Source organism: Streptomyces sp. R-74717 (assembly GCF_047305335.1).
GTDB lineage: Bacteria > Actinomycetota > Actinomycetes > Streptomycetales > Streptomycetaceae > Streptomyces > Streptomyces atratus.
The window spans coordinates 8,815,354-8,927,757 of sequence record NZ_CP102361.1 but is presented as its reverse complement, the minus strand read 5'-3'; the positions used below and the strand labels follow the sequence as shown (position 1 = coordinate 8,927,757).

The window sequence follows — 112,404 nt, the reverse complement described above, 5'->3', positions numbered from 1 at the left end:
CCCACAGGCCGTCGGAGTCCACCCGGTCGGTCACCGGGACGACACCCGAGGAGTTGGGCAACATCCACTTCTCGATGCGGGGCCGGCCCACCACGATGTCGTCGCGGTCCCAGAAGTTCAGCCACCGCTCGACGCGGGCCGGGGTGCGGGGAGGCTGCGGCACCAGCCGTTGCAGGACCGCCGCCCCGGTGGCCAGCGGCGAGCCCAGCGTCATCAGCAGCGGCACCTGTCCGTCGTAGTTGCGCAGCGCCTCGAACGCGACCACCGTGCCCAGAGAGTGGCTCACCACGACCAGCGGTCGGTCGGGATCCGTCCCGTACAGCACCCGCTCGCGGATCCGGACGTCTAGCGTGCGCCCGCCGCCGTCGGCCTCCCGCCTGCGGAGGTACCGTCCGACCTGGGCCAGGTGCCACAGCAGCGGCGCACCACTCGCCCACTGCGCGCACCCGCGCAGCCCCGGCATTTGCAACAGGGTCGTCAATACCCGGCCCAAGACTCGGAACGGCTCCCCGACGCCCTGCTCCTCGGCCACAACGCCGGGCAGCTGCGTCCGGGCGTCCTCGACCACCGCCGACGCCCGCCGGTCCCCTCGCTCCCGGGACTGCCAGCCGAGCTCATCGACCAGCGCCGCCACGAACGCGATCAGGAAAGTGGCATCATCCTGCTCGTCGAGCGTGCCGGCTTCGTCACCCTGGGCCTCGAGGTCGGTGAACAGGTCGCTGTAGTTCGCGAAGCGGGTCTCCGCCAGCCAGCCCTGCGTCAGCCCGGAGACCACGTCGGAGTGCCCTGCTCTGCGTGCTCCATCGGCCAGGGCCTCAAGCCACTCACGGCGTTCCTGCGCCGTGCCCCGAAGTCCGCCGATCCCGTGAACGAACACAAGCTGAGTAGTCCCCGAACCGCTCACTCACACCCCCGTAACAAACATGCATCGACGCCCAGTTGAACCCTAAGCCACAACCGGCAGGCCCAAGGCGTGAATCGGCCAATGCTGTACCGCCACGGGACTCTCAGCGCAGGAAGGCGCCCAGTTCACGACGGTGGGCGGCAACCCATTCGTATGCTCCGCTCGCCTCAGCCACGGCGCCCGCCAGCGCCGGCCTGCCACCGCAGGACGGCGTCGAGAAGCCGGTCTGGCCGGTCGATCCCTTACTCATCGCAGACGGACCGGCTCCGGTGGGCCACCGTCGGGCCTCGGTCACGCGTGGTCCCGTATTCAGGTGCTGCCATCACAGATGCACGACATCGCGGAAGTGTTCGCCGAGGCGGTGAGGTCCCAGTCAACGTACGTAAGCGGAGGCCAGCAGGAACCGTCCACGGCGTACCCGTAGTCTTCAGCGCCGCGTCGTTGCGGCACACGACTTCCTGTTCGCCGGCCTGCTTGAAGTGCGTCGCGCCGTGGAAGGAACGCACGAAACGAGCGACCGCGACAACGTTCACGTCACTGCGGGCGGCGGCCCGCTCCCAGGAAGTGACGGCGGCCCGCACCGCCACGTACTCCAAGCCCTCCCGCCCCTTCCCGTCGATATCGAGGAGCACAGCGCTCCTCGCCAGCCGGGCCGTTCGAACAGCGCCAGCAGGCCGCGCACGCACGCCGGCCGCGCCGAAGGTCCGCGCGATGGGTCGCCCCGACGCACACCGCCTTGCTGGTGTACGCCCGCCAGACCTTCGGCGACTCCGGCCCCTCGCGTCCTCACCGCTCGCGGTCGTCGTCGAAGGTCGCGTAGCGGATCGGGGTTTCGGCGTAGTCGGCGGGCGTACGTTTCGTGATCACTTGAGATGAAGAGAGGGCGAGCGGGTGGTTCCCGCTCACGTCCGTTGCGCCTCGGAGCCCTTGCGTCTCCCCTGCACCGTCGGGTGGAGCAAGCCGACTGCGCTAGGAGATGATCCCGTGCGTGGCTGAAGAGGCAGGTACAGATGCGGACGACGCTTGTGCATGGGCTGAGCGGCTGGGTTGGGCGTTCGGACTTATAGCGGAGGATCCGGCTGCGAGAGGTGCAGCGCTCGTCCATCTGGCGGAGGCCCAGAGGAAGGTCACGGACGCGCGCGCCCGGTACCACGAGATGTGGCGGCTGACGCTGGGAGCGGACGAGCGGTACCGGGAGCCGGCCTTTCTGCAGGCGCGCCGGAGGTATCAGCAAGCCCAGAGGCGTTCACTGCCTGATGGGGTGTGGGGTGGTCCTGTGGGCGGGGATCTGGCGACGTGGCCGGGGCTGCCCTATGTGTTGCTCTTCCTGGAGTGGGAGGCGAGGTACCCGCGGGAGTGGACGCGGCATGCGAAGGCGTGGGGTACGAAGGAGAGCCTGATCCGGGAGGTGGCCCGTGCTCGCCAGGAGGAGGCGATCAAGGCGAAGCTCACCGACCTGGTCGAGATCGTCGTCCACCGGGCGTATCGCTGCAAGGATCGCGAGTACGTGCGGGTTGCCCGGGCTGTCGACAGCGCTGACCTACGGGGCAGGCTCGATCGTGCAGTCGATTCGGACAGTTCGTGGGCCCGGTGCCATGCCGGGTATGTGCTCTGGCTCCTTGACCGCCCTGACCTGCCGAACACCCGTCATGTCTGGCAGACCTGGGTGGCAGGCGGGGCTGCGGCGTTGATGTGACCGGGGGACGATACAGGGAAGGTTCCCGTGATCATGGAGTGTTCTACGCCCCGTGACCTGCCTGGAAGACCGTGCCTGCCAACGCATCATCCCTGATTCCGCCTGCCCTTGACCGGCTCCGCGAGCAGTCCGACGTCGGGCCCGGGGAGGTGCCCGGCCTGCTGGAGCGGCTGGCTCAGGTGCCGGATCCGCGCGATCCGCGCGGCGTGCGCCATGCCCTGGCCGTCGTGCTCACGCTAACCGCGTGCGCGGTGCTGACCGGCGCGACCTCGCTGCTGGCGGTCGGCGAGTGGATCGCGGACGCGCCGCCGCACGTGCTGGAGCGACTCGGCGTGCGCCCCGATCCAGTACTGCCCCGGAGGCTGGTGCCCTCGGAGGCGACGGTCCGCCGACTGCTCGCCCGCATCGACGGTGATGCCCTGGACCGGGCGGTGGGCGGATGGCTCACCGACCGCCGGCCCGAGAGCACCGGGCTGCGCGGACTGTCCGTGGACGGCAAGTCCCTGCGCGGCGCGGCGAAGGCCCAGGGGCGGAGGATCCACCTGCTCGCCGCGGTGGAACACACCACCGGGCTGGTCCTGGCCCAGCTCGACGTCGGCGAGAAGACCGGTGAGGTCACCCGCTTCCAGCCGCTGCTCGACACCGTCGCCGACCTGGCCGCAACCGTGGTCACCAGCGACGCGCTCCATACGCAACGCGAGCACGCCACCTACCTCCTGGGCCGCGGGGCCCATTACATCGCAATCGTCAAGGGCAACCAGAAGAAGCTGCGCAAGCAGCTGAAGTCCCTTCCCTGGAAGGACATCCCGTTCCAGGGCCGCACCCGGGGCGCCGGCCACGGCCGCGCGGAGATCCGCCGGATCAAGGTAGCCACCGTGAACAACTTGCTCTTCCCCGGCGCCCGCCAGGCCGTCCAGATCAAGCGCCGCCGCACCGACCGCAAGACCGGCAAGACCACCATCACGACCGTCTACGCGGTCACCAGCCTGACCGCCGAGCAGGCCACCCCCGTCCAACCCGCGAGACTGATCCGCGACCACTGGAAGATCGAGGCCCTGCACCACGTCCGCGACACCACCTTCGCCGAGGACGCCTCCCAGCTTCGGACCGGCAACGCACCCCGCGCGATGGCGACATGGCGCAACCTCGCCGTCGGCGCTCTCCGGCTGAGCGGCGTCAAGAACATCGCCGCCGGCCTCCGCCGCAACGCACGCGACGCCCGCCGACCCCTCGCACTCCTCGGCCTCGCGTGACCACAAAACGGGCGCTCGCCGACTACGCCGAAGCCCTGGACGCCCACCCGATGCGACAACCGGGCCCTCAGCCTGCTCTGACCCCGGAAAAGCCGCACCCCGCAAACGCAGAGCCCCCGTCAGCGAACCGACAAGGACTCATGAACGATCGAGGCTAGAGGAAAGGGCACCGACGAACAGGCCCGCGACCGCCACTTGTGCACGGGCCCGGAAGCAGGCTGATGCTCATCGCGCCTATAGGGTCCTCGCACACTCCCAGCACGCCGCATTCCATCTCTCGGAATACTTCACTCACCGACGGGCACAGTCCGCTTGACTGAGGGGCGAGTTTCGGCACCAAATCGCCAGCCGCCCCGGCGGCCACGTCAGGGCCTGCAGTCAGCCGTATCCGCTGATCGCGGCACACATAACCGAGGCAACATAGCGCGGGATCGCCGGTTAGCCAAACCGGCGATCCCGCGCACCATTTGTAGTCCACCGCCACAACCTGCCCGTACATCGAAAGGCACCACCCGACGTCTGCCCCCACGCCCCACGTACCTCGACGTGCGGAGCTGCGCCGAACAACACCCGTGTCCATAGAGTTTGCCAGCTAGACCGGTGACGCATCCTGGAGATCGGCTACCGCTCGCGCGGCCGTCGGCCAGCTCACACGCCGAGCTGCCGCCCTTCCCAAAAACACTCCGCCGCCAATCCGCAGCACTTGAAAAGACATTGGAGTATCCAATTGCACGAAAACAGTAATGCATGCCGCGATTCCGAATACAGTCCTGCGTGCATTCGCGCCACTTGGAACGGCACGGGAAGCGTGGCGGAAGCCTCACGGGCATTCGGTTTTTCGCGGGCGACCGGTTACGACTTGGTTCGACGCGGTGCGTTCCCGTGCCGTGTGCTACGCATCGGGCGCACCACGCGCGTCGTCACCGCGTCCTTGCTCCGTGTACTCGAAAGCGGGGAGCCCGAGTACAGCAGCAGGCCGGTCAGCGCCTCAGCCGAAGGGTCTTGAGGGTTTGAGACCAGGACGGCGCTGTGTGGGTGAGGCAGTGACCCGAGAGCGCCCCGCGGTTGGCATGCCTTGGCGAAGTCGCGGTAGCGCTCAGGCACGACGACGCCCCGGCACGGTGGTGCTTGCCGGCCGGGGCGTCGTCGTGTCACGAGGTGTCACAGTCTCTGGGGGACGAGATAGACCGAGCGCTGCTCACCATGCATTATTCGCACCGTCTGGACTGTGTGGACTGTCGTGAACGGGTCCTACGACCTGTGCCAGGTGGGACCGTCGCGGCCCAGGGCGGACAGCCGTCTCGCTATCAGTGGCCGGGCGCAGCGCCTTCGAAAGGATGGGTACACACAGGCGGAGATCTTGGAGCCGAGATCACCCCTGGGATGCCGGCTGAGCGCCCGATACAGTCACTCAGCGTGCCTGCGACAGCGCCAAGTTTCATCTCCCGCCGTCCGTCACGGCGGCCCTCCCTGGGGAGAATCTGGGGAGGATCAGCGCTGCTGGGGAGCGTCTGGGGAGAATCGACTACATAAGACTGCACGCCCCTGAAAGACCCTGAAAGATTCATCTGCGCTGGTCAGAGGCGACTGAAGCTGCATCGCTCCAGGTCAGCGCGACATGGTAGACAACTTCATGACAAAGTCCACCGGTTCGGACCTGGTTGCCGTTGAGACTACTCACGCCGACCCCTGACTCGGGCACGCAACCTCGATGCACCCATCAACCGCTTCAGCTCCCGTCGATCAGGGCGGCACAGGCGTCCCCCACGGCGACAGCCGTATTCACCGCCGAATCCGCCCCGGCCACCCCTCGCCGAACGTCTTGGCGCTTCGGTGATCGCGCTGCGCGGCGTCCACCCGGGCTGGCTCGCAACCGACACCGAATCTCATTTCGCCCAGGATCCGGGCCATACCCGGACCAGGCCGGGCTCGAAGACCACCGCGGAACGCTTTTTCGCTCGTCACCAGCAGTGCGGAACGCGTATCACCAGCAGACGAAGAATCTGCCGGGATGGCACCACGGCCGGTCCGCACAGCGAACGCCGCTTCGCAACCCCTCCCGCCGCAAGCAAGGGGCTGGAATGTCCCCATACACCACGTGCTGACAAGGCCCGGTGTACGCATAAACACCGACGTCCGGCCACAACCGAACGCATCCTGATTCGGACCTGGGCGCGCCCATGATGTTGTCGCACGTGCCCTTCGCTGCCGCAAGGCCGATACTGCCGACAGGAGCAGGTCAGCCGAGACCCGCCCGACCATCCGACCAACCTGACGGCCCGTCACCAAAGTCGGCATTAAGTCAGCATCAGTACCGCCAGAACCCGCTCACGACCGCCACGGACAGCCAAGATCACGATCTACCCATACCCACTCTGAACAGCGAAGACGCAGGACAACAACCCACCTGCTACCCTGCCCAGGAGGTACCCGTGAGAATGCTCATCAACGTCCCCGAAACCGTTGTCGCGGACGCGCTGCGCGGTATCGCCGCCGCTCACCCCGAGCTGACCGTGGATGTCGAGAATCGTGTCGTCGTACGGCGTGACGCGCCCGTGGCCGGGAAGGTGGCGCTCGTATCCGGGGGCGGGTCCGGGCACGAGCCGTTGCATGCGGGGTTCGTCGGGCCCGGGATGCTGTCCGCGGCCTGCCCGGGAGAGGTGTTCACCTCGCCGGTGCCGGATCAGATGGTGCGGGCCGCCGCCGCGGTCGACAGCGGGGCGGGGGTGTTGTTCGTCGTCAAGAACTACACCGGTGACGTGCTGAATTTCGAGATGGCCGCCGAGCTCGCCGAGGACGAGGGCGTGCAGGTCACCCAGGTGCTCGTCAATGACGACGTGGCGGTGACCGACAGTCTGTTCACCGCCGGGCGGCGGGGCACGGGCGCGACCCTGTTCGTCGAGAAGATGGCCGGGGCGGCGGCCGAGGAAGGTGCGCCGCTGGAGCGGGTGGAGGCCATTGCCCGGCGGGTGAACGAGGCATCGCGGAGTTTCGGGGTGGCACTCAGCGCCGTCACCACGCCCGCCAAGGGGTCCCCCACATTCGATCTGCCGCCGGGCGAGCTGGAGCTGGGGATCGGAATTCATGGCGAGCCGGGACGGGAGCGGCGTCCGATGATGACATCGCGGGAGATCGCGGACTTCGCCGTGGACGCGGTCCTGGAGGACCTGCGGCCGCGTGGACCCGTGATCGTGCTGGTCAACGGGATGGGTGCGACGCCGCTGTTGGAGCTGTACGGGTTCAATGCCGAGGTCCAGCGGGTGCTGTCCGAGCGGGGTGTGGTGGCGGCTCGTACGCTCGTGGGGAACTATGTGACCTCGCTCGACATGGCGGGCTGCTCGGTGACGCTCTGCCAGGTGGACGAGGAGCTGCTGCGCCTCTGGGACGCGCCGGTGGAGACGCCTGCGCTGCGCTGGGGCCGTTGACCCGCCCGACAAGGAGATCATGTGCTCGACGCCGAATTCTTCCACCGCTGGATGACCGCGGCCGCGGATTCCGTGGACCGCGAGGCGAACCACCTGACCGAGCTCGACTCGGCGATCGGGGACGCCGATCACGGCAGCAATCTGCACCGCGGATTCGCCGCGGTGAGGGCAGCCCTGGACAAGGAGCCGCCGCCGACTCCGGGGGCCGTGCTGATGCTCGCCGGGCGGCAGTTGATCGCGACGGTCGGCGGGGCTTCGGGCCCGTTGTACGGAACGCTGTTGCGACGTACCGGTAAAGCTCTGGGCGACGCGCCCCGGGTGGCACGGCGGCAGTTGGCGGAGGCGCTCGGGGTGGGCGTCGCGGCCGTGGCCCAGATGGGCGGGGCGCAGGCCGGGGACAAAACGATGCTCGATGCGCTGCTGCCGGCCGCCGAGGCACTCGGTACCTCGTTCGGCGCCGCCCGGGAGGCGGCGGAGGCGGGGGCACTGGCGACGGTACCGATGCTGGCCCGCAAGGGCAGGGCGAGCTATCTGGGTGAGCGCAGCATCGGGCATCAGGACCCGGGTGCGACGTCCTCCGCCCTGCTGATCGCCGCACTGGCCGAGACCGATGGTGCGAGTGGCGGTGACGCGTGAGCGGCGGGAAGCAGGTCGGGATCGTGCTGGTCTCGCACAGCGGCCCGGTGGCCGAGTCCGTCGCCGAGCTGGCCAGGGGTCTCGCGGCAGGTGGTGCGACGGCTCCGGTGGCCGCCGCCGGTGGCACTCCCGCGGGTGGTCTCGGGACCAGTGTCGAGCTGATCGCCGAGGCGGCCAGGTCGGTGGACGGCGGAGCGGGGGTGGCGATACTGGTCGACCTGGGCAGCGCGGTGCTCACGGTCAAGACGATGCTGGCCGAGGGGGACGAACTGCCGGACGGCTCGCGGCTGGTGGACGCGCCGTTCCTGGAGGGTGCGGTGGCTGCCGTGGTCACCGCTTCGGCGGGCGGCGATATCGCGGCGGTGGAGGCTGCGGCGTCGGAGGCCCACGAGTACCACAAGGTGTAGGCAGACGGGTTCCGCGGTCGTGAGGCCGCCCCGCCCCTGCGTCCATGGGTGGTGCGGGGCGGCCCAGGGCCTGTCCGGCTGTGATCGCCGGACAGGCCCGTGGTCCGTCAGGCCGCCGACGCGGCCCCGGCTGCCCCGATCCTGATCTGCGCCTTCTGTGTCGTTCCGTTGACCGTCACAGCGAGCGTGATCGTGCCCGGTCGGAGCGCGATGAGGGTGCCGGTGGACGGGTCGAGGACCGCCGAGTGGCGGTGACGGGCATCGTCCCGGTCGCCGATGTGGACGTTCGGGGATCCGGTCCAGTCCGCGGCCAGCGGGAAGCCGACCGGGACACTGCGGGTGCCCTGGGTGACGGTCGCCGTGACTCTCGCCAGGGCGTCGACATGCGCACGGGTCTGTACGGAGACCCAGTCGGGCCCGCCCTGCCACGGCCGCTGCCGCGCTGCGGCCTGTTCACCGGACGTGATGTGGTCGGCGCCGACCAGCGACCAGCCGGTGAAGCCGCCCTCGTCCGCCGGTCCGGCCGGTGCCTTGCCGGAGTTGCCGTTGATCAGATACGGCACTCCGTCGACGTGCGAGGCGTGGAAGACCCCGACATGGCTGCCGATGAAGGCCGCGCCCTTGCCCGTCGTACGGCGGAAGTCGGCGAGCCACTGTTCGACGAGGGCCGCCTCCTTGCGGTCCCCGAGCTGGCTGCCCTTCTGTACGGTCGGGTCGCGCGGCGGCACATGCTCGATCAGCATGACCGAGTCCACGGTCCGGTCCTTCGCCGCCGCGTCCAGCTGGGCGCGGAACTGCTTGATCTGGGCGAAGCCCCCGCCGCGCAGGCTGAGGCTGGATGTGTCGAGCGTGACGAAGCGGGTGCCCTTGTGGTCGAACGTCCGCTGGGCGGGCCCGAATTCGGTGACGAAGTTGTCGATCCTGCCGCCCATCACTTCGTGATTGCCCGGTACGTAGTACCAGGACAGCGAGTCACCGAGTTCCTCAGTGAGAATCCGGTGGGCGAAGGCCAGGTCGGCGGGCGATCCCTCGTCCACGAGGTCGCCGTTGATCACGAGGAAGTCCGGGCCGGCCGCCTTGATCTCGCGCAGGGTGCGCCGCGCCTGGGTGACGATTGCGCTGTCCGGGTCACGGGCGACGAACTGGGCGTCCGACATCACCGCGAACCGCCAGTCCCTGCGCTCGGTCACGGCTGCCGGGTCGATCAACGGGTCGGTGGGAGCTGCCTGTTTGGGAAGGTCGACGGTTGGCGGCACCTGCGCGGTGAGCTCGTCGATGACGATCTCACCCGTGTACTGCTTGGCGGCCGCGGTCTCCGCGAGGTAGAAGCGGGACACGGAGAGCGGCATGGCAGCTCCCGGCGGTACTGCGAAGGTGACTTGCCGCCAGCCGGTCCAGGTGACGTACGGTCCGCGCAACAGCTGGTCGGAACCTGCGGCGTCCTTGAGGTGCAGGGTCGGCCAGGCGCCCTTGCCGTCACCCTTGATCCACAGCTTGAACGACTGGGGCTGGCCGGGCACGGTGACCGGCTGGGGCGGGGCGGCGTAGGCGGCGCGGGTCGCGGTGGACTGGGTGAAGTCGTAGGTGAGCTTCAGTCCGGTGCCGGTGTGGCCGTCGGGCGTGGCGGCGAGGGAACCGCTCGCCCGGGCCTGGCTGAACTTCCAGGAACCTGCGTCGTCGAAGGAGGAGACTGCCTGCTCGGTGAGGCCGATGCTGACGGCGAGGACGGTGGTGGTACCGGCCACGGTCGCCTTGATCTGTCCGGCTCCGGTGCCGGTGCCGGTGCGTGAGGTGACCGTGAAGGAGCCCTGGCCGTCGTCGCGGATGTCGAAGAGTGCGTGGTCGTAGTCGAGGGTGATGTCGCGCGGTTCGACGGGGGCGCTGGTGCCGTGGGCGTCGAGTCCGACGATACCGAACCTGCCGGTGGCCTCGGCGTCGGCGAGGCCCACCCGCTGGGTGGTCGGCCGGATCCGGGCGAGCTTGTCGAGGACGGTCAGGGATGTGCTGCCGCGCGCCGGTCCGTGTTCGGCGCGTACGTCGGTGGTGCCGCTGCGGCGTGCGGTGAAGAGCCCGTTGCGGTCCACCGTACCGACGGCGCCCCGCACCGTACGCCAGCGAGGGTTGCCGTCGGCGGGGCCGTACGTCTCGTCGTATCCGGTCGCGGTGAGGCGTCGGGTGAGTCCGGGGAAGACGCGGTCGGGGTGGCCGCCCTTCACGGGGTCTACGCCCGGTGCGGAACCGGCGGGCGTACGGGGCTGGACCCAGAAGCCCTTGAGCCGGCCGCTGCCGTCGGGGGCGGTGAGGGCGAGGCCGTTGGGGACGGTGCGTTCGCTGCCGTCGGACGGGCTGTTCTCCACCCGTAGCGCGTCGCTGCCGGGCTCGCGCGCGACGAGGGTCGACGATCCGCCGCCGTCCAGATTGAGTGCGCTGTACGAGCCGGCGCGCTGCATCATCAGACCGAGTTCGGTGAGGGTGACGCCGCCGCTGTCGGCCTGCCGCCCGTCGACGGTGAGGATCTGCATGGTCCGGCCGTCCTTGGAGAAGCCGACGGCGGTGCGGGGCGCTGCGGTGTTGTTGCCCTCGCCGTCGTGGTTCTGTGCGACTCCGTCGACGACGAGAAGTTCACGGCCGCCGACCGCGGTGCGCGGCACGGCTCCGCTGTCGGTGCGTGCCCGGTAGGTCAGGGACACCGGGTCTCCGGGCTTCAGGGCGTCGAGTGCGACGGCCCCGGCTTCACGGCCGACCAGGACGGTGGTGTCGTCGGGGACGGCTCCCGATCCGGGGGTGCCCGAGACGGAGACGACCTTGCCGTCCCGCACGACCGCTTCGGTGACCGGGGTCGCGTTGTCCACGGTCAGGGCACGGTTGGCCGTTCCCCAGACGGAGGTGTACGCGCCGACTCCCCCGGCAGGCACATTGGCGGCGTTGTACGCGGCGAGCGGCTGCTGCCCGGCGGGCAGGGTGAGCGTCCCCTCGAAGTACAGGTTCAGGATGCGGCCGGCGCTGTCGGGGCCGATGCCGACGGCCCGGTTGATTCCCGGGGCGGGCGACTGGACGGTGATCCCGTCCTTGATGCCGATCCCTTCCGGCGCACCGGTCTGGTTGATGTCGAAGAAGTCGGCGTTGATCGCGGCGACGGTGCGGCGGCCACGGCCCGCGTCGTGGCCTGCGGCGAGTTCGGAGACCGTGCGCCGGTCGGAGACCTTGCCGGAGGAGAGGTAGTCGGCGTGTACGCCGGTGCCGGTGAGGTCGACGGAGAGGGAGTCGACCCGCAGCCACTTGTCGGATTCGAGCCGGTCGTACGAGTCGATACAGACACCCGGGGCGATCGGGCGCGACGTACGAGCGGTCTCGATGCCGTCGCCGTCCGCGACCGATCTGGATTCCCCTGCCGGGTTGCTCGCGGGTGGTGGGGCGACCGGTCTGAGGATTTCGGCGGAAGTACGGGGACGGGGGTCGGGGGTCGAATCGGCGAGCGCGGGGGAGATCGCGCCGACCGTCATCGCGGAGACCGTCGCGAGCAGCACGAGCGGTCGCGCGACCGTTCCGTACCCTCGCGCCGCACTCCCGCGCGGTCCGGTCGTCCTGCCGACTATGCCAAAGACCACAAATCCTCCTGGAATCCCGATGGTTGCGCGGCTCGGCCCGCGGGCAGAAAGCGCTGTCGGCGGACAGCATGGCCGCACGCACAACCGCGCACCAGGGGGCATCGGGAACCTCAGGGGAAACAGGGCGCGTCGACTCGATGACGGCGGTGATCACCGGGAAAGGGGTGTCGTCCGTGGCGGCGTACGGTACCGGGACGCAGACTTGACGGCATGCCATCCCAGAAACGCGCCACGCGCAGTGCGGGTCTCCTTCTGTTCCGCCGACCGGACGGGGCCTCGTACGACAGTGCCGGTTTCGAGGTGCTCATCGGACATATGGGCGGCCCGTTCTGGGCGGGCCGCGAGAGCGCGGCGTGGTCGATCCCCAAGGGTGAGTACGGCCCTGCCGAGGAACCCGCGGCCGCGGCCCGCCGTGAGTTCGAGGAGGAGTTCGGTCGTCCGGCGCCGGACGGTGAGTGGGTGGCGCTCGGTGAGGCCCGTCAGTCCGGCGGCAAGACCGTGACGGTGTGGGCGATGGAGGCGGATCTCGATGCTGCGGCGGCCGTTCCCGGGACGTTCACCATGGAGTGGCCGAGGGGGTCCGGTGTGCTGCGCGAGTTCCCGGAGATCGACCGGTTCGCCTGGTGCACGCCCCAGGAGGCCACGGAGCGGCTCGTCACGGGCCAGCGGATCTTCCTCGACCGACTGCGGGAACACGTGGAGGGCGGGCGGGTGACGCCCGCTCAGGACAGGCCCTGAGCGGGCGTTTCGCTGTCGGTGCGGTTGATCTCCGGGCTGTGCAGGTGATGTTCAACCGCGTCCTGGCTCACCCAGAGCCGTTCCCGACCGGACGGCCGCTGTGCAGCTCCAGCCGGTCGCCGGTGAAGCGGCTGCGGAAGCTGCGGTCGTGCGAGACGACAACGACGGCACCGCGGTACTCCGCGAGCGCTGCCTCCACCTCCTCGACCAGGCTGAGCGCGATGTGGTTCGTCGGCTCGTCCAGCACCAGCAGATCGGCCGGGCGGGTGACCAGGCGGGCCAGTGCGAGCCGTCGCTGCTGGCCGACGGAGAGGTCGGCGACCGGCACCGTCAGGTCCTCGGGACGGAACAGGCCCAGGGCGAGGAGGCTCTCGGCGTACTCGTCGGGGTGGCCGGACCGCCCTGCGGCGAAGGTCACCAACAGGGTGCGGCGCGTCGGCCGGGCGGGAAGTTCCTGCGGGAGGTAGCCGATCCTGGCCCGGCGGCGCACCGTGCCCTCGTCGGGGGCGAGGTCCCCGGCCAGGACCCGCAACAGGGTGGACTTCCCCGCGCCATTGGGGCCGGTGACCAGAAGACGCTGCCCCGGGTCCACGCGCAGTGCGGGCAGGCGGAGCCGGTCGCCGACGACGACGGAGTCGAGCGCGGCGAGGAATCCGGGGTCCGCATCGCCGTCGGCTGCGACGGCGATGTCGGCTCGGAATCGCAGGGGCCGGGGCGGGGCGGGTACGGGTGCCCTGCGCAGCCCGTCCAGTCGGCTCCTGGCGGCCCTGACCTGCCCGGACAACTTGGCCTCGTGCGAACGGCGGTGTTTGCCCCAGCCCTCGCCCGGGTCCTTTCCCGTCCCGGCGAGGCGCTGGCCGGCGGCGCTCACGAGCTCTTCGGTACGGGCCACCTCGTCCAGCCATTCCTGGTGGTCCTGTGCCCAGCGGCGGCGGGCGGCCGCCTTCGCGGTGCGGTAGTTGTCCCAGCCGTCCCCGTACCGGACGACACTGCGCAGGTCACGGTCGACCTCCAGGATGACGGTGGTGGTCCGCTCCAGGAAGGTCCGGTCGTGGGTGATGACGACGACGGTGCCGCGGTGGGCACGCAGGTGCGCCTCCAGCCAGGTGGTGGCGCGGAGGTCGAGGTGGTTGGTCGGCTCGTCGAGCAGCAGAAGTTCGGGGGCGGATGCCAGTACGCAGGCGAGCGCGAGCCTGGACTGTTCGCCTCCGGACAGCGTGCCGAGGGGGCGTTCGCGCGTGAGGTGGGCGAGTCCCAGGCCGTGCAGAGCCGCGTCGACCCGGGTGTCGGCCTGGTATCCGCCGCGTTCCTCGTACGCCGTCAGCAGATCGCCGTATGCGGCGAGCCGGGATTCATCCGGAGTCCCGGCAACCGTGAGCGCCTCTTCGGCGGTACGGATCTCCCGCTCCAGCTCGCGCAGTTCGGCCAGGGCCGTGTCGACGGCGTCCTGGACGGTGCGGCCGGGAGCGAGAGCGAGCGTCTGGGAGAGATAGCCGGTGCCGCCGGGGAAGCGGACGGTGATCTCGCCGCTGTCCGGTGCTTCTCCTTCGGCCAACAGCCGGAGGAGAGTGGACTTCCCGGAGCCGTTCTCGCCGATCACTCCGACTCTGTCGCCGGGGCGGACGGTGAACGACACCTGATCGAGGACGGTTCGGTCCCCGTAACTCTTGGAGACGTCCTTCATGGTCAGCTGGGCGCGGGTGTGCTTGGGCGTCATGGGTGCTTTCCCTGAGGTGACATGCCTCGGCGGCGCATGAAGGTGCGCTGCGGGGCGGGGCTGCCGGGCGGGCGGAAGGGACTGCGGCACGCGGGGGTGGCCCCTGGGGTCACCCGGCGACGCTCAGCGTCGCGCGGCGGCGTCCGTGCCCGGAATCAGCGAAAGAAGTAGTACGAACCCATGTCGTTCAGTCTAGCCAAGGCCGTTGGAGCCGCCCACGGGATTTTCGGGCAGCTCCGACCGACGGCCCGGCCCAGGAGGAACGGCGGCCTGCGGCGGCAGCCCTCCGGACGAAGTCAGTGCTGCGGGTTCTCGCCCTGGGCCGCTTCGATGCTGTTGTGCAGATCGCTCGTCGCGTCGAGCGCGGCGGCGCCGGAGACGACCAGGCAGGCCAGCAGTACCGCAGCGGCCGCCCGGCCGACGCGGGGTCGCGGGGCGCTCCGGCCGAGGAGTGCGGCGACGCGGCGTGGTACGGGCCCGGCCGCCGCGGCGAGCGCGACTCGTGGGCGAGGCTGCGCGGCGCCTTCGACGGCGCGTGCGGCGAGGGCGGCTCGGCCGATGGCCCGGGCGGCGACCCTTCGGTCGCCGACTGCGGAGGCGGCAGCCTCGTCGGCGCAGCGCTCCAGGGCGTAGCCCATGGGCGCGCGCAGGGAGCGCAGCGCGGGGTGGCAGAGTGCCGCCACTTCGGCGGCGGCGATGAAGAGGTGGTGGTGGCCCGCGAGATGGGCGCGTTCGTGTGCCAGCAGGGCGTCGCGTTCGGCGGGGTCCAGGGCGCGCAGCATCCCCGTGGTGACGACGATCCGGCCGGGAGTGCCGGGGCGTCCGGGCAGCGCGTACGCGTCGGGGCGGCCGTCTCGCAGGACGGCCAGCTCGCCACCGCTGTACTCGGACGGCTGCGCGGACCGGTGCAGCTCCGCCCAGTGGCGGCGGACGGTGCGGGTGACGGCGGCGGCGCAGCCCGCGAGCAGAGCCAGTGCGGCAGCCGCGAGAGGCACGGCGACGGCGGGAGCGGCGTCGGAGAGCGGCCTGACAAGTTCGCCGAAGGCGGAGACGGCGGGGAACCGGGTCGCGCCGGGCACCACCAGCAGGGCCAGGGCGAGCAGGCTGCACAGGGCGAGGCCGATGCCCGTCGAGGCAAGCAGCCGTACGGCCCGCACCGGCGACAGGGCGTCTGCCAGGCGACGGGCTGCGGGTACCGCGACGAAGGGCATCAGCAGCGGAACCCACACGGCGTAGATCATCGGGCTTCTCCGTCGAGCAGGTCCCGGAGCAACTGCTCGTCCTCGTCGGTGAGCTGTGACACGAATCGGGCCAGCACCGTGCTGCGGTCCTCCTCCTTCTGCAGTTCGCTGTGCATCCGGCGGGCGGTCAGCCCGGGCGCGTCCTCGGTGGGGGTGTAGGCGAATCCGCGGCCTGCGCGGGTTCGGGTGACCGTACCCTTTTCGTAGAGACGCGACAGGATCGTCGTGACGGTGGTGCGGGCGAGAGCCGCCCCGATCGCACTCTGCACCTGGCCTGGAGTGAGCGGGGTTTCGGCCGCCCACAGGGCCGCCAGGATCGTGGACTCCAGCTCGCCGGAGGGTCGCCGCTCCGATGCGGTGTGGTGCGGCGACAAACGCTCCGGTCCGGTTTCCGTTGCCGGCCCGGGGGCCGGTTCGCCGTACGAACGGGGGTCAAGTTCTCCGCTCGATATCCCCTTCATCTGGGACATGGGAACTCTCCTCCGCCTTCGGGCGTCTACAGTGATGTAGACCGTCTACATCACTGTAGTCAGTCCGGGCGTTCCGCAGGGCCGCCCGCTCACCATTATGGGAGAACTTCCACCGTGTCCGTATTCTCACTGGCGGCTGCGCCACAAGCGGTGAACCTGCTCGATGCAGGTTCACTGCTCGGGGCGTTCGGTGCACTCGGCATCGCCGTCGTGCTCTTCGCCGAGACAGGACTGCTCGTCGGCTTCTTTCTGCCCGGCGATTCCCTCCTGTTCACGGCGGGCCTGCTGTGCGTGTCGGGCACCCACGGCCCGGTCCAGCTGTCGTTGCCGCAGGTGCTGATCGCCGCCGTGGCCGGCGCGCTGCTCGGTGCGCAGGCGGGCTACTGGATCGGTCGCCGCGGTGGCCGGGCCCTGCTCGCCCGCAGTCGCGCCAAACGGCTGCACGAGGGCGCCGCCCGCGCCGAGGAACTGCTCGGCAGATACGGCCATGCGCGGGCGATCGTGCTGGCCCGCTTCGTACCCGTCGTACGCACGGTGCTCAACCCGTTGGCCGGGGCGCTCAACGTCCCTGCCGGGCTCTTCACGCTGTGGCAGGTCGTCGGCGGGGCGGTCTGGACCGTCGGACTGGTCCTCGCGGGATACGCACTGGGGTCCTCGGTGCCCAACGTCGATCGTTATCTGCTGCCGATCGTCGCTGTCGTGGTCGTGGTCTCCCTCATCCCGCTCGCCGCTGAACTGCTTCGCTCCCGCGGCCGGCGCACCGTCGAAGGAGACAACAGCTGATGCCTCTCGCCTCCACGGCCACCTCGTTCGACGGCGGCCTGTACACCTGGATCACCGAGCTGGCCCAGCGCTCCCCGGCCGCTCTGGATTCCGCCATCCGCGTCTGGTCGGACTACGGACTGGCACTGTTCGCCCTGCTGATGCTCGCGTCCTGGTGGCGCTCCCGCTCCGCAGGCCCCGCCCGTACCGCCATGGCGCTCTGCACCCCGCTCGTCGTGGTGGCCGCGTACATCGTCAACGATCTGGTGAAGTCGGCCTTCCATGAGCAACGGCCGTGCCAGACCCTGCATGTCGTGACGGTGGAGGCATGTCCCGCACTCGGTGACTGGTCCTTCCCCAGCAACCACGCCGCCATCGCGGCGGCCGCGGCGATCGCGATCTGGCTGACCGACCGCCGGCTCGGGGCGCTTGCGGTGCCTGCCGCTCTGCTGATGGCGGCGTCCAGGGTGTGGATCGGTGTGCACTACCCGCACGATGTGCTGATCGGGCTGGTCACCGGCGCGCTGGTCGCCTGGCCGCTGACGGTCGCAGCGCGGCGCTGTGCCCCGGCGGTCGTCCGGCTGCGCGAAGGCCCGCTGCGCCCCCTGGTGGCGACACGGTGACCGAAGACGCTTCGGCGGTCGCGCGCGCCCGGACCGCACCCGTCGCGTTACCGCTCCGTGCACCACTGGGAGCCGTTCTCATCGGGCTGCTCGGACTCATCGCGCTGGCGGCTCTCGTCCTGGCCACCCGGCACGGCTCCCCGCCCGCCGTGGACCGGGCCGGCCACGACTGGGCGCTGCGGCATCGGCCGCCGGGCCTCATGACGACCGCCCGGGCCGTCACGGCCACCGGAACCGGAGTGTTCCCGTACGGGACAGCGGTGATCGCCGGGCTGATCGCCGGCCGTGACACCCGCCGACGGCTGGGGTACGCGGCAGGCGCCCTGGCCTTCCTGCTGCTTGCACAGGGTGTCCGCTACGGCCTCATGGAGCTGATTGCCCGGCCCCGCCCGCCGCAGGGCGACTGGGCCACGCACGCCTCGGGCTTCGCCTTCCCTTCCGGTCACGCCACGACGTCCGCGCTGATGGCCGGCCTGCTGCTCACGGCCCTCGGTCTCCGGACGCACGGCGGGACCGGGCCGCGTCCCCTCCGTACCATCGTTGCCGCCCTGGTGGTCTGCTGGGCCGCGGCCGTCGGTCTGAGCCGGGTTCTGCTCGGCGTTCACTGGGCGACGGATGTACTCGCCGGATGGCTGTTCGCCACGGTCTGGATCGGGCTCGGGACCGCGCTGATACGGAAGGCACTGCCGCTCCCGCAGTGACCGGTCCGTTCAGGCCCCACCCCGATCGAGGTTCCGTGCGATGCCAGTCATCTCTCCCGCACGTGCCACCCGCGCCATCCGTCCACCGGTTGTGCCGCGTCTGCTCTCGCTCCTCCAGCGACGGCTGACGTGGGTGATGGTGGCCGCGTACACGGCGGCCACGCTGCTGCCGCAGGCCGGACTGGCCCTGCGGCAGCTTCGCCTCGCCGCGGTGCCCTTCCCCGGTGGCGCCGCCCGTACCCAGCTCACCCTGCCGTCGCTCCTGCTCGGCTATCTGCTCTTCACCGCGGCGTTGCGGGTGCCTGCCGGGGGGCTGCCTCGACTCGTCCGCCGACCACTGCCGCTGCTGGTGGGAACGGCCGCCAATACACTCATTCCGCTGGCCCTGCTGCCCTGCGTGGCCGTCGCACTGGGCCAATTGCCCGATGCTGACGGCTGCAGCGGACTGATCACCGGCCTAGCGCTCGTGGGGGCCATGCCGGTCGCGGCCGGAGCCACCGTCTGGGGCGGTCGGGCCGGCGGCAATCACTCCCTGGTCGTGGGGATCGTGCTCGCCTCCACCCTGCTGAGTCCGCTGACGATTCCGCTGATGCTCTCAGCGGCCTCGACTCTGACACGTGGCCACTATGCCCACGATCTGTCCCGGATGGCTGCGACGGACGGCGGGGCGTTCGCCGTGATCAGCGTGATCGTGCCGTGCGTCGCCGGTCTGGCCTTCCAACGGGTGACACCCCGCCCTGTGCTCGAACGGCATCTGCCGTGGCTGCGGCTGCTCGGACTCGTCGACGCGGTGCTGCTCACGTACAGCAACGCCTGTGGAGCGCTGGGCGGCTTCCTGCTCCACCCGCGGCCCGCCCTGCTGGTCGCGGCCGTCGTCGTGTCCGGGGCCCTGTGCGCGGCGTCCTTCGCCATCGGCTGGTGCCTGGCCCGCACGGTACGGGCGAACCGCGCGGACACGGTCGCGATCACGCTCACCTGCGGAATGAACAACAGCAGCGCAGGTGCGGTTCTGGCGGCGACGAATCTGCCGAGCAGCCCTCAGGTGCTCCTGCCCGTTCTCGCGTACAGCCTGTTGCAGAAATGCGGGGCGGGGCTGGCGGACTCGGTGCTGCGCCGCAGGGCCGCCGCCTCCTAGGGTATTTCGTTTGGACTTGGTCTGATCCGAACGAGAGGCCCTGGCCAGTGCCGCAACAGGCAGCGTTTGCCCTGAGCTCGCGGCGCTCGCTGACTGAATTTCCGCACGCAGCCGAGACCGTGCGTCCGTACACGCCGGGTCACGCGTCCAGCTGTGCGCGAATAAGCGTGTCGAGTCGCTGCCATGCTGGGGACGAGGCGTTGACCGTGCCCTGGATGAGGGCGGGGATCTCGGAGGCTGCATCCAGCTCGGGCAGTTCAGCAGACCCGTAGCGTTCCCGGGTCGCCTCGGCGATCCGGGAAGCGAGGTCGTCGATGCGGGGATCGTCGGCGTCGAGGTCGTGCGCGTGGTCGTAGTCGAGGAAGAGCTGCCGTAGCACCGGGTCGACCAGGGTCTCGGCTTGGTCGTGAAGCAGTGTGATCGCGCCGTTCGAGTGGGTGGCGAATACGAGGATCCACAGGTCGCGTTGCAGGTCCACCCAGCGAGGGGAGAATCCCCAGCGGGCCAGGTGCTCCAGATGGGTACCGACCTCGGTGGGCAGCGGTGCCGGATGCCCGGCGGCGAGCTGGCGCAGGCGCCCCTGCGTTGCCCGCAGGCCGCGGATGCGGGCGGTGAGCTCGTCGTCGATCTCGCGCAGCGCCTGCTGGAACTCCTCGTCGGTCGCTGATCTCAGGTCCCGGATACGGGCTAGGGGAACGCCTGCTTCGGCGAGCGTCCGGATCTTGATCAAGTCGATGGCATCGTTCGCGCCGTACCGCCGGTAGCCGGACGCATCACGGTCGGGCTCGGGGAGCAGCCCCTTGTCGTGATAGACGCGAATGGTCTTGATCGACACCCCGACGTACCCGGCCAGTTGCCCGATGGTGATCACCCGGTCATCCTCCCACTTGACCTTTCCCCTGGGGCGGGGTTGCAGCATGGCGTCATGGCAAACATGAATGTCGATCGGGAGACCCTGCGCGATCTGGCCGATGAGGGCAACGCGACCGCTTTGGACCGGCTGGCTGACCTGGCCGACGCAGTCGGCGACCTCGGGGAGCTGAGCGAGCTGCTGGACGAGGGGGCGATGCACGCCGGGTTCCTGCTCACTCGACGCGCGGCCGCGACCGGCGACCTGCGCGAGCTGCAACGGATCTCCGACGCCGGGTACGACGAGGCCGGGAACGAGCTGGACCGGCTACTGAAGGCACGGACCGACGGGCATCGGGATTGAGGATTCGACCGGCCGCTGCAGCCGCGTTCCAGGCCGCGGCCATCGAGTTCTGGTCGCGGCCGGCGTGCTTGGGCCAGAGTGTTCGGCATGGCCGAACCCGTGCGCGTGCGCGTGATGGCCGATGAGGAGGGTCGGCGCCTGCTGCGGATCATCCGCCGCGGCACCGGCTCGGTGGTCACCTGACGGCGGGCCCAGATGGTGCTGCTGTCCGCGCAGGGCATGGCGGTGGCGTCCGGCACCCACACCACATGCCGGCCGTCCTCCTCGTCGTCGCGCCGCAGCAGGGCGCTTCGGCGCTCCTTGAGTTCGCTCCGTTTGCCGGGCGAGAAGGTCGCATGCAACTGCTCGAAGCCGGTCGCCGACACCTGGCCCCGGCGTGCGCTGTTGCGCCAGGGCAGCAGACCGGCACGGCCTGCGCGCAGCATCAACTGGTCGAGGAAGGCGGCATGGTCAGCCCGATCACCAGTCCGGGCAGCGTGATCAGCGCGACGAATTCCATCTGCCCAGTCTCATCGCTGTATGGTGCGGTGCGCATCGGCCGCGGGTATGCCCGTGCGGGCCGTCTCACTGCGCGACGGCCCGCACGGTCCTGGGGATCAGGGCTGTGGCCGGTCAGCCGTTGGGGAGGATGACCGCGCGGCCGTTGATCTTGCCGTGGTGCAGCCGCTCGTACGCCAGCGGCGCCTCGTCCAGCGTGTAGGTCTCGACGTGGACCTCGACCGATCCGGCACGGGCGAGGTCGAGTACCTCGGCGAGCTCGGAGCGCGATCCCCAGTACGGGGAGGTCACCGTCGTGCTGTACGGCAGTGAGCCGAAGCCGACCGGCAGCGCACCGCCGCCGAGGCCGACGATCGTGACATCGGAGTCGATGGCGGCCGCGGCCCCCGCCGTGGCGACGGTGGGAGGTGCCCCGACGAAGTCGAGGACGACCTGTGCGCCGACACCGCCGGTCAGTTCACGGATCTTCGCCGCGGCGTGATCGTCGGAGAGCACGGTCTCGTGGGCGCCGACGGCGCGGGCCAGGGTGAGCTTGTCCTCCGAGACGTCCAGGGCGATGACCCGGACAGCCGTCATGGCGCGCAGCAGTTGGATCGCGACGTGGCCGAGGCCACCGGTGCCTATGACGACGGCAGTGGCACCGGGCACCAACTTGGGCAGGGACCGCTTGATCGCGTGGTACGGGGTGAGGCCCGCGTCGGTGAGCGGCACGGCCTGGACCGGGTCGAGGTCGCCGAGCGGCACCAGGTGGCGGGGGTCGTCGACGATCATGTACTCGGCCATGGCGCCGGGCGAGCCGAGTCCGGGCGGGGTGATGCCGAGTTCCTTGGCGCGCAGGCAGTAGTTCTCCTTGCCCTCGGCGCACTTGATACACGTACCGCAGCCCCATGGTCCGTAGACCGCGACGGACTCGCCGATCGAGAGGCCGCTCACTCCGTCGCCGAGTGCGGCGACAGTGCCGACGCCCTCATGGCCGAGGGTGAGCGGCAGCGGGAAGGGGATCTGCTCCGCGGGCCGGCTCATGACGGCGATGTCGGAGTGACAGACACCTGCGGCGGTGACCTTCAGCAGCACCTGGCCGGGGCCGGGCGACGGGTCGGGCACGGTGACGACTTCGGGTGCTGAGCCGACGGCGCGGTACTGAACGGCCTTCATGGGGTTCTCCTCACTGCTTTCTCTGTGTTCTGTTGCTCGCCCCCGTTCCCCCGTCCACCGATCAGGAGGCGGAGTAGCCGCCGTCCACCAGGTGGTAGCTGCCGTGGATGAAGGAGGCGCGGTCGGAGAGCAGGAAGGCCGCGAGTTCGGCGACTTCTTCCGCCTTGCCGAGGCGTCCGGCCGGGTGCAGCGAGACGAGGTGGTCGCGGGCCTGGCTGTCCGTGTTGCGCAGCAGCGGCGTGTCGATGAAGCCGGGGCCGACGGCGTTGACCCGGACGTTCTGTGCCGCGTATTCGAGGGCGGCCGTCTTGGTGAGGCCGACGACACCGTGCTTGGCGGCCACGTAGGCGGGCGATCCGGCGAAGCCGTTGGTGCCGAGGATCGATGACATGTTGACGACGGCGCCGCCGCCCGACGCGACGATTGCGGGAAGCTCGTAGCGCATCGGGTAGAAGACGCCGCTGAGGTTGGTGGCGACGACCCGGTTCCAGTCCTCGATCGCGTACTCACCGGTGGGGTTGCTGGGACCGCCGATGCCCGCGTTGTTGACGGCGAGGTGCAGGGCGCCGAACGTGTCGACGGCGAATCGCACGCCCGCTTCCACGGACGCCGGGTCGGTCACGTCCATGGCGACCGCGGCCGCCTTGGCGCCGGCGCTCTCCAGTTCGGCGACCGCCTTGCGGGCGTTGGCCTCGTCGTAGTCGGCGACGACGACGGACGCGCCGCCTGCGGCCAGCCGGTGGGCCAGGGCCAGTCCTATGCCGGAGGCGCCGCCGGTTATGAGGGCGGTCTTACCGGCGAACTCCTGGTCGGCGGGGGTAAGGAGGGTGCTCATTGGATCGCGTTTCCTTCCATGGTGCTGTGCGGCGCCGGCCCGGCCGGAAGCTGCGTGAGCAGTTCTCCGGAGAGGGCGTCGAAGGCCTGCCCGACCAGTCGGGGCAGGTTGTCCGGGTGTCCGCCGCGGGCCCAGGCGGCCTGGGCCGCGAGGAGTGCCCCGGCGCCCGCGGCGACCGTGACGGCGGGACGGATGTCCAGCCGCGGGTCGACTCCGAGACGGTCCGCGACGATGGCGACCGAGTCCTCCTGGGCGTCCACCCGGATGTGATGGAACGCGGCGTAGAGGGTCGGCTCCTGCTCGGCGAGGACCAGCAGGTCGAAGATCCGGTCGCGGCGGTGCCACGCCTGCGCGTCGGGGTCGTCGAGCCAGGCGAGGACGGCGCGGCGGTAGGCGGTGAGCGGGGGCTCGTCGGCGGGGCGTGCGCGCAGGGCCTCGTTGATCCGGTCGCCGTCGCCCCGGAGCGAGTCCAGGACTGCGGCTTCCTTGCTGGTGAAGTACCGGCTGAAGGTCCGCCGGTCGACGTCCGCGCGTTCCGCGATCTCCTCGACCGTCACGTTCTTCAGGCCTCGGTCGAGTACGAGCTCGAACGCGGCCTGCGCCAGTGTGTCCCGGGTCCTGCGGGCCTTGCGACGCCGTCGCTCCGGGGTCTTTCGTTCCGGATTCATGAGTGCACCGTACACCTAAAAATGTCCCGACGCGACAGAAGTCTCGTCGGGACATTGGATCAGCATCCGGCTGCCCTGCCGGCCGCTCTACCGGCCGCTGAACGTCTCCGCGGCCCGGCGAGCACCGTGGCCGGTCATCACGGGCCGGTGGCGGCTGCCTGCCGGTGCCCGGCGCAGGGCGAGGGCGGCGATGTCGTCGCGTCGCACGCCTCCGGAGAAGGACTCCAGGTCGGCATGGAGCGCGTCCAGCACCTCGCGCGGCCCGCAGCCCGCCCAGTGGCCCAACCGGGCGTCCAGCGGATAGAAGGCGCCCGATGCGTCGCGGGCCTCGGTGACCCCGTCGGTGAAGGCCAGCAGCGTCGCGCCGGGCGGGAAGTCCAGCTGTTCCGCGACCCGCGCCTCCGCGCTGAGCTCCGCCATGCCCAAGGGAACGGATGTGCGCCGCAGCGGAAGCGGGCAGGCCACGCCGTCGTGCAGCAGCCGGGGCGGCAGATGGCCGCAGTTCACGGCCTGCACCCGGTCCTCCCCGTCGAAGCCGAGCACCAGAGCGGTGACGAAGCGTTCGATCTCTCCGGTCTGGGCGGAGAACGCGTTGTGCCGGGCGACCGCGTCCTCCAGCGCATCGACCACTCCGGTCAGGGTGGGCTCGCGAATGGCCGCTTCCCGGAACGCTCCGAGCACGGCGAAGCCCGCCCCGATCGCGGCGAGCCCCTTGCCCTGGACATCCCCGATGATCACCCGGGTTCCGTAGGGCGACTGCACGACCTCGTAGATGTCACCGCCGACCAGGCGGTCCTCCTCGATCGGCGCATAGATGCCGTGGGCGAAGATCTGCTCGGTCAGGATGGGCAGCGGGCGCAGAATCTGCCGCTGGAGCGCAACGGCGGCGGAGCGCAGTCTGGCTATTTCGGCGGCATGACGGAGCCGCAGCGCGCAGGAGCCGACACCCAGGAAGCAGGCCAGCACGGTGAAGGCGACGCTGCTGGTGATGTCCCAGAACGTCCCCCCGGTCACCAGCCGAGAGCAGACGACGACGGTCATGATCCAGGTGGCCACGCCGACGGTCTGCCGGATCGTTCCGAAGACCGAGACAAGTGCGGGCACGACCACGAGGAGCGGTATGAGGCGCAGCTCGTCGCCGGTCCGGACGTCGAGGACGGCGACCAGGACGGTCAGCAGTACCAGCCCGCCGAACAGTGCCCCATTCCCGATCCGGGGGGCGAAAACGGCTTCCTCCCCCGCGTCCGTACCAGGGAGCGCCGCTCCACGCGTCGCCGCTCGGTGCTGGAGCCCGATCGTCACGGCCCATTCCTCCCGGGATCTGCCGGCCCCGCGCCGGCGTTCACTCCCAGTCCATCCGGTTCACAGGGGGCAGCACACGAGGCCTTCGGCCTCTTGGAGCGCGCCGAAAGTCCCGGAACCGGAAATTGCAGTGACCTTCGGCCCGGAAGTCCTGGGACGAAGGTCACTGTGTCGCGGTTCAGCGCACGGCTGCCGCGCGGGCCTCGCCGTCGCGGCGGACGCCGCCGGTTCCCGGCAGGCGCGTCGGCGGATGTTCCGGTACGAGCGCCGAGAGGAAGGACGTCCGGCGGCGGAGCACGAATCCCAGCGATTCGTAGAGCCGGACGGCATTGGTGTTGGAGGCGGAGGCGTGCAGGAACGGTGTTTCGCCGCGCTGCCTGATCTCGTGGGCGACGGCGAGGACGAGCCCGCTGCCGAGCCCCTGCCCGCGCACGGACTCGTCCGTGCAGACGCCGCTGATTTCGCTCCACCCGGGTGGGTGGAGGCGTTCGCCCGCCATCGCGACGAGCGCTCCGTCGCGATGGACGCCGAGGTAGGTGCCGAGCTCGACCGTACGGGGCAGGAACGGCCCCGGGCGGGTGCGGGTGACCAGGTCGAGCATCTCGGGCACATCGGCGGGTCCGAGCCGTACGGCCTGCGGAAGCGGGGCCGCCGCGACCCCGGCGTCGACGAGCTGGACGCCCTCGGCGTGAAAGGTGATCTCCCAGTCGTCCGGCGGCGGTTCACGGAAGGCGGTGATGGTGACGGCGCCACCGGGGCCGGCGAGCGCTGCTGCGTCGGCCCAGTCCTCGGCCTGCGGCGCGTCCGGGATCGCGACCCAGGGGGCCACGTCCGCCGGGTAGCGCAGGATGCGGCCACGCTCCTCGGCGAAGTGGGCGTGCGGGCCGGTCAGTGCGGCGCGGACCGGGTTGTCCAGCGGATGCGCTTCACCCCCGGTGACATGCGGCGCGGTCACGCGATCGCCTCGATCACGATCTTCCCGCGCGCATGTCCGCTCTCCACGGCGCGCAGCGCTTCTCCCGCCTCGGCGAGCGGGAAGGTCCCGGTCGCATGCGTCCGCAGGGCGCCGGTGACGACGAGGTTCGCCACCTCGTCGAGGACCGCCGCGGTGCGGGCCCGTGCGACGGCCGCCCCGCCGAGCTCCACCGCCAGTGGCTTGCCTCCGGCGCTGATCAGCGTGGCCGAGTCCGTGAGCAGCGGGGCCACGGCCCTCAGGGTGTCGCCACCGACCAGGTCGAAGACCGCGTCGATGCCGTCGGGTGCCGCTGCCCGGACCCGGTCGGCGAGACCGGCGCCGGATTCGACGTGCACCGCGCCGAGCGACTCGATGAAGTCCTTCTTGGCCGCGCTCGCGGTACCGATGACATGGACACCGGCGTGGCGGGCGAGCTGTACCGCGGCGGTTCCGACACCGCCTCCGGCCCCGGTGATCAGCAGGGTCGAACCGGGGGCGAGTCCGAGCTGGCGGACGCCGTCGTACGCGGTGGCCACCGCGACCGGCAGCACGGCCGCGTCGGTGAACGACAGCTCGGCAGGCTTGTGAGCGGTCACGGCGACGGGCAGCAGCGTGTACTCGGCGTACCCGCCGGTCACCGGGTTGCCGAAGACCTCGTCCCCGACCGCGAAACCTTCGACATCCGGGCCCACGCCCTCGACGACTCCGGCGGCCTCGCTACCGAAGACGGTGGGAAACGGCTGCGGCTCACTGCCGGGCCTGGTGTACCCCGTACGCAGCTTCCAGTCGACCGGGTTGACCCCGGCCGCCCGGACGGCGACGAGCAGTTCGCCGGGGCCCGGCACCGGCACGTCCTGCTCGATGAGGGCCTCCACCTCCGGACCGCCGTTGCGGGTGAACACGTACGCCTTGGGCATGAGCTCCCTCTCTCCTGGTCATGGCAGCGATGGTTCACGGCACCGACGGCCGGGCCGGTCACCGGTCGCTACAGCAGCAGAAAGGCCCTTTTCCGTGCACGTATTCCCGGGCCGGTGGAGTGTTCATCGGGCCGCAATGATTCAGCGGACGCCGCCCGTGACCGGGTCCACGACCTTGTTCACGAGGAGTTCGAGAAGCCGCCGGTCGTCGCCCGCGGTGCCGCGTTCGGCGGGTGTGTCCGGGTTGACGTCGAGCAGCACGTGGGTGGCGCCCAGCTCGCCGAGTTCTGCCAGATCGGCCCGGATCCGGTCGATCGTGCCGTGCCCGGCGGGGCGTTCACTGCCGAGGAGTGCGTCGGTGACGCGGATCTGCAACCGCGGCACGAGCGTGGGAGCGGGGCGCCGGACCTGTTCGGCCTCCTCGGTGATCACCGGCAGCCCGGCCCGGATCGCATCGAGCGGCAGCCGGTACGGGTGCCAGCCCTCACCGAGCCGGGCGGCGCGGCGCTGGGCGGCGGCCGAGTTGCCACCGACCCAGACGGGCAGGCAGGGGGCGGATGCGGGCGCGGGCGCGGTCCGTACCCCTTGGTACGAGACGTGGTCGCCCCGGAACGTCGTGGGGTCCTCGGTCCATGCGGCGCGGATGGCGGCCAGGTATTCGTCGGTGATCCGTCCCCGCTCGGCGAAGGGCACGCCCAACGCCTCGTACTCGGCCCGGGACCAGCCGATCCCCGCGCCGAGGATGAACCCGTCGGCGTTCAGGTTGTCGATATTGGCTGCGAGCCGGGCCGTCTGCAGAGGGTGCCGGTACGGAATCACGGTGACGGTCGTACCGAGCACCAGACCTGGTACCCGCCCGGCGATGTGCGCGGCAAGTACGAACTGGTCGTAGAACGGGGCGGGATACGTCTCGTGCACGTCGGGGGTGACCGCGATGTGATCGGAGATCATCGCGAAGGAGTACCCCAACTCACGTGCATCCACGGCCTGTTGAAGGAGGCTTGCCGGGGTGGTGCCGACACCGAAATTGAGTATGTTCACGCCGAATTTCACGATCGGAGCCTAACAACCGGACGTGCACAGACATCGACGCGGGGAAGGTGGGGCAGCCGCCAACTGCCCCTTCGCCCGAGTCGGTTCGATGCCGCCGGAGCGATCAGCCGGAGAAGACGTAGCGGTGGCGGGCGGCTTCGATGTCCTGAAGATACTGACGGGTCCGGTCGCGCATCCCGGTCATCCCGGTGCGCAGCGTCCGTTCCACCGGCACATTGATCAGCAGGAGCGCCCATTCGGTGGTGACGCCGGACCGACCGCACGCCCCGGCATCCGGGCCGGTCACCCCAGCAGCTTCCGGGGCCAGTCCCCAGTACAAGGAACGGACCGCCATGCCCAGTACCGCCGCGCCCAGCCCGCCGCAGCGGCGCGCCGCGACCGTCGTGCGGCGTGTCCGTGAGGCGATGCTCCGGCTGACCCATCCGGTCGAGGCCCGGATCAGTCCCGACGGTCGCGCGGTCGCCGTGGCGGCAGCCGGTCCGGAGAATGTCGGACTGGTCCTGGTCCCGGCCGGACCGCAGGGCCCGGAGGCGGATGCGCAGCCTCCCGTGTTCCTCGCACCGCCGGAACCGTCCGCGCCCACGGACCGTCACAGCCCGCGCCGGCTGCCGGATTCCCGGACGCTGCTGCACATCGCCGGATTCGAAGGACCTGCCGGTACCGAGGTGCGGCTCGCGGCTCTGGACACGGCCTCCGGAGCCGTACGCACCGTCGCCGCCGCCCCCGGTGCGGTGGAGGGACTACTGGTCTCCGGTCGTGCTGCTCGCGCCGCCGTCCGATGCCGGGGCATCCGCCACGGATTCGCGCGGTGCGCGGCGGCTGTCCGCCTGTGTGCGGATCTCCGAGACCGGCGATGCGCTCACCGCGCCGTCGGTACGGGCCTCAGCCGTGCCCCCGGCGGTGCCCGAGCCGAGCCCGGACGGGGTGCACGGGCAGGACGCGGCACTGGTAGCCGGCTCCGTCGACCGTACGTTCCGGTCCTCGGCCGGAGATCACGCCGCGTTGCGCGATGTGAGTCCGACGGTCCCCCGTGACAGCGTCGTGGCCCGTACCCGTCTGTATCCGCACGCCCAAAGCCAAGTCAGTTCGCACGGTGCGGACTCGGTGGAGTACGTGCTGGTGGTGTCGGGCCAGGTGACACTGGTTGTGAACGATGTCCCGCATCTACTGGAGACGGGAGACACGGCCCGGTTCTCGGGGCTCAGCAGCCACTACTACACCACCAAGGATTCCCCCCGCCGTCACGCACACCATCGTGGGCAGTTTTTCGGGCATCGGTCCGCAGTCGGGGCACCGTCGATTTCGACTCAACTACCGCTGGATATGCGCCGGTCGGCCCCGATGCACCGCCGACTGTGGCAACCTGGAGGCGACCGCCCCACCGGGCTCCCCCGTACCGGTGGGGCGGTTCTGGTGCCCGGTACGCCTCGCCTGCACAGATATTGCGCCTCGCCTGCACAGAGATGACGAGGGATCACGACGGTTCCCGGCCATTGATGCCGTGTGACCTGATCGACTTCCACTTTTCCGCATGGGAGCCCCCTCCGGGGGCAGACGCATACACCTCACCTACGACCAGGGGAGCGTGACGAGATGACGGCGCACACTGCGCAGACTGCCGGTGCGGAGCGAGCGGAGAGTGCACGGTCGACGCCGACGGGAGAGGCTGCCGGGGACATCGGCGACCTGCCGTGGATCGAGGACGCGGGGAGGATCGCCCCGCCGGATGCGCGTGAACTGTCCAGGCTGTTCTTCGACCGGCTCCAGGTCCTGGAGGAGGGAACCCCCGCCCATCAGTACGCGCGCAACACCCTCATCGAGATGAACCTCTCCCTTGTCCGGTTCGCCACAGGACGGTTCCGCAACCGGGGCGGCGGCGACATGGAGGACATCGTCCAGGTGGGCACCATCGGGCTGATCAAGGCCATCGACCGGTTCGATCTCTCCCGCGAGGTCGAGTTCACCTCCTTCGCGGTCCCTTACATCACCGGCGAGATAAAACGGTTCTTCCGTGACACCGGCTGGGCGGTGCATGTCCCGCGCCGACTGCAGGAGTTGCGGGTCGACATCGCCAGGACCAAGGAGTCCCTGGCCACACAGCTCGACCGCGACCCCACCGTTCCGGAGCTGGCCGAACAGCTGGGGCTCAGCGAGGGCGAGGTCACCGAGGGCATCGTGGCGGCCAACGGGTACACCGCGGGTTCGCTGGACATGCCGGCCGATCCGGCGGACGCGGGCCGGCGAAACGCACCGGGGCGCACCTTCGCCGATGTCCTGGGCGGACCCGATCCCGCCATGGAAACGGTCGAGAATCTCCATACGCTCGCGCCGCTGCTCGGCGATCTCGACGATCGTGAACGTCGCATCATCGGCATGCGTTTCGGCCAGGAGATGACCCAGTCCCAGATCGGCACGGAGCTCGGCATCTCACAGATGCATGTGTCGCGGCTGATAAGCAGGATTCTGCGGAAACTCCGCAGCGGAATGCTCGTCGAGGAGTGATCTGGGCGGATTCAGCACCGAAGGGGGCGTCCGGTGGCGGCGTGCGCGGCTGCGCGACGGGCCGAGGAGCGGGAGCTGGGGCCGCTGGTCGGCCGACTGGCTGCCGAGGGACCGCGGTCGGGCCCGGCGGGGCCGGAGCGGACTGCTCCGGCACCCTGGGCGGGCCGTTGGGCGGGACTCAGTCACCGTCCTTCTCCGGAGCGCGGCCCGCGTAGTAGGTGGCGATCGCGTCCTCGCCGCCGTGCCCTGCCGCCTCGGCGCGCGCGAAACGGTCGGCCGACGCGGCGACCAGGTCCAGCCGCACCCCCGACTCCTGTGCCGCGTCCAGGATGAGGCGGCTGTCCTTGAGCGCGTTGGACACGGTGAAGCTCGGGGTGAGGTCGCCGGAGAGAACGGCGGCGGACTTGCCCTGAAGGTAGCCGGAGTCCAGCGGGCCGCCTCTCATGACATCGAGGAACGTCTGCGGGTCGATCCTCAGTCCTTCGGCGAGGTTGAGGCATTCCGCGATGTTGTTGACCATGGTGATCACCCAGGTGTTGACCACGAGCTTCAGCCGCGAGGCCGCCCCGGGAGTCTCCGCGACCCAGACCGTTCGCTGCCCGATCGCGTCCAGCACCGGGTTCACCGACGCCCGGGCGGTGGAGGGACCGGACACGAAGACCGTCAACGTGCCCTGTTCCGCAGGCTGTTTGGTACCGGAGACCGGTGCGTCGAGATAGACAAGACCCGCGTCCATCGCGCGCCGGGCGAGATCGGCGGTGGCGTCGAGCCCGACGGTCGAGCTCTGGAGGAGCACCTGGCCGGCACGCAGCCCGGGCGACGCGGCGGTCAGTGCGGCGGCGACGGCGGGGCCGTCGTTGAGCATGGTGAGGATGACATCGGCACCGCGTACGGCTTCCTCGGCCGTCTCGGTGACCGTGGCGCCGTCGGCGGCGAGCGGTGCCGCCTTGGCCTGCGTACGGTTCCAGGCACGGACGTCGAGTCCGGCCCGGAGCAGACTCCGGGCCATGCCTGATCCCATGATTCCGGTGCCGAGGACGGCGACCGTCGGCCGCTGCGGGGCGGCGTCGGCAGCGCTTGAGGTCATGAGAGGAATCCCTTCATCGGCCGCGCCCCGGTCGGCTCGCGGCGCAGTGGGTTCTCAGGATTGCCGCAGCGCACCGTCGAGGACGGCAGCGTGCACGGCCCTGGCGAGTCGTGCACCCCAGCGGGAGCGGGGTCCTGCGAAGGGTTCACCGGGGGCCGCACCCGGAGAGGGGGCGGCGATGCAGACGGCGTCGGTGGGGGTGCCGGAGCAGTCGAGTCCCGCGTCCAGGAGTGCCTGGACCTTGGCCTCGGTCGCAGTGGCGACCGCGTTGACGAGTGCGGCGTCGGAGAGGGCCACCGGCAGGGTGACGACGATATTGACCGTGCCCGGCCGCGGCGGCCCCTCGGTGCCCTCGGCCGGGGCCGCCGCCCAGCCGCGTACGCCGAGTCCGCAGGTCGCCGTCGCCGTCACCCCCTCGTCGGCCGCGACTGTGTACGCCGTGACGTCGGCGGCCGTCATCAGTCCGGCACCGGGCCCGTCGAGGTGTTCCGCAGCGGCGATCTCGGCGAGGTGACGGTCGGGATCCAGGCGCGGATAGCCGCCGGGCACCTGGGCGTTGAGGATCCAGGAGCGCGGGCCGATGCCACCGCCGAGTACGGCGCTGCTGCACACCCGCCACCCCGGCCCGAGCCGCCACACCAGATGGTGAATGTCCAGGCCGTCCTCGTGCCGGGTCAGCAGTTCACCGCGCTGTTCGGGCAGCCGGATGCATACGGAACGGATGAGGCACCCCAGGTGGCACGGCAGGAGTCGGCAGGACGGCGGAACGACGGTCGGCCCTTGGCCCGTCGATCATATGCGCCGGGGATGTTCAGTCCGCGGCGGGCGCGCTGCCGGGCGGGCCGGTATCGGTCGCGACCACCTGGCTCGGCAGATGGTGCAGCCGGTCCTGGCGCTCGGCGTCCACCCCCAGGAGTTCACAGATGACGCCCATCGGCAGCGGCAGGGCGAACCGGGCGCGCAGATCCACCGTGCCGTCGCCCGCGACGGCGGCCCGGTCGACATCGTCGAGCAGCTCGGCAGTGACGGTCTATCCGCGGTCGCAGCTCTTCCACCCGCCGGGCAGTGAACGCCTTGCTCACCAGTGATCGCAGGCGGCGGTGGTCGTCGCGGTCGGCCGTGGTCATGCCCTGCACGGTGGCGAATGTCTTCAGCGGCCGGCCGTCGGGGATGCGTCCCTCGGCCGGCTCGGTGAAGTGGCGTGCCCCCTTGGCCACATCGAAGTGGGCGAGGAACTCCTTGAGCGCGTCGTGTCCGAGCACCGCCATCCCTGCCACGTCGCCGGGGAGGACGACGGATGCCACGGCCCCCTGGGCGAGCAGCCTGGCGTTGTCCGCGTGTGGGCAGCCGCCTGACGGATCCATGCGGTGCGGGCTGCTTGTCAACTGGCTCTCCTGACCTTCGTCGGCCGGTGCCCGACGGGCCGTGGGACGACAGCCTGTTCGAGCTTGCCGATCCTACGGTCGACAGCACCGGCAGAAAGGTGCGTTGCCGGTGTTCACGCGGACTTCCGCACGGTCAGGAGTTCGAGCAGATACCGCTTGGTGATGCCCCCTGCGCGCTGCGCGTCGATCAGGGCCCGGATGCGGTTCTTCGGCGTCGCGCCCGTCCTACTGACCCCGCCATGGCACCCGCTGCACCGGATCCTCCGGCAGGAAGCGCACCGAGGGCCGTCCGTCCGGGCCGTCGGGAGTCACCCGCGCCCTGACCCGGTAGACGTCGGCGATCAGCTCCTCGGTGATCACTTCCGCCGGGGTCCCGGCGGCCACCACCCGCCCCTCCTTCATGACGACGATCCGATCGCAGAACATCGCGGCCAGATTGAGGTCGTGCAGAGCGATCACACCGGTGAGGGGCAGCGAGGCGATCAGCGACAGCAGATCCAACTGGTGCTGGATGTCGAGGTGGTTCGTCGGCTCGTCGAGCAGCAGTTCACGCGGCTGCTGGGCCAGTGCGCGCGCTATCTGGACACGTTGCCGCTCACCGCCGGAGAGGGTGTGCCAGGACTGGTCGCCGCGATCGACGAGACCGGTCCGCTCCAGAGCTTCGCGCACCGCGTCGTCGTCCGCCCGGCCGGGTGCCGACCAGGCCCTGCGGTGCGGGATGCGCCCGAGGCGTACCACGTCCAGGACGCTCAACTCGACCTGGGTGACCGCATGCTGGTCGACTACAGCGACCCGCTGGGCCACGGTTCGGCGCCCGATCTCGTCGAGCCGCCGGCCGTCGAGGGTGACCACGCCCGCATCCGGGGCGAGGACTCCTGCCAGCACCCGCAAGAGGGTCGACTTGCCGGAGCCGTTCGGCCCGATCAGCCCGACGGTGGCGCCGGGCGGCGGCGTGAGATGGACCCCGTCGAGGATGAGGCGGCCGCCCGCCTCCCGGCTGACCCGCTCGGCACTCAGCCCCTCAGTGGCTCCACGCGTCATGTGATCCTCCGGCTGCGGTACAGGACCAGGACGAACGCGGGCACGCCGATGAGGGCGGTGACGACTCCCACTGGCGCTTCCTGCGGGTCGAGGACCGTCCTGGCGAGGGTGTCGACCCAGACCAGGAACACCGCCCCGGCCAGGGCGGTGACCGGCAGCAGCCGCCGGTGCCCGGAGCCGGTGAGCACACGGGCGGCGTGCGGCAGGACCAGACCGACGAAGCCGATGGCGCCGGCCGAGCTGACGAGCGCGGCGGTCAGCAGCACGATCCGGGTGCGCGCGACATGGACGCCGAGTGTGGCGGCGGCGTCCTGGCCGAACGCGAAGGCGTCAAGCGCGGCCCGGTGCGGTGCGGCTTCGACGGTGACGGTGCGTCCACAGTTCTTCAGCGTCACGGGGTATCCGTCGGCGGAGCCGGACTTCGCGGCGGAGCTGCTCGTTCCGCCGCCGCAGGCGGTCAGCAGGAAGAATCCCGCCGAAAGCAGGGCGACGGTGCGGACAGGGCTGGCTATGGACGGCACGGAGTCCCTCTGCGTCTCGGGGCTCATGCGCGGAGCCCGCTGTACGGAGTCCTGCGCCCGGTACCGGGTCGCAGGTGCCAGCAGGTCTTCGGACTCGGGCTCCTACGGACGGGACGCCTTCCCAGGACTCGCGGGTGGTCCCAGTGGCCGTGGCCCCGCCCGTCCCCCTCACCGCTGCGCGTCAGTTCCGGATTCTCACCGGATTCCCTGACCCCTACGTGGAGTTTGACTGGCTTCGGCAAGTTATCACGAGCCTCCGCGCAGCTCATGGGCGGTGTGGCCGGTGGTACGCCGGGCTGTGCTCCCGTCGCACCACCCGCCCGATGCCTACGGACGCTGAAGAGCGATCACGGCGTTGTGCCCGCCGAAGCCGAAGGAGTGGCTGACGGCGCGCCGGATGGGCTGCCGCAGGGGTTGCTCGGTGACGCAGTTGATGTCGAACTCGGGCGCCGGGGCGTCCAGGTTGGCGATCGGCGGTACGACTCCGCGCTGGAGCGTCAGGACGGTCAGTCCGGCCTCGATCGCTCCGGCTGCCCCCATGCAGTGCCCGAGGACGCCCTTCGGGGCGGTGACGGGCGGCCGGTGCGGGTAGACCCGGCCGATGAGGGCGGCCTCGGTGGCGTCGTTCATGGGTGTCGCCGTGCCGTGTGCGTTGACGTGCTCGACGTCCTCGGCCGCCCAGCCCGCGTCGCGCAGCGCGGCCTCGACCGCGGCCTGGGCGACCGCGCCGGACGGGTGCGGGCTTGTGGGGTGGTGGGCGTCGGTGGTGGCGCCGGTGCCCGCGAGCAGTGCCCGCGGCGCGGCGCCCCGGGCCGCGGCGTCGTCCGCCCGTTCCAGCACCATGACGGCGGCGCCCTCGCCCATGACCAGCCCGGCACGGTCGGCCGCGAAGGGCCGGCACCGCCTGGCCGGTTCGCCGTCCGCCCGGGCCGCGGCTCCGGACCGGGCGAATCCGGTCATGGCGACCGGGTAGACGATCGACTCGGTGGCTCCGGCGATCGCGATGTCGCACTGTCCGGTGACCAGCAGATCGCGGGCGACGGACAGTGCGGTGGCGCCGGACGAGCAGGCGGTGCAGGGTGCCAGGCTGGGGCCGGTGGCCCGCAGCTGGATGGCGATCTCGGCCGCGGGCATGTTCGGAATGGTGAGCAGGATGCCCGACGGCGAGGTGGCATCCGGTCCGTGCCGGTCGAGTACGACGGCCTGCTCGGTCAGTGAGGCGGAGCCTCCGCTGCTGGTGCCGACGACCACCGCGACCCTGCTGCCCTCCCACTGCGCCGGGTCGAGGCCGGCGTCGGCGACCGCCTCCCGGGCGGCGAGAACGGCGAACTTGACGTACTTCCCCATACGGAAGGACGTGCGGCCGCCGATCGCGGCGTCCAGGTCGATACCGTCGACCGTGCAGGCGAAGTCGATCGTGCACCCTTCGAGTGCCGCGACGGTACGCACCGGCGAGACTCCGGCGCACACACCTTTCCAGGTGGATTCGGTGTCGTTGCCGACCGGGGTGATCATTCCCAGGCCTGTTACGGCAATCGCGGGCCTGTTCATCGGGCGTTGCTCATCGGTGCCTCGCCACCCATCAGCGCCCCGCCGCCGGCTGTCGCGCCGATGTACCGCGTGATGTCGGCAAGGGTGGCGTCCTTGGGGAGCTTGTCGAAGTCCCTGTCGCCGCCCATCGTCTCCCGGATGAGGACGGCGAACTCGGCGACGGCGAGGGAGTCCATCTCCAGGCTGTCCATCGTGGATTCCGGGCGGATCTCGTCGACGGGCACTTTGAAGGTGTGTGTCAGAACCTCGGTGATCTCGGGATGAATCGCACTCATGAGCTTCCTCTCCGTCATTCGGTACGGCTGCCGGGGTCGGCGGGGGCACCGTCCCGACGCCGAATCAACTGGGTGACGTGCCTCCAGTTACGCCTTGTGCCGAACCGATTCGCCACCGCCCTGCTTCGGCTGCGTGCACCACCGGGCCAGGACGGCTGCCGTACCCCAGAAGACCTGCAGCACAACGCGGACACCGAGGGCCTCGGCCGCCTCCCGTACCCGCTGCGTCCGCACAGCTGTTCCCGTCCCTGTCACGGCCCTCACCGCTCCCCCGGGGCCGTCGCCCGGTCCCCGTCCGACTGCCAGGCCCCCGCCGGATCGTCGTACGCATCGACGTAATCGGCCCCCGCGATGGGCCAGTCGGCGAGCAGTTCCTGCGGCAGCGCGAAGGAGTCGGCGAGGGCGGGCAGATGAGTGGCGACGACGCTGATCAGCTCTTCCAAGGCGTCCGGCAGTCCATTGACCTGATCGACCGTCAGACATCCGGCGGCCAGCAGATCACCGCTGTTCCGGGCGATCCGGTCGAGTGCGAACAGCCGCTGCAGCTCGACCAGGCGCTCACGGGCGGGCCCGTCCGGCAGACCTGCCACCGCGTCCGAGTACGCCTCGGCCGCCTGCCGGTGGGCGTGGGCCTCGACACCGCGAAGGGCGGGACCGGATGCGATGTTCCACCGCTCCAGCGGGTCACCGTGCGGTGCGCGGCCCAGCCTTTCCCTGGCCCGGACGAACCAGATCTCCTCCAGCACAGCCAGGAGCCTGCCGAGGAACCCGGGGTCGGTGAGATCGCCGGGTTCGCCGCCGAAGGGAGCGTCGTACGCGGCCGGTTCGGTGGCGAAGAGCATTTCCACGGCCGCCTTGGCATGGATGGCCAGGTTGTCGCCCTCGGCGGTGATGACACCTTCCACTCCGGTGATGAGTTCGGTCATGCCGTTGTTCTCCAGGAGCGCCTGGGCACCGCACCGTTCACGGCATTCGACGATCACGGATCTGGCCTGCCAACTGATCCATCCCTTGGCGACGGCGACCAGCCGCTCCGCCTCCTCCCGGCCCGAGCCCGCGCTGTCCTTCCGTCCCTCCCAGCGGTTCAGGGCCCTGCGGTGCAGCAGACTCATCGCGAAGACCGTGGCCATGGCCCGGGCGAGCGGGCCGTGGTGGCTGCGGTGGGCGATCACCGGTACCTGACGCGATCCGCGGGGCCCGGAGATGTACCGGTGGCCGCCGTAGCGGACGGCGACGGCGAGCGTTGCGCGCGCGGAGCCGACCGCGCAGGCACTCATGGAGATCTTGCCGGAGGTGACGCGCCCGATCGACGCGAGGAGGCGACGTCTGCGGTTGCCGACGGCGCTGCGGAACGCGCCGTCGGCACCGATCCGTCCGTGGTCCCCGCCGAGCAGCGCGTCGCGCCCCACGAATACCTGGTCGAAGGAGGTCAGGCAGTGGTCCACCGGGCTCCCCATGCGTGCGGGAAGTCTGCGGACCCGTACGCCGGGCAGGGCCCGTACGGCATCGGTGAGCGGTACGAGGAAGAGAAAGACGCCGTGATCGGCGCCGTCGACAAGCAGACGCGCGGCCACAAGACCGGTCTTGGGGCCGCCTGCCGGACTGGTGTTGGGCATGAACTTCTGGGCGCCGGCATGCGGTGTGTGCAGCACAAACCCGTCACGTGCGCGGTCGTAGGCGGCCGTGGTCTCGACGGCCGCCGCGTCATTGCCGTGCGCCACCTCCGTACAGAGAAAGGTGCCGATGCTGCGCAGTCGGAGGAAGTCCGACAGATCACGCCGACCGTCTTCTTCGTGGTCGAGGAGGCTGCCGAGGAAGAGGTTGTAGTGAATGCCCGCCACCGTGGTGAGGGCCGGGTCGACCGGGCCGAGCCATTCGTGCAGGGCCGCGAGGGCGCGGGGGTCGGCGGCGAGCCGGGCGCCGCTGTCGAGGCAGTCGTTGAGGATGCGCAGCCGCTCGTAGGCGAGACCCAGGCGTTCGTCGGGGGTGCGGTGGTCCGGGCGGCGGAATGGTTCCGTGCTGATCATCCGTTGCCAGAAGCCATGCTCCTGGCGGAAGTTGTCGCCCAGGAGCACACCAGTGAGGAGTTCCACGGACCGTTCGGTGGAGAGGTCGTCGATCGTTGCGGTCATGAGACAAGAACGATCAGCCGACGGCGAGGACACCGGGGGCCCTCTTCGGCGGGCCGTCCGCGTCGACGCGCTGGAAGGCGAGCGCGACGTTGTGTCCGCCGAAACCGAAGGAGTGGCTGAGTGCCCGCTCGACGTGCTGCATGCGGGGCTCCTTGACCACACAGTCGAGGTCGAACCCGTCCGGCAGCGAGTCCAGGTTGGCGATCGGCGGGACGAGACCGTGCTCCAGGGCCAGTACGGTGGCCACCGCTTCGATCGCCCCGGCCGCGGCAAGGGTGTGCCCGAGCACACCCTTCGGGGCGGTCACCGACGGCCGGTGGGGGAAGAGCCCCGAGATGAGCGCTGTCTCCATCGCGTCGTTCAGCGGGGTCGAGGTGCCGTGCGCATTGATGTGGTCGACCTCGTGGGCCGCCCAGCCCGCCTCGTGCAGCGCCGCCTCCACGGCCCTGCGCGCACCGGCTCCTTCCGGGTCCGGGGCCGTGGGGTGGTGGGCATCGGTGCCGGAACCCGCGCCGGTCAGCAGGGCGCGCGCCCGTCCCCCGCGGGCTTGCGCATCGAGTGTCCGTTCCAGCACGAGCACGGCGGAACCCTCACCGACCACGAATCCGTCCCGGTCCGCGGCGAACGGCCGCGATGCGCCCGCCGGATCGCCCATACGCAGGGAAAGCGCTCCCATTCCCGCGAAGGCGCTCACCACCAACGGAGTCAGTACGGACTCCGCGCCGCCTGCCACCGCCACATCGCACCGGCCGCTCGTCAGCAGGTCACGGGCCACGGCGATCGCGGTCGCCCCGGACGCGCAGGCCGTGGCCGGTGCCAGGCTGGGGCCGTGGGCCCGCAGGGCGATGGCCACCTCCCCGGCGGCGGCGTTGGGCATCATCATCGGGACCAGGAGCGGCGACACCGCCTCCGGTCCGCCGCCGTCCAGCTTGCGCAGATTGTCGACGAGCACGGACACCCCGCCCACACCGACGCCGAGCACCACTGCCACCCGGTCGCCGTCCCACCGCTCCGGTGACAGCCCGGCGTCCGCCACCGCCTGCCGGGCGGCGACCAGCGCCATCTTCACGAACCGTGCCATGCGCCACGCCGAGCGTCCGCCGACGGCCTCGTCCAGATCGATCCCGTCCACCGGACAGGCGAAGTCGACCGGGAGACCGGCCAGTTCCTCACATCGCCGTGCCACGGACACACCGGCGCACAGTCCCGCCCAGAAGGTGTGCTCGTCCGCGCCCGCAGGGGTCACCAGCCCCACTCCCGTAACCGCGACACCCATGTCGACCCACCCCATGATCCGCCCCTCCTCCGTAATCGATCACGTCTACCGAATGTCGAACGGCAGTCGCCCCGGCGAGGATGCGCTCACTGAGCCGAACGGGTCACCGATGGGCCGAGTGGACCGAACCTCGCCGCGCGCCCGGTGAAAGCGTTCACCCGTCCGCAGCAGTCCGCCGCGCTGTGTGCACCGGCAGGGCATCCCCTTGGGACATGGAAGCGGACGGTAACCAGTCTCAGTCCCCGGAAGCGCGCGCGGAAATGGAGGCGCTGCGCGCCAGGGTGGCGGTGCTGGAGGCGCGCGCCCCGGCACGGCACCGGCTGCGGGCCCGTTCGTTCTTCGCCGTACTGCTCATTCTTGTCGCGGCCGTCCTCACGCCGCTGAGCATCGTGGCCACCTGGGCGAAGAACCAGATCGGCGACACGGACAACTATGTGGCGATGATGGCGCCGCTCGCCTCCGACCCCGATGTTCAGTCCGCGGTGGCCGATCGCGTGACCGGCGCCGTCATGAAGCACCTCGACGTGAAGGCGCTGCTGGCCGACGTCGCCCCGGCGGACCGGCCGGTCGTCGACAAGGCGCTCTCGAGACTGAGCGGCCCCCTGACCACGGGGGTTTCGGACTTCGTGCACGGGACCGTGGAGAAGTTCGTCGCCGGCGACGCCTTCGCGACGATCTGGACCGACCTCAACCGGACCGCCCAGTCCGCGACGCTGAAGGCGCTGTCCGGGAGCGGCGGCGGGGCGGTGAAACTCACCGATGACACCGTCACCATCGACCTGGCACCGGTGATCGACCGGGTGAAGCATCGCCTCGTCGACCGGGGGCTGACGGTCGCCTCGAAGATCCCGGAGATCCACACCGACTTCACGGTGCTGACCTCCGAGTCGGTCGGCAAGGCCAAGAAGTGGTTCCGGGCCCTCCAGATCATCGGCTTCTGGCTGCCGTTGGTCACTCTGGTCCTTGCCGCGGGCGGGGTGCTTCTCGCGGTACGCCGCCGTCGCGCACTGGTCACGGCGGCGCTCGCGATCGCGGCGGGTGCCGCGGTGCTCGGGCTGGCCGTGTGGGTGGGCCGTGCCTTCTATCTCGACAGTCTCCCGTCCGAGGTGTCCCAGCCCGCCGCCGGTTCCGTCTTCGACGCCCTGGCCGGCCCCGTACGCGCCTTGGTCCGCCTGATGGTCACGCTCGGCATTGTGGTGGCCCTCGCCGCCTGGCTCACCGGTGACGGCCGCGCCGCCACCCGTATCAAGGCGATGTGGAGCGGCGGCATCGGCGCCGTACGGGACGCGGCCGGTGTCACCGGCGGCCCGGTCGGCAGCTGGGTGCACCGTGCCAGGCTCTGGCTGAACTGGACGGTGGTCGTGGTGGCCGCCGCGGTCCTGGTGGCGTGGGACCGGCCGACGGGCCTGGTCACCGTGTGGATCGCGCTGTGCGCGCTGTTCGCCCTCGCCGTCATCGAGTTCCTCGACGACGACAGCACGCCGCATCTGGCGGTGCCCGGGTAATGAACGGGTAATGAACGGTTCCTGCCGTCTCCCGGCGTCATGGTCCGGCATACGGAGGGACACCGGTGACCCCGTCGGTGAGTCAAGACGTCACCATCCAGTTGCTCGGCGGATTCCCCAACCTGAACCAGGCACTGGCCGGCCTCCCGCAGCTGGTGAAGGCCGATGTCACGGGCGCTGTCGACGGCCTGCCTCAGGTCCGCACCCGGGGCACCGCCGACAACGGCGTGACCTGCAAGCAGGTCCTGGTCCTTTGTGGCCACGAGGGTGAGTACCGCTTCGTCGCGCCGCAATCGGTGCTGGTGAAGGGCGGCTTCCTGGGCGTCCGCATGACGGCCGAGGACCGGCATGGCAACACCGTCGACTCGGCGCTCACCAGGGTCATTCCGATCGGGTGACCCCGCGCTGACGGCGTGACAGGACGGTGTCACCGTCCCCGCGAGGGGGAGGTGACACCGTCCTGCTGGGGCTGTTCAGAAACGGGCGAATGCCGCCTTCAACTCCGCCTCGTCCGGCGGGTTGGCACCGGCCCGTGCGACGGTCACGGCGGCGGCGGCCGCGGCGTGACGCAGGACATCGGTCACGGTGTCCCGCTCCAGTGCGCGCAGCCGTTCACGGCCGTCCGCACCCAGCAGCCCGTGCGAGGCGAGGGCGTGCAGGGTGCCGGACATGAAGGCGTCGCCCGCCCCCACCGTGTCGACCACGTCGGCGGGCAGCGCATCGACCGTCACCTGACCGTCGGGAGTGACGGCCAGGGCACCGTCGCTTCCCCGGGTGACGAGGACGACGGCCGGGCCGGTGGCGAGCCACCGCTCGGCGACCCGCTCCGGCTCCTGGCCCGGATACAGCCACTGCAGGTCCTCGTCGCTGGCCTTGACCACATCGCTGAGCGCGACGCAGCACTCGACCTTGCGGACGGCCGCATCGTGCTCCCCCATCAGCTCGGGCCGCACATTGGGGTCGTAGCTGATGGTCGCGGACGTCCGCAGCGACTCGACGGCGGCGAGGACGGTGGCCGCTCCGGGTTCCATCACCGTCGCGATGGATCCGGTGTGGACGTGGTGGGGCGCCCGGTCCAGGGAGACCGCGTCGAGCGTCCAGGTGATCTCGAAGGTGTACGCGGCCTGGCCGCCGTCGCCCAGGGTCACGGCGGCGGAAGGGGTGGGTTCCGTGGCACCGTCCGTTCGGATCTCGACCCCGGCGCCGGTCAGATGGCCCCTGATCAGCCGCCCGTTGTCGTCCGGGCCGAGCTGGGTGAGCAGGGTTGCGCCGTGCCCGAGCCGGGCCAGACCGTACGCGACGTTGGCCGGGCTGCCTCCCGGGTGGACCTGGTCGGCCGCACCCGGCAGCCGGACGATGTCGGCGACGCATTCGCCGATGACCAGCAGGTCGAGTCTGTAGGGCATGAGCTGGGGTCTCCTGGAGTGCGGTGACGAAGGTGTCCTGATAGGCGGTGCGGCCTCCGAACACATTGAGCCCGATCCTGCCGCTTGCATAGCGGGTGTCCGTCACATCGATGACCGGACGGCCGTCGATGAACGCCTCGATCCGTGCGCCCCGGGCCCGGATCCGCAGCGCAAGAGTCACCCCGGCGCGCAGCGGCAGGGGCACTTGGCGAGTACGGCCGTCTGTCCGCCGTCCCTGCAAAAGAGCCGGGCCGTCCGCAGGTTCGGGTCGAGGTTCACGGCATATCCATCGGCCGTGTCCGGCGTGGCGCGGAGCAGCACGGAACCGGCACCGCTGGTCCCGTCCGGGCCGCCGAACCGTACCGGCGTCGTCAGTTCCAGGTCGCCGTACACGGTGCTGGAGACTTTGTGGTGGGCGGTTTGCGGGAGTTGGCGGCATCCTTCGTGGCGCCCGGGCCGTGCGGGGTGGCGATCCGGGACCGCCTCAAGCACCTCATGCCCCAGGACGAGAACGTGCTCCGCTTGGTCGGTGAGCATCAGGGTCGTCTGGCTTCGCGTGATCTCAGGGCTCGCTGTGCGGATGGCCTCGGGACGCTCCTGGCGGGCCTCGCGAACCGGAGCGGCCGGCGCGATCGGAAGCGTCCGTACGGGGCATCGGCACACGCGGCCCGTGCGGCGGTCGGGGTCGGCCGCACCCTGTGGCCGCGTACGTCAAAGCCGCCGGACGGCGGCCTCCAGCGCGTCGGCCACGAGTGCCAGGAACCGTGCATGGGCCTGCGGACTGCAGACCGGCTCCGGATTCCAGGGCAGCACCCGGGCGACGCGCTCGATCGCCGACCACGCCTCGTTCGTCCGAAGCTCGGCCAGGGGTGTGGCGTTGGCGCGGATGTCGGCGAGCACGATAGCGGGGCGCGACGCCGCGGCGTCCGCCCAGCCGACCGTGGACCAGTTCGCGCCGGGCCCCTCGGCCGGCTCCACCAGGTCGACGCCGAGCTCGGCCAGCACACGCAGCTCGGGCCACATGCGGGGGCGGGCGAGGTGCGCCCGGTCCTGCCCGGCCGGGGAAAGGGCGACCACCCTGGGCCGGTCCGGTCCGACGGCGAGCGTGCGCAGCCGGTCCCGGGCAGCCTCCAGGTCCTGTGTCGCCGTCGTGGCTTCCTCGGCGCCGAGTGAGCGCGCCAGCTGCGCGAACCGGTCACCGATCTCCGCGAGGGTGCGCGCCTGGCCCACGTCGATGACGACGACCGGGACGTGCTCCTCCAGATGCTTGGCGGTCTCCGGGGCGAGCCCGTAGACGTGACCGCCGCCGTAGCTGACGGCCACCACGAGGTCCGGCTCACCGCTCAGCAGGGTGTCCACGTCCAGGGTGCTGCCTGCGCCGAGATAGCCGACCTCGGTCAGCGACAGCGATCCGGTCTTCGCCGCGTCCGGCACGGCTTGGCCGTCGTGATCGGAGCCGAATATTGCGCTCGGACGTATCCCGTGGTCCCACAGGGTCGCTCCGGCCTGGACATAGGCGAGCACCCGCGCCGGGCGCCGCCCGGCGGTCGACAACTGCCCACGATCGTCGGAGAACTGCCACACGGTCTGCTCCCTCACGTCACACACCCCTCGGCACCGGCCGCTTCGCCCCGTTTCCCGGGTCGTACACCAGTACCTGCCCAGCCAGCCCCCGTGACACCCCCTCCCATGGCCGGTCCGGCACAGATGACGCGAAGACGCCCGCGGGTGGCCGGGGCCGGCGCCCCCGGCACGGATCCCGCCCCGGTCGACAGCCTCCCCGCCGCTCGTCAGGGCGTGCGTGTGATGCTGATGGCATGACTGGCCGATCCGACATCGTCGTCGTCCGCCGGCCGGGCCGGCACGGTGGCACCGAGGACGAGCCGGCCCGGCTGCTGACGGCCTACCATCTGCGGACCCAGGCCGAGAAGGGCGAGGCCGTCGCCGGCGCGGCCGAGCTGCCCGACCGGTACCGGGCCGAGATCTCGGACCCGCGGACGGCGTTCCACGACGATGTCGTGCTACTGCCCCTGAGCGGTGACACCCCTGTGGGCTGTGTCGTGGTCACCGCCGCCGTCGAGGGGCGGTCGGAGATCAAGCGGCTGTGGACCGATCCGGAGTTCCGGGGACGCGGCATCGCCTCCTGTCTGACGAGCGCCGCACTGGCGCACGCCGAACAGAGCGGAGTCGGCACGGTTCGGCGCCGTTGTCGGCCGTCCGGACGCAGATGTCCGCGAGGGCCGCACGGTCGTCGGGGTGGTAGGCCCGTGGGCCGGCAGGCTGGGTCATTGCCTCATCCCGCTGAGCCTGGGAGCGCTCCCACAAGTCTCGGGGAGAAATTCTTCGAACACGACCGTGTTCCGGATCGATCCGGGCGGTACCCGTGAACTTTCTGCGGAGCCGCCGCCGGTCTCTGCCGGAAGGCTGAAGGGAATGTTCAGCCGGCGTCGACACCGAGTCCGGTCAGGAACGCCGCAGCGGCCGGGGTGGGGCGGAAGCGGCTCCAGACCAGCCGCTCCGTGCGGGCGGGCGCGTCGCGGACGGGCAGCACACGTACGCCGGTCAGTTCCGCCGCGAAGGCGGCCGGAAGCATGGCGATGCCGAGCCCGCTACGGACCAGCCGGACGATGAAGTCGGTGCCGCTGACCTCGAAGGCCACCTCGCGGGTGAGCCCCATCGCCGCGAACGCCTCCTCCGACTGCGCCCGGGCCGCGGTGCCGTCGGGGTAGTCGACGAACATCTCCTTCGCCAGCCGTTCAAGACCCACTGCCGCCTCACCGGCCAGGGAGTGGGTGGGGGCCACGACGGCGACCAGTTCGCCCGTGGCGAGTTCGTGATCGCTCACGCCCTTCGGCCGGTAGCTCGGCAGCACACCCAGGAACGCCACGTCGAGCACGCCGTCCCGCACCTCCTGGACCAGGTCCTTGCTCGCCCCGTCGCGCAGGACGATGTGCACCTTCGGGTAGCGGAGGTGGAACGCCCGCAGTGCGGCCGGGATATCGACCGCGGCGACGGTCGGGATGGCTCCGACCGCCAGACGCCCGCGGACCTCCCCCGCCGTGGCGGCCACTTCGGCACGGGCCCGCTCCGCCGCGTCCAGCGCCTGCCTGGCCTCCGGCAGGAACGCCTCGCCCGCCGCGGTGAGCCGCACCTGACGGCTGGTGCGGTCGAAGAGCCGGGCTCCCAGCTCCTTCTCCAGCCGCGCGATCTGATGACTCAACGCGGACTGGACGACCAGACACCTCTTCGCGGCGCGGGTGAAGTTCCCCAGTTCGGCCACCGCGACGACGTACCGCATCTGCTGAAGTTCCATCCATCCATCGTGAACCACGATCGATGGAATGAAAAACATGTGTTGGACTCATGGATGGTGGATGCCCGACGCTGAGGGACATGGCTCATTCCACACACGAGACCCGAAGCCGGGCCGTCCCGCGCACTCTCCCCGATCCGCCCGCTCTCGGGCGCGGCCTGGTCCTGCTGATGGCCCTCGCTGCCGGACTCTCGGCCGCCGGCAACTACTTCGCGCAGCCGCTGCTCGACATCATCGAGGTGAATCTGCACATCGGTGTCACCGCGGCGGGGCTGATCGTGACCGCCGCCCAGGCCGGTTACGCGCTGGGCCTGATCCTGCTCGTTCCCCTCGGGGACGTCATGGAACGCCGACGACTCGCCGTGAGCCTGTTCGCGCTGACCGCCTTCTTCCTCCTGGCCACGGCCGCTGCCCCCACCGGCCCCCTGCTGATCGCCGGGACCCTGCTCACCGCGCTGACCTCCGTCGGCGCGCAGGTCGTGGTGCCGTTCGCGGCGACGCTCGCAGCTCCGGCCGAACGCGGCAGGATCGTCGGCGTCGTCATGTCCGGTGTCCTGCTCGGCGGGCTGTTCGGGCGGATGGCCTCCGGTGCGCTGTCCGAGCTCGGCGGCTGGCGGACCGCGTACTGGGTGAACGCGCTGCTCATGGCCGTCATGGCGATACTTCTGCACAAACGGCTCCCCCGGCTGCCCCGGCAGCGCGGCGCGGCTCCGATGTCATACACCGGACTTCTGCGCTCCACACTGTCCCTGCTGCGGCAGGAGCCTCTGCTCCGCTGGCGGGCAGCCATCGGCGCGTTCTCCATGGCCTCGTACAGCGTGCAGCTGACCGCGCTGACGTTTCTGCTGACCCGGCCCCCTTTCCGCTGGAACGCGGCCGCCATCGGACTCTTCGGTCTGGTGGGCGTCATCGGTGTGGTGGGCATGAACTTCGCGGCCCGGTTGAGCGACCGCGGCCGGGTACAGGCGGTGTCGGGAACGGCGGCCGCGCTCCTCACGCTCTCCTGGCTGCCGCTGCTGGCCGGCGAGTCCTCCCTGCTGTGGCTGGCTGTCGGGGTGATCTCGCTGAACATCGCCCAGCAGGCGGGGCTCAACAGCGCACAGAATGTGATCTACGCGCTCCGCCCGGAGGCCCGCAACCGGATCAACTCGGGATTCATGACGCTCTTCTTCATGGGCGGGGCGGCGGGAGCCGCACTCGCTTCGGTGGTCTGGGCACGGGCGGGCTGGAGCGGTATCTGTATCCTGGGCGGTTCGCTGGCCGCCGGAAGCCTTGTGCTGTGGGCCCTGGAGCGCGTCCGGATGGCCTCCGCCGCACGTCCCGGGTCCGTCGCCGTCACTCGTTGACGGTCGTCAGCAGCACTACGGCGTCCTCCAGCGCCAGCAGCCCGTGCCGCTCCTGCGGGATCGGGTGGAGTCCTCCGGCACTCAGCTCCACATCGCCGGAGGGCGCCGTGAGGCGTACTGTGCCGCGGAGCACCTGGAGGGAGGCCGCGGCGGGTGCGTTGTGCTCGTCGAGGGCGGAGCCGGAGGTGAGGGCGATGACGGTCTGGCGCAGGGGTTCCTCATGCAGCAGGCGGTGGGCGCTGCGGCCGTGTGCTGAGGTGCGGGCCGCGGCCAGATGCTCGTCGGCGAGGGCATTCAGATCGTCCATATGCCCACTGTGCCGCAGCCCTCGTCCCCCCGCGATCCTGCCGCAGGCCCACCCGCACGGATTACCCGGTCGCCCCGCCGGCTGCCCCGCGGTCAGTTCCGCAGCCAGGCCGTCGTGTCCTGCGCGAGCCTCCCCTCCTCGTCCAGCGGGCCACCGGTGAGAAGGATGTCCGTGTGTCCGGGCAGTTCGACGGGTTCCGCGCCCGGATCGGCGACGCAGATCAGTCCGCCGGTCCGGGTGAAGTCGAGCACCCCGGGCGCCGAGGGCAGCCAGGTCATCTGCTGCGCACCAAAACCCACCGCCACCCGGAAGCCCGGCTCGGCCCGGCGCACCCGCAGCGCTTCGCGGTAGAGGCTGCGCATCGACCGCGGATCGGCGCTCTGCCGGTCGGCGGCGTACGAGGACCAGTCGGCCGGCTGCGGAAGCCACGGCTCCGCGGTGGAGCCGAAGCCGGCGTACGGTGCCTGCGCCGACCACGGCACCGACCCGGCACCCGTCGCGTCCCGGGTCGGTGCCGCCCGAGCGGAAGTGCATCGGTCCTGGATCCGGGCACACGGAATATCCGCCTCCGGAAGACCCGGTTCCTTGCCCTGGCAGCCGGGAAGCTCACGCAAGTGCCGCGGATGTACCCGCGCGTTCGTCCCCGACGGCGCGGGCCATCAGCCGTTCGCGGTCCACCGGTACCTGACGTCCGGTTCCTTCTCCTCGTTGCGGCTGCCGTCGTCGAACCCGACCGCGGTGAAGCCGTGCCGCTCATAGAAGGACCGGGCGTCGGTGTTGCGCTGGAAGACGTACAGAGTGAGCTCGTCGGGGGCGATGTCGCGCGCCTTGGCCAGGAGCAGCGAGCCGATGCCCCGACGCCGTACATCGGGTCGCAGATACAGGTGTTCCAGCTCGGTTCCGTCGAGGGAGGCGAACCCAAGTACCTCCCCCGTCCGGGTCTCGGCGATCCACACCGATGTTCCGGGCAGGACGACATGGGTCATCCAGGCCAGCGTGTCCTCGTCGCTGTGCACCTTCGGCAGGTACGGCATGGCTGCGGCGCGGGAGGCGAGGAAGATCCGGGTGAGCGGCTCCGCGTCCTCGGCGGCGGCCTCGCGCAGCAGGACACGGTCGGCCGCCGCGGACTCGTTCGGTGCCATCTCGTCTCTCCCTGTTCGTCCGGAACCCGCCAATTGACGCCATCGGCGGTGAACTGCTCGTCATCCTGGACGAACCTATGTCGGGCCGAGCCACACCTCCACAGGATTTGCGCTGTGCATCGGGCCGGCCCTCCCCTCCGCGCCGGCGGGTGTATACGGCGGGGCAGTGGCGGACCGGCGCAGGCCACCCGTGAAAATAAGGGAGGGGAAGATCGCCAGGACCGACCGATACGGAGGAGTGGGCAGATGCCGCACGAACGAGCTGGACAGCCGGCCCGGCCGGAGGATCTCACCGATGTGGCCCGGCTGGTCACGGCTTATTACACGCTGCACCCGGATCCGGCCGAGCTCGGCCAGCGGGTGGCCTTCGGTACCTCCGGCCATCGCGGGTCGTCCACGGCCACCGCGTTCAACGAGGACCACATCGCCGCCACCAGCCAGGCCATCAGCGAGTACCGGGCACTGCAGGGCACGGACGGGCCGCTCTTCCTCGGCGCCGACACCCATGCGCTGTCGGAACCGGCCCGGATCACCGCCATCGAGGTGTTCGCCGCCAATGACGTGACCGTGCTCATCGATCCGGCCGACGGCTACACCCCGACGCCGGCGGTGTCGCACGCCATCCTCACCCACAACCGGGGCCGGACCTCGCAGCTCGCCGACGGTGTGGTGGTCACTCCGTCCCACAACCCGCCCGGTGACGGCGGGTTCAAGTACAACCCGCCGAACGGCGGCCCGGCCGGCTCCGAGGCCACCGGCTGGATCCAGGAGCGGGCCAACGAGATCATCGCGGCCGGAATGAAGGACGTACGACGGCTGCCCTACGTCCGCGCACGGGCGGCGTCGACCACCGGGACGTACGACTTCCTCGGCAGCTACGTCGCGGACCTGCCGTCCGTGCTCGACCTGGACGCGATCCGCTCGGCGGAAGTACGCATCGGTGCCGACCCGTTGGGCGGAGCGTCGGTCGCGTACTGGGGCCGCATCGCCGAACAGCACCGGCTCGATCTGACCGTGGTCAATCCCCTGACCGACCCCACCTGGCAGTTCATGACGCTGGACTGGGACGGAAAGATCCGGATGGACTGCTCCTCGCCGTACGCGATGGCCTCGCTGATCGGGCAGCGCGACCGCTATCAGATCGCGACCGGGAACGACGCCGACGCCGACCGGCACGGCATCGTCACACCCGACGCCGGGCTGATGAACCCGAACCACTACCTCGCCGTCGCCATCAACTACCTGTACGCCCACCGCGAGCAGTGGCCGGCCGCAGCGGGCATCGGCAAGACTCTGGTCTCCTCGGGAATGATCGACCGGGTCGCCACCGCCCTCGGCCGTGAGCTGGTCGAGGTGCCGGTCGGCTTCAAGTGGTTCGTGGACGGACTGGTCGACGGCTCGCTCGGGTTCGGCGGCGAGGAATCGGCCGGGGCGTCCTTCCTGCGCCGAGACGGGTCGGTGTGGACGACCGACAAGGACGGCATCATCCTGGCGCTGCTCGCCTCCGAGATCCTCGCGGTGACGGGCAAGTCCCCGTCCGAGCACTACGCGGCGCTCACCGGCCGGTTCGGCGAGCCGGCGTACGCCCGGATCGACGCTCCCGCCGACCGCGAGCAGAAGGCGGTTCTCGCACGGCTCTCCCCCGAACAGGTCACGGCCGACACCCTGGCCGGTGAACCCGTCACGGCCGTGCTGACGGAGGCGCCCGGCAACGGCGCACCGATCGGCGGCATCAAGGTGACCACCGAGAACGCCTGGTTCGCCGCCCGCCCGTCGGGCACCGAGGACGTATACAAGATCTATGCCGAGTCGTTCCTGGGCGCCGACCATCTCGGCCGGGTGCAGGAGGAGGCCAAGGCCGTGGTCTCCGCGGCGCTGGACGCCTGAGTCCGGCCGGGGCCGCCTCGGGCGGCCCCGGCCGTTCGGCGGGCTCAGCGCACGATGTCCACGAAGACCGGATTGGTGTAGAACCAGGTGTCGAGCCATGGGTTGCCCTTGCCGGGCTCGTGCGGGAGCGGGCCGTGCGGGTCGACCGACGCACCGAGGAATCCCTTTCCGTGGCGCTTGCCGTCGCTGCCGCGCAGTCGCAGGTAGAACGGCTCGTCCGCGCGCCCGACCGGGATGCGCAGGGTGTAAGTGCCGCGTCGGCCCGCAACGTCGGCGGTGTGGGCGAGCCGGGTGTCCGGGGCGTGCCAGTCGTCGCGGTCGGCGGCCGGACCGCGGACCGCGCCGCGGATGACGTCGACGTGCTCCAGGCTCGGCAGCACACCGTACGGATTGCGGCGGGAGGCGGCCGTCACCGTGACGGTGAGAGTGAGCTTCTCGCCTCGCCGGGCGCGCAGCCGGCCGCCGAGTGTGGCGCTGTTGCCGTGCTCACCGCGCACCTTGACGTCGATGCCGTCGATGAGATGGCCGTGGTCGACCCAGACCCGGCCGGCCCGCAGTCCCTCCATCACGTGCCGGTAGCCGTACCGGGTGACGCCGACATGTGTACGGCTGAACTGGCCCGGCCAGAAGTCGCCGCCGGGCTGAGGCTCGGTGGTGTTGTACGGGTCGGGGACGTGGCCGGTGTTGTCGAAGTTCTGGCCGGGCGGCCAGGCGCCGTTGACCCAGGTGTCCTGGGCGACGCGGTGGACGTCGGAGTTGGAGGTGATCGTGAAGAGCTTGCCCTCCGCCAGCATCGCGTCCCACAGGCCGCCGACGGTCGCGGTCGCCCAGTCGAAGCCTCCGTAGGTCACGTACGCCTCGCGCGGGTAGCCGGGCCAGGAGTCGGCGGAGGGTGAATTCGTGTACTCGCCGCGGATGTTGGTGTCCGGGTGCCAGCCCGGGATCGCCCCGGCCTGGGCGCCCGGGGCGCCCTCCATGCCGATCATGATCTCGGGGGCCGCGTCGCGCCAGCCGCGCATCTCGTGCGGGGAGTCGATGCCGAGCCGCATGGGGTGGTTGGCGAGGACGAGCACGTCGTCGACGTACCGGGTGCGACGCTGTTCGGCCAGCCACTTGAGGGCCTTGACCGCGTGCGCCTCGTTCCGCGGGGTGTCGGGGTGCGTGGGGGCACCGGCGGTGTAGCCGAGCAGTTTGCCGTCGAAGGCTTCCTCGAAACGGGTGAGGAGGTCGACTTCATGCCGTCCGGGCGGCGAGAAGACGGTGCAGTGCTCGGCACCGGGGATGTACCACTCCAGGCCCTGGAAGATCAGCATGCGCTTGTTGTCGGCGCGGGCCTTGAGGATCTCCCGGTGTTCCTGAGCGGCGCCGAGCTCGGCATGCCCGATGTTGCTGTGCTCGGTGAAGACCATCCAGTCGAGGCCGAACTTCTGTCCTGCCGAGGCCAGTTGGGAGAAGGTGTATTTGGCGTCATGGCTGTAGACGGAGTGGTTGTGGTGATCGCCGACCAGATAGACCAGGTCGGGGGCATGTCCGTGCCCCTGTCCCTGGGACCGGCCTCCCCGGCTGTCGGCCAGTGCGGGCAGCGGCAGCGACGCGGCGGCGAAGGCCGCACCGAACAGACCGGCTCGGCGCATCAGCCCTCGGCGGCTGAGCCCCTGGGGGTCGAGTGACTCCGCGGGAACCTGGGGGTCGGCCCATTCGGGCACGGGGTGGGACATGGCGCGACATTCTCCTCAGTACAGGGCGGCAACGGCCCGAGGCCCGGATCGCGACGCCGCTGTGGTGAGGGTTTCTTGATTCCGGAAATGCCGGGTGAACCCGGCGTGAAGGGCGGTGGGCGCACCTGTGGCGCGCCGGACGCGATGACCGGGGGCCGACTGGAGAGGAGTCCGTTCAGCGCGATACGCCGGGCACGCAAGGGCACGTATCGCTACAATTTGGGCATGGGAGAACGGCCTGTCACGCCGACTGCGCCCGAACTCGTTCTCGAAACCGACGCAGGACCGACTGTGATGAGTCCGAGCCGGGATTACCACGTCGGGCGCGACCCCATGAGCGACATCGTCATCGACGACGCACGGGTTTCGTGGCACCACGCGGTGCTGCGGCCCGTGGCCGACCACTGGTCGCTGGAGGACGAGGACAGTACGAACGGCACGTACACGGAGGGCAGGCGCATCCATGAGTCCGGCGTGGGCCCCGGCAGCGTCATCCGGTTCGGTCATCCCGCGGACGGGCCCTGCGCCGTTCTGATCGGCCAGGGCCCCCCGGCCTCCGCGCTGCATCCTGCCGACCGCCCGTCCGGCGTCTCCGTGCCCGCGTCCACCGGTACGTTCCGGCAGCCGACCACCGTGCGGCCGCGGCCCGTCCATAACGTAAGCATCGGCCGCAGCGCCGACAACGACCTCGTCGTCAACGACCTGACCGTGTCGCACCGGCACGCCGAACTGCGGGCACATCCGGACGGCACGTACGAGATCGTCGACCTCGGCTCGTACAACGGCACGTATCTCAACGGCCAGCTGGTCGGCCGCGCCCCGGTCGCCGCCGGTGACATCGTCGGCATCGGGCACTCCGAGTTCTCTCTGGTCGGCGACGTGCTGCAGGAGTTCGTCGACACCGGTGAGGTATCGCTCGATGTGCAGGACCTGGCGGTCACCGTGGACCGGGGCAGCAAGACCCTGCTCGACCATGTCTCCTTCCCGGTGGGCGAGAAGTGTCTGCTCGGCGTGGTGGGTCCGAGCGGCTCCGGTAAGTCCACCCTGCTCAACGCACTGACCGGCCTCCGCCCGGCCGACGAGGGCAGCGTCCTCTACGACGGCCGCGACCTTTACCACGACTACGCCGAGCTGCGCCATCGCATCGGGCTCGTCCCGCAGGACGACATCCTGCACTCCCAGCTGACCGTGCGCCGCGCCCTCGGATACGCCGCCGAGCTCCGCTTCCCGCACGACACCGCCCCGTCCGAACGCCGGGCCCGGGTCGCCGAAGTGATACGCGAGCTGGCTCTGGAAAGGCGGGCGGAGCAGCCGATTCACAGCCTCTCCGGCGGCCAGCGCAAGCGCGTCAGCGTCGCGCTGGAGCTGCTGACGAAGCCGTCGCTGCTCTTCCTCGACGAGCCGACCTCGGGGCTCGACCCCGGCATGGACCGCTCGGTCATGCATATGCTCCGGGGGCTGGCCGACGACGGGCGTACGGTCATCGTCGTCACGCACAGTGTGCTCAGCCTCGATGTCTGCGACCGGCTGCTGGTCCTCGCCCCCGGCGGAAAGACCGCCTTCTACGGGCCGCCGGAGGACGCACTCGCCTTCCTCGGGTTCGAGCAGTGGCCGGAGGCGTTCGAGGCGTTCGAGAACGACCGGGACCGGGAATGGTCGACGCAGTACCGCGCGTCCCCGTTCCACCGGCAGTACATCGCCAACTCCACCGCGCAGCCGCGGCTGCCGCATGCCGCGGTCGCCCCGGTCGCGCCGCCGCCGAAGACCCGGAGCGGGGGCGCTCAGCTGCGGACGCTGGTCCGCCGCTATGCCGCCGCGCTGAGTGCCGACCGGACCTTCCTGGCCATCATGATCGCTCTGCCGTTCGTGATGGGCGCGATGACCCGGGCCCTGGCCGGCAGCCGGTTGACCCAGGACACGGCGATCAACGCGCTGCTGATCCTCTGCGTGGGCGGCGTACTGACCGGCGCCGCCAACGCCGTACGGGAACTGGTCAAGGAACGGGCGATCTACCAGCGGGAGCGGGCTGTCGGTCTGTCCAGATCGGCGTATCTGATGTCCAAAGTGGTTGTCCTGGGCACCATTACGATGCTGCAGGCCGTGGTCCTGACCCTCGTCGGTCTGGTGGGCGTCGATCTGAACGCTCCGGGCGGCAAGGGCGTCCTCCTGCCGCCGCTGGTCGAGATCACACTGGCCGTGGCCATGTTGTCGTTCACGGCGATGATGCTCGGTCTGCTCATCTCCGCGCTGGTGCGCAAGGAGGAGGTCACCATGCCACTGCTGGTGCTCCTCGCCATCGTCCAGGTCGTCTTCTGCGGTGCGCTGCTGAAGCTGCACGGGGTGCCCGGCCTGGAGCAGCTGGCGTGGCTGGTGCCGTCCCGGTGGGCGCTCGCGGCGATGGGCGGGACCATCGGGCTCGCCAGGATCGTGCCGGGAAAGGTGAGCTCGGATCCGCTGTTCGAGCACTCCGCATCGGTGTGGCTGCTGAACATGGGGATGCTGGTGGTGCTGTCGGTCGTCTTCGGACTGGTGGTCGCGCGGCTGCTGCGCCGGCACGAACCCGCCGTCATGCGAAAGTAGCGGAAGCAGGCAACCCATGGTGACTCCGGAGTTCCGCCCGACCCATGTCGTCCCCCGGGACGGGCTGCCCGCCTGGAGGGGACCGGATGTGTCCCGCCCCACCGAACCGCTCGACCCGCTGCTCCCGGTACAGCTCATCGACCGGCGCGGGGACTGGGGGCAGGTCCTGTGCGCCAACGGCTGGTCGGCCTGGGTCGACAGCCGCCTGCTCGTCTCCGTACCGCAGGGGCCGCCGCTCGCCGGGCAGCCGCCCGCCCGTACGGCGGATCCACGCCCCCTGCTGGCCCGGGTCCAGGAGTCGCTCGCCCAGTACCGGCGCGCCGCAAAGGAGCTGGCCGACGGGCATATCGACGCGGAGGCCTTCCGCCGGCGTACGCAGGGGCTGCGGGTGGGAATGGTCGTGGACGGCGAGGCGGTGTGGCTGTACGACGCCGAGCACGAGCGCTGGGTGTACTGCGACGGGACGCGGCTGAGCACCTACGCGGCCTCGGCCGGACCGGGCGGGCCGAGCGGGGCCCCGGCGGACGGACCGGCGGAGGCGGTCCAAGCGGATCCGACGCAGATCGTCACGCCCGAGCAGTCGGCCGCCTCCCGAGCGGCGGAAGAGGACGACGAGGAACCGACACAGATCGCCCACCCCGGCCCGCCCGCCTCGCATCCGCCCACCCGGGCGGGTGACGGGTGATGGCCGGCGAGCCGCGGCCCCCGGCTGCCGCGCACTCCTCGCAGGGCACCGAACTGCCCGTCGGCAGGCCTTCCGGTCTGATCGGAAAACAGATCGCGAGCTATGTGGTGGAGAGCGAGATCGGTCGCGGCGGCATGGCGGTGGTCTACCGGGCCAGGGATCTGCGACTGGACCGCACGGTCGCTCTCAAGCTGCTGGCACCCGAACTCGCGCGCAACGACACATTCCGCAAACGCTTCACCCATGAGTCACGGGTCGCGGCCGCGATCGACCATCCACATATCGTGCCGGTCTTCGAGGCCGGTGAGACCGAAGGCATTCTCTACATCGCCATGCGCTACGTCGCAGGTCAGGACCTGCGCGCCCGCATCGACCGCGAGGGGCCGCTGCCGATCGGCACAGCGGTCCGGATCGCCGCGCAGGTGGCGTCCGCACTCGACGCCGCCCACGATCACAACCTGGTGCACCGGGACGTCAAGCCCGGCAACATCCTGGTCGCGGCGGGCACGGACAGCGACCACCCCGAGCATGTGTACCTGACCGACTTCGGCCTGACGAAGAAGTCGCTGTCGCTGACCGGATTCACCTCGGTGGGCCAGTTCGTCGGAACGCTCGACTATGTGGCGCCCGAGCAGATCTCCGGCCGTCCGGTCGACGGCCGGTGCGATGTCTACAGCCTGGCGTGTGTCGTCCACGAGACCCTGGCCGGCGGACCGCCGTTCCGGCGCGACGACGACATGGCTCTGCTGTGGGCCCACCGGTTCGACCCGCCGCCGCCCCTGAGCGGGCTGCGCCCCGATCTCCCGGCCGCGGTGGACGACGTACTGGCGAAGGCGCTGGCCAAGAGCCCGGACGACCGGTACGACTCATGTCTGCAGTTCGTGGCCGCCCTGCGCTCGGCCGCCCGGGGCGGTGCGCGGGAGAACCATCCGCCGACCCTGGTCGACCGGCGGATCGCCGCACGGCCCCCGGAGCCCGAGCCACCGCCCGGGCCGCCGCGGTGGGCACTGCCGGTGTTCCGGGGGCTTTGGCGGTAGGCGCGGTGGTCAGCCGGCCACTTCACCGCGCCGGAGGACCCTGGAGCCGAGCAGGCTGCCGAGGAACCCGGTGATCAGCCCCCAGAGCGCGGCCAGAGCGAGTGCGCTCCCTACCCGGGGGCGCAGGGATACCTGCCCGCCGAGGCTGCTGTCGACATCCCCGATGCCCAGCAGCGACAGTCCGAAGTGCGCGGAGATCCGGGCGGTCAGGCAGATGGTCAGCACGGTGAGCACGAGCCCCACCGCCATGTGCACGGCATGCTGCCAGGGCGGCATCCGAGCGGGCGAGCGAACCGCCATGAGGAACGCGGCGGACAGGGTCAGGACCGCGGCGACGACCACCAGCCACCAGGACCGCGCGTCGGCGTCGGCCAGCGTGGTGACGTCGAGGGTGGAGATGTCCGGGGCACGGAGTACGGAGTCGAGCACATGCGGCACGGGCAGCCCGAACGGACCGTCCACCCGTCCCTCCCACGACGCCCCGAGCCCCAGCGTGAAAGCGAGCCACACAAGGTTCGGCAGCCCCAGGAGAATCACGGCGAACGTCTCGGCCGGGTGACCGCGGGTCACCGCGACGACGAGCCCGACGACCAGCCCCAGTACGACGTATGCGAGCAGCAGCGCCACCATGGCGTACGCGGCCGGGCGCACCGACTCCTGGAAGCGCACCAGCCGGGCGGGGAGCGGCGCCGCCCGCGACACCAGGAGAGCGAGAACGAGAACCCCTGCCAGCCAGATCAGGCCGAGGACGAGGGTGAGGAGGACATCGGCCCGGAATCCGACCTCGGGGGATGCGTCGAACACGTCGCTGATGACCGTGCCGGTCGGGCCCCCGACCGCGACGGCGAACGTCTGGCGGGCGAGCAGCGAGAGTCCGATGAGCACCAGCGCCCAGAGCACTGCCACCCGGGCGGCCCAGCCCGCCAGTTCTCGGGTGCCCGCGACGGCCCGGTGACGCAGCGGACGCAGAAAGCCCGCGGCGATCACCAGCGCTCCGGCGAGGGTCACCGAGAGCGGCAGCACCGAGAGGTCCGCGTGGGTCTTCGCCAGGTCCCCGGCGTCCCCGGAGAGGTCGACCGTGCCGCCCGCCGCCATCACGACGACGGCCGCGACGACGCGCGGGAAGGCACCGTCCGGCAGAGCGGTCGCACCGGCCGCCCACAGTCCGAGCGCGGCTGTGACGGCCATGGCCACCAGCCCGGCGAGCACCGCGACGAGGGCATCGCCCCAGCCGTGCGCGGCGCTGCGCGCCGTTCCGCTCCGGTCCCCGGCTCCCTGTTCGCTCACGGGGCCACGCTAGGCACGGCGCCGGGCACTCCGCCCCTTGGGAGAGCCGGTCGGGACAGCCGGTCGGCGTCGGCTTGCGGGCCTCGCGAGCACGGGGCACACAATGTGCACGTAAGGGAAGAATCGGGACCGATCCCTACCGCCCGGAAGAAGAACCCGTGAGTGACCGACCCCCGCCGTCCGGCCGCCCCGAAGGACCCCCCTCCGGCCCTCTCTCGGGCCCCACGCAACAGGGACCTGTGCCACCGCCACCGCCGCACCGTCCCTCCGGCCCTCCGTCGGGACCACCGGCCGGAGGAGGCTTTGGCGGCTCGGGGGGACCCGGCGGCCCCCGCCATGCGGCGCAGCCTTCCGGCTCCGGCGGGGGCCCCGGGCGTCCCTGGTGGCGGTCGGTGCCCCTGGTGGCGTCGATCGCCGCTGTGATCGTGGCCGCGGTGGTGCTGACCGTCGTCCTCACCCGCCCCGACGGCGGATCGGTGGCGGGCGGCGAGGTCTTCCTGCAGGCGGCCGGCTCGACCGGCCCCGATCCGTACACCCCCTCGACGGCGCGGACCAGTTCCGGGGCCACGACACCGACCCCGCTGCCCAGCGTCTCCGGGACAGCGGCGAACGTCACGCAGGCGGTGCAGGGCTCGACGCCGGGGCTGTACGGAGGCACCCGTAACGTATCCAGCTGTGCCGTGGAGAAGCAGATCACCGCGCTCACGGCCGATCCCGGCAAGAACAGTGCGTTCGCATCGGTCCTGGGGATCGATCCCTCCGGCGTCCCCGGCTATCTGCGCTCGTTGACCCCGGTCCAGCTGCGGCTGGACACCCGCGTCACCAACCACGGGTACCGCAACGGTGCACCCACCGGCTTTCAGTCAGTGCTCCAGGCCGGCACGGCCGTCCTGGTCGACGACCGCGGCGTGCCACGGGTGCGCTGTGCCTGCGGAAACCCGCTGCTCCCGCCGGTCGCGGTGAAGGGCAGCGTGAAACTGATGGGCGACGCGTGGCCCGGTTACCGCTCCTCGAATGTCGTGGTGGTGGAGCCTGCTCCGCAGGCGGTGAAGGCGTTCATCATGTTCGATCCGAAGAGTGGCGACTGGTTCAGGCGCGACGCGGGTGACACCGGCAGCCATGACAAGAAGACCGCCCCGCCCTCGAAGACGATCTTCTCGCCCTGCTCGTCGCAGCCTCCCGGCACCTCCACCGGGCCCTGCCCTTCGACGTCGGCCACGGCCTCGTCCAAATCCCCGTCCTCGGAACCACCGTCCGCGTCCTCTTCCTCGGCCACCGCGCCGTCCTCGCCGTCTTCGGCCTCCTCGCCACCCACCACGGCCACGACCACCGAACCGCAGGCTCCGGTGCCCCCGTCCACCGAGGTGCCGCCCCCGCCGCCGACGTCGGACACAGGGTCGGCCCCCGAGTCCGTGGCGCCTCAGTCCGCGCCGGAATCCGCGGCGACGCCCGGGCGGCCGGCCTCCGGTGGCACCCCGTCGGCCGACGGGCCGGCGGGCGCCCAGGACGGGCGCGGAGCGGCGTGAGCCGTCGTTCTTCCGTGATCCCGGCGGCTGTTCATCCGTCTGCCACTGAGCAGTGGCAAAGCGGGCAGGGCACGTCGACGCTTGTCCCTACCCACCGATTCGCGAGGTGGACGGAGCCTGATGGGGGTGAATCCGTGTCGGACGCCGGTGCACCGGACCCCGGGTCGACTCCGGTCGACGGTATGGGGGCGGCGGTCCTCCACACGCTGTTCACCCAGTCCGCGGTGGGCCTGCATGTTCTGGACACGCAGTTGCGGGTGGTGCGGGCGAACCCCCTTTCCGACGTCGTCCACGCCGAACTCCTTGCGGGACGTCACTTCACCGACGCGTACCACCTCGAACAACCGGACAAAGCGGAGCAGATTCTGCGCGGGGTGCTGGACACCGGCGTGGCCACGCGCGACCAAGTGATCCGCGGCCGGCTCCAGGACGCCCCCGGCCCCAATCGCAGCCTCAGGGTGTCCGTCTACCGTCTGGACGATGCGGACGGTCGCGCCCTCGGGCTGCTGGCCGCGGTCGTCGATGTCAACGAGCAGGAGAAGGCGCGCGTCCGGGCGGCGTGTCTCGCCGCGGTGCGCACGCGGGTGGGCAGGTCACTCGATGTGGCGGCCACCTGCGAGGGGCTCGTCGAGGCCGTCGTTCCGGTGTTCGCCGACTTCGCCGTGGTCGAGGTGGTGGATGAGGTCCTGCGCGGTTCGGATCCGCCGACCGGACCCCTGGGGCGCGATGTCCCACTGCGCCGCGCGGCAGTCCGAGGCCTCGGCGCCGACGGTCACCGGGACGGCCTGGTCGGAGAGATGCGCAGGCTGCCCGCCCGTACCCCCTATGCTCTGGCCACGTCGGATCTCCGGCCCCGTCTCATCCAGATCGGTCCCCGGACACCGTGGCTCGACGCGGACCCCGACAGCGCCCGGATGATCGAAGCGACCCGGGCCCACTCCTTGATCGTGGTCCCGCTGAAGCTGCACGGCACGGTCCTCGGTCTGGTGAGTCTCTACCGGTGCCCGGGGGCGGAGCCCTATGAGGAGAACGATGTCCCGCTCGCTCTGACCGCAGCCGCTCATGTCGCACTGAGCGTCGACAACGCACGGCGCTACGAGCGCGACCATGTGATCGCGTCGACGGTCCAGCGCCGGCTCCTCCCCCAGCACGACGGTGCCCGGATCGCCGTGGAGACGGCACACGTCCTGCTGCCCGGGCGCAACAGCGGCTGCTGGTTCGACACCATCGGCCTCTCCGGCGCGCGCACCGCTCTGATCATCGGCAATGTCGAGGGTCCGGGCCTCCAGACGGCCATCACCATGGGGCAGTTGCGGACCGCCATCCACGCGCTGGCCGGTCTCGACCTGGAGCCCGACGAAGTGCTTGCCCGGCTCAGCGACACCGCCGACCGCCTGGCCGTCGAGCGGGCATCGCTTCCGCCCGGCGACCGGCTGCACCGGGAATCGCCCGAGGCGACCTGCATGTACGCGGTCTACGACCCGTTCTCCCGTACCTGCACCATCGCACGGGCGGGGCATCCGACGCCGGTTCTCGTCACGCCCGACGGCACCATGACCGCCCTGGACGTACCCGAAGGGCCCTCGCTCTTCTCCATCGACAGTTCCCCGTTCGCCACCGCTGCCTTCGAGCTCGACGAAGGCAGCGTTCTGGCGTTCTTCACCGGCACCCTCCTGGCCGGCCACGGGTCCGCGAACCGGGTACGGGAAGCGCTCGCGCAGCCCGGCCGGAGTCTGCAGGACCTGTGCGACGACGTCGTCTACACCCTTCCGGCCGAGGACTGTCCCGAGGGCGCCGCCCTTCTCCTCGCACGTACCGGCGTCGTCCCGGCCGAACGGGTCGCGACCTGGGAGCTGGCCCACGACCGGACCACGCCCGCCATCGCCCGTACGCTCGTGCGTGACCGGCTCGACGGCTGGAACCTCGACGAGGAGACGACCGAGGCGACCGAACTCATCGTGAGCGAACTGATCACCAATGCCGTCCGCTACGGCACCCCTCCACTGCAACTGCGGCTGATCCTGGACCGCGCGCTCACCTGCGAGGTGCACGACAGCAGTCGGGTGTCACCCCATCTGCGCCATGCGCGCGCCGTCGACGAGGGCGGACGCGGACTGTTCATCGTCTCCCAGCTCGCCACCCACTGGGGCACCCGTTACAGCAGCGACGGCAAGGCCCTGTGGACCGAGCAGGAGATCCCGTCCGTGGCAGATGAGTCCTGACCTCGGCGTGCGGCACCCGCTGCGCACGGCCGCCTTCCTCGTGGCGGCCATGTGCACGCTGGTGATGGCGGTGACCGCGACGGCGCGCGTTCTCGGACCGGACCCGTGCCACCGTGGCCGAGCTGCGTGCCACAGCCGACGGCGGCACCTGGGACATCACCCAGGCGCTCGCCGCGTCGGGGAATCAGCTGGACGCCGTCCACCGGGCGCGCACCTTCACGCACGAGTAACTCACCCTGATCGAGGCCATCGCCACCCGTGCTGGGCGTCGCCACCCTGGCCATCCTGTGGTTCGCCGGCCCGGCGGGCTCCGGCCGCCGGGCCGATGCTGACGGGCTGGGCACTCGCATCCGGCGCGGTCCTCACCGCATCGGCTGTGCTGGTGGCACGCCTGGCCACCGGCGGAAGGGTGATCAGCCCGCCGGGTTCCTGGCCGCCGAGCCTGACCCGGCTGGTCGACGACGTGCAGGACACCGCGCTCGACCGGATCGCGCTCACCGCGCTGACGACCGCCCTGATCCCGCTGGTCATCGGTGCACTCCTGGTGGGTACGGGCTGGGCCATCGGGATCCGGCCGCGGGCCGCGATCACGGCCCCTCCCGTCCGCGGGCCGGCAGCCGGAGCGAGCTGCGCCGCGCTGGCCGGCGTCGTACTCGTACCGCTGGGCCTCAATCACACGACGATCGGAGACGTCCGCGGGGCGGTCGACGCGCTCAATGCGGATCGCCCCGCTCGGCGGTCCGACGACCGCTGAGAGGTGCGGCGCCCCGCGGCCGGGTCGGCCGCGGGGCGCCGCGATCAGGGTGGCGGCGGCCGTTCCGGGGACGGGGAGCGGTCGCTGGTCGGGTCAGTCGCGACCGTCGTGGTGGTTACGGCCTCCACGGTCGTCGCGGTTGTCGTGGCCATTGCGGCCGTCGTGGCCGCTACGGCCGTCCCGGTCCCGGCCGTCACGGTCCCGGTCCCGGCCGTCGTGGTCCCGGTCCCGGCCGTCGCGGCCCCGGCCGTCGTGGTCCCGGCCGTCGTGGCCGTTACGGCCGTCGTGGCCGCTACGGCCGTCGTGGCCATTGCGGCCGTCGTGGTCACGGCCGTCCCGGTCACGGTCACGGCCGTCGCGGTCCCAGGCGTCGTGGTCGCGGCCACGGCCGTAGCGGTCCCGGTCGCGGTCACGGCCCCAGGACTTCGAGTCGATCCTGCGACCGTACGCGTCCCGCAGAGTCGCCGTGTCGCCGGCGTCCCATACGTAGTTGCGAAGGTCCTGGTAGACGTCGCGGCTGGTGTCGCGGCCGACTCCGGTGTGCACACGCACCGAGGAACGGCCGGCCAGCCGCAGGTCGAACCGGTAGGTGCGGCGGCTCTCGTCGCTCAGGGTCCAGCCGCGGAGGTCGACCGAGTGACGGCCGGTGTTGGTGACGGTGACCCACTCACCGTTGAGGCTCTGGTTGGAGCCGTTGTCGTACCCGGGGCTGTTGTACTGGATCGCGCCCAGGACCACGGCCGAACGCGGGTCGGTCCAGGTGTGGCCGTGACCGCGGTCGCGACCGATCCCGTGGTCGTGTTCGTCTGCGATCGCCGGCAGTGCGGCGGCGGCCACCAGTGCGCCGGAGGCGAGAACGGTAGCGGTGAACCGCCGTGCGGAACGGGACATGAAGACCCCTCAGATGCGGGCCCGGACCGAGCGGTCCGAGCGTTGTCCGGTCTCGGCCTGTTGCCGAGAACGCACACTGTGGCCCGATTGCCCGAGTCACGAAAGACGCACCGATACGCGTTACGAAGTACGGACATTTCCGTCACACGCGTCTGCAATCGGCACACATCCAACCCCTCCGGGTACCTGTCAACCCCTGCCTGCTGCACCCATCCGCGCGACACCGAACCGACGCAGCCAGTGGCGGCATCCCATACTCGGCGCGCACCCGCACACCCCTGCGCAACCGGTCCGCGAAATCCGTAACAACCACCGTCCCTACAGCCTTGAACACACGTTCCCTTACCTGAGGAAAGAAGAACGACAGTTCTATTGCGGAGCCATTGCACCGCGAGAACAACAGTGGTTGAGTTACAGAGGAAGATGTGAATCGAGGTTCAGAATATCGCCGCACGCCCTCGCCGGGCCGGCCATCGTCGCGGGTATCGCCGCAGGTGAGCTGTCTGCGGCGCATACACAGCTGTCGGCCGCCGCCGTGATCGGGGCGGTCGGCGAGGCACTTCTCAGCCCGTTGCCTCCGGTCGGCGAGCGGACCGGCCCGGGACCCGTCGTGGAGGGCATCGCCACTCTGTGCCTCAGAGCCGTCGTAGCCGAGGGCACCTGAGCGCGAGCCGCACACCGCCGCACCAACTCCCCCACAGCCCCGCCCATCGACCCAGGACAGGAACCCGCGATGACCGTCACCCCGCACCGGACCGACGTTCGGCACGAGGCCCCCGCGCCGCACCCCACCCATGCGGTCACCAACCAGGCCCCGCCCCGGACCGGCCTCGACGAGTACGGCACCAATCTGCCGCTCGCACAGGCCGTCCGGACGTTCGGCGCGGCCTGGCACGAGCCGGAGCTGCACGACATCGGCACCCTGGTCGGTTCCGAGCCGTTCCAGATCAGTGCGGAACTCGCCCATGCCTCCCCGCCCGTCCTGCGCACCCATGACCGTTACGGCAACCGCGTCGACGAGATCGACTTCCACCCCGCGTACCACGAGGTCATCGGCGCGGCGGTGAGTCATGGCACGCACACCGCGGGCTGGGCCGACCCGAAGCCCGGAGCAGCGGTGGCGCGGGCGGCTTCGTTCATGCTGTTCGCCCAGATCGAGCCCGGCCACGCCTGCCCGATGTCCATGTCGCATGCCGTGGTCCCGGTCCTGCAGCGCGATCCGGACGTGGGACGGGACTGGCTGCCCGGCCTGCTCAGCCGTTCCTACGACCCCCGGCTGATCGCCCCGGGCAGCAAGTCCGGGCTGACCTTCGGCATGGGGATGACGGAGAAGCAGGGCGGCTCCGACGTCCGCGCCAACACCACGCGGGCCGTCCCGCTGACCTCCGCCCCCGAGGGCCGGGCCCATCTGCTCACCGGCCACAAGTGGTTCTTCTCGGCCCCGCAGTCGGACGCCTTCCTGGTCCTGGCCCAGGCCGAGGCCGGGCTCACCTGCTTCCTCGTACCGCGGGTACTGGCCGACGGCACCCGTAACACCGTCCATATCCAGCGGCTGAAGAACAAGCTCGGCAACAAGTCGAACGCCTCCTCCGAGGTGGAGTTCGACGGCACCTGGGCGGTACGGGTCGGCGAGCCCGGCCGCGGCGTCCCCACGATCATCGAGATGGTCAACCACACCCGGCTCGACTGTGTGCTCGGCACCACCGCCGGTATGCGCCAGTCGGTGTCCGAGGCGATCTGGCACGCGCACCACCGCAGCGCGTTCGGTGCCCGACTGGTCAACCAGCCGGCCATGACGGCGGTCCTTGCCGATCTGGCGCTGGAGACCGAGGCCGCGACCTGGACCTCACTGCGCCTGGCCCATGCGTACGAGGCCGACAGCGGCGAGTCCGAGGCGATGTTCCGACGGCTGGCCACCGCGGTGTCCAAGTACTGGATCTGCAAGCGCGGTCCGCACCACGCCTACGAGGCGCTGGAGTGCCTGGGCGGCAACGGCTACACCGAGGACTGGCCGCTGGCCCGGCGCTACCGCGAGCAGCCGGTGATGGCGGTGTGGGAGGGCTCCGGAAACGTCATCGCGCTCGATGTACTGCGGGGCATCGCCAGGACCCCACAGTCGCTGGACGCCTTCTGGGCCGAGCTGGAGACCACGGCCGGTGCCAGTTCCGTACTGGACGCACACATCCGTCGGGTACGCCAGGAACTGGCCGAGGACCTGCGCGATCCGCCGGCCGCGCAGACCCGCGCCCGGGCGACCGTCGAGGGCATGGCGCTGGCTCTGCAGTCCTCGCTGATGCTGCGTCACGCTCCCGCGACGACGTCCGAAGCGTTCGTCGCCGCCCGGCTCGGCGAGGCCCGTGGCCATCAGTACGGCATCCTGCCGCGCGGCACCGATGCCGCGGCGATCGTGGAGCGGCACTTCGGAGGGACCGTCTGAGGCAGTCACCGCCGCCGATCCCCCGGTGCGGCGACGACGGGTGGGCAGGGGCCGAAGAGCCCCCGCCCACCCGTCGTCGTACGGCGTATCCACCGGCATGGGCGTTAGGTTGACTCCCATGGAGTCGAGACCCCGCACGCTGTGGCTGCGTACCGAACCCCTCCACTCAGTGATCTACTTCGACGAGGAGTGCCGGGGCATCGGCCGGTCCGTGGGCCTCAAGGGTTTCTGGATGGGCTACTTCGCCACCCGTACGGCCCCCATGGGGCCGGTCCTCCCCGAGGCCGCGACCGCTGTCCTCGCCGTCTTCGCCCCGGGCATGGTGGCCCGGGCGCTGCCCGCCGCGTGGCAGCTCGTCACCCCCGAAAGACTCACGGACCTCCGCGCACAGCTTGCCGCGCGGGCGCTGCGCAGGCTGGTCCCCGATATCGACACTCTTGCCGAACAGCTCACCTCGCCGCTCGCAGCGATGGTCGAGGACGCATCGGCCCTCGCACGTCCGCTGTTCGCCGCGAACCGCCCGCTGTGCGAGCGCGCCGACCCGGTGGAACGTCTGTGGCAACTCACCACCACACTAAGGGAGTTCCGGGGCGACGCGCACGCCGCCGCCCTTGCCGACCATGGTCTCGACGCCCCCGAGGCGCTCGTTCTCGCCGCCGCCACCGACCGTGTTCCGCGCGAGGGCATCCAGCTCGACCGGGGCTGGAGCGACATGGAATGGGCGGCTGCCGAGGAACGGCTGCGCTCCCGCGGGCTGATCGACGCGGAGTCGGCTGTCACGCCGCGCGGTCGTGCGGAACGTGACCTGATCGAGGACACCACCGACCGGCTGGCCGCCCGACTGCTGCGCCCCCTCACCGACAGCATGGTGGACGCGCTGCTCGCCGCTCTGGAGCTGCCGACCCGGCAGGTGCTGGAGGCTGAGCTGCTGCCGTTCCCGAACCCGATCGGCCTGCCCCGGTCCGGCTAGACGAACTGCTCCGCAGGGCGTCGGCCGGTCCAGCCGAGCAGGATCACCGAGCACACCGCCGCGAAGGCACACCAGGTCGAGACGGACTCCAGCCGCCAAAGCGCCGCACAGGCGGCGGCCATGGCCGACAGCTTCTGCGACAGGCAGTCGGCGAACCGGCCGATGAGTATGTCGCTCACATCGGCCATGACCCCGCGGCCGAACTGGGCCGGCCGCCCGGTGACGGTCAGGTCGGTGGTCACGGCGACGGTCGCCCTTCCGCCGTGATCGGTCACCGTGGCGCTCGCCGTGCCCCTGGCCGCGTACTTCGTTGCCCCGGGTGCACAGGACCCCGCGGTGGGCCGACTCGTCCTTCTCCAGGAAGGTCGCCGTGCCCCTACGTCACGGTGATCGGTCCCACCCGCACCTTCACGGAGTCCTTGATGGTGTCGCCGTCGAACTCCTCCACGGTCGCACCCGGCATGCAGTGGGAGACGCGCTCGATGTCGAGGAGCGCCCGCCAGGCCGCGTCGACCGGGACCGGCACGGTGAATGAGTTCTGCAGCTGCATGGTCTGCTCCTCACCCGAATCACAGGGGCACGAATCACAGGGGTCACGACGTCATACGGATTTCAGCCGCGGCGGGTGGATCGCCCCGACCGTGTCCGCGAGCGGGCTGCCGGTGCCGCCCCAGCGCAGGGCGACGATCTCCGCCGCGATCGAGACGGCCACCTCCTCGGGGGTACGCGCGCCGAGGTCGAGGCCGATGGGCGAGCGCAGCCGGGCCAGTTCCGCTTCGCCGAGACCGGTCTCGCGCAGCCGGGCAAGGCGATCCTCGTGGGTCCGGCGGCTGCCCATCACGCCGATGTACGCGGCCGGGGTGCGCAGGGCCACCTCCAGCAGCGGGACGTCGAACTTCGGGTCGTGGGTGAGTACACACATCACGGTCCGCCCGTCGATCTCCGTGTCGCGCAGGTACCGGTGCGGCCAGTCGACGACCACCTCCGCACCGTCCGGGAAGCGGCGGGGGTCGGCGAAAGCGGGGCGAGCGTCGCAGACGGTGACGCGGTAGCCGAGGAACGCACCGATACGGGCCACCGCGGCAGCGAAGTCGATGGCGCCGAAGACCAGCATCCGGGGCGGCGGGGCGAACGACTGGAGGAACACGGTGACGGCGTCCTCGCGCCGTTCGCCGTTGGGGCCGTAGTGCCGCAAGCCGGTTGCGCCTTGGGCGAGTTCTCCACGCGCGTCAGCAATGACAGCGGCGTCGAGACCGCCGGCGCCCAGCGATCCGGAGACGGTTTCCGGCCAGACGGCGAGGGCGGCGCCGCGCGGGGCGGGGCCGTCGGTCACGGTGGCGACCACCACCGGGCGGTGCTCGGCGACCGATGCGGCGACCTCGCCGAAGGAGGTGTCGTGCACCGCCGTCACGGGACGCACGAGGAGTGTGATCTCGCCGCCGCAGGTGAGGCCGACGGCGAAGGCGTCCTCGTCGCTGTAGCCGAAGGTCTGGAGCTGGGCCCGGCCCGTTTCCACGACCTCCTTGGCCAGTTCGAAGACCGCGCCCTCGACGCAGCCGCCGGAGACGCTGCCCACGACCTCGTCGCCCGGGCCCACGGCCATCGCCGCTCCGGGGCCGCGCGGTGCGCTGCGGCTGACCGCGACGACGGTGGCGAGCCCGAACGGTTCCCCGGCGGTGTACCAGCGGCTGAGCGCCGGAAGGATCTCACGCATCGGCGGCCGCCCCTCGCACTACTGCCGCCAGCCGCTCCAGGGCAGCCAGGCCGAGACCTTCGACGAAGGCGTCCACGTGCGGCAGCGCCGCCGCCATGCCCGCCGCGAGCGGTGCATGACCCGGGCGTGCCTTGCGGGGGTCGGGCCACACCACGCGGTGCGCCAGCCGGCGCAGTCGGCGCATCCGGGCCGCGAGCAGTGCGGGGTCGCGGGGGTTCTCCTTGAGCAGGTCCCTGGCCGCCATGATCATGCCGGGGGTTCAGTAGCCGCACTGCAACGAGTGCTGTTCATGGAAGGCGGTCTGCAGCGGTTTCCATTCGCCGTCGGAGGCGAGCCCCTGGACGGTTGTCACTTCGCCGCAGTGGGCCTGCACGGCCAGTACGGAGCAGCTCTTGAGACTGTCGCCGAGTTCGACGGTGCACGCCCCGCAGTTGCCGGTGTCGCAGCCGACGGGCGTGCCGGTGAGCCCCAGGTGGTCGCGGAGGTGGTGGACCAGCGGCAGCCGGGGCTCGACCTCGTCCTCGTACCTCGTGCCGTCCGCCGTCATCGAGATGCGGGTCATATGCCCTCCCCAGGGCTCAGGCCGTGGTGTCGGACCATGCGTACGGCGGTGTGACGGGCCCACTCGCGGGTCCGGCTCCGACCGTTTCCAGTTCGTGGTCGGCGGCCTTCATCAACTGCGCGGCGACGTCCTTCATGGCGCGGCTCGCCGCGAGTTCGTCGCCGATGACGGGAACGTCCACGTCCTGCGGGTTGCAGCGGGCGACGCCATGTCCGATGAGCTTCTCGGAGCCGGTGTCCAGTACCGCCTCGGCCCTGGTCGTACCGTCCTCCTCGGACAGACCGACACGGACCTGCCACTCCAGCGTGCGAGTCATCGCGCACCTCCTGCGACCGCGCCCGGCCTCGGTCCGCCGCCACGACGCGGTCCTGCCATCAGGATCCACCCGGCCGGGCCCGTTCGCGCGTTCCGGCTCGTCCTGCGGGGATCACCCCACCGAAATAGGATGCATGGAGTCACTTCCACCGAGTGCGGAGCGGCCCATGAACCGGCGTCGGCCTTCTCGTTCGGCGAGCGTCGGCGAACTGCTCACCACTCTGCAACAGCTCACCTCACGGGCACGCCCGGAGGTGAGCTGCGTCAGGCGCGGGTGGAGCCGGCCGAGGCACCGGTGCGGAACGTCGCTCAACGGAGGAAGTGGCGCGCCAGGAAGTCGTTCCGGAATTTGCCCTCCGGGTCGAACCGGGCCGCCAGCCGCTCAAAATCGACGTACTTCCCGTACAACGTACGCAGTGTCCCGGGGGTGGTGGTGAACACCTTTCCCCAGTGCGGCCGCGCACCGAACGGTGCCAGGGCCTCCTCGATGGCGCCGAGCACCGGTGTGACGGCGGCCGTGTCCGGCACCCAGGTGAAGTGGAAGGCCACCGAGTCCCTGCCGCCCGCCGGGCTCAGCCACAGATCGTCGCGGGCGACGGTGCGGATCTCGGTGATCTGCAGCAGCGGGGCGATCCGCTCCCGGAGCCGGCCCAGTGCCTCGTACGCCGCAGGCGCGTCCTGCCGGGCCACGAAGTACTCCGTCTGCAGTTCGTCCCCGTTGCTGGGGGTGAACTCCGGACGGAAGTGCGGAAGCCGCCGGTGCCACGGTCCGGCAATGCCCTGCTGGCGGGTGCAGTTCTCGGCCGGCATCCCGGCGATCGGATGGCGCGGCCCGTCCGCGAGCCGCGCGCCGAGCCACTCCTCGGGCGCCCGCTGCGGCCCCTCGGAACCCACCCGCTGCTTGAGCCACACCTGATCGAGCGGCCCCTCACGCCAGTCGGTGAAGACACTGACGCTGTACGCGGCCGACATCACCTCGTCGAAACTGCCCGTGAGCCGGGACTCCGGCAGATCCTCGTAGACCCACTGCTGTACGTCGAAGGCGGGCACCACGTCCAGCGTCAGCGCGGTCACCACGCCCAGCGCGCCCATGGCCACCACGGCTCCGGGAAAATCCGCGTCGCCACGCCTCAGTGACACGTTCCGGCCGTCGGCCGTGACCATGTCCAACGCCCGGACGGCCCCCGCAATGGAACTGTTACCGACTCCCGAACCGTGGGTTCCGGTCGCGCAGGCCCCGGCGACCGAGATGTGCGGCAGCGAACCGAGGTTGTGCAGGGCGTACCCGCTCTCGTGCAGTACGTCGGCGAACTCCCCGAAGCGCAGCCCCGCGGCGACGGTGACCGCCCCCGCCTCACGGTCGATCTCGACCCTGCGGGGCAGCCCGGCCACCGACACCAGATCGCCGCAGGTGTCGGCGACGGTGTTGAAGGAGTGCCGGGTGCCGAGCGCATGTACCGCGGTCGAGGCGGACACCGTCTCCCGCAGCTCGGCCTCGGAGCGGGGCACACTCAGCCGCCGCGCCCCGAACGTGATGTTTCCGGCCCAGTTCTTCTCTCCGGGAGTCACCGCACGTCCCCGCTTTCGCTCAAGGCCGGGTGCCGTGATCCCGACGGTGCATCCTCCCAGACAAACCTGTTGGTGAGGCCATGCAACTGGTGACGTACATGTCCGCACACCATCCGATTCCGGCACCTTCCAAATGCGAACAGTCGCCCACAGAACAAGAGATCCAGCCCGGAACGGGACGAGTTCCGAGTCAGTGCGCATGTCTGAACTTCACTGGAACTCCAGCGAAATGGCACGTGTGTGGATATCGTGCAGCGAGCGAGGGCGCATCCGTCAGTCCATGGGATCGGCGGATGCGCCCCGTTTGTGGCGATGCAACTGTGACTGGGGGGTTCATGGGGCATGTCGAGCTACCCGATTCGGACAGATCAGGACCTGTGGGACTGGCAGGGGCGCCTCGTCCACGGACTGCTTCAGATCGGCCTCGCAACAAGGAACTCGACGATCTGTGGAGGGCACCGACCGTACAGCGCGAACGTTCAGGACCGGCCGCGACGAAGAGAAGGACGGGTCGGTGTCTGCCGGTCGTCATCGGGGCCGAACTTTTCGGCCTGGGGATTCCGGCATGGCTCGTGCTGGGGGCCGGAGAGCAGTCGCGGGCCGCGGTCGCCGCGGCCGTGGCCGCGCTTGCGTGGTCCGGTGTGCGGGCCGCGCGCGGCCGGTACGCGGACCGGCCTCCGGGCGATCCGCCGGGGGTACTGAGCACGACGGGCGACTGGCTGCTGCTCATCGGCGTACTCGCCGTGCTGAGGACCATGACCGGCGATTCGGCCGATCCTGCGACGGCGGTCGTGGCCCTGCTGCCCGGCCTGCTCGTGGGCATTGCGATATGGGGGGTGCGGCGGTTGCCCTGGCCGGGGCGGCAGCAGCAGGCGGTCCGGCGGGTACTGGTGGTCGGTGAGGCACCAGGGGTGGAACGCGCGGTGCAGCTGCTCGGTTCCCGTGCGGACCATCCGTACTCGGTCGTGGCCGCCATACCGGTGGGGACCACGCCGCTGGAGTGCGAGGTCCAGGTGCCGGGCCGGCTCGCACCGGCACCGGCCGACGACGATGCGTCGACCGTGCTGGGCGGAGCCTTCGCCCATGACGCGGACCTGGCTCTGGTGGTGCCCGGGCCGCAGCTCTCCGAGGAGCGGCTGTGCCGGCTCTCCTGGGGCCTGCACGACGGCGGGCTTCCGCTGTCCGTGCTGTCGGAGCTCTCGGGCATCGCGGCCGGCCGGGTACGGCCGTCCGCAGCGGCCGGGCTGACCCTGCTGCACATCGCGCCGCCGCTGCGCCGAGGACCGCAGATGGTCCTGAAGGCCGTGGTGGACCGTACCGGCGCCGCACTCGGTCTACTGGTTCTGGCACCCCTGCTGTTCCTGATCGGGGCGGCGGTGCGGCTCGGCTCGAACGGGCCGGTCTTCCACCGCCAGATCCGCCACGGGCAGCACAACCGGCCGTTCACCATGTGGAAGTTCCGGACGATGGTGGTGGACGCCGAGAGCCACAAGGCGCAGCTGGTCACGGCGAACGAGAACGACGGCCCGATGTTCAAGATGCGCCGCGACCCCCGGGTGACCGGGATCGGCCGTCTGCTGCGCCGGACATCTCTCGACGAGCTGCCGCAACTGCTCAATGTGCTCCGGGGCGACATGTCGCTGGTCGGTCCGCGGCCTCCACTGCCGGACGAGGTGTCCCGCTACGACGAACGCGAGCTCCGGAGGCTCGCGGTCAGGCCGGGACTGACCGGCCTGTGGCAGGTCAGCGGGCGCTCGGACCTGTCCTGGCAGGAGACCGTCTCGCTCGACCTGTGGTACGTCGACAACTGGTCGGTGGCCACGGACATGGGACTCATGGCCCGTACGCTGCGCGCCGTCACCGACGGCCGCGGGGCGTACTGAGTGCGGCGGCCGTCGATGCGAAGGGTGCGAAACCTCCGGCCGTGCGGGGCCGGAGGGACGGGCGGCCGTCGCGTTGCGGCGGCCGGCCCGTGCCGGTCGGCCCGTCGGGTCCGCTCAGACCTGTGCGGTCTGCCGCTCCAGCCACCATGCGTAGGTACGGGCGATCCCGTCGCGCAGGGGAATCCGCGGTGCGAAGCCGAGGGAGGTGAGCCGGGAGACGTCGAGCAGCTTGCGCGGGGTGCCGTCGGGCTTCGATGCGTCCCATTCGACACGGCCCTGATAACCCGTCACATCCTTTACGGTTTTGGCGAGTTCATGGATCGTCAGGTCCTCGCCGCAGCCTACGTTGACGGGCTCGTCACCGTCGTAGCGCTCCAGCAGCAGGAGGCACGCGGCGGCCAGATCGTCGACGTGCAGGAATTCGCGGCGCGGGCTGCCGGAGCCCCAGAGCGTGACCGCGGGCGAGCCATCACGTCGCGCCTCGTGGAAGCGGCGGATCAGCGCGGGCAGTACGTGCGAGGTCTCCAGGTCGAAGTTGTCGCCCGGACCGTAGAGGTTGGTGGGCATGGCGCTGATGTACGAGGCGCCGAACTGCCGGCGATAGGACTGGGTCTGCACGATTCCGGCGATCTTGGCCAGCGCGTATGCCTCGTTCGTCGGCTCCAACGGGCCTGTGAGCAGGGCGCTTTCGGGGATCGGTTGTGGGGCGCGCTTGGGGTAGATGCAGGACGAGCCGAGGAAGAGCAGCCGCTCGACCCCGGCGGCATGCGCCCCGGCGATGACGCTCAGCTGGATGCGCAGATTGTCTTCGAGAAACTGCACCGGATACGTGTTGTTGGCCATGATCCCGCCGACCTTGGCGGCGGCCAGCACCACTGCGTCCGGACGGACCTCGCAGAGAAAAGCCTCGGTCGGCACGGCGTCGCACAGATCGAGTTGATCGCGATCGCGGGTGATCACCTCGTGTCCGGCGGCGGTGAAGCGGCGCACCACCGCCGAACCGACCAGACCGCGGTGACCCGCGACGAATACGCGGGCGCCGGGTCGTAGGAGGGGGCGGACGGATTCCTGGGGAGGGCCGGGGAGATCAGTCGTCATGGCTCGGATTGTGCCAGCAGCCGCAGGCCGCGGTGACGTTTTGCCGCAGATCGCTCAATTCCGATATTTCGGTGAGAACCAACAGCCTTCAGGCGAACACAGAGGGGAAGTCGTGGCGAAGACCGCGCTCATCACCGGCGTGACCGGACAGGACGGTTCGTACCTGTCCGAGCTGCTGCTCGACAAGGGGTACACGGTCCATGGACTGATACGCCGCTCGTCGAGCTTCAACACCGAGCGGATCGACCACATCTACCAGGGACCGGAGGAAGAGAACCGTTCGTTCGTCCTTCATCACGCCGACCTCGCCGACGGGGTCGCGCTGGTGAATCTGCTGCGCGACATCCGGCCGGACGAGGTCTACAACCTGGGTGCGCAGTCGCACGTCCGAGTCTCGTTCGACGCTCCGCTGTACACCGGTGACATCACCGGCCTCGGCACCATCCGGCTGCTGGAGGCCGTCCGCGCGAGCGGTATCGACACCCGTATCTATCAGGCGTCCTCGTCGGAGATGTTCGGCGCCACCCCTCCGCCGCAGAACGAGGAGACCCCCTTCCATCCGCGGAGCCCGTACAGCGTCGCCAAGGTCTATTCGTACTGGGCGACCGTCAACTACCGCGAGGCGTATGGGATGTTCGCGGTCAACGGGATTCTCTTCAACCACGAGTCCCCGCGCCGCGGCGAGACCTTCGTGACCCGGAAGATCACTCGTGGGGTGGCCAGGATCAGGGCAGGTCTGCAGTCCCACCTCCACCTGGGCAATCTGGATGCCGTGCGCGACTGGGGCTACGCCCCCGAGTACGTCGACGCGATGTGGCGCATGCTGCAGTGCGACAACCCGGACGACTATGTGGTGGCCACCGGCGAGGGTGTCAGCGTCCGGCAGTTCCTGGAGTACGCCTTCGCGCACGCCGGCCTGGACTGGCGGGAGCACGTCCGCTACGACGCCAAGTACGAGCGCCCCAGCGAGGTCGACGCGCTGATCGGTGATGCCGCCAAGGCCGAGGAACTGCTCGGCTGGAAACCGGCCGTGAAATCGCGGGAGCTCGCCAGGATCATGGTCGAGGCGGACATCCGTCAGCTGTCCGACCAACTCGCCGGAGCGGCTGTGCGGGTGGACCGATGAGAGATCCGGACACATCCGACAGCCGCACCGCCCTGCCGGTCACCGGTGTGTGGACCGGTTCGGCAATCACCCACAGCACCCGGCCGTCGCACCCCACGGCCGTGCCGGGGACCAAAACGGGCACGACCTCGCTCTCCACCGGCTGCCCGGTGGACCCGAGCGCGTCCGCACCGGTCCGGGCCCCCGGCCCGGACCACTCACTCGCTCTTGCCGGCAGCGGGACGGACAGTTCCGCCGCCGGTCGGACGAGGCAGGAACCGCGGCCTTCCGGCCGCAGCTCGTTCTCACCTTCGGAGCTGAATGATGAACGGAAGTACGGGGCGCAGACCCATCGGACGCGGCAGGGCACGTGCCGCGGCCGCCGCGCTCTGCCTGCTCGCCGGAGCCCTGACCGCCGCTGCGTCCGGGAGCTCCCCGGCCGCGGCCCTCACACCACCGGTCTCCCTGACCGCGGACGACCTCACCACCTGGCAGACCAACGGCATCGTCTGGTCGATGGCCGCGTCGGACGCCGGTGTCGTGTACGCCGGCGGGACCTTCTCCACCGTCCGGCCGCCGGACGCGGCCGCCGGAACCTCCGAACAGCCCGCGGTGAACTTCGCCGCGTTCGATGCGGCGACCGGTGCACCGACCGGCTGCAGTCTGTCGTTCACGCTCTCGTCGGGGACAGCGACCGTACGGGCCCTCGCGCTCTCCCCCGATCAGAAGACCCTGTACGTCGGCGGGCAGTTCGGGGCGGTGAGCGGGGTCGGAGTGAGCAATATCGCCGCGATCGACACCGCGACCTGCACCCCGCGCCAGGACTTCAAGGTCTCCGTCTCCGCGACGGTACGGGCGCTGGCCGTCACGGCCGACACCGTCTATCTGGGCGGTGACTTCAACACAGTGGCGGGTCAGACCCGGAACAAGTTCGCCGCGGTCACCACGGGCGCCGCGCTGAAGCCGTGGAAGGCCAACACCGACGAGGTCGGCCGGGCCGTTGAGTTGACGCCTGATCAGGAGCACGTACTGATCGGCGGTGACTTCTTCACCGTCAACGGCACCACCTCGCACGCACTGGCCGTCGTGGACGCCACCACCGGGGCCGTCGCCAAGAGCTACCCGGCCGGCTTCATTCCGAACACCTCCACGGTGCAGGACCTGACCACGGACGCCACCGGCTTCTACACCGCCAACGAGGGCACCGGAGGCGGTGTCTTCGACGGCCGGATCGCGCTGAACCTCAGCAACTTCGAGCAGCGCTGGCGGGACACCTGCCTGGGCGCCACCCAGGCCGTCCTCGTGCACAACGGCGTTCTGTACAGCGGCAGTCACGCGCACGACTGCGCCAGCATGGGTGAGTTCCCGGACCAGCCACGCAAGCATCTGCTGGCCCAGTCCGTCGACGACCCGAAGCTGCTCCCCTGGTTCCCGGACACCAACGACGGCATCGGGGAGCCGGTCGGACCGCGGGTGATGGCGCAGACCGACAAGGGCGGCCATCACTATCTATGGGTGGGCGGCGAGTTCACCACCGTCAACGGCTCCGCACAGCAGGGCCTCACCCGGTTCGCCGACGGCCCCGACACCGGCGCGCCGTGGGTGCCGAACGTCAGCCTGTCCACCATTGCCGCGGGCAAGGTGGAGGTCAACTGGCAGACGAGCTTCGACGCCGACGACGGTGAACTCACCTACCGGATCTACAAGGACGGTGCGAGCACCCCGGTGTACACCACGACGGGGTATTCGCTGTTCTGGGACCGGCCACAGCTGAGGTGGACCGATACGGACGTGGCCGCGGGTGAGACCCACTCGTACCGGATCAGTGCGAGCGACGGCACCAACACCAGTGCCAAGTCGCCCGCCCTGTCCGCCACCGTGGCGTCAACCGCCGAGAAGTACCCCGCCAAGGTGCTGGCGGACGGTGCTTCGCTGTACTGGCGGTACGACGAGGGCACCTCGACCTTCGCCGCAGACACCGGCAGCGGGCTGGACAACGGATTCCTGCGCAACTCCCCCGCCTACCGGCAGACTCCGGCCGCTGTGGCGGGTGCTTCGACGGCGATCGGCTTCAACGGTTCGAACCAGTACGCGTACAGCAACAAGCGTCATGCGCAGCCCACCAGGTTCTCGGTGGAGACATGGATCAAGACGACGACCACGAGGGGAGGGAAGATCATCGGCTTCGGCAATGTGACCATGCAGAACAGCACCCAGTTCGACAAGCATGTGTACATGCGCAATGACGGGCGGCTGATCTTCGGGGTCTACAGCGGCGGTGCCAGGACCGTCACGACACCCGCGGCCTACAACGACGGTGCCTGGCACCATGTCGTCGCCACGCAGGGCACCGGAGGCATGGCTCTGTACGTGGACGGACAGCTCCGCGCCTCGAACGCCCTGTACACCGCCAATCAGAACTACAGCGGCTACTGGCGGGTCGGCGGGGACAACCTGAACAACTGGCCGAACCAGCCGACGAGCAGCTTCTTCGCCGGGCAGATCGACGAGACCGCCGTCTACCCGACCGCGCTGAGCAGCTCACAGATCAGCGCCCACTACGCCCTGAGGACGGGTGGATGAGGTATCCGTTCCCGGCCGGCGCCGCCGTCGTCGTACTGACGGCGGCGCTGGCCGCCTGCGGCTCGTCCTCCGACGGGCACACGGCGGCGAGCGAGGGAAGGCCATCGGCCACCCGGGCCCCTGTCACCGCTCCCTCGGCAGGTCCCGGCGCCGGCTCGCCCAGTGGCCCTTCGGCTCCGCGGACGAGCGAACCACCGAAACTGCCCACCGATGAACTCACCCCGGCCACCGGCTCCTTCAACAAGAAGCAGAAGGAGTATCTGGTCGACCGCGTGCCCAAGGGCATGGACCCGGCGGCCGTGCTCCAGACCGGTCAGGAGACCTGCGACAAGCTGACGTACCTCGTGAAGGTCGACCGGGACACGGCGGTCGGCGCGATCGTGACGGGCGAGATCGCCGATGCGAAACCCGCCGTCGAGCACCTCTGCACCCAGCACGAAGATCTGGTGCGGGAGGCCTCGCAGGGGTACGCGGACGGCACGTACAAGGACGAGCAGATCCGGCCCGGCCGCTACCACGACGTCACTCCCACCAAGAATTGCACCTGGCAGATCACCGGGGCGAACGGCAAGAACCTGGTGTCGGGCTCCTCCGCCTCCGGGAAACGCGCCGAGATCACCGTCCCGGAGGCGGCCCGCACGTTCACCTCCACAGGCTGCTACGCCTGGCTGCCCGAAGGAGACCATGGATGAGCAAGCTGCCGATAGCCGTGGCGATCCCCACGAAGAACGAGGGGCTGAACATCGCCGAGGCGGTGAAGTCGGTGCTCGGCCACTTCGAGGCGGTCGTCGTCGTCGACTCACACAGTACGGACGACACGGCGAAGATCGCCGAGGAGTGCGGGGCCGAGGTGATGACGTACACCTGGGACGGCGGTCATCCGCGAAAGAAGCAGTGGTGCCTGGACCATGTCCGCACGGACCTGGACTGGATTCTGCTGCTCGACGGGGACGAGCGGCTCAGCCCCGGTCTGCTGGCCGAACTGCGGCAGATCTTCGCCGATCCCGGCGCGCCGAAGCCCGCGGCGTACGACATACCGCTGGGTTACTGGTTCTCCGGGAAGCGGCTGCGGCACGGCTACACCATCCGCAAGCGGTCACTGACCGACCGCACCCGCTGCCGGTACCCGGAGGTCGGGGATCTCGAAGCGCCGGGCATCGGTGAGGTCGAGGGCCACTACCAGCCGGTCGCCGAGTCGGCCGGCTCGCTCCGCAATCCGATCGAGCACCAGGACCTGGACCCGGTCACCGCCTGGTTCGAGCGGCACAACCGCTACTCGGACTGGGAGGCGTGGCTGGAGCACCACCCCGAGGTCAAGGAGCAGGTGCGGAGGGTGAAGTCGCGCCAGGGGCAGCTGTTCCACAAGGCGCCCTTCAAGCCCCTGGTGTCGTTCGCGTACATGTATGTGTACCGGCGGGGATTCCTCGACGGGCGGGCGGGCTTCGACTTCGCGCTGGCGATGAGTTTCTACCGCTGGCAGATCGCGCTCAAGTCCCGTGAGGGGAAGACCGCTTGACTCAGCGGCCCTTCCGGCGGACCACGTCCTCGTAGGTCCGCCGGAGGGTCCGGGTCACGACCTCGATGGTGAACTGCTCATTGACCAGGTCCCAAGCAGCCTTTCCCGCCCGGGCGTTGACCTCGGGTTCGAGGAGTTCCAGAATCGCCCCGGCGACCTTGAGCGCGTTCTTCCCGTCCTCGCCGACCCGGCTGTCGATCACCCGGCCCGCCCCGGCCCGCGCGACATCGGGGCCGAGGCCACAGGTGCGGGTGATGACCACGGGGGTGCCGACCGACATCGCTTCGAGGACGGATACACCCAGGGGTTCCTCGATCGACGGCAGTACGTACACATCGGCCTGCCGCCCCGCCGCGAGGACCTCTTCGTGGTCGAGCGCTCCCACATGGTCGAGGGAGTCCATCACCTCGAGTCTGCGGGCGAGTTCGAGAGTCGCGGGCAGCGCTCCGGTGTCGGGGCCGGCCAGCACGAACCGGGCGTCCGGATGCTCGGCCAGGACCGTCGGCATCGCGGCGACGAAGTCCTCCGGGCGCTTGCGCTCCTGGATCCGGGCCAGAAAGAGGACCGTCGGCGGCCGCCCCGGCTCCCTGGCCGGCGCCGGCTCCTGCGGCCGTACGCCATTGACCAGCCGTACGGTGCGGGTCAACGGCACCGGCGCGGCAACGGCGTTCACATCGAGGCGTTCCCTCTCGGTCAGGTGCAGCACGGCGTCGGCGTCCCGCAGCACCTTGCGTACCCCCAGCAGGTCGGTCAGCTGGGCAACCCGCTTCTCGGTCGGGTCCACCATGCCATGGGTCTGGACGACCAGGGGTGTGCGGGAGGCCAGCGCTAGCAGTGCGACGGGCAGCGTCACCAGGTCGCGCATGAGATGGACATGGACGAGATCGGCGCCGCGCATCATGCGACGGGCGGCGAGCAGGAGCGCACCGGAGGTGATTCCGCTGACCTCGAACATGGGGAGCAGATGGCGGGCCCGGAAGAGATGGACCGGCACTCCCTCGACCTCGCGCGGCAGCCGGCCTTCAAAGCCGTCACCCAGCGCCATGATGCGGGCGTCGTCACCCCCGGCCCGCTGGACCTTCGACAGGTTGAGCGCCACCCTTGTCGGGCCGCCGAACGCATGGTCCGGGGTGTGCAGTGTGACGACGTGCAGGATCTTCACCAGGGTTCCCCTCAACCTCGGCCGACCTTTTACAGACTAGTCATCCAAACCCCCCAAGTGGGTTGATTCGTTAGAGTGTTCACAGGTCCACGGAACGGGGAGCAGATGACGTCCGTGCACGAGGCGGCGCCGTCCGCACCCCTGCCGGAGCACGGCCCGCCAGACCCGGTCCAGCCGCCGGCGAAGCCCATGTCGTGGGCCATGCTGTCGCGGGCCCTGGCCGTGCCTCTCATCCTCGGCCTGGTCTGCTTCCTGCCCGCGGTGATCGCCGCGCAGCCGGGGACGGGCGTCCGGGACACCGCGTACTGGCTGCAGCTGGTGCTGACGTGTTACGCGGGAGCCCGGCTCGCCACGATGATCCTGTCCACGCGGCGGCGTCTGCTGCAGGGCGTGTTCTGGATGTTCGTGTACATCGCGATGGGGGTGGCGCCGTTCGCGCAGGCGGTCATCGGGCAGACCCCCACCCCGATGGTGGGACCGCGGTCGGATCTGGTGACGGCCATCGCGCTGATCCTGGTGGGGTGCGCCGCGTTCGACCTCGGGGCGCTGCTGGCGTCCCGGCGTCCGCTGCGCCGCCGGGCCACCGCACGCTCCGGAAGCGGTCCGGCCACCGCGCACCGGATGCGGCTCAGGCTGCTGGTGGTGCTGGCCTTCGCGGCGAGCGGCTACTACATCCTGAAGCTCGGCGGGCCCGCGATCTTCTTCACCAGCCGCCAGGAGATCAGCGCCTCGGTCGCGGTCAGCGGGGTTGCGTCGAGCCAGTCCAACGTGGGATCGGCCTTCCTCAAGGGCTTCGGTACGGTACCCGCGCTGCTGGGGCTGCTCTTCTGCACCCGCCGCCTGGTGACCTCGCGCAGGGCCCGGCGTTCCCCCTCGACGGTTCTGGTCTGGTGCGCGCTCCTGATCCTCAACATCGTCGTCAACAACCCGATATCCAATGCCCGTTACTGGTTCCTGACCGTACTGGTCTCGCTCCTGTTCACCGCGTTCCCGAGCAGCGCGGCGATGTACCGGTCGGTACTGGCCATGGGGGTGGTCGGGGCGCTGGTGCTGTTTCCGTACGCGGACCGGTTCCGCTACGACAGCGCCGGGTACCGGCCGGTGGATTCGTCATCGGTCTTCGAGCCGCTGGCCACCAAGGACTACGACCAGACGGTGATGTTCGCCAACACCATCACCTGGGTCGACACCCGCGGCCACACCTATGGGCGTCAGCTGGCGGGCTCCGCCCTCTTCTTCGTACCCCGGTCGGTGTGGAGCGGCAAGCCGGAGGACACAGGGGTCCGCGTCGGCCAGTGGATGGGGATGAACATGACCAACCTGTCGGCGCCGCTGTGGACCGAGCTCTGGGTCGACTTCGGTGCTCCGGGCATGGTCGGCGGTCTCGCACTGATCGGGTACGTCGCCGCACGCACCGACCGGCGATACGCGCGGGCGGTGTCCCGGGACGGCCCGGGCCCCGGCAGTGTTCTGGCCATCGCCGCGCCGCTGATCGCCGGGTACACCTTCATTGTGTTGCGCGGACCGCTGTTGCAGTCCGTCGGGAAACTGGCGATCGCGGCGCTCTGTCTGCTGCTGATCACAAGCTTCAGGAGCCGGAGCGGACAGCGCTCGCACTGACGGGCGCCTGTTCCACCGCGGTGCGGCGCCTGAGCCGGGCCACCCGGGTCCAGGTGGCCACCGCCTTGCAGACGGATCCCAGGCACAGGCCCCAGGCAGCGCCCGGCACCCCGCCGAGCACATAGCCGCCGACGAGGAAGGCGACGGCGGCGAGCGAGAAGACCACCTGGATGGAGAGGGTGGTACGGGGGTCGAGCATCCGAAGCGCCAGCAGCCCGCAGGTGCCGACGGCCATCGCCGCGTACTGGCTGCCCGTCGCCGGGAGCAGGGCGGCGGCCGTGGGCCAGGTGTCGCCGAGCAGATGGCGGCCGATTCCGTCGGGCAGCAGGGCGAGTGCGGTGGCCCAGGCGGCGGCTGTGGCGGCCAGGACCGCGGCGAGCGTCGCCGTGGCGCGTACCCTGCGCCGTTCGGAGGCGAGCCGTCCGAGCAGTGGCGGGCCGAAGCCGGTGGCCGAGGTGAACAGCACGTTCAGCGGCCCGAAGAGAGTGGTGGCACCGCGCAGGGCGCCCACCACGAGCGGATTGCCGACCATGCCGAGTCCGAGCACGGAGAGCTGGTTGGTGGCGTTTCCCACCCCGAACTCCACCACGAAGCGCCGTCCCAGATGCCCTCTCCGCAGCAAGACCTTGAGCCGCAGGGCCGTACCGGCCACTCTGCGGTGCAGCAGTGCGGCCGACAGCAGGAGAGCGGGCAGCGCGGACAGCCCCCAGACGCTGACGAGCCGGGCCGCGGCAGCACCGTACGGCTGCACGGCCAGCGCGCCCAGCACACAGACCAGTCTGAGCACATCGCTCGCCAGCGCCAGGTGCGGCAGGTGCAGGGTGGAGAAGGCGTAACGCATGGTGTCCTGCCCCAGGACCACCGGCAGGACGAGCCCCAGCATCATCAGGGCACGTGCGGTGGCTCCCGGCAGCGTCAGGCAGACGGTGACGAGCAGGGCGCCGAGCGCGGCCGCGGTGAGCAGGGTGAAGGCGACCGCCGACCGGCACGCGCCGCGCACCTCGCCGCTCCCGCCGCGCCGCAGCACGAGCGGCTGTCCGGTGTAGGCGCCGGATACCCCCAGCAGCACGGTGAAGACGAGGTAGACCGCCGAGAAGCGGGCGAAGTCGGCCACCGTGGAGAGCCGGGCGGCGGCCACCAGCACCAGGATGTTGGTGAGCGCCGCCACGCCCTGGTCCGCAACCGAGCAGACGATCGCGGTCCGTGCCTTCATCTGTGTCCCGCGGTGGAGTCGAAGGTGCGCAGGCCGAGCGTCTCGGCCGGGTCACCGGTGTGCTCCCGGTCGCCGCGGCCGCCGCCGCCCCGACCGGTAGCGGAGCCGGACCGGCCGCCGCCCGTGCGGCGCCGCCGGCCTTCTTGCGGGCCCGGCGCTCGTAGCGGCTGCGGCCGGGATGCAGCAGGGCGCCGAGCACGGAGCCTCCGGCCGCCCCGATGATCTCGCGGATCCGCTCCAGGTCGCTGCGGTGCACCTCGCGCGGGTCGCAGACCACCACGACACCCTCCACCCGGTCGATCAGTGCGACGGCATCGGCGTACGAGAGCACGGGCGGAGCCAGCACGATGACGACGGCGCCCGGCCGGTCGCCCTCGGCGACGATCCGTCCGACGGGCGCGGAGGTCAGGGCACGCGGGACGTTGTCCGTGCGCCGGCCCGCTATCAGGGTGAAGGCACCCGACCCGGGTACGTCCACATTCATCCGGCTGTCCGACGGCCAGGCCCGTTCGCCCTCCGATGCCCAGCGCGGCCCGGCGCCCTGCACAGCCGGGCCGAGGTCCCTGGCCAGCGAGGGGGTGCGTAGATCGGCCTCGACCAGGAGTACGTCACGTCCCATCTCGGCGAAGGCCGCGGCCAGGTTGACCGCGGCGGCGGCCGCCGCGTCGTTGTCCCCGCGCGGGGCCGTGACCAGGAGTCTGCGGCGCTGGGCGAACGACGGGTCGTAGGCGAGCCGGAAGGCGACCGCCCGGTACTCCTCGGCAAGCCGGCTCCCGCTCCGCCCGATGGCGAGCAGCGCGCCCGCGGATGCTCGTTCCCTGGGCAGGGTGCCGAGCAGCGGCGCGCCGAGCGAACGGACCAGCTCCCGGGTGGAGCGCACGGCCGGGTCGAAGACCAGGCGTACCCACGAAAGGAGCAGGCCGAGCGCGAGCCCGACGACACCGCCGAGTCCCAGCAGCAGGGGCAGCCCCGCACCGGTGGGGTCCGTGGGCGCGACGGGCTTCTTCGTCAGATAGCCGGGAGTGGTGTCCAGGGCCCGCAACTCCGAGATTTTCCTGCTCAGTTCGGAGATCGAGACCACGAGGTTGGCCCGTGCGCTGGTCGCGTCGTTGCTCGTCCCGGCCTGCGCCGCCAGCTGATCGCGCTGTTCGGTGAGGGGCTTCAGCTGGGCGCGGTAGCCGTCGACCATGTTGGCGATGCTGTCCTCGGTGCGCTGTCTGCGGATCTCCAGATAGGCGTCGGCGAGCGCCTCGGCCCGCGACTTCGCCAGCGCGGGGTTGCGGCCGGTGTAGGCGAAGCGGAGCACGAGCGTGTTCGGCGGGTTCGTGACCTGGAGGCCGGACATCAGGGTCCCGACCTCCACCCGGTCGCCGTGCCTGGCCAGGGAGCCGACGGCCAGGGTGCCCACGGTGTCGCTGACGGCGGTCTGCCGCTCGGAGCCGATGTTGATGCCCTTGTCGGCGGAGGCGCCCGCGGCGAAGGGGTCCGAGACGGCGGAGCGTACGACCACCTCGCCCGTCGATGTGTAGCTCTCCTCGCCGCTCAGGGCGAGCCAGCCGCCGCCGAGCAGTCCGAGGACGACGCCGGAGGCGAGCAGTGCGCGGTAGCGCAGGAGCTGGCGGAACTGGTCCCTCAGCAGTGCGGGTTCGTCCTGGTCCTCCAGGGCGCGGATCGGCTGGGTCATCGGCGTGGTCTCCCTTGTGCGTCCGCGAGGACCTCGGTGAGCAGTGCGTCGAAGCGGGCCAGGCCCGCCTCTCGGCTCAGGTGACGTACGACGTACTGCGGTCCGTTGGCGCCGAGCCGGTCCGCTTCGGCCGGCGCTTCGAAGAGCTTGCGTACGGCTGACAGCAGCGCGGCGGGATCCTCCGGTGCGACGAGGATCCCGGCGCCGGACCGGTGGACCTCCTGGGCGGTGCCTCCCCCGTCGGCGACCGAGGCGACGACGGGGCGGCCCGAGACGAAGTACGAGGTGAGTTTGGACGGGACGCTCATGTCGAGCACGGATGCCCGCTGGGTCACCGCCAGCACATCGGCGGCAGCGAGAATGTCCGTGAACTCGTTCGCGCCGGCCGGCGGCAGGAAGTCGAGATTGCGCAGGCCCGTCGCACGCCCCAGCAGCGCCTCGCGCTGATTCCCGTCCCCCATCAGCACGAAACGTATCTCCGGTGCCAGCCGGGCCGCGTCGACCAGGACCTCCAGGCCCTGTTTGAGTCCCATGTTCCCGGAGTGCAGGACCACGGGAGCGCCCTCGCTCCAGCCGAGTCCTGCCCGGGTCCCCGCACGGTCTGCCGAAGGCGCCTGCACATGCGACCAGTTGGGAACGATACGGATACGCCCCGGGTCCACGCCGTACTCGGTGACACGCGGAACGAAACTCTCGTGGATGACTCCGACGAGGGCTGCGCCGCGCAGCGCGTAACGTTCGGCCGCAGAGGCGAGGGCTGCCGCCCGGCCCCCGCCCCGGATACCGCTCTGCGCGGCGGCGGCACCCATCAGATCCTGCACGACCGGTATGTGCGGGACTCGGTGGCGGCCCGCCAGCCGGGCCCCGATGACACCGCCCGCAAGGCTCGGCATCTGAGAGACCACCGCGTCCGGCGGACGCGAAACGGGCGGCGACAGCAGACCGTGCCCGAGTACCGTGGCCTCGAACACCGCTCTGCGCAGGGCCGTCTGGCGCGGCGGCACATAGTGTCTTCGCCGGTGGACGGTGACCCCGGCCCGCTTCTCGGTGACCCGCCACACGCCCCGGTACTCCGATTCGGTACGCCAGGACGGGTAGTGCGGCATGCCGGTCAGTACATGGGTCTCGGCCCCGGACGCGGCCCAGTGCTCGGCGAGCTGCGCGGCGTACGGGCCGATACCTGTCAGCTCCGGTGCGTAGTTGGTCGAGACGACCAGCAGAGTGCGGTCTTCGAGCGGCTTGTGACGATCGGCATCGGACATGGACGCTCGCCTTCCCCCGGACATTCTGTGTTCCCCCCAAGGAACAGCCCCAAAAGTGAGCTTATCCGTTCACGAGATGCGCAAGTGGTCTTCACAGTAAGGTCGTTGCACCATCACCACCGATACCGATATCCCGCAGCACCGGATGCCATGTCCGGACAACTGCTGCTGGACACGGACATCACGTTCACCGTGGGGGGAGAGAACGGATGGTGCACAGGGTCGGCTACGCGCCGGGGGTCTACGACCTTTTCCACATAGGACACCTCAACATCCTGCGGCATGCCCGCAGCCAGTGCGACTACCTCGTCGCGGGCGTCGTCTCGGACGAGATGGCCGCGCTCGCCAAGGGCCACAAACCGGTGATTCCGCTGCCGGAACGGCTGGAGATCGTACGCAGCGTCCGCTACGTGGACGCCGCATTCGTCGAGACCGTGCCCGACAAGGTCGAGACCTGGCAGCAGGTCAGGTTCGACGTCATCTTCAAGGGGGACGACTGGCGGGACACCGAGAAGGGCAAGCGGCTGGAGCGCGACTTCGCCGAGGTCGGCGTCGAGGTGGTCTACTTCCCGTACACCGTGCACACGTCCAGCACCCAGCTGCGCCGGGCGCTGGACACGCTCGTCAGTCCGCAGTCCGGAGCGCTGTCAGCTCCCTGAACCACTTGGCGAGGAACGCCACCAGGAACAGCGCGTGCACGACGGCGAGCACCGCATAGCCGATGCGGAACGCGGTCCGGTCGCCGAGCAGCAGGAACACCAGGCAGAACACCCCGTAGTCGGCAGGCAGCAATGCCACGGCCCGCACCCGGGACACCGGGACCGCGGCACCGCTGCCCGCCGTGGGCAAGGCGGCCGCCTTGCCCAGCTGTTCACGCAGCAGCCCGGCGCAGAAGGTCAGCACGGCGGTGAACAGGAAGCCCAGCGGCAGGAGCAGCCAGCCCTCGGCCGGCAGATCGAAAAACCGCTGGAACGAGATCAGCACGGCGGTGTGTACGAGGATCATCTTGGCGCAGTCAACGACATGGTCCAGCCACTCGCCGTCCGGACCTCCCCTGCCGGTCAGCCTGGCCAGCTGCCCGTCGGCCGAATCGAAGGCGAAGCCGATGACGAGCCCTGCGTACACCGCGACCGCGAGCCCCCAGGACGGCCGGACGAGAGCCACCGAGGCGATGGCGGTGAAGGTGAATGCCGCGCTGATCAGCGTGACTTGATTGGGTGTCAGTCCGATGCGGTATGCACCTGCTGCGAACACCCGTCCGGCCGGGCGGTTCACGTACCGCGAGTACAGCGACACCCCCTTGGCCGTCTTCTGTGCGCCGCGCAACTCGCGCAGAACCGTGCCGGTGCTTCCCATACGCCCCCCAGCGTGTCACCGTTGCCGGCGGCATCGGCAGAGCACTGCGGACGCTGCCGTCGGAGCCGCATCATGGCACGCGGGCCCCATTTCGCGTGGCCACTCGCCCGCTCCGGCCGGCGATCCGCCTCCGTCGGGCCCGCACCGGGTGCGCAGGCCCGACGGACCGTGCCTCAGGCGGGCGCGGTGCGGCACGCCGGGTGGCCCCAGCCGTTCGGGTTCTTGGCGATCATCTCCTGTGCCGCGTAAGGCTTTCCGCAGTGGCAGCGGCCCGCGAACTTGGCCCGGATGGTTCCGCCGGAGCGTGCGGAGCGCGCCGCGCCCCCTGCCTTCTTCGCCGGGGCACTCTTGCCCCGCCCCTCGGCAGCCCGGGCCGGAGCGGGCGTCGGCAGCTGCGAGCCGTGCGCGGTACCGGCCGGCCGCTGCGCCACAGCTGCTTCGCTGGCCGCCTGGTCGGCGAGGGCGTTGAGCGGATCTCCGTCCACCTGGTGGGCGGGCACATAGACGAAGTCCACGGTCCGGCCGGTCAGCAGGGCGTCGATGCGGGACACCAGGTCACGGTTGGCCACCGGCTTTCCGGCCGAGGTCTTCCACCCGTTGCGCTTCCATCCCGGCAGCCACTTCGTCACCGCGTTCATCGCGTACTGCGAATCCATCCGCACTTCGATCGCCACGGACGGATCCGTGGACTCCAACAGCTCCTGCAGCGCCGTGAGTTCGGCAACATTGTTGGTGGCGGTCCCCAGCGGACCCGCTTCCCAGCGCTCCGGTCGCCCCTGCGCATCGGCCACGACCCACGCCCAGGCCGCAGGCCCCGGATTACCCTTCGATGCCCCGTCACACGCGGCGATGATGCTCTCGTTCATGCCCTCGATCATGCCAGCGCCACACCACCCCTACGGCACACCGTCACGCTGAGTGACGATTCGAGGTGCGGTGAACCGGCGACGCTGGTTCTCTGATGGAGCAAGCTCTTCCCAACCGCACAAGGAGCGATGATGAGCGTTGCACGTGAATCCGGTGACCGTGCGCAGCAGCTGCGCGAGAAGGCCCGGCACATGACCGAGGCCGCTGAGCGCACCACCGACCCTGAGCAGCGCCGGCGGCTCCAGGAGAAGGCCCAGAAGCTGCAGGAGCAGATTGACCAGCAGGGCAACATCGGCAGCGAGAAGATCCGCCCGCCGAAGTAGTACCTGCGTCACGTAGTACCTGTGTCACGCAGTACCTGCCTCAGAAAACGGCCGACGTCTTGCTGCCCTTCCATGAGTGAGCGGCAAGCCGTCGGCCGCCCGGCCCCCGACACCCCGGCACATCGCCAACGCAGCGATCGGTTCGGGTCGGCCGTGAGAAGTACACGATTCTGCTCACCCTGCGTCACGACACATCCGCCTCCGACCACTTCCGTAGGACGCCGCGGCAGTCGATCACGGCGATTCCCTCCCACCGGAGAACTTCACGGGCCTCGGACGACGTCATGTCAGGAACGCGTGGCCCGTCCTCCGTACGCGCCGGGCCTGCCGGATCGATCACCCGCGGCTGAGCACCGCCCGCGCCGGGATGCACCGCCCACACATTGAGGCATCACTCAGAACCAGCTGCGCGAGCGCTTCGGGGTCAGTTCCACCACCGCCGTTCGGGCACTCAACGACCTTGTCGCGGAAGGGTTGTTCGTACGACGCCGAGGACTGGGTACCTTTGTCGCCGATCCTTCGGACCGGACCGCGGAACCTGCCTCGGCCCACAGATCCGGTGTGATCGCCTGCATCATCAGCGGCCAGGGGCCGTACCAGTCCCCCAGTTCACCGCGCTGCGCTCGTACACGGCACTGTCCGAGGACGACCGCAAGCAGTTGCTGTCCGGTCTCCTCGCGGCACCCGAGCCACCGACCGCCCTGTTGTGTGCGCACGGTTTCGCCGTCGCCACCGCCGCCATCGCGGAGCGCACGGCGCACCCAGAAGATCTCGTGGAACACGACCAACCCGTTCCCGCACCATTCCTTCCTGTGGGAAGGGCTGGACGGCACGCGCGTCTTCACGCACTTCCCGCCTGTGGACACCTATGTGGCGGAGCTGTCCGGCGAGGAGCTCGCGCACGCCGAGAAGAACTTCCGGGACAAGGGGCACGCCACACGTTCACTCGTCCCGTTCGGCTGGGGGGACGGAGGTGGTGGGCCCACCCGCGAGATGCTGGCGCGCGCCGGCCGTCTCCCGGATCTGGAGGGCTCGCCCCGGGTGACGATCGAGAAGCCCGCGGACTTCTTCGCCGCCGCCGAGGCCGAGTACGACCGGCCACCGGTGTGGCTGGGTGAGCTGTACCTGGAGCTGCACCGCGGTACGTACACCTCGCAGGCACGGACCAAGCAGGGCAACCGGCGCAGCGAGCATCTGCTGCGGGAGGCGGAGCTGTGGGCGGCCACCGCGGCGGTGCGGACCGGATTTCCTTATCCCTACGAGAAGTTGGACCGGATCTGGAAGAGCGTGCTGCTGCATCAGTTCCACGACATCCTGCCGGGTTCGTCCATTGCCTGGGTTCACCGTGAGGCGGAGGCGACGTACGCCCGGATCGCCGGAGAGCTCGAAGCGGTGATCGAGGCGGCGCAGCGGGCCCTGGCCGGTGCTGCGGACGGCGCGGGCACCGTCGTCTTCAGCTCCGCTCCGCACGGCCGGGCCGGCGTCACGGCCGGTGGCGCGGCGCTCGCGTCGGAGCAGCGGGAACGGCCTGTGGAGGCCGAGGCGTTGGACGGCGGCTTCCGGCTCGACAACGGACTGCTCCGGGTGACCGTGGACGCGCGGGGCCTGGTGGTCTCGGTCGTCGATCTGGTGGCCGGGCGCGAGACGGTCGCCCCGGGCTGTGCGGCGAATCTGCTCCAGGTCCACCCGGATCTGCCGAACCGTTGGGACGCCTGGGACGTCGATGCCTTCTACCGCAATACGGTGACCGATCTGACCGAGGCCGACGTGGTGCGCCGCAGCGGTGACGGCGTCGAGGTGGTGCGCACCTTCGGCTCGTCCCGCGTCACCCAGCTGCTGACGCTGCGGCCGGGGGCCCGGCGCCTGGACATCGACACCGAGGTCGACTGGCATGAGCAGGAGAAGTTCCTCAAGGCGGCGTTCCCGATCGATGTGCGTGCCGATCACTCCACGGCGGAGACCCAGTTCGGGCACGTCCAGCGGCCGACGCACACCAACACGACCTGGGAGGCGGCGAAGTTCGAGATCTGCGCCCACCGCTTCCTGCATGTCGGTGAGCCGGGCTGGGGCGTGGCGCTGATCAACGATTCGACGTACGGGCACGATGTGACCCGTACGGTCCGCGAGGACGGCTCCACCACGACCACGCTGCGGTTGTCGCTGCTGCGGGCGCCCCGCTATCCCGACCCGGCGGCCGACCAGGGCGTGCACCGGTTGCGGTACGCGCTGCTGCCGGGGGCGACGATCGGTGACGCGGTGCGTGAGGGCTGGCAGTTCAGCCTCCCGGAGCGGCGTGTGCCGGGGAGTGCCGCGGTGGCCCCGCTGGTCGCGGTCGATGACGACGCGGTGGTCGTGACCGCGGTGAAGCTCGCCGACGACGGCGGCGGGGATGTGGTGGTCCGGCTCCACGAGGCCCACGGCGGCCGGGTCTCTGCCCGTCTGACGGCGGGGTTCGCACTGGCCGGGGCAAGTGTCACGGACCTGCTGGAGCGTCCGCTCGCCGAGGAGTCCACCGAGGTGGCGGGCGATTCGGTGCGGTTGCGGCTGCGGCCGTTCCAGATCGTGACGCTGCGGCTCACACCGAACGAAGACGTGTGAGGCGTACGGGGTGGATGCGCACCGCTGCGGGCCCGCCCCGTACCCTCTTTTCCATGAACGCTGGGGGGCCTGTGCGCCGAGTGATCGACGGCCGTTTCGAGCTGGTGAACCGGCTCGGCAGCGGCGGTATGGGCATGGTGTGGCGAGCCCATGACCTGGCTCTGCATCGCGATGTGGCGCTCAAGGAAGTACGGCCTCCGGACCCCGCGCTCGCCGAGAACGATCCGGAGGGGCCCGGCTGCTGCGGGCGCGGGTGCTGCGCGAGGCCCGTGCGCTGGCCCGGCTCGACCACCCTGGCGTCGTCACGGTCCACCACATCGTGGACGGCGGCGAGCATGCGTACCCGTGGATAGTGATGGAGCTGGTGCCCGGCGCCTCGCTCGCGGAACGCCTCGCCGAGGGCACCCTCACCCCCGTCGAGGCCGCCGAGCTCGGCCGCGGAGTGCTGTCCGCGCTGCGCGCCGCCCACGCCGCCGGTATCCATCATCGCGACGTGAAACCGGCCAACGTACTACTGCGGGCCGACGGGAGTCCGGTGCTCACGGACTTCGGCATCGCCGCTATCCGTGAGTCCACGAGCCTGACGGCGACCGGCTCCATCATCGGCTCCCCCGACTACATGGCGCCCGAGCGGATTCGCGGCGAGGAGGGCGATCCGTCGTCGGACCTGTGGTCGCTCGGCATGATGCTGTACGTCGCTGTGGAGGGGCGGCATCCGCTGCGCAAGGCCACCACGCTGGCGACGCTGGCGGCCGTGCTGGACGAGGAGATACCGCCGCCCCGGCAGGCCGGTCCGCTGACTCCCGTACTGAACGCGCTGCTGACCCGGGACACGGCCGCGAGGCCCGGGGCCGAGGAACTGGACCGGATGCTGGCGTCGGTGGGCGCGCCATCGAGTGAGCCGGTCGGGGCGCCTCGGCAGAGCCCCGCGGCTCCGCGGGATGCGGTGCAGCGGCGCCCCGAGCCGGACACGCGGCAGGATGCGGTGCCGCCCGGCCACGAGCCCGCCGACCGGACCGCGGTTCTGCCCACGGCCCGCGTCCGTCGACCGGCCGGGGCGCCCGAGGCCGGTGGCCACGCCCGCGCCGCGCCCGCGCGTCCCGAGCCCGCGACGCTGGGGACGCACGAGATCCGCCGCCGGGTCCGGCGGTGCCGCGCCGTCGCGACAACCACCGCCCTCGCGGGGACCGCCCTGACCGGTGTCCTGGTGTGGTCACTGCTGCCCGCCCCGGACACGAACGCTTCCGGCAGCGCGCCGTCCGTTTCGGACCGCACCTCCAGCAGCCCGTCGGCCACCGGGACAAAGAAGGCGGAGGAGCCGGAGACGGCGAACGAGGCGAAGAGCAAGGATCTGCTGACGCCGGCCGGGGCACGGTCCGTCATCGCCGCGCTCAAGCCGGTGATGGGCGGCAGCCGGGTCACCTCGTTCTCGCTGTACGAGGAGCACGCGCGCGTCGAGGCCCCGGTCAAGAACAACAAGGGCCTGTACGACGTCTACGCGTACCGGGACGGCGAGGCCACCCGCGAACGGGCGGGTGGCACCCTCATGCCGGGTGCCAAGTCCGTGGACCTGGAAAAGTTCGACTGGGACGCCCTCCCGGGGCTGATGCGCCGGGCGGACAAGGAGCTCGGAGTCACCGAGCCCACCAGCCACTACATGGACATCGATCCGGCGTCCCCGTTCGAGGACTACCGGCCGACCCTCAGCGTCTATGTCTCGGACGAGTACGGCGGCGCCTATCTGCGGGCCGACATCAACGGCAAGGTGCTCAAGAAGTACCCGCGCAACGGCTGAACCGGGCGCGGGTCAGCCGAGCAGCCGCACCGGCACCAGCAGCACGGCCGCGAGGGCCACGCCCATCACCAGCGTCGGGAAACCGGCCGGAAACCCGCCGACACGCTCCTTGACCTCGGCCGGCGGGGAGACGCTGTTCGCGCGGGCCAGCCATTCGCGCGGCGGGTTGCTGGGGATGACGACCCGCCAGGGCTGCTCGGGGTCGTACTCGACGACGGCCCTGGACCGGTGCAGCAGGCCCTGCAGGTCGAGGGGGTGAATGACCTGGACCCGGTACGCGGGGAGCTCGTCGGGCATCACGGTCAGGTCGAAGGCGAACACGGACTCCACCGACCGCCCGTCGAGGACCGGCCGGCCGGTCTTCTTGTCGACGGTCTTCACCCCGTTGACCACGGCGGGCGCAAAGGCCCGCGGCCCGCCGGAGCGCAGCCCCGACATCGCGATGTTCGTCCGCAACGGCTCGGCCACATCACCGAGAATCGTCAGGACCAGGGCCGTCGCGGGGATGCCGGTCAGCAGCAGCCAGCGGGGCCGTCCATGGCGCCCTGGGCCAGCGCGGCGAAGGAGAGTCCGATACAGAGGGCGGCGACCAGCCTGAGCGAGGAGAAGAGCCTGCGCAGGGACGATATCGATCGGTTCATGAGAGGCGCAGCAGCTTTCGGTGGGGAACCGCGACCCGGGTGAGAGCGGGGTCGTCGGGGCGGTCGGCGTCGTACACAGCGAGGACGTCACGCCGGAGGGCGACGCGTTCCACGACAGCCGGGACCTCGTGGCGCACCCCGGCCGTGTCGTCGAAGACCACGGTGACCTCGCCGTACTTGCGGCCCACCGGCCGCCACCCCTCAAGCACCGCATCGGCCGTGGTGTAGCGGCGGGAGAGCCTGCGCAGCCCCGCGGTGCGACGCAGGCTCAGTGATCCCCGCCACTCGGCCGGACCGCACCAGGGCTCAGTCGGCCCTTTCCAGCGCCTTCGGTACCCAGCGGAGTTGAGCGGCCTCCTGGAACATGGCTCCGCCCTCGTGTCCGTTGAACGGGTAGACCTCGATCTCCTTCTCGCCGCGGTATGCGTTGTGGGCGGCGAAAACCGTGGACGGCGGGCAGGTCTGGTCCATCAGGGCGACGGAGAAGAGCGCGGGGGCGCTGCCCCGGGCGGCGAACGACACCCCGTCGAAGTACGACAGGGTGCGCAGGACGGTCTCCTCCTTGCCGCGGTGCATCTTGAGATAGCAGGCTATCTCCGAGTACGCCGACGGCCCGGCTGGTCCCGCTCGCCGACGGGGTACGGATCGAAGTCGTCCTCTTCGAGAGCGCGACCCCGGTCGAGCTGGCCTGGGCGGCGTTGGGCGACACGTTCGCGGCGGGGACCCTCTCCCTCGTGCGGTCCGGTACTGGGCAGGGTGGGAAGCCGGCCCCGGATCCCGAGGTGGATGTCGTCGGCGACTGTGCCGAGGTGTGCTGGACGACCCCGCAGGGGCGCCGGATCACGGTGCGCGGCGGCCGGTCGGTCGTGTCCCGCGAGGAGCACGCCGCGCTGCACTCCGCGACGGTGGACGGCGCGGCACCGCCGTCGCCCCGCCTGTCGGAGATCCGGCTGGTGTCGTAGACACCCAGGAGCTCCGCCTCGGCCCGGGGCCGGAGCGGAGCTCCCTCGGCAGGAGCCGGCGAGATCACCGCGCTCCACGCCGCACCGCGCGCCGACCCCTCTTCCAGGTCGGCCACACCTTCCGTCATGCATGACCCGGCACGAGAACTCGGCCGCGGAACGCCCGGATCGAGGAGGTGGTCGCCAAGCGGGTGCAGGCGGTGCTGGTCGGCACGGCCGAGCCCAAGGACGCCCTGCGGGAGGCCGGCCAGGCGGTCGCCGACCTGATCAAGCGCTGATTCCCGCGCGGTTCGGACGCGTCGGCGGCTCAGTGGAGAGGGGCGCCGGCGTGGGCGAGGCAGCCGAGTCCGGTGGACACCTGGTCCGCGTATTCGATGACCTTGCCCGCCGGCGTCTCCTGACGCGTCCCCAGATCCATCGCCGAAAGCGAACCGGAGACGGAGATCGAAGCGACGGTCCGCCCCGAGCGATCCCTGACGGGCACGGCCAGACCGGCCCGGCCGAAGGCCGGCTCCTCCACCTCGGTGGCGTATCCACGGGTCCGTACCTCGTCCAGCGAGCGGAGCAGCGCATCGACGGTGGTCAGGGCTGCGGCGTGTACGCCGGTACTGCGGGTCCATCAGCGCGCATTGGTGACGCGGCGCTTGCGGGCCGCCGCCACCAGGCCCGCGCCTGTCAGGACGGTCACGCCCGCGAATCCGCCGATGCAGGCCAGGACCACGGTGCTGGTACCCGTCGGGGCCATGAGCGACTTCGCGGGTGTCCGGTCTCCGGCGGCCTGCCGGATGAGATCGGCTACGACATCGGGGTGCGACATCATCGCGACATGGGAGGAGTCGACCTCGACGGTGTGCGACTTGGCGCGCTTGGCCTCGAAGCGTTCGAGATCCGGGGCGATGGCCTTGTCCCGGGTGGCCACCAGCGCCCAGGACGGAATGGTCTTCCAGGCCGCCGCAGCCGCCGTGTCCATGAACGCGGCTCCGTTGATGGGGCGTTGAGTGGCAGCCATCACGGTTGTGGTGCCCGAAGGCACGTCCGCCGCGAAGACGTCGTGGAACCTGTCGGGCCGGATGTACAGATCGACCCCCTCCTTTCCGTCGGTCTCCGGGAACGGCACCTGCTTCAGAGCCGCATTCAGTTCACTTCCCGCGAACTTCGCCGACAGATCCGACAGCCTCTCCCCCTTGTCCGGCATGAGCGCGGACACGAACACCAGTGACTTCACCTGCGGGTTCCCCGCGGCGGCATTGCTGATCACCGCACCGCCGTAGGAATGCCCGGCCAGCACGATCGGGCCCCTGATGCTCTTCAGCACGCCGGCTATGTACGCGGAGTCGCCGGCGAGCCCGCGCAGCGGATTGGCCGGGGCCATGACCGCGTACCCGTCACGCTGCAGGCGTTCCACCACACCGTTCCAGCCCGAGGCATCGGCGAACGCGCCGTGTACCACCACCACCGTGGGCTTGGTGCCGGCCGGATCGGCACCGCCATCGGCTGCGGCAGGTCCGGCGGCCGCAGCAAGGGCGGCCGCGGTGAGCGCCACGGCGACGGTCTGCGCGCGCCGCCCGCGTATCCACGTCCGCGGGGCGAGGAAGGTTGAGACGGTCATACTGTTCTCTCTTCGTCGAGGAGCGGTTGGTGGGCTCAGCGTTGCCAGGCCCGGCCCGGACGGCGCGACGCGCGAAGCAAGGGAGTGAAAACGGGCGACCGTCCGAGTGAGCAATGGGCAACACGGAGTGACGGGGTCGTGCCGTGCCGATCAGCCGTACGGGGAGCGGAGACGGACCGGGTGAGGTATCCCGGAAGCATGGCTTCCCGGCGGTTCCTGCAGTCGTTCCGAAAAACCCGACGGCGCAGGAACGCTCTCGTGGCGATGCCGTTCGCGCTGATCGCCGTCGTCACGGTGGTTGACGTCACCTCGCCGCCGGATGTGCACCTCGGCCCGTTCCTGGTGGCGGCTCCTGCGGTGGCCGCCTCTTTCACCGGGCCGCGCATGACCGCTTTCGTCGGTGCGGTCGCCGTGCTGGCCCAATCCCTGGTGGCCATCGCGCGTACCAGCATCAACGACCTCAATCACACCTACCAGATCATCGCGCTCATTCTCATCTCTGCCTTCGTCACCTTCTTCGCCCATCTCAGAGAACGCAACGAGCAGGCGGTGTCCCAGCTCCGTTCGGTGGCCGAGGCGGCCCAGCAAGTAGTGCTGCGGCCGCTGCCCAGGCGCAGTGGCCCCCTGCGCATCGCCTCGGTCTATCTGGCCGCGGAGGCGGAGGCGCAGATCGGGGGCGACCTGTACGCGGCAGCCCGCACCACCGACGGAACCCGCCTGATCATCGGCGATGTTCGCGGTAAGGGACTGTCCGCGATCGGCGAGGCAGCCAGCGTCCTGGGTGCCTTCCACGCTCTTTCCCGCCAGGAGTCGCAGCTGCCCGATCTGGTGGCGCATCTGGAGGCGAGCATCGCACTGGATGAGAACCACACCGTTCACGAAGGCGTGGACGACGACCGGGACCTCGCGGAGTCCTTTGTCACCGCGGCCGTTCTCGACATCCCCGATGCCTCCACCGAGCTCCACCTGGTCAGCTGCGGTCATCCACCGCCGCTGCTGCTGCGCGCGGGAGAGGCGATCCCGCTCAAAGTACGAGCGCCCGCCCCGCCGCTCGGTCTGACGCACCTGCTGGTCACCGATCACACGGCGGAGACGTTCGCCTTCGGCGTCGGCGACACCCTGCTTCTGTACACGGACGGTGTCATCGAGTCCCGGGACCGGTCAGGGGTCTTCTATCCGCTCCCGGAACGGGCCGCATCGCGGTGCCGCCAGGGCCCGGACTCCCTGCTGGAATCTCTGTGTGCCGACCTTGTCCGCCACGCCGGCGGCTGCCTGGGCGACGATGCGGCGCTGGTCGCCGTCGAACGGCTTCCGGCCTCCGGGTGACGCCGTCCGCCCGCAGGGTTTCAGGCCCGGCTGCCTCGCAGCCGGCGCGATACGGCGCGCAGCCAGGGATGGCGTTCGTGGAGTTGCGCCGCGCGCCGGTCGAGCTCCTTGCCCAGGCGTTCCGTGCGCTTGTCGATGTCGAGTTCGTCCAGAATCCGGTCGACCTCGGCGAGCAGGGCTCCGTGCAACTGCCAGTCTCTGGGATGTTCCTGAACGTCTTCGAGGAGCAGGTTCGCCACCCGGTCCCTGGTCGCACGGCTGACGGCGAGTGCGCGGGCGAGCCGGTCCTCGGCCTCCTCGGCGTTCTCCGCGACAGGAGTGGTGATCAACTCCGAGAAGCTCTCGATGGCACCGGCCATCTGCCCGAACAGCTCCGTCAGGGATTCGGCCACGTCGGCGGGGAACAGCGTCTCCTCGGTGCGGGCCTTGGCCAGGTCGGTCAGGGTGCGTGACAGCACCCGCAGCACCACCGCGCAAATCTCCAGGGTGTCGAGACCTGTACGCAGAACGACCCGGTAGAGCAGCCCTTGCCGGACGCGCGGGTTGAGGGTGAGGCCTTCCTCCGCCTGTCGCAGCGAGGCGTCGACCTCCACGATGTCATGGTCCAGCCGGCGGGCCTGGTAAAGGCGGTCGGCCGCCCGCTGGACCGGGATGTGACCGCTCACGTCCTCCCCCATCCTGCGGAACATGTGTCCCATCGCGCGGGCCAGACTGTCGATGGAGGCACCCGCGGACTGCACCCACACGGGTGGTGCGAAGAGCAGGTTGAACAGCAGTCCCACGCCCGCACCGATCAGTGTCTCCAGCACGCGGTCCCAGGCTGTGGAGGCGACCTGCGAGACGCCCAGTACGAGCATCGCGCTGATCGCCACCTCGGGTACGAACTCATCGACCCGCACCAGCCGTCCGATGATCAGCGAGGCGAAGATCGTCAGTCCGAGGCTCCACCAGTTGAGCCCCACCAGGGAACTGAGCGCACTGGCGATGAGCACCCCGACGATGACGGAGTTCACCCGGCGGATCCCCGTGGTGAGGGTCGCGTAGAGAGTGACCTGTACGACGAGGAGCGCGGTGAGCGGTGCCGTGAGCGGTGCCGGATACGGAAGGGTCCACACCGCCACGACGTAGGCGATGACGGCAGCTGCCGTGGAACGCAGGGTCTGCGCTCCGACGGGCTCGGTCGTACGCCGGACGAGCTTGATCACGGGTTCGGATACTCGTGCCATCTCTTTCCCATGCCCGCCGGTACGCCGCCACAGCGCCTCGGCGCACCGAACCCCACCGTACGGACGTGCCGATGGGCGGAACTGCGGACGTCGTGGCTCAGGAGTGCGGTTCGAGGGCTCCGATCAGTTCCCTGCCCGTGGCGGTGGCCCGCATCTCGTCGGACAGGCACTCGGCCCGCGCCCGGTGCGAGGGTTTCTTGAGAACCAGTTCGACGGCCGACCGGATATGGGAAACATCGTCGGGGCCGAGCACAGTCGACTCGTCCGCCGGCCGCACGGCCGGGGTGACAGCGGTCCCCGCGCCCGCCTCGGCCACCAGCCGGGCGTTCACGGGCTGGTTGGCCGCCCCCTGCCCACAGGCGCACTTTCCGCCTGATTCCAGCGCTTGCCGGGGTAGTACGCCGCCGTCAGGCCGGACGGTCGTCGCTCCTGTGCCGGTCCTGCACCTTGATCCGGTACAGCCACAGCAGTACGGCCACGACCAGAACGGCAAGTGCCACTCCCAGTTCGGTGTAGCCGCCGTATCCGGTGATGGAGAAGCCGGTCGCACCCACCACCAGCACCACGGTGAGGAATCCGGCCAGCGTCCAGGCCAGCGGTACGAAGAACCGGGGCAGCCGGATGGGCCGCAGGGCGTCGGGACGGTCCTTGCGCAACAGCGCGAAGCCGGAGACGGCCAGCACATGGGTGAGGATGTATCCCAGGTTGCCGGTGACGATGATGGCCAGCGGGGTCTGAAGCACCGTCAGCACGAATACGTTCAGCACCAGGGCCACCAACAGTGCCCGGGCCGGCACCCCGCGCTTGTTCAGCACCCCCACCTGCTTGATGGTGAGCCCCGCCTTGCCCATCTCGTACAGCACCCGGGAGCCGTCGGCGAGACCGGTGATCATGATGAGCAGCAGCGAGGCGATGAGGAAGACCACCATGAGGTCGGAGGCGCCGCCCACCAGGTCCTGGAAGGCGCCGACGAAGAAGGTGGTGGGTTCCTCGCCGATGGCCTTCTCACCGACGTACCCCGACAGGGTCAGCGGCAGCAGGATGAAGACGCCGAGGGAGAACAGCACACCGGCGCGCAGGGCCCGGGTGGTGTCGCGCACCGTGTCCTTGTACTCGGGGGCGAAGGTCGCGCACACCTCCACACCGAATGACGTCCACGCCATGACGTACAGCCACACCAGCGCCTCGCGCAACCCCGCGGCGCCGTGCAGGTTCCAGTGCAGGCCCTGCGCGCTCCAGTCACCGGAGAACAGCGGCAGGACAATGAAGACGGCGAGCGGCACCAGCAGCGCACCGCCGGTGACGTAGACGACCCACATGGCGACATGGAGGCCGATCATCGCGGCGCCGAACAGCAGCAGCATCACGAGAAGTCCCACCGCTATGGGGAAGTCCACTTTCACCGGCCCGAACTCCACGCTCCAGTCCTGGCCGGGGAACCACTGGGCCTGGACGAAGGAGCCGATGAGCCCGGAGTAGACGGCGAGGGCCGTCGTCCAGGGGAACCAGTAGCCGATGCTCGCGATCGGGCCCACCACGGGAGCCCGCTTCTTCCAGCCCTCGGTCGCGTAGTGCGCGATCCCGCCGGAGGAGTCGGGGAACATCGCGGCCAGTTCGGTGTAGATCCAGTTGGTCGCGGTGGCCAGCACCATCGAGGCTGCCCACAGGGCGATCGCACCCCAGGCGCCGAGGCCGCCGATGGAGGCGCCGAGCGAGGCGATGAGTGCCGCCGGCATGGTCAGCGACATCGCGAATCCGTCGAACCAGCTCATCTTCTTCGGCAGTGCCGGGGCGGACGCACCCGCCGCTCCCGAGGAGTCCGAAGGGTCCGGTGAGGGTGGGGCTGGGGTCTTTGGCTGGGATGACATGGGCTTCCCCTCAGGGTGGGCTCAGACAGGAGAGTCGTTGGGGCCTGGTTATAGATGAAGCGAAAAACACCTGTCAATACTCATGAACAAGCAGTGATCGACTTTGCATTTTGCTGATTCAGCAGTCTTGACAGTTCCTGATTGCTCAGCGAGTCTCCAGTCATCGCTTCGCACCCGACCCGGGCCGGCGCGGCCCAGAGCCGACGCGCCCGTTCCCGGTCAGGAACAGGACAGAGAGGCCAACGCATGACCACCCCGACCGCCGACCGGCACCAACTCTTCATCAACGGCGCCTACACCGACGGGACTTCCGGGACCACCCACGAGGTGATCAGCCCCGCGACGGGCGAACTCGTGGGCACCTTCCCGCTGCCCGCGGCCGCCGACGTCGACACGGCTGTACGGGCCGCGAACGCGGCCCAGCCGGCCTGGGCCGCGACCAATGTGTGGACCCGCGCCGAGCTCTGTCACCGCATCGGTACGGAACTCGGCAAGCGCGTGGACGAACTCGCCCGCCTCCAGTCCCTGGAGCAGGGCAAGCCGCTCGCCGAGTCCGTCGCCGACATCGAGGAGGCGGCCAAGCTCTTCCACCTGCACGCCGAGGACGCCGTACGGCTGCACGGCGAGACGCTGCCCTCCACCGACAACACCAAGCGGATGTTCACCTTCCAGCGCCCGGTGGGCACTTGGGGCATCATCACGCCGTGGAACTTCCCGCTGCTGATGCTCGCGGAGTTCGTCGCCCCCGGACTCGCCACCGGCAACGCCCATGTCGTCAAGCCGCCGGCCAACACCCCGCTCACCGTTCTCAAGGCGATGGAGGCGTTCGTCGCCGCCGGACTGCCCGACGGCCTCGTCAACATCGTGCCCGGCGAGGGTGACACCGGCGATACGCTGGTACGCCACGAAGGCATCCACGCGATCGGCTTCATCGGCTCCACCGCGACCGGGGCGAAGATCCAGTCCGCCGCCGGCCTCAAGCGCTCCATCATGGAGTGCTCGGGCAACGGCCCGCTCGTCGTCCTCGCGGACGCCGATGTCGAGGCCGCTGCCAAGGCCGCCGTCGACGGCGCCTACCCGTGCGCCGGACAGGTCTGCTGCGCCACCGAACGCGTCATCGTGCACGCCGACATCCACGACGAGTTCGTCGAGGCCGTGCTGCGCGAGGCCCAGCGCATCACCCTCGGCGACCCGTTCGACCCCAAGACGGTTCTCGGCCCCCTCAACAACGAGGGCGTCGCGGCCAAGATGGACCGTCACATGGCCGACGCGCGCGAGCGCGGCGCGCGCATTCTGCTCGGCGGCAAGCGCGCTTCAGGACACCCCACGGACCTCTACTACGAGTTCACCGTGGTGGACGGGGTGCCCGAGGACAGCCTGCTGTCCCGCGAGGAGTCCTTCGGCCCGGTCGTCCCGATCATCACCGGGCAGGACGAGGACGACCTGTTGCGCATCGCCAACGACGACAAACTGGGCCTTCAGGGCGCCGTCTTCACCCGCAGCATGACCTCCGCCTTCCGCTTCATCGAGGAAATGGCCGTCGGCCAGGTCGTCGTGAACGAGAGCAACAACTGGTGGGACATCAACATGCCCTTCGGCGGCGCCGGCAGCCGCTCCACCGGCTGGGGCCGCATCGGCGGCAAGTGGACGCTCATGGACATGACCGACACCCGTACCGGTGTCATCAGTCTCTGACCGCCCCGCGCCCACTCCACCGTCCGCCGACCGGGGCCCCGACCAGCGTCGGGGCCCCGGCCCGCGCTGCCCCACCACGCCGGTAACGAGGTACCCGCCAGATGACCACCGCAGCCCCCCGCCCCACCGACCACCGCAACCGACTGCGCGACACGAAGGCCGCCCCCTACTGGCTGGACCGGCCCGAGCACCCCACACCGCTGCCCCGGCTGACCGCCGACACCACCTGCGATCTCGCCGTCGTCGGCGGCGGTTACACCGGGCTGTGGACCGCCCTGCTCGCCAAACGCGCCCGCCCCGAACGAGACGTCCTCGTCCTCGAACAGAACACCTGCGGCCACGCGGCCAGCGGCCGGAACGGCGGTTTCTGCTCCCCCAGCATCACCCACGGTCTCGCCAACGGCGCCGACCGCTGGCCCACCGAGGCCCGGCTGCTGCACCGCCTGGGCATGGAGAACTTCGACGCCTTCCGGCGCGACCTGGACACCCATGGCATCGACTGCGGGTTCATACGCAGCGGCAAGGTCACCACCGCCGCCACCCCCTGGCAGGCCGAAGGGCTCAAGGGCGCCCATGCGCTCGCCCGCCGGTACGGCGAACAGACCAGGCTGCTGGACCGTGACGAACTGCGGAGCTACGTCGACTCCCCCCTCTGGACAGCCGGCCTGTGGTCCCCCGACTACGCGCTCCTCGACCCCGCCCGCCTCGTCTGGGGCCTGCGCGCCGCCTGCCTCGACCTCGGGGTCCGCATCGCCGAGCACACCGAAGTCACCGCCCTGACCACCCGTCATGCCGGCCGGGTCCGCCTCACCACCCCCTACGCCGCGGTCGGTGCCCGGCAGGTCGCCCTCGCCACCAACATCTACCGGCCCCTGCTCAAGCGCCTCTCGCTCACCATGATTCCGGTCTACGACTACGCGCTGACCACCGAACCCCTGAGCAATGAGCAGCTCGCCGCCATCGGCTGGAGCGGCGAGCACGGAATCACCGACGCGGGCAACCAGTTCCACTACCTCCGCAAGACCGACGACAACCGCATCCTGTTCGGCGGTTACGACGCCATCTACCACTACGGCAACCGGGTCGAGGAGCGTCTCACCCAGCGCCCCGCCACCTTCGACACCCTCGCCGCCCAGTTCGCCGAAGCCTTCCCTGCCCTCGCCGGCGTCCGCTTCTCGCACTCGTGGGGCGGCGTCATCGACTCCACCACCCGCTTCTGCATGTTCGCGGGCACCGCCGCGCGCGGCCGGATCTCCTACGCCCTCGGCTTCACCGGGCTCGGCGTCGGCGCCACCCGCTACGGCGCCCAGGTGATGCTTGACCTGCTCTCGGGCCGACGCACGGAACGGCTCCGGCCCGCCATGATCCGCCGCCCCCCGGTGCCCTTCCCCCCGGAGCCGGTCCGCTATCTCGGCGTCGAGGCCACCCGGTGGTCCATGGCCCGCGAGGACACGCACGGCCACCGCAACCTGTGGCTGCGCTCCCTGGACCGACTCGGCCTCGGCTTCGACTCCTGAGCCGGGCAGGATAGGCCCGTACGACCGAAGATCCAGGCCCGCACACCGTGGTGGGCCGTACATGAGAGCCGGAGCAACAGCATGAGCACGCTGGGTGGCAGCCCCCTGGACGACACCGACCGTCAGATCATTGCCGCACTTCAAGCGGACGGCCGCCGCCCGTACAGCCAGATCGCCGAGGAACTGGACATTCCGGCCTCCTCCGTGCGTTACCGCGTCCAGCGCATGGAGGAGAACGGCACCCTCCAGATCGTCGGCATCGCCAACCCGCTGACCATCGGCTTCGACCGGTTCGCCATGGTCGGCATCCGGGTCAGGCCGGGCAGTGCCCAGGAGGTCTGCCGACGGCTGAGGGATCTGCCCGAGACCTCCTACGTCATCATGACTGCGGGTACCTACGACGTGATGGCGGAAGTGATCTGCCGGGACACCGATCACTTCACCGACCTGATGAACCGCAGGCTGCATCTCATCGACGGGGTCGTCTCGACCGACTCGTTCTTCGTACTGGAAGTGCACAAGTTGGCCTACGGATGGGGGGTCGGCGAGGTGGACACCTCGTTGCTCGACGCCCCGCAGCCGCCGCTCAGCGCCGGTCTCGACCAGCGCGCCTGAGCCGTGCCGCGGGCATCAGCCCGCGAATCCCACGTGCACATGGTCGTGATGGGTGTCGTCGGTGAAGAACTGATTCACCGTCGCGCCCCCGGAGAGCTGGATCGGTCCGCCGACGTTGTACGAGCCGGCCGCCGCCGCATCCCGTATGAAGGACTCGGTCAACCGGCGCGGAGTGGCCGGATCGACGACCTTGTGCCCGTCGATCCGCCATACGTCGAAGGCCCGGCCCGGTGGGTGATCGCTGGGCCGGTCGGTGCCGAACACGTACAGCGGATGCCCGGAGCGGAACACGGAGACGTCCATCCGGTACGTACCGGCCAGTCGCAGCAGGGCCCTCAGGACGCTCGGGTGGATGCGCCCACTGCGGATGTCGGCCGCCGCCGCGGGCGGCAGGCCGATCCGCGGGTTGTCCAGTACCTGCCTCGCCACCGTGGGCAGCGACGCCGCGGCGGCGCCGGGTCGGCCTGGGTGGAGCGCGGTGACCTCCCAGCGGGGCCGCGCCCGGCTCAGCCGTACGTCGACCGTCGTGCCGCCCGCATGCCCGGGGGTCCATTGCCGGCACACCACCATCACACTGGCCGAGTCCGCCAGAATCCCGCCGTACTGCGCGTCGATCACCTGGAGCGCGGCCTCATCCGCGTCGGGCCGCAGCGGGCCCGCCCGGTCCACCAGCGACGGCGCCGCCGCCAGCGCGGCCACCCGTCTCTTCGCCGCCGCCGCACCGCCCTGCCCGGTGGGCCACGCACCGATTGCCTCCACCACCTGGACGGCGCGCAGCTTCACGCTGGGATCCACGTCGGCGCGGTCGGGGCGCCAGGCCGTGGTCGCGGGCAAGGACGCGAGTGGAGACGAAGACGCGGACGTCGGGGATACCGACTCGGATGGGCCGGCCGCAGTCCGGGAGGTTGCCGAGCAGCCCGTGGATCCCGTGAGCAGTCCACCGGTGCCGAGCAGCAGTGCACGCCGGCCGAGTGGTTGTCGCATGCGTTGCCCCGTTCCCGTTCGGGGCCCTCATCCACAGAGATTCGGACCCGTACAGATTTCGATGGTCAGGCATGAATAGCTTCATCATCTTCCATTCACCCGGGCGCGACTGCCAGCATCGGCGCACCGCCACCCCGTGAGGGAGAAATCCGATGAATCGTCCCCGTTCTCTGCGCTGTCTGGCTGCTCTGGCCGTGGTGGCCCTCGCGGCCACCGCGTGTGGACGCTCCGGCCAGGGCGACGCCCCGTCCGGCAGTACCCCGCAGGCCGCCGCCGGCCGGACCGCGGCCGAGCTGCTCCCCGCGCAGTACCGGCAGAAGGGTGTGCTGCGGGTGGCCACCGCGGTGGGATATCCACCGATGGAGATGTACGAGCCCGGGACCACCCGGCTCACAGGTGTCGACCCCGACCTGGCCAAGGCCATCGCCGAGCGGCTCAAGCTGAAGCTCGAACTCACCAATGCCGCCTTCGACGGGCTGATCCCCGGTCTGGAGTCCGGACGCTTCGATCTGGTCATGTCGTCCATGACAGACAGTGCCCAGCGGCGCCAGGCGGTCGACTTCGTCGACTACTTCCGCACCGGCGGCGTCATCATGACGAAGAAGGGCAACCCGCAGGGCATCAAGTCCCTCACGGACCTGTGCGGAAAGACCGTCGTCCTCGCCAAGGGCAGCTCGAACCTCCACATCGGCGAAGAACAGAACGCCAAGTGCAAGGAGAAGATGCGGATCTCGCAGAGCGAGGACGCGCCGACCGGGCTGCTGCAGCTGGACAGCGGACGCGCAGTCGCGACCATCGTCGACTATCCCGTCGCCAGGATGTTCACAAAGAAGAGCAGCGCTTACGAGGTTCTGCCGACGCAGTACGGCACCGCCCCCTGGGGCATCGCGGCCGCGAAGAGCCAGGGAGGATTGCGCGATGCCGTCCACAAGGCCCTGCAGGAACTGATCGACAGCGGCGATTACAAGAAGATCCTCGACACCTGGGGAGTCGGCGACAGCGCCGTGCCCGAGGCCACCGTGAACGACGGGCAGTGAGTACGGACATGACCCACCGGAAAATGCCCGGCGCCGCCCTCGGTGCGGCACCGGCAGCCGCCACAACGGATGCGACACCGCCGCAGGAGGACCTCTCCCTCCAGGTGACCCGGCGCCCCCGCCCCGGGCGCTGGCTGGCGGTCCTCGCCGCCGCACTGTTCGCGGTGTGGCTCGCCTACACCGTCATCGTCAATCCCAACCTGCACTGGGACATCGTCGCCAAGTACCAGTTCGACGGCGTGATCCTCAAGGGTCTCGGGGTGACCATTCAGCTCACGCTCGTCTCGATGGCTCTCGGCATCGTCATCGGGGTACTCGTCGCGGTGATGCAGCTCTCCGACAGTCCGGTTCTGCGTCTCACCGCCGGTGCGTACACCTGGTTCTTCCGCGGCACACCGCTGCTGGTCCAGCTCATCTTCTGGTTCAACCTGGCCCTGCTCTTCCCGGTGATCAGCATCGGTGTCCCGTTCGACGGCCCGAAACTCATCAGCTGGCAGTCCAACCAGGTCATCACCGGATTCGTGGCGGCCCTGCTCGGCCTCTCCATCAACGAAGGTGCCTACATGGCCGAGATCGTGCGGGCGGGCATTCAGAGCGTGGACCCCGGACAGCGCGAGGCCGGTGCGTCCATCGGCATGTCCAACCGTCAGATCCTGTCCAGGATCATCCTTCCGCAGGCGATGCGGGTCATCATCCCGCCGTTCGGCAACCAGTTCATCTCCATGCTCAAGACGACCTCGCTGGTCTCCGTCATCGCGGGCGCCGATCTGATGACCGTCTCCCAGCACCTCTATCTCGCCAACTTCGAGGTGGTGGCGCTGCTGCTGGTGGCTTCCCTCTGGTACCTGGTACTCACCACGATCGCCAGCATCGGCCAGCACGCCGTCGAACGCCGCTACAGCCCCGGCGCCGCCCCGCCGCTGCGGCGCAGGGTCCTGGCGAATCTCGTACCCGGACGTGCCAGGAAGGAGGCAACGGCATGAACGACGTAATCCTCAGGGCCCGTGGGGTCCGTAAGCGATTCGGTGCCACCGAGGTGCTGAAGGGCATCGATCTCGATGTACGCAGCGGAGAGGTGCTGTGTGTCATAGGCCCTTCCGGGTCCGGGAAGTCGACACTGCTGCGCTGCTTCAACCACCTTGAGCAGATCGACGCGGGGCGGGTGTGGATGGACGGTGAACTGATCGGCTACGAACAGCACGGCCCGTCCGGCCGCGTCCTGCGCGAGCGGCGCCCCCGTGACATCCGGCGCCAGCGCGAACGGATCGGCATGGTGTTCCAGCGGTTCCACCTGTTCCCGCACCGCACTGCGGTGCAGAACGTGATGGAGGGGCCCGTCGCCGTCAAGGGACTCTCCCGTGTGCAGGCCGAGAAGCAGGCCCGGGAGCTGCTGGACCATGTCGGTCTCGCGGACCGGGCGGACCACTACCCGGGGCAGCTGTCCGGCGGGCAGCAGCAGCGCGTGGCGATCGCCCGCGCACTGGCCATGGAGCCGGCACTCATGCTCTTCGACGAACCCACCTCCGCTCTCGATCCCGAACTCGTCGGCGAGGTCCTGGGCGTCATGCGCGACCTGGCCCGCAGCGGTATGACGATGGTCGTGGTCACCCACGAGATGGGCTTCGCCCGCGAGGTCGCCGACCGTGTCCTGTTCATGGATCAGGGTGCCGTCGTCGAAGCCGGGACCCCGGAGCTTCTGTTCACCGACCCGCGGCACGAGCGCACGCGGGCCTTCCTGTCGACGGTGCTGTGATGGGCCGCCCCCTCGATCTGCTGCTGCGCGGCGGCACACTTCTCGACGGAACCGGCGCACCCGCCAGGGAGGCGGACATCGCGGTGACGGACGGACGGATCGCCGTACTCCCCGCCGGCACCCCGGCCGCGGCGGCCGAGACCCTGAACGTGACTGGCCAGGTCGTCACTCCCGGCTTCATCGATGTGCACACGCACTCCGACGCCCTCGCGGCACCCCACGGCGCCGACGGCACCGCGGAGCCGGTCGACGACCTTCGCCTCGCCCCACTGCTCCAGGGCGTCACCACGGAGATCTGCGGCAACTGCGGAACCAGCCTGTTCCCCGCGCTCCCGGAACGGCTGCCGGCACTCGCCGAGCATCTCAGGGTGACGTTCGGGCTCGGAGCTGTCCAGCCCGCGGTGGACTTCGACGCATTCGCCGCCGGACAGGACCCGGCCCTGCGTCGCACCCACATCGCCTCGTTGGTCGGCCACGGCACGCTGCGCGCCGGGGTGATGGGCTTCGAGGCCCGCCCGCCCCGGCCCGACGAGCTGGACACCATGTGCGCGCTGCTCGACCGGGCGCTCGGCCAGGGTGCGGCCGGCCTGTCCACGGGGCTGATCTACCCGCCGGGCACCTACGCCGACACCGAGGAGATCGTCGCGCTGGCCGCAGTCGCCGCGCGTCACGGCAAGCCCTACGTCACCCATCTGCGCGACGAGATGTCACAGGTGGAGACCGCCCTGGAGGAAGCCCTGGAGATCGCGGTGCGCTCCGGCGCCCCGCTGCAGATCTCCCACCACAAAACCGCGGGCCGGCACGCCTGGGGCGCCACGCTGCGCACCCTGCCCCGACTGGAACAGGCCCGTGCCGAAGGCGTGGACGTGCTGTGCGACGTCTACCCGTACACCGCGGGCAGCACCGTTCTGCACGCCATGCTGCCACCGTGGACGAGCGAGGGCGGCGTCGGTGCCCTGCTGGAACGGCTGCGCCGGGCCGATACGCGCGACCGGATCCGGACGGACATCGCTCAGGGCGTCAAGGGGTGGGAGAACACCGTGGGCAACGGTGGCTGGGACCTCATCACCGTGGCCGCCGCGCAGGCGCACCCGGAGGCCGAGGGCCGCAGCATCGCCGACCTCGCCGCCGGGCGCGGCGTCCACCCGGTCGACTACGCGTGCGACCTGCTGCTGGCCGAGCAGGGCGAGGTGACCATCATCAGCCACTCCATGCGCGAGGACGACGTCCGGCGGGTGCTCGCCAGCCCGCTGTCGATGATCGGCTCGGACGGAGTCCCCAAACCCGGTCGCCCGCACCCTCGTTGGGCGGGAAGTTTCGCCCGCGTACTCGGCCATTACGGCCGTGACCAGCAACTGATCCGGCTGGAGAACGCGGTGCACAAGATGACCGGTCTGCCGGCCCGGCGGTTCGGGCTCACCGGCCGCGGTGTGGTCCGCGACGGCGCCCTCGCCGATCTGGTCGTCCTCGACCCGGCATCGGTACGTGACACCGCCACCTTCGACCGACCGCTGCTGGCCCCCGAAGGCATCGATACGGTCGTGGTGGCGGGGCGGGTCGCGGTAAGGGGCGGCTGCCCGACCGCGGCGCGGGCGGGAGAAGTGGTGAGGATCCGATGAGTCTGGCCCAAGTGGCCGCGGCGGCGCGGCGCTCGGCAGCGCTGCCGCTCACCCTGGCCGTCGCCGCCGTCGACATCGACGGCGGCGAGACGGTGGGGGTCCACGACCGCACCGTACTGCCGGTCGCGTCCGCCTCGAAGCTGCTGCTGCTCGCCGAGGTCTCTCGCCGACTGGATACCGGGGAGCTGCTCGCCGACCGGCCCGTCGAAGTCCTCGACGAGGACATGGCGGACGGCACCGGGCTGCTGCGCCGGATGAGCAGGCGTGACTGGACCGTCGAGGATCTGGCCTGGCTGACCGCTTCGGTCAGCGACAACACCGCCACCAACGCGCTCCTGCGCCTGGTGGGACGCGAGTCCACCGCCCGGATGGCGGAGGAACTCGGGCTCGACCGCCTCACACTGCACGACAAGGTCCGTGACATCCGGGGCCCTGATGTGCCGCCCCTCTTCGCCACCGGCACCGCCCGGGACCTGGCACGGCTGGTGACACATGCGGTACGCGGCACGATGAGCTCCCCGGCAGCCTCCGCACGTCTCCTGCAATGGATGCGCGCCAACACCGACCACGGTCTGGTCCCCGCCCTGGTGGATCACGACCCGTACGCCCCCGGCTTCCCGAACCCCTTGCCCGACGGGCTTCTGGTGGCCAACAAGACCGGCACCGACACCGGGGTCCGCGCCGACGCCGGTGTCATCGTCGGTGCGCGCCGACTGGCGTACGCGGTGGTGGCGCACTGGGACCCGGCGCTGGGCCCCAGCACGGAGCGGGCCGCGGTGCACGCCATCCGCGACGTCGGCCGCACCCTCGCGGCCTGTGCCCGACGCCGCGCCGCCGAATGAGAGCGGCACGCCCCGCCGGTCACGACCACTGCATCTCCAGCAGCGACCGGATCTCCTCGGCGGCCGACCGCAGCTCCGCGAGGAAGATCCGCAGCAGCGGGTTGCGGTTGGTGGGCCGGGTGGCGACCCCGATCCGCCGGTGCAGTCGGGGATGGTCCAGTCGGCAGACGTGCACACCCGTGGTGTCGCCGAGCCCGAGGGCCGGGACGAGCGCGATGCCCATGCCCGCGCGGGCCAGGTTGATCGTGACCTGGTAGTGATCGCTGCGGCAGCGGACCCGCGGCCGGAACCCCTCGGCCGCACATGCGCGTTCCAGGACCGGTTCGCCGGTGTGGCCGCCGTGCGTACCGATCCAGCTCTCCCCCTCCAGTGCGGCGAGCCGGACCGCGGTGCGCCGACCGAGGCGGTGCCGCAACGGGAGGACCACCAGCTGCGGCTCGTCGAAGAACATCTCCACGTCCACGGCCGCCTGCCGGCACCAGGGGTCCAGCGGATGCTCGAAGACGACCGCCGCATCCAGCCGGCCCGCCTCCAGATCGGGCACCAGCTCGTGCGGCTGCCCCAGGATCAGCTCCAGCTCGACCTGGGGCCGCTCGGCCGCGAAGGCCGACAGCGCCCGAGGAAGCAGCTCCAGGCCCGAGGAAGCGAAGAAGCCCAGCCGCAGTACCCCGGCGTCGCCTTCGGAGTGCGCTCGCAGATCGTCCTGTGCGACAGCCATCAGGTCGGCGACGGCCTGTGCGTGCTCGGCCAGCCGCACACCGGCCGCCGTCAGCCGCAGGCTCTGCGGCTGACGTTCCACCAACGCCACCGCGAGTTCCTGCTCCAGCCGGGCGAGTTGATGCGAGACGGCGGACGGGCTCAGATGCAGCGCCTGAGCCGCGGCGACGATGGTGCCCGTGCGGGCTATTTCCAGCAGGACGAGCAGTCGGGCACTGTTCAGCATCGGGTCAGGTTAGGCCGTGCCGACGCACTGCGCCGCCCCGGCACCCGACCGAACGGTCGCCGACGGCGCGACGGGCCCGGCGGGCTCGTCCACGTCCAGGCGCAGCAGGTCTTCCTCGGTCTCCCGCCGCACCACGGTGCGGGCACGGCCGTCGGACACGAAGACGACTGCGGGGCGCGGCAGCTTGTTGTAGTTGGACGCCATGGCATATCCGTATGCGCCCGTGACCGGCGTGGCCAGGAGGTCACCCACCGCGGCCTCGGCCGGCAGGGCGGCATCGTCGACGATCACATCGCCGCTCTCGCAGTGTTTGCCGACCAGCCGTGCCCGCAGCGGTCGCGGGGCGCCGGGGCGGCGTGGCAGGAACACCTCGTAGCGGCTGCCGTACAGGGCGGGGCGCAGATTATCGCTCATCCCGCCGTCGACGCTGACGTATGTCCGCACGCCCTCGATCCGCTTGATCGTGCCCACCCGGTACAGGGTCAGCCCGGCGCGGGCGGCGATGGACCGGCCGGGCTCCACTGTCACGTCGCCGCCCCAGCCCGCATCGCGCACCGCGGTGCGCACCCGGGCCGCCCAGTCGGCGAACGAGGGTACGGTCTGCCCCGCCTCGTACGCGACACCGAGGCCGCCGCCGACGGTGAGCCGGTGCACCCCTGTCTCCGCGGCGAACCGTGCGACGGCCGCGGCTCCTGCAGCGAGCTCCGCCGTGTCCAGCACCTGGGAGCCCACATGCGCGTGGACGCCCTCCAGGATCATCGCCGGGGAGCCGGCGGCCCGCCGCACGGCGGCCGCGGCGGTTCCGCCGACGAGGCCGAAGCCGAACTTCGAGTCGTTGCCACCGGTC

At 70.5% G+C, this 112,404-nt stretch carries 99 protein-coding genes, 10 pseudogenes and 1 riboswitch (2 of these 110 cut by a window edge); of the genes and pseudogenes, 47 read left to right on the top strand and 62 right to left on the bottom strand.

Annotated features, from left to right (window positions below; all coding sequences use genetic code 11):
* Both NRF20_RS40325 and NRF20_RS40320 read right to left on the bottom strand, forming a co-directional pair.
* On the bottom strand, nucleotides 1–877 hold the 5' portion of the coding sequence (locus tag NRF20_RS40325; RefSeq protein WP_398631795.1) for a hypothetical protein. 71 nt of this gene lie to the left of the window's left edge; 877 of the gene's 948 nt are visible here — the first part of the coding sequence; it begins with the start codon at nucleotides 875–877; its stop codon lies beyond the left edge, outside the window.
* Nucleotides 878–1,007: 130 nt separating this feature from the next.
* A complete protein-coding gene (locus NRF20_RS40320; RefSeq protein WP_398631794.1) occupies nucleotides 1,008–1,154 on the bottom strand; it encodes a hypothetical protein in 147 nt (48 codons plus the stop codon).
* Nucleotides 1,155–2,180: 1,026 nt separating this feature from the next.
* Here NRF20_RS40320 and NRF20_RS40315 point away from each other — a divergent pair.
* From NRF20_RS40315 to NRF20_RS40295, 5 genes are all read left to right on the top strand, one after another.
* Complete coding sequence (locus NRF20_RS40315) at nucleotides 2,181–2,600, top strand: hypothetical protein (RefSeq protein ID WP_266361590.1); 420 nt, start codon at nucleotides 2,181–2,183, stop codon at nucleotides 2,598–2,600.
* Between the two features lie 71 nt (nucleotides 2,601–2,671).
* Complete coding sequence (locus tag NRF20_RS40310; RefSeq protein ID WP_413754173.1) at nucleotides 2,672–3,853, top strand: ISAs1 family transposase; 1,182 nt, start codon at nucleotides 2,672–2,674, stop codon at nucleotides 3,851–3,853.
* A 2,438-nt stretch (nucleotides 3,854–6,291) separates the two neighbouring features.
* Nucleotides 6,292–7,278: a dihydroxyacetone kinase subunit DhaK gene (gene dhaK / locus NRF20_RS40305; protein WP_398631805.1), complete on the top strand. Its 987-nt coding sequence runs from the start codon at nucleotides 6,292–6,294 to the stop codon at nucleotides 7,276–7,278.
* A 21-nt stretch (nucleotides 7,279–7,299) separates the two neighbouring features.
* Entirely contained in the window at nucleotides 7,300–7,914 is a 615-nt protein-coding gene (gene dhaL, locus NRF20_RS40300; protein WP_398631791.1) for a dihydroxyacetone kinase subunit DhaL, read from the top strand.
* A complete protein-coding gene (locus tag NRF20_RS40295) occupies nucleotides 7,911–8,321 on the top strand; it encodes a PTS-dependent dihydroxyacetone kinase phosphotransferase subunit DhaM (RefSeq protein ID WP_398631790.1) in 411 nt (136 codons plus the stop codon). The genes dhaL and NRF20_RS40295 overlap by 4 nt, the downstream gene beginning before the upstream one ends.
* Nucleotides 8,322–8,428: 107 nt before the next feature.
* On the opposite strand, the gene NRF20_RS40290 is transcribed toward NRF20_RS40295, so the two are convergent.
* On the bottom strand, nucleotides 8,429–11,824 hold the full coding sequence (locus NRF20_RS40290; protein WP_413754665.1) for a phosphodiester glycosidase family protein: 3,396 nt from the start codon (nucleotides 11,822–11,824) through the stop codon (nucleotides 8,429–8,431).
* Between the two features lie 315 nt (nucleotides 11,825–12,139).
* Here NRF20_RS40290 and NRF20_RS40285 point away from each other — a divergent pair, with 315 nt between their 5' ends.
* Complete coding sequence (locus NRF20_RS40285) at nucleotides 12,140–12,667, top strand: NUDIX domain-containing protein (protein WP_413754172.1); 528 nt, start codon at nucleotides 12,140–12,142, stop codon at nucleotides 12,665–12,667.
* A gap of 67 nt (nucleotides 12,668–12,734) precedes the next feature.
* Here the strand turns inward: NRF20_RS40285 and abc-f are convergent, their stop codons facing one another.
* The 3 genes from abc-f to NRF20_RS40270 form a co-directional block, all read right to left on the bottom strand.
* The gene (gene abc-f / locus NRF20_RS40280; RefSeq protein ID WP_398631788.1) at nucleotides 12,735–14,384 is read right to left on the bottom strand and encodes a ribosomal protection-like ABC-F family protein; all 1,650 of its coding nucleotides are present in this window, start codon (nucleotides 14,382–14,384) and stop codon (nucleotides 12,735–12,737) included.
* A gap of 296 nt (nucleotides 14,385–14,680) precedes the next feature.
* Nucleotides 14,681–15,625: a M56 family metallopeptidase gene (locus tag NRF20_RS40275; RefSeq protein WP_398631787.1), complete on the bottom strand. Its 945-nt coding sequence runs from the start codon at nucleotides 15,623–15,625 to the stop codon at nucleotides 14,681–14,683.
* The gene (locus NRF20_RS40270) at nucleotides 15,622–15,999 is read right to left on the bottom strand and encodes a BlaI/MecI/CopY family transcriptional regulator (protein ID WP_398631803.1); all 378 of its coding nucleotides are present in this window, start codon (nucleotides 15,997–15,999) and stop codon (nucleotides 15,622–15,624) included. The genes NRF20_RS40275 and NRF20_RS40270 overlap by 4 nt, the downstream gene beginning before the upstream one ends.
* A 210-nt stretch (nucleotides 16,000–16,209) precedes the next feature.
* Between NRF20_RS40270 and NRF20_RS40265 the strand changes: the two genes are divergently transcribed.
* Genes NRF20_RS40265 through NRF20_RS40250 form a run of 4 tightly spaced genes read left to right on the top strand, consistent with a single transcriptional unit; the run spans nucleotide 16,210 to nucleotide 19,316 of the window.
* Nucleotides 16,210–16,878, top strand: a complete 669-nt coding sequence (locus NRF20_RS40265; RefSeq protein ID WP_398631786.1) for a DedA family protein — start codon at nucleotides 16,210–16,212, stop codon at nucleotides 16,876–16,878.
* The gene (locus NRF20_RS40260; protein ID WP_413754171.1) at nucleotides 16,878–17,480 is read left to right on the top strand and encodes a phosphatase PAP2 family protein; all 603 of its coding nucleotides are present in this window, start codon (nucleotides 16,878–16,880) and stop codon (nucleotides 17,478–17,480) included. The genes NRF20_RS40265 and NRF20_RS40260 overlap by 1 nt, the downstream gene beginning before the upstream one ends.
* Nucleotides 17,477–18,181, top strand: a complete 705-nt coding sequence (locus NRF20_RS40255) for a phosphatase PAP2 family protein (RefSeq protein ID WP_398631784.1) — start codon at nucleotides 17,477–17,479, stop codon at nucleotides 18,179–18,181. The genes NRF20_RS40260 and NRF20_RS40255 overlap by 4 nt, the downstream gene beginning before the upstream one ends.
* A 40-nt stretch (nucleotides 18,182–18,221) precedes the next feature.
* On the top strand, nucleotides 18,222–19,316 hold the full coding sequence (locus NRF20_RS40250; RefSeq protein WP_413754170.1) for a bile acid:sodium symporter family protein: 1,095 nt from the start codon (nucleotides 18,222–18,224) through the stop codon (nucleotides 19,314–19,316).
* 139 nt (nucleotides 19,317–19,455) lie between these two features.
* On the opposite strand, the gene NRF20_RS40245 is transcribed toward NRF20_RS40250, so the two are convergent.
* On the bottom strand, nucleotides 19,456–20,235 hold the full coding sequence (locus NRF20_RS40245) for a MerR family transcriptional regulator (protein WP_413754169.1): 780 nt from the start codon (nucleotides 20,233–20,235) through the stop codon (nucleotides 19,456–19,458).
* 6 nt (nucleotides 20,236–20,241) lie between these two features.
* On the opposite strand from NRF20_RS40245, the gene NRF20_RS40240 reads away from it, so the two are divergent.
* Nucleotides 20,242–20,529 (top strand): hypothetical protein, encoded by a 288-nt coding sequence (locus NRF20_RS40240; RefSeq protein WP_398631781.1) that lies wholly within the window; start codon nucleotides 20,242–20,244, stop codon nucleotides 20,527–20,529.
* 254 nt (nucleotides 20,530–20,783) lie between these two features.
* Here the strand turns inward: NRF20_RS40240 and NRF20_RS40235 are convergent.
* The 9 genes and pseudogenes from NRF20_RS40235 to NRF20_RS40195 form a co-directional block, all read right to left on the bottom strand.
* Nucleotides 20,784–21,028, bottom strand: a pseudogene (locus NRF20_RS40235) (DUF6191 domain-containing protein); the annotation flags it as partial.
* 113 nt (nucleotides 21,029–21,141) lie between these two features.
* On the bottom strand, nucleotides 21,142–22,182 hold the full coding sequence (locus tag NRF20_RS40230) for an NAD(P)-dependent alcohol dehydrogenase (protein ID WP_398631780.1): 1,041 nt from the start codon (nucleotides 22,180–22,182) through the stop codon (nucleotides 21,142–21,144).
* A 61-nt stretch (nucleotides 22,183–22,243) separates the two neighbouring features.
* Nucleotides 22,244–23,017, bottom strand: a complete 774-nt coding sequence (locus tag NRF20_RS40225) for an SDR family NAD(P)-dependent oxidoreductase (protein ID WP_413754168.1) — start codon at nucleotides 23,015–23,017, stop codon at nucleotides 22,244–22,246.
* The gene (locus NRF20_RS40220; protein ID WP_398631778.1) at nucleotides 23,014–23,685 is read right to left on the bottom strand and encodes a TetR family transcriptional regulator; all 672 of its coding nucleotides are present in this window, start codon (nucleotides 23,683–23,685) and stop codon (nucleotides 23,014–23,016) included. Before NRF20_RS40220 ends, NRF20_RS40225 begins: the two co-directional genes overlap by 4 nt.
* A gap of 87 nt (nucleotides 23,686–23,772) precedes the next feature.
* Complete coding sequence (locus NRF20_RS40215; RefSeq protein WP_398631777.1) at nucleotides 23,773–24,987, bottom strand: PP2C family protein-serine/threonine phosphatase; 1,215 nt, start codon at nucleotides 24,985–24,987, stop codon at nucleotides 23,773–23,775.
* A 178-nt stretch (nucleotides 24,988–25,165) separates the two neighbouring features.
* Entirely contained in the window at nucleotides 25,166–25,942 is a 777-nt protein-coding gene (locus tag NRF20_RS40210; RefSeq protein ID WP_398631776.1) for a GNAT family N-acetyltransferase, read from the bottom strand.
* Entirely contained in the window at nucleotides 25,939–26,859 is a 921-nt protein-coding gene (locus NRF20_RS40205) for an NADP-dependent oxidoreductase (protein WP_413754167.1), read from the bottom strand. Before NRF20_RS40205 ends, NRF20_RS40210 begins: the two co-directional genes overlap by 4 nt.
* A gap of 141 nt (nucleotides 26,860–27,000) precedes the next feature.
* Nucleotides 27,001–27,912: a TIGR03619 family F420-dependent LLM class oxidoreductase gene (locus NRF20_RS40200; protein ID WP_413754166.1), complete on the bottom strand. Its 912-nt coding sequence runs from the start codon at nucleotides 27,910–27,912 to the stop codon at nucleotides 27,001–27,003.
* A gap of 103 nt (nucleotides 27,913–28,015) precedes the next feature.
* A complete protein-coding gene (locus tag NRF20_RS40195; protein ID WP_398631773.1) occupies nucleotides 28,016–28,198 on the bottom strand; it encodes a hypothetical protein in 183 nt (60 codons plus the stop codon).
* Nucleotides 28,199–28,244: 46 nt separating this feature from the next.
* Between NRF20_RS40195 and NRF20_RS40190 the strand changes: the two genes are divergently transcribed.
* Together NRF20_RS40190 and NRF20_RS40185 are read left to right on the top strand one after the other, a co-directional pair.
* Nucleotides 28,245–28,946, top strand: coding sequence for a hypothetical protein (locus tag NRF20_RS40190; protein WP_413754165.1), 702 nt, complete (start codon nucleotides 28,245–28,247; stop codon nucleotides 28,944–28,946).
* Between the two features lie 559 nt (nucleotides 28,947–29,505).
* Nucleotides 29,506–30,414, top strand: coding sequence for an RNA polymerase sigma factor SigF (locus NRF20_RS40185; protein WP_398631771.1), 909 nt, complete (start codon nucleotides 29,506–29,508; stop codon nucleotides 30,412–30,414).
* A gap of 178 nt (nucleotides 30,415–30,592) precedes the next feature.
* On the opposite strand, the gene NRF20_RS40180 is transcribed toward NRF20_RS40185, so the two are convergent.
* From NRF20_RS40180 to NRF20_RS40135, 10 genes and pseudogenes are all read right to left on the bottom strand, one after another.
* Nucleotides 30,593–31,501 carry an NAD(P)-dependent oxidoreductase gene (locus NRF20_RS40180; RefSeq protein ID WP_398631770.1) on the bottom strand — a complete coding sequence of 303 codons (909 nt, stop codon included), beginning with the start codon at nucleotides 31,499–31,501 and terminating at the stop codon, nucleotides 30,593–30,595.
* A 54-nt stretch (nucleotides 31,502–31,555) separates the two neighbouring features.
* Nucleotides 31,556–32,140 (bottom strand): adenosylcobinamide amidohydrolase, encoded by a 585-nt coding sequence (locus tag NRF20_RS40175; protein WP_398631769.1) that lies wholly within the window; start codon nucleotides 32,138–32,140, stop codon nucleotides 31,556–31,558.
* Between the two features lie 199 nt (nucleotides 32,141–32,339).
* Nucleotides 32,340–32,865, bottom strand: a pseudogene (locus NRF20_RS40170) (cytochrome P450); the annotation flags it as partial.
* Between the two features lie 246 nt (nucleotides 32,866–33,111).
* Nucleotides 33,112–33,927, bottom strand: a complete 816-nt coding sequence (locus tag NRF20_RS40165; protein ID WP_398631768.1) for an ABC transporter ATP-binding protein — start codon at nucleotides 33,925–33,927, stop codon at nucleotides 33,112–33,114.
* A pseudogene (locus NRF20_RS40160) lies at nucleotides 33,924–34,274 on the bottom strand (FecCD family ABC transporter permease); the annotation flags it as partial. The gene NRF20_RS40165 and the pseudogene NRF20_RS40160, both read right to left, overlap by 4 nt.
* 235 nt (nucleotides 34,275–34,509) lie before the next feature.
* A riboswitch (cobalamin riboswitch) is annotated at nucleotides 34,510–34,697 on the bottom strand.
* A 78-nt stretch (nucleotides 34,698–34,775) separates the two neighbouring features.
* Complete coding sequence (locus tag NRF20_RS40155) at nucleotides 34,776–35,999, bottom strand: beta-ketoacyl-[acyl-carrier-protein] synthase family protein (protein ID WP_398631767.1); 1,224 nt, start codon at nucleotides 35,997–35,999, stop codon at nucleotides 34,776–34,778.
* Nucleotides 35,996–36,274 carry an acyl carrier protein gene (locus tag NRF20_RS40150; RefSeq protein WP_398631766.1) on the bottom strand — a complete coding sequence of 93 codons (279 nt, stop codon included), beginning with the start codon at nucleotides 36,272–36,274 and terminating at the stop codon, nucleotides 35,996–35,998. The genes NRF20_RS40155 and NRF20_RS40150 overlap by 4 nt, the downstream gene beginning before the upstream one ends.
* A gap of 87 nt (nucleotides 36,275–36,361) precedes the next feature.
* Nucleotides 36,362–36,508 carry a hypothetical protein gene (locus tag NRF20_RS40145; protein WP_398631765.1) on the bottom strand — a complete coding sequence of 49 codons (147 nt, stop codon included), beginning with the start codon at nucleotides 36,506–36,508 and terminating at the stop codon, nucleotides 36,362–36,364.
* A 26-nt stretch (nucleotides 36,509–36,534) separates the two neighbouring features.
* Nucleotides 36,535–38,406: an acyl-CoA dehydrogenase gene (locus NRF20_RS40140; RefSeq protein ID WP_398631764.1), complete on the bottom strand. Its 1,872-nt coding sequence runs from the start codon at nucleotides 38,404–38,406 to the stop codon at nucleotides 36,535–36,537.
* A 13-nt stretch (nucleotides 38,407–38,419) separates the two neighbouring features.
* Nucleotides 38,420–39,697 (bottom strand): beta-ketoacyl-[acyl-carrier-protein] synthase family protein, encoded by a 1,278-nt coding sequence (locus NRF20_RS40135; protein ID WP_398631763.1) that lies wholly within the window; start codon nucleotides 39,695–39,697, stop codon nucleotides 38,420–38,422.
* A 197-nt stretch (nucleotides 39,698–39,894) separates the two neighbouring features.
* On the opposite strand from NRF20_RS40135, the gene NRF20_RS40130 reads away from it, so the two are divergent.
* The gene (locus tag NRF20_RS40130) at nucleotides 39,895–41,187 is read left to right on the top strand and encodes a hypothetical protein (RefSeq protein WP_413754164.1); all 1,293 of its coding nucleotides are present in this window, start codon (nucleotides 39,895–39,897) and stop codon (nucleotides 41,185–41,187) included.
* A gap of 77 nt (nucleotides 41,188–41,264) precedes the next feature.
* Complete coding sequence (locus tag NRF20_RS40125; protein ID WP_413754163.1) at nucleotides 41,265–41,585, top strand: hypothetical protein; 321 nt, start codon at nucleotides 41,265–41,267, stop codon at nucleotides 41,583–41,585.
* A 75-nt stretch (nucleotides 41,586–41,660) separates the two neighbouring features.
* Here NRF20_RS40125 and NRF20_RS40120 read toward each other — a convergent pair whose 3' ends face one another.
* The 3 genes from NRF20_RS40120 to NRF20_RS40110 form a co-directional block, all read right to left on the bottom strand.
* Nucleotides 41,661–42,593 carry a carbohydrate kinase gene (locus tag NRF20_RS40120; protein ID WP_398631760.1) on the bottom strand — a complete coding sequence of 311 codons (933 nt, stop codon included), beginning with the start codon at nucleotides 42,591–42,593 and terminating at the stop codon, nucleotides 41,661–41,663.
* 177 nt (nucleotides 42,594–42,770) lie between these two features.
* A complete protein-coding gene (locus tag NRF20_RS40115; RefSeq protein ID WP_413754162.1) occupies nucleotides 42,771–43,130 on the bottom strand; it encodes a hypothetical protein in 360 nt (119 codons plus the stop codon).
* A 174-nt stretch (nucleotides 43,131–43,304) separates the two neighbouring features.
* Nucleotides 43,305–44,192, bottom strand: a complete 888-nt coding sequence (locus NRF20_RS40110; protein ID WP_398631758.1) for an ABC transporter substrate-binding protein — start codon at nucleotides 44,190–44,192, stop codon at nucleotides 43,305–43,307.
* A gap of 218 nt (nucleotides 44,193–44,410) precedes the next feature.
* Here NRF20_RS40110 and NRF20_RS40105 point away from each other — a divergent pair, with 218 nt between their 5' ends.
* The gene (locus tag NRF20_RS40105; RefSeq protein ID WP_398631757.1) at nucleotides 44,411–44,980 is read left to right on the top strand and encodes a GNAT family N-acetyltransferase; all 570 of its coding nucleotides are present in this window, start codon (nucleotides 44,411–44,413) and stop codon (nucleotides 44,978–44,980) included.
* Nucleotides 44,981–45,030: 50 nt separating this feature from the next.
* Here NRF20_RS40105 and NRF20_RS40100 read toward each other — a convergent pair whose 3' ends face one another.
* Nucleotides 45,031–45,906, bottom strand: a complete 876-nt coding sequence (locus NRF20_RS40100) for a LysR family transcriptional regulator (RefSeq protein ID WP_266364495.1) — start codon at nucleotides 45,904–45,906, stop codon at nucleotides 45,031–45,033.
* A gap of 80 nt (nucleotides 45,907–45,986) precedes the next feature.
* Between NRF20_RS40100 and NRF20_RS40095 the strand changes: the two genes are divergently transcribed.
* Nucleotides 45,987–47,252, top strand: coding sequence for an MFS transporter (locus tag NRF20_RS40095; RefSeq protein ID WP_413754161.1), 1,266 nt, complete (start codon nucleotides 45,987–45,989; stop codon nucleotides 47,250–47,252).
* On the opposite strand, the gene NRF20_RS40090 is transcribed toward NRF20_RS40095, so the two are convergent.
* The 3 genes and pseudogenes from NRF20_RS40090 to NRF20_RS40080 form a co-directional block, all read right to left on the bottom strand.
* Nucleotides 47,242–47,559 (bottom strand): cupin, encoded by a 318-nt coding sequence (locus NRF20_RS40090; RefSeq protein WP_398631755.1) that lies wholly within the window; start codon nucleotides 47,557–47,559, stop codon nucleotides 47,242–47,244. The genes NRF20_RS40095 and NRF20_RS40090 overlap by 11 nt on opposite strands.
* 92 nt (nucleotides 47,560–47,651) lie before the next feature.
* A pseudogene (locus NRF20_RS40085) lies at nucleotides 47,652–48,164 on the bottom strand (alpha-glucosidase); the annotation flags it as partial.
* A gap of 54 nt (nucleotides 48,165–48,218) precedes the next feature.
* Nucleotides 48,219–48,701 (bottom strand): GNAT family N-acetyltransferase, encoded by a 483-nt coding sequence (locus NRF20_RS40080; RefSeq protein WP_398631754.1) that lies wholly within the window; start codon nucleotides 48,699–48,701, stop codon nucleotides 48,219–48,221.
* 246 nt (nucleotides 48,702–48,947) lie between these two features.
* On the opposite strand from NRF20_RS40080, the gene pgm reads away from it, so the two are divergent.
* On the top strand, nucleotides 48,948–50,588 hold the full coding sequence (gene pgm, locus NRF20_RS40075) for a phosphoglucomutase (alpha-D-glucose-1,6-bisphosphate-dependent) (RefSeq protein WP_413754160.1): 1,641 nt from the start codon (nucleotides 48,948–48,950) through the stop codon (nucleotides 50,586–50,588).
* 44 nt (nucleotides 50,589–50,632) lie between these two features.
* On the opposite strand, the gene NRF20_RS40070 is transcribed toward pgm, so the two are convergent.
* Nucleotides 50,633–52,306 carry a PHP domain-containing protein gene (locus NRF20_RS40070; protein ID WP_398631752.1) on the bottom strand — a complete coding sequence of 558 codons (1,674 nt, stop codon included), beginning with the start codon at nucleotides 52,304–52,306 and terminating at the stop codon, nucleotides 50,633–50,635.
* 225 nt (nucleotides 52,307–52,531) lie between these two features.
* On the opposite strand from NRF20_RS40070, the gene NRF20_RS40065 reads away from it, so the two are divergent.
* The 3 genes from NRF20_RS40065 to NRF20_RS40055 are packed head-to-tail and all read left to right on the top strand — an operon-like array spanning nucleotide 52,532 to nucleotide 56,608.
* The gene (locus tag NRF20_RS40065) at nucleotides 52,532–54,886 is read left to right on the top strand and encodes an FHA domain-containing protein (RefSeq protein WP_398631751.1); all 2,355 of its coding nucleotides are present in this window, start codon (nucleotides 52,532–52,534) and stop codon (nucleotides 54,884–54,886) included.
* Between the two features lie 16 nt (nucleotides 54,887–54,902).
* Nucleotides 54,903–55,571 (top strand): hypothetical protein, encoded by a 669-nt coding sequence (locus tag NRF20_RS40060; RefSeq protein ID WP_413754159.1) that lies wholly within the window; start codon nucleotides 54,903–54,905, stop codon nucleotides 55,569–55,571.
* Nucleotides 55,571–56,608, top strand: coding sequence for a serine/threonine-protein kinase (locus tag NRF20_RS40055; protein ID WP_413754158.1), 1,038 nt, complete (start codon nucleotides 55,571–55,573; stop codon nucleotides 56,606–56,608). Before NRF20_RS40060 ends, NRF20_RS40055 begins: the two co-directional genes overlap by 1 nt.
* Nucleotides 56,609–56,617: 9 nt before the next feature.
* Here the strand turns inward: NRF20_RS40055 and NRF20_RS40050 are convergent, their stop codons facing one another.
* The gene (locus NRF20_RS40050) at nucleotides 56,618–57,895 is read right to left on the bottom strand and encodes a streptophobe family protein (protein WP_413754157.1); all 1,278 of its coding nucleotides are present in this window, start codon (nucleotides 57,893–57,895) and stop codon (nucleotides 56,618–56,620) included.
* Nucleotides 57,896–58,053: 158 nt separating this feature from the next.
* Here NRF20_RS40050 and NRF20_RS40045 point away from each other — a divergent pair, with 158 nt between their 5' ends.
* From NRF20_RS40045 to NRF20_RS40035, 3 genes are all read left to right on the top strand, one after another.
* Nucleotides 58,054–59,421: a DUF6777 domain-containing protein gene (locus tag NRF20_RS40045; protein ID WP_413754156.1), complete on the top strand. Its 1,368-nt coding sequence runs from the start codon at nucleotides 58,054–58,056 to the stop codon at nucleotides 59,419–59,421.
* Nucleotides 59,422–59,555: 134 nt separating this feature from the next.
* Complete coding sequence (locus NRF20_RS40040; protein WP_398631746.1) at nucleotides 59,556–61,643, top strand: SpoIIE family protein phosphatase; 2,088 nt, start codon at nucleotides 59,556–59,558, stop codon at nucleotides 61,641–61,643.
* 325 nt (nucleotides 61,644–61,968) lie between these two features.
* Nucleotides 61,969–62,397, top strand: a complete 429-nt coding sequence (locus NRF20_RS40035) for a hypothetical protein (protein ID WP_398631745.1) — start codon at nucleotides 61,969–61,971, stop codon at nucleotides 62,395–62,397.
* 411 nt (nucleotides 62,398–62,808) lie between these two features.
* Here NRF20_RS40035 and NRF20_RS40030 read toward each other — a convergent pair.
* Nucleotides 62,809–63,288 (bottom strand): annotated as a pseudogene (locus NRF20_RS40030) (lamin tail domain-containing protein); the annotation flags it as partial.
* 733 nt (nucleotides 63,289–64,021) lie between these two features.
* Between NRF20_RS40030 and NRF20_RS40025 the strand changes: the two are divergent.
* Nucleotides 64,022–65,725 carry an acyl-CoA dehydrogenase family protein gene (locus NRF20_RS40025; protein ID WP_413754155.1) on the top strand — a complete coding sequence of 568 codons (1,704 nt, stop codon included), beginning with the start codon at nucleotides 64,022–64,024 and terminating at the stop codon, nucleotides 65,723–65,725.
* Between the two features lie 118 nt (nucleotides 65,726–65,843).
* The gene (locus tag NRF20_RS40020) at nucleotides 65,844–66,695 is read left to right on the top strand and encodes an SCO6745 family protein (RefSeq protein ID WP_398631742.1); all 852 of its coding nucleotides are present in this window, start codon (nucleotides 65,844–65,846) and stop codon (nucleotides 66,693–66,695) included.
* Here the strand turns inward: NRF20_RS40020 and NRF20_RS40015 are convergent.
* The 7 genes from NRF20_RS40015 to NRF20_RS39985 all read right to left on the bottom strand — a co-directional run bounded on the left by NRF20_RS40015 (nucleotide 66,692) and on the right by NRF20_RS39985 (nucleotide 70,855).
* Nucleotides 66,692–66,937 carry a DUF6629 family protein gene (locus tag NRF20_RS40015; RefSeq protein ID WP_413754664.1) on the bottom strand — a complete coding sequence of 82 codons (246 nt, stop codon included), beginning with the start codon at nucleotides 66,935–66,937 and terminating at the stop codon, nucleotides 66,692–66,694. The genes NRF20_RS40020 and NRF20_RS40015 overlap by 4 nt on opposite strands.
* A 134-nt stretch (nucleotides 66,938–67,071) precedes the next feature.
* On the bottom strand, nucleotides 67,072–67,245 hold the full coding sequence (locus tag NRF20_RS40010; protein ID WP_413754154.1) for an SRPBCC domain-containing protein: 174 nt from the start codon (nucleotides 67,243–67,245) through the stop codon (nucleotides 67,072–67,074).
* Between the two features lie 51 nt (nucleotides 67,246–67,296).
* A complete protein-coding gene (locus NRF20_RS40005) occupies nucleotides 67,297–68,409 on the bottom strand; it encodes an XdhC family protein (protein ID WP_398631741.1) in 1,113 nt (370 codons plus the stop codon).
* Nucleotides 68,402–68,638 carry a VWA domain-containing protein gene (locus NRF20_RS40000; RefSeq protein ID WP_413754663.1) on the bottom strand — a complete coding sequence of 79 codons (237 nt, stop codon included), beginning with the start codon at nucleotides 68,636–68,638 and terminating at the stop codon, nucleotides 68,402–68,404. The genes NRF20_RS40005 and NRF20_RS40000 overlap by 8 nt, the downstream gene beginning before the upstream one ends.
* A 30-nt stretch (nucleotides 68,639–68,668) precedes the next feature.
* Nucleotides 68,669–68,971, bottom strand: a complete 303-nt coding sequence (locus NRF20_RS39995) for a (2Fe-2S)-binding protein (RefSeq protein WP_398631740.1) — start codon at nucleotides 68,969–68,971, stop codon at nucleotides 68,669–68,671.
* A 16-nt stretch (nucleotides 68,972–68,987) separates the two neighbouring features.
* Nucleotides 68,988–69,287 carry a DUF1876 domain-containing protein gene (locus NRF20_RS39990; RefSeq protein WP_266364463.1) on the bottom strand — a complete coding sequence of 100 codons (300 nt, stop codon included), beginning with the start codon at nucleotides 69,285–69,287 and terminating at the stop codon, nucleotides 68,988–68,990.
* 308 nt (nucleotides 69,288–69,595) lie between these two features.
* Nucleotides 69,596–70,855: a D-arabinono-1,4-lactone oxidase gene (locus NRF20_RS39985; protein WP_413754153.1), complete on the bottom strand. Its 1,260-nt coding sequence runs from the start codon at nucleotides 70,853–70,855 to the stop codon at nucleotides 69,596–69,598.
* Between the two features lie 335 nt (nucleotides 70,856–71,190).
* Between NRF20_RS39985 and NRF20_RS39980 the strand changes: the two genes are divergently transcribed.
* Nucleotides 71,191–72,738 carry a sugar transferase gene (locus NRF20_RS39980; protein ID WP_398631738.1) on the top strand — a complete coding sequence of 516 codons (1,548 nt, stop codon included), beginning with the start codon at nucleotides 71,191–71,193 and terminating at the stop codon, nucleotides 72,736–72,738.
* A gap of 114 nt (nucleotides 72,739–72,852) precedes the next feature.
* On the opposite strand, the gene NRF20_RS39975 is transcribed toward NRF20_RS39980, so the two are convergent.
* On the bottom strand, nucleotides 72,853–73,836 hold the full coding sequence (locus tag NRF20_RS39975) for a GDP-L-fucose synthase family protein (protein WP_413754152.1): 984 nt from the start codon (nucleotides 73,834–73,836) through the stop codon (nucleotides 72,853–72,855).
* 112 nt (nucleotides 73,837–73,948) lie between these two features.
* On the opposite strand from NRF20_RS39975, the gene gmd reads away from it, so the two are divergent.
* From gmd to NRF20_RS39955, 4 genes are all read left to right on the top strand, one after another.
* A complete protein-coding gene (gene gmd / locus NRF20_RS39970; RefSeq protein ID WP_398631736.1) occupies nucleotides 73,949–74,962 on the top strand; it encodes a GDP-mannose 4,6-dehydratase in 1,014 nt (337 codons plus the stop codon).
* 300 nt (nucleotides 74,963–75,262) lie between these two features.
* Nucleotides 75,263–77,524 (top strand): LamG-like jellyroll fold domain-containing protein, encoded by a 2,262-nt coding sequence (locus NRF20_RS39965; RefSeq protein ID WP_413754151.1) that lies wholly within the window; start codon nucleotides 75,263–75,265, stop codon nucleotides 77,522–77,524.
* Entirely contained in the window at nucleotides 77,521–78,216 is a 696-nt protein-coding gene (locus NRF20_RS39960; RefSeq protein ID WP_398631734.1) for a hypothetical protein, read from the top strand. The genes NRF20_RS39965 and NRF20_RS39960 overlap by 4 nt, the downstream gene beginning before the upstream one ends.
* Nucleotides 78,213–79,040 carry a glycosyltransferase family 2 protein gene (locus NRF20_RS39955; protein ID WP_413754150.1) on the top strand — a complete coding sequence of 276 codons (828 nt, stop codon included), beginning with the start codon at nucleotides 78,213–78,215 and terminating at the stop codon, nucleotides 79,038–79,040. Before NRF20_RS39960 ends, NRF20_RS39955 begins: the two co-directional genes overlap by 4 nt.
* A gap of 1 nt (nucleotide 79,041) precedes the next feature.
* Here NRF20_RS39955 and NRF20_RS39950 read toward each other — a convergent pair whose 3' ends face one another.
* Nucleotides 79,042–80,202, bottom strand: a complete 1,161-nt coding sequence (locus NRF20_RS39950; RefSeq protein ID WP_413754149.1) for a glycosyltransferase — start codon at nucleotides 80,200–80,202, stop codon at nucleotides 79,042–79,044.
* A 105-nt stretch (nucleotides 80,203–80,307) separates the two neighbouring features.
* On the opposite strand from NRF20_RS39950, the gene NRF20_RS39945 reads away from it, so the two are divergent.
* Entirely contained in the window at nucleotides 80,308–81,822 is a 1,515-nt protein-coding gene (locus NRF20_RS39945; RefSeq protein WP_398631731.1) for a hypothetical protein, read from the top strand.
* Here the strand turns inward: NRF20_RS39945 and NRF20_RS39940 are convergent.
* From NRF20_RS39940 to NRF20_RS39930, 3 genes and pseudogenes are all read right to left on the bottom strand, one after another.
* Nucleotides 81,791–83,035: a hypothetical protein gene (locus tag NRF20_RS39940; RefSeq protein ID WP_413754148.1), complete on the bottom strand. Its 1,245-nt coding sequence runs from the start codon at nucleotides 83,033–83,035 to the stop codon at nucleotides 81,791–81,793. The two genes, NRF20_RS39945 and NRF20_RS39940, sit on opposite strands and share 32 nt — an antisense overlap.
* A pseudogene (locus tag NRF20_RS39935) lies at nucleotides 83,032–84,719 on the bottom strand (lipopolysaccharide biosynthesis protein). The gene NRF20_RS39940 and the pseudogene NRF20_RS39935 overlap by 4 nt, the downstream one beginning before the upstream one ends.
* Nucleotides 84,716–85,981 (bottom strand): glycosyltransferase, encoded by a 1,266-nt coding sequence (locus NRF20_RS39930; protein ID WP_413754147.1) that lies wholly within the window; start codon nucleotides 85,979–85,981, stop codon nucleotides 84,716–84,718. The pseudogene NRF20_RS39935 and the gene NRF20_RS39930 overlap by 4 nt, the downstream one beginning before the upstream one ends.
* 209 nt (nucleotides 85,982–86,190) lie before the next feature.
* Here NRF20_RS39930 and NRF20_RS39925 point away from each other — a divergent pair, with 209 nt between their 5' ends.
* Nucleotides 86,191–86,640 (top strand): adenylyltransferase/cytidyltransferase family protein, encoded by a 450-nt coding sequence (locus tag NRF20_RS39925; protein WP_114242908.1) that lies wholly within the window; start codon nucleotides 86,191–86,193, stop codon nucleotides 86,638–86,640.
* On the opposite strand, the gene NRF20_RS39920 is transcribed toward NRF20_RS39925, so the two are convergent.
* Together NRF20_RS39920 and NRF20_RS39915 are read right to left on the bottom strand one after the other, a co-directional pair.
* On the bottom strand, nucleotides 86,606–87,337 hold the full coding sequence (locus NRF20_RS39920; protein ID WP_114242909.1) for a CDP-alcohol phosphatidyltransferase family protein: 732 nt from the start codon (nucleotides 87,335–87,337) through the stop codon (nucleotides 86,606–86,608). The two genes, NRF20_RS39925 and NRF20_RS39920, sit on opposite strands and share 35 nt — an antisense overlap.
* Before the next feature lie 173 nt (nucleotides 87,338–87,510).
* Complete coding sequence (locus tag NRF20_RS39915; protein ID WP_398631727.1) at nucleotides 87,511–88,203, bottom strand: ribonuclease H; 693 nt, start codon at nucleotides 88,201–88,203, stop codon at nucleotides 87,511–87,513.
* A gap of 132 nt (nucleotides 88,204–88,335) precedes the next feature.
* On the opposite strand from NRF20_RS39915, the gene NRF20_RS39910 reads away from it, so the two are divergent.
* The 4 genes and pseudogenes from NRF20_RS39910 (at nucleotide 88,336) to NRF20_RS39895 (ending at nucleotide 92,920) form a co-directional block, all read left to right on the top strand.
* Nucleotides 88,336–88,527: a DUF6381 family protein gene (locus NRF20_RS39910; protein WP_266364432.1), complete on the top strand. Its 192-nt coding sequence runs from the start codon at nucleotides 88,336–88,338 to the stop codon at nucleotides 88,525–88,527.
* A gap of 390 nt (nucleotides 88,528–88,917) precedes the next feature.
* A pseudogene (locus NRF20_RS39905) lies at nucleotides 88,918–89,025 on the top strand (GntR family transcriptional regulator); the annotation flags it as partial.
* A 261-nt stretch (nucleotides 89,026–89,286) separates the two neighbouring features.
* Nucleotides 89,287–91,125 (top strand): annotated as a pseudogene (locus NRF20_RS39900) (alpha-mannosidase); the annotation flags it as partial.
* Nucleotides 91,126–91,178: 53 nt separating this feature from the next.
* Nucleotides 91,179–92,920 (top strand): annotated as a pseudogene (locus NRF20_RS39895) (protein kinase domain-containing protein).
* 12 nt (nucleotides 92,921–92,932) lie between these two features.
* Here NRF20_RS39895 and NRF20_RS39890 read toward each other — a convergent pair.
* The 4 genes and pseudogenes from NRF20_RS39890 to NRF20_RS39875 form a co-directional block, all read right to left on the bottom strand.
* Complete coding sequence (locus NRF20_RS39890; RefSeq protein ID WP_413754146.1) at nucleotides 92,933–93,388, bottom strand: hypothetical protein; 456 nt, start codon at nucleotides 93,386–93,388, stop codon at nucleotides 92,933–92,935.
* Nucleotides 93,389–93,432: 44 nt separating this feature from the next.
* Nucleotides 93,433–93,561, bottom strand: coding sequence for a hypothetical protein (locus NRF20_RS39885; protein WP_398631723.1), 129 nt, complete (start codon nucleotides 93,559–93,561; stop codon nucleotides 93,433–93,435).
* Nucleotides 93,558–93,749 (bottom strand): hypothetical protein, encoded by a 192-nt coding sequence (locus NRF20_RS39880; RefSeq protein WP_398631722.1) that lies wholly within the window; start codon nucleotides 93,747–93,749, stop codon nucleotides 93,558–93,560. The genes NRF20_RS39885 and NRF20_RS39880 overlap by 4 nt, the downstream gene beginning before the upstream one ends.
* Nucleotides 93,750–93,867: 118 nt before the next feature.
* Nucleotides 93,868–94,164: pseudogene (locus tag NRF20_RS39875) on the bottom strand (acetylxylan esterase); the annotation flags it as partial.
* Between the two features lie 131 nt (nucleotides 94,165–94,295).
* On the opposite strand from NRF20_RS39875, the gene NRF20_RS39870 reads away from it, so the two are divergent.
* The gene (locus NRF20_RS39870; RefSeq protein WP_413754145.1) at nucleotides 94,296–94,523 is read left to right on the top strand and encodes a hypothetical protein; all 228 of its coding nucleotides are present in this window, start codon (nucleotides 94,296–94,298) and stop codon (nucleotides 94,521–94,523) included.
* A 307-nt stretch (nucleotides 94,524–94,830) separates the two neighbouring features.
* Here the strand turns inward: NRF20_RS39870 and NRF20_RS39865 are convergent, their stop codons facing one another.
* Complete coding sequence (locus tag NRF20_RS39865) at nucleotides 94,831–95,079, bottom strand: IclR family transcriptional regulator C-terminal domain-containing protein (RefSeq protein ID WP_413754662.1); 249 nt, start codon at nucleotides 95,077–95,079, stop codon at nucleotides 94,831–94,833.
* A 63-nt stretch (nucleotides 95,080–95,142) separates the two neighbouring features.
* The gene (locus NRF20_RS39860) at nucleotides 95,143–96,132 is read right to left on the bottom strand and encodes an alpha/beta fold hydrolase (RefSeq protein ID WP_398631719.1); all 990 of its coding nucleotides are present in this window, start codon (nucleotides 96,130–96,132) and stop codon (nucleotides 95,143–95,145) included.
* Between the two features lie 264 nt (nucleotides 96,133–96,396).
* On the opposite strand from NRF20_RS39860, the gene NRF20_RS39855 reads away from it, so the two are divergent.
* Nucleotides 96,397–97,458 carry a PP2C family protein-serine/threonine phosphatase gene (locus NRF20_RS39855; RefSeq protein WP_413754661.1) on the top strand — a complete coding sequence of 354 codons (1,062 nt, stop codon included), beginning with the start codon at nucleotides 96,397–96,399 and terminating at the stop codon, nucleotides 97,456–97,458.
* Nucleotides 97,459–97,478: 20 nt separating this feature from the next.
* Here NRF20_RS39855 and NRF20_RS39850 read toward each other — a convergent pair whose 3' ends face one another.
* The 3 genes from NRF20_RS39850 to NRF20_RS39840 all read right to left on the bottom strand — a co-directional run bounded on the left by NRF20_RS39850 (nucleotide 97,479) and on the right by NRF20_RS39840 (nucleotide 100,552).
* Nucleotides 97,479–98,684, bottom strand: a complete 1,206-nt coding sequence (locus tag NRF20_RS39850) for an aromatic acid exporter family protein (RefSeq protein WP_398631718.1) — start codon at nucleotides 98,682–98,684, stop codon at nucleotides 97,479–97,481.
* Between the two features lie 97 nt (nucleotides 98,685–98,781).
* Nucleotides 98,782–99,015, bottom strand: coding sequence for a hypothetical protein (locus NRF20_RS39845; RefSeq protein ID WP_413754144.1), 234 nt, complete (start codon nucleotides 99,013–99,015; stop codon nucleotides 98,782–98,784).
* A gap of 76 nt (nucleotides 99,016–99,091) precedes the next feature.
* Entirely contained in the window at nucleotides 99,092–100,552 is a 1,461-nt protein-coding gene (locus tag NRF20_RS39840) for an APC family permease (protein ID WP_413754143.1), read from the bottom strand.
* A 246-nt stretch (nucleotides 100,553–100,798) separates the two neighbouring features.
* Between NRF20_RS39840 and NRF20_RS39835 the strand changes: the two genes are divergently transcribed.
* The 3 genes from NRF20_RS39835 (at nucleotide 100,799) to NRF20_RS39825 (ending at nucleotide 104,379) form a co-directional block, all read left to right on the top strand.
* Nucleotides 100,799–102,247, top strand: a complete 1,449-nt coding sequence (locus tag NRF20_RS39835) for an aldehyde dehydrogenase family protein (protein ID WP_398631715.1) — start codon at nucleotides 100,799–100,801, stop codon at nucleotides 102,245–102,247.
* Between the two features lie 101 nt (nucleotides 102,248–102,348).
* Nucleotides 102,349–103,764, top strand: coding sequence for an NAD(P)/FAD-dependent oxidoreductase (locus NRF20_RS39830; protein WP_398631714.1), 1,416 nt, complete (start codon nucleotides 102,349–102,351; stop codon nucleotides 103,762–103,764).
* Between the two features lie 81 nt (nucleotides 103,765–103,845).
* Nucleotides 103,846–104,379, top strand: coding sequence for an Lrp/AsnC family transcriptional regulator (locus NRF20_RS39825; RefSeq protein ID WP_114242922.1), 534 nt, complete (start codon nucleotides 103,846–103,848; stop codon nucleotides 104,377–104,379).
* A gap of 15 nt (nucleotides 104,380–104,394) precedes the next feature.
* Here the strand turns inward: NRF20_RS39825 and NRF20_RS39820 are convergent, their stop codons facing one another.
* On the bottom strand, nucleotides 104,395–105,213 hold the full coding sequence (locus NRF20_RS39820; RefSeq protein WP_413754142.1) for a hypothetical protein: 819 nt from the start codon (nucleotides 105,211–105,213) through the stop codon (nucleotides 104,395–104,397).
* 302 nt (nucleotides 105,214–105,515) lie between these two features.
* Here NRF20_RS39820 and NRF20_RS39815 point away from each other — a divergent pair, with 302 nt between their 5' ends.
* The 5 genes from NRF20_RS39815 to NRF20_RS39795 are packed head-to-tail and all read left to right on the top strand — an operon-like array spanning nucleotide 105,516 to nucleotide 110,614.
* Nucleotides 105,516–106,400: an ABC transporter substrate-binding protein gene (locus NRF20_RS39815; RefSeq protein WP_398631712.1), complete on the top strand. Its 885-nt coding sequence runs from the start codon at nucleotides 105,516–105,518 to the stop codon at nucleotides 106,398–106,400.
* 8 nt (nucleotides 106,401–106,408) lie between these two features.
* Nucleotides 106,409–107,383, top strand: a complete 975-nt coding sequence (locus tag NRF20_RS39810; RefSeq protein ID WP_398631711.1) for an amino acid ABC transporter permease — start codon at nucleotides 106,409–106,411, stop codon at nucleotides 107,381–107,383.
* Complete coding sequence (locus NRF20_RS39805; protein WP_266364401.1) at nucleotides 107,380–108,153, top strand: amino acid ABC transporter ATP-binding protein; 774 nt, start codon at nucleotides 107,380–107,382, stop codon at nucleotides 108,151–108,153. Before NRF20_RS39810 ends, NRF20_RS39805 begins: the two co-directional genes overlap by 4 nt.
* On the top strand, nucleotides 108,153–109,772 hold the full coding sequence (locus tag NRF20_RS39800) for an amidohydrolase family protein (protein ID WP_398631710.1): 1,620 nt from the start codon (nucleotides 108,153–108,155) through the stop codon (nucleotides 109,770–109,772). Before NRF20_RS39805 ends, NRF20_RS39800 begins: the two co-directional genes overlap by 1 nt.
* The gene (locus NRF20_RS39795; RefSeq protein WP_398631709.1) at nucleotides 109,769–110,614 is read left to right on the top strand and encodes a serine hydrolase; all 846 of its coding nucleotides are present in this window, start codon (nucleotides 109,769–109,771) and stop codon (nucleotides 110,612–110,614) included. Before NRF20_RS39800 ends, NRF20_RS39795 begins: the two co-directional genes overlap by 4 nt.
* 19 nt (nucleotides 110,615–110,633) lie before the next feature.
* Here NRF20_RS39795 and NRF20_RS39790 read toward each other — a convergent pair whose 3' ends face one another.
* Nucleotides 110,634–111,557, bottom strand: a complete 924-nt coding sequence (locus tag NRF20_RS39790; RefSeq protein ID WP_266364394.1) for a LysR family transcriptional regulator — start codon at nucleotides 111,555–111,557, stop codon at nucleotides 110,634–110,636.
* Nucleotides 111,558–111,566: 9 nt separating this feature from the next.
* A protein-coding gene (lysA, locus tag NRF20_RS39785) for a diaminopimelate decarboxylase (protein WP_413754141.1) crosses the window boundary here: on the bottom strand, nucleotides 111,567–112,404 show its 3' portion. Its footprint extends 515 nt past the window's final position; only the last 838 of its 1,353 coding nucleotides appear in the window; its start codon lies off the right edge, out of view; it ends in the stop codon at nucleotides 111,567–111,569.

Excerpts from the sequence above, each read along its gene's own strand:
- dhaK (WP_398631805.1), top strand. The coding sequence starts at position 6,292 with ATGCTCATCAACGTCCCCGAAACCGTTGTCGCGGACGCGCTGCGCGGT.
- NRF20_RS40060 (WP_413754159.1), top strand. The coding sequence starts at position 54,903 with ATGGTGACTCCGGAGTTCCGCCCGACCCATGTCGTCCCCCGGGACGGG.
- NRF20_RS40240 (WP_398631781.1), top strand. The coding sequence starts at position 20,242 with ATGGCAAACATGAATGTCGATCGGGAGACCCTGCGCGATCTGGCCGAT.
- abc-f (WP_398631788.1), bottom strand. The coding sequence starts at position 14,384 with ATGACGCCCAAGCACACCCGCGCCCAGCTGACCATGAAGGACGTCTCC.
- NRF20_RS39810 (WP_398631711.1), top strand. The coding sequence starts at position 106,409 with ATGACCCACCGGAAAATGCCCGGCGCCGCCCTCGGTGCGGCACCGGCA.
- NRF20_RS40285 (WP_413754172.1), top strand. The coding sequence starts at position 12,140 with ATGCCATCCCAGAAACGCGCCACGCGCAGTGCGGGTCTCCTTCTGTTC.
- NRF20_RS40220 (WP_398631778.1), bottom strand. The coding sequence starts at position 23,685 with ATGAATCCGGAACGAAAGACCCCGGAGCGACGGCGTCGCAAGGCCCGC.
- NRF20_RS40225 (WP_413754168.1), bottom strand. The coding sequence starts at position 23,017 with ATGAGCACCCTCCTTACCCCCGCCGACCAGGAGTTCGCCGGTAAGACC.
- NRF20_RS40185 (WP_398631771.1), top strand. The coding sequence starts at position 29,506 with ATGACGGCGCACACTGCGCAGACTGCCGGTGCGGAGCGAGCGGAGAGT.
- NRF20_RS40245 (WP_413754169.1), bottom strand. The coding sequence starts at position 20,235 with ATGCTGCAACCCCGCCCCAGGGGAAAGGTCAAGTGGGAGGATGACCGG.
- NRF20_RS39925 (WP_114242908.1), top strand. The coding sequence starts at position 86,191 with ATGGTGCACAGGGTCGGCTACGCGCCGGGGGTCTACGACCTTTTCCAC.
- NRF20_RS40130 (WP_413754164.1), top strand. The coding sequence starts at position 39,895 with ATGGAAGCGGACGGTAACCAGTCTCAGTCCCCGGAAGCGCGCGCGGAA.
- NRF20_RS40165 (WP_398631768.1), bottom strand. The coding sequence starts at position 33,927 with ATGACGCGTGGAGCCACTGAGGGGCTGAGTGCCGAGCGGGTCAGCCGG.
- NRF20_RS40320 (WP_398631794.1), bottom strand. The coding sequence starts at position 1,154 with ATGAGTAAGGGATCGACCGGCCAGACCGGCTTCTCGACGCCGTCCTGC.
- NRF20_RS40120 (WP_398631760.1), bottom strand. The coding sequence starts at position 42,593 with ATGCCCTACAGACTCGACCTGCTGGTCATCGGCGAATGCGTCGCCGAC.
- NRF20_RS40065 (WP_398631751.1), top strand. The coding sequence starts at position 52,532 with ATGGGAGAACGGCCTGTCACGCCGACTGCGCCCGAACTCGTTCTCGAA.
- NRF20_RS39955 (WP_413754150.1), top strand. The coding sequence starts at position 78,213 with ATGAGCAAGCTGCCGATAGCCGTGGCGATCCCCACGAAGAACGAGGGG.
- NRF20_RS39800 (WP_398631710.1), top strand. The coding sequence starts at position 108,153 with ATGGGCCGCCCCCTCGATCTGCTGCTGCGCGGCGGCACACTTCTCGAC.
- NRF20_RS40180 (WP_398631770.1), bottom strand. The coding sequence starts at position 31,501 with ATGACCTCAAGCGCTGCCGACGCCGCCCCGCAGCGGCCGACGGTCGCC.
- NRF20_RS39790 (WP_266364394.1), bottom strand. The coding sequence starts at position 111,557 with ATGCTGAACAGTGCCCGACTGCTCGTCCTGCTGGAAATAGCCCGCACG.
- NRF20_RS40290 (WP_413754665.1), bottom strand. The coding sequence starts at position 11,824 with ATGACGGTCGGCGCGATCTCCCCCGCGCTCGCCGATTCGACCCCCGAC.
- NRF20_RS40150 (WP_398631766.1), bottom strand. The coding sequence starts at position 36,274 with ATGAGTGCGATTCATCCCGAGATCACCGAGGTTCTGACACACACCTTC.
- NRF20_RS40190 (WP_413754165.1), top strand. The coding sequence starts at position 28,245 with ATGCCCAGTACCGCCGCGCCCAGCCCGCCGCAGCGGCGCGCCGCGACC.
- NRF20_RS40155 (WP_398631767.1), bottom strand. The coding sequence starts at position 35,999 with ATGAACAGGCCCGCGATTGCCGTAACAGGCCTGGGAATGATCACCCCG.
- NRF20_RS39825 (WP_114242922.1), top strand. The coding sequence starts at position 103,846 with ATGAGCACGCTGGGTGGCAGCCCCCTGGACGACACCGACCGTCAGATC.
- NRF20_RS39855 (WP_413754661.1), top strand. The coding sequence starts at position 96,397 with ATGCCGTTCGCGCTGATCGCCGTCGTCACGGTGGTTGACGTCACCTCG.
- NRF20_RS39860 (WP_398631719.1), bottom strand. The coding sequence starts at position 96,132 with ATGACCGTCTCAACCTTCCTCGCCCCGCGGACGTGGATACGCGGGCGG.
- NRF20_RS40260 (WP_413754171.1), top strand. The coding sequence starts at position 16,878 with ATGCCTCTCGCCTCCACGGCCACCTCGTTCGACGGCGGCCTGTACACC.
- NRF20_RS39850 (WP_398631718.1), bottom strand. The coding sequence starts at position 98,684 with ATGGCACGAGTATCCGAACCCGTGATCAAGCTCGTCCGGCGTACGACC.
- pgm (WP_413754160.1), top strand. The coding sequence starts at position 48,948 with ATGCCGCACGAACGAGCTGGACAGCCGGCCCGGCCGGAGGATCTCACC.
- NRF20_RS40070 (WP_398631752.1), bottom strand. The coding sequence starts at position 52,306 with ATGTCCCACCCCGTGCCCGAATGGGCCGACCCCCAGGTTCCCGCGGAG.
- NRF20_RS39990 (WP_266364463.1), bottom strand. The coding sequence starts at position 69,287 with ATGACTCGCACGCTGGAGTGGCAGGTCCGTGTCGGTCTGTCCGAGGAG.
- NRF20_RS39940 (WP_413754148.1), bottom strand. The coding sequence starts at position 83,035 with ATGAAGGCACGGACCGCGATCGTCTGCTCGGTTGCGGACCAGGGCGTG.
- NRF20_RS39830 (WP_398631714.1), top strand. The coding sequence starts at position 102,349 with ATGACCACCGCAGCCCCCCGCCCCACCGACCACCGCAACCGACTGCGC.
- NRF20_RS40090 (WP_398631755.1), bottom strand. The coding sequence starts at position 47,559 with ATGGACGATCTGAATGCCCTCGCCGACGAGCATCTGGCCGCGGCCCGC.
- NRF20_RS39795 (WP_398631709.1), top strand. The coding sequence starts at position 109,769 with ATGAGTCTGGCCCAAGTGGCCGCGGCGGCGCGGCGCTCGGCAGCGCTG.
- NRF20_RS40010 (WP_413754154.1), bottom strand. The coding sequence starts at position 67,245 with ATGCAGCTGCAGAACTCATTCACCGTGCCGGTCCCGGTCGACGCGGCC.
- NRF20_RS39815 (WP_398631712.1), top strand. The coding sequence starts at position 105,516 with ATGAATCGTCCCCGTTCTCTGCGCTGTCTGGCTGCTCTGGCCGTGGTG.
- NRF20_RS39805 (WP_266364401.1), top strand. The coding sequence starts at position 107,380 with ATGAACGACGTAATCCTCAGGGCCCGTGGGGTCCGTAAGCGATTCGGT.
- NRF20_RS39945 (WP_398631731.1), top strand. The coding sequence starts at position 80,308 with ATGACGTCCGTGCACGAGGCGGCGCCGTCCGCACCCCTGCCGGAGCAC.
- NRF20_RS40205 (WP_413754167.1), bottom strand. The coding sequence starts at position 26,859 with ATGCCCAAGGCGTACGTGTTCACCCGCAACGGCGGTCCGGAGGTGGAG.
- NRF20_RS40025 (WP_413754155.1), top strand. The coding sequence starts at position 64,022 with ATGACCGTCACCCCGCACCGGACCGACGTTCGGCACGAGGCCCCCGCG.
- NRF20_RS39835 (WP_398631715.1), top strand. The coding sequence starts at position 100,799 with ATGACCACCCCGACCGCCGACCGGCACCAACTCTTCATCAACGGCGCC.
- NRF20_RS39920 (WP_114242909.1), bottom strand. The coding sequence starts at position 87,337 with ATGGGAAGCACCGGCACGGTTCTGCGCGAGTTGCGCGGCGCACAGAAG.
- NRF20_RS40105 (WP_398631757.1), top strand. The coding sequence starts at position 44,411 with ATGACTGGCCGATCCGACATCGTCGTCGTCCGCCGGCCGGGCCGGCAC.
- NRF20_RS40250 (WP_413754170.1), top strand. The coding sequence starts at position 18,222 with ATGCCAGTCATCTCTCCCGCACGTGCCACCCGCGCCATCCGTCCACCG.
- NRF20_RS40115 (WP_413754162.1), bottom strand. The coding sequence starts at position 43,130 with ATGCTCACCGACCAAGCGGAGCACGTTCTCGTCCTGGGGCATGAGGTG.
- NRF20_RS40100 (WP_266364495.1), bottom strand. The coding sequence starts at position 45,906 with ATGGAACTTCAGCAGATGCGGTACGTCGTCGCGGTGGCCGAACTGGGG.
- NRF20_RS39930 (WP_413754147.1), bottom strand. The coding sequence starts at position 85,981 with ATGTCCGATGCCGATCGTCACAAGCCGCTCGAAGACCGCACTCTGCTG.
- NRF20_RS40275 (WP_398631787.1), bottom strand. The coding sequence starts at position 15,625 with ATGATCTACGCCGTGTGGGTTCCGCTGCTGATGCCCTTCGTCGCGGTA.
- NRF20_RS40230 (WP_398631780.1), bottom strand. The coding sequence starts at position 22,182 with ATGAAGGCCGTTCAGTACCGCGCCGTCGGCTCAGCACCCGAAGTCGTC.
- NRF20_RS40035 (WP_398631745.1), top strand. The coding sequence starts at position 61,969 with ATGCTGACGGGCTGGGCACTCGCATCCGGCGCGGTCCTCACCGCATCG.
- NRF20_RS39885 (WP_398631723.1), bottom strand. The coding sequence starts at position 93,561 with ATGAACCGATCGATATCGTCCCTGCGCAGGCTCTTCTCCTCGCTCAGG.
- NRF20_RS39840 (WP_413754143.1), bottom strand. The coding sequence starts at position 100,552 with ATGTCATCCCAGCCAAAGACCCCAGCCCCACCCTCACCGGACCCTTCG.
- NRF20_RS40020 (WP_398631742.1), top strand. The coding sequence starts at position 65,844 with ATGGAGTCGAGACCCCGCACGCTGTGGCTGCGTACCGAACCCCTCCAC.
- NRF20_RS39910 (WP_266364432.1), top strand. The coding sequence starts at position 88,336 with ATGAGCGTTGCACGTGAATCCGGTGACCGTGCGCAGCAGCTGCGCGAG.
- NRF20_RS40055 (WP_413754158.1), top strand. The coding sequence starts at position 55,571 with ATGGCCGGCGAGCCGCGGCCCCCGGCTGCCGCGCACTCCTCGCAGGGC.
- NRF20_RS39975 (WP_413754152.1), bottom strand. The coding sequence starts at position 73,836 with ATGACGACTGATCTCCCCGGCCCTCCCCAGGAATCCGTCCGCCCCCTC.
- NRF20_RS40095 (WP_413754161.1), top strand. The coding sequence starts at position 45,987 with ATGGCTCATTCCACACACGAGACCCGAAGCCGGGCCGTCCCGCGCACT.
- NRF20_RS40005 (WP_398631741.1), bottom strand. The coding sequence starts at position 68,409 with ATGCGTGAGATCCTTCCGGCGCTCAGCCGCTGGTACACCGCCGGGGAA.
- NRF20_RS39965 (WP_413754151.1), top strand. The coding sequence starts at position 75,263 with ATGATGAACGGAAGTACGGGGCGCAGACCCATCGGACGCGGCAGGGCA.
- NRF20_RS39915 (WP_398631727.1), bottom strand. The coding sequence starts at position 88,203 with ATGAACGAGAGCATCATCGCCGCGTGTGACGGGGCATCGAAGGGTAAT.
- NRF20_RS40140 (WP_398631764.1), bottom strand. The coding sequence starts at position 38,406 with ATGACCGCAACGATCGACGACCTCTCCACCGAACGGTCCGTGGAACTC.
- NRF20_RS39960 (WP_398631734.1), top strand. The coding sequence starts at position 77,521 with ATGAGGTATCCGTTCCCGGCCGGCGCCGCCGTCGTCGTACTGACGGCG.
- NRF20_RS39980 (WP_398631738.1), top strand. The coding sequence starts at position 71,191 with ATGGGGCATGTCGAGCTACCCGATTCGGACAGATCAGGACCTGTGGGA.
- NRF20_RS40135 (WP_398631763.1), bottom strand. The coding sequence starts at position 39,697 with ATGGGGTGGGTCGACATGGGTGTCGCGGTTACGGGAGTGGGGCTGGTG.
- NRF20_RS40080 (WP_398631754.1), bottom strand. The coding sequence starts at position 48,701 with ATGGCACCGAACGAGTCCGCGGCGGCCGACCGTGTCCTGCTGCGCGAG.
- NRF20_RS39995 (WP_398631740.1), bottom strand. The coding sequence starts at position 68,971 with ATGACCCGCATCTCGATGACGGCGGACGGCACGAGGTACGAGGACGAG.